The organism is Mammaliicoccus sp. I-M35 (assembly GCF_022386455.1).
Classification (GTDB): domain Bacteria; phylum Bacillota; class Bacilli; order Staphylococcales; family Staphylococcaceae; genus Mammaliicoccus; species Mammaliicoccus sciuri_A.
Window position 1 is genome coordinate 115344 of sequence record NZ_JAJNIL010000001.1, and the last position, 115343, is coordinate 230686.

A 115343-nucleotide genomic window follows, 5' to 3' on the forward strand; every position below is an offset into this window, starting at 1 on the left:
ATCGAATAAGCAATATCTTTTAAACTTATTTCGTTTCGTTTCCAATATGCTTCTGCTTGATTACTGTTCGTATCATCATTTGACGTATAAAGTCTTTTAAAATATTTTTTAACAAATTTCATATTTGGAAGTGTAATCAATACAATAAAATAGAAAGCCATTACACTATTATCGGCTACAACTGTTGCGGAAACTAATTCTCCTGGTGTTTGGAATTTCGTGCTAAGTGCTGCAAAATTTACACCACCACCTATGTAACTACCAGTCATCATAGCACCTATTTTATCTAGTTCAGGTATAAATTGGTGAAGTAATAAAAATCCTACTGCAACACCTACTACAGTACCTACTGAACTGATTAGGAATATAAATAAAAGTCTTCTACTTTCTTTCCAGATTTTAAATATGTTTGATCTAAATAAAAGTAAAGGAATTGCTAACGGAATAACATATTCCCATACTTGATCATAAACTGGCGATTCAATCGGAATGATATTGAGATTGGATAATATCATCGCACCAATTAATGCAATGATAGCGCCTGTTAGTTTTGCTGCAAATTGATACCTTTGTTCTAAAAAGATACTTAGCGCTGCAATACCTACTAGAATTGCCCATAATAACCATGTTTCATCTTTGTTTATAAATGCATTTAAAATCATGAAAACCAACCCCTTTTTATCTTGTTATCAATATGATGACATAAAAAATAAGAATCTTCAAAATAATTTTGAAGATTCTTATACAACTTACGAATATGTGATTGGTGCTTGATTCTTAACTTTACCAATTATAAATCCAATAATGAATCCAACGATTGCAAATGGAATCCATTCCATTTGGTAAGTTGATAATGGTAATTGTTGAATAAATCCAATTTTAGCCCAACCCATTTGGTTTACAACTGATATTAATGAAATAATTGTTACAAGTGCTACTGATAATTGCTGTGCGATTGGTGGTGTACCAACATACTTAGCAAGAACAATTAATAATACAGCTGTAATTGCGATTGGATATAACACTAATAATACTGGTAGTGAACCTTTAATTACTGTAGTTAAACCTTGGTTTGAAAGGATGAAACTAACTAATGTAAAGATTGTTACAAACCATTTGTAAGAAATTTTAGGTATAATCTCGTGGAAGAATTCACTCACTGATACGATTAAACCTGTAGCTGTTGTTAAACAAGCTAATGCAACGATAATACCGATTAAATATTTACCAAACTCACCGAATGCTAATTGAGCGGCTGTTGTTAAGAGATAAGTACCGATATTTTGACCGTTATCGTTTAATTCTTTAAGTGTCTCAGCTGAAACGTTCATGTGATTTCCGATCCAACCTAATGAGATGTAAATAAATCCAAGTGCAAGTGCTGCAATAACACCTGCATAAATTGTTTGTTTGAATAATCCTGTTTCTCTCGTTACACCTTTACTCTTAATTGCTGTAATAACAATTAGTGAGAAAGCAATAGCTGCGATAGCATCCATTGTTAAGTAACCTTCAACGAAACCTTTACCAAAGCTTGTTCCAGCACTACTATATACTGCAGTATCACCTGCAACAGGTGCTTCTCCACCTAATGAGAAGAATGCTTTAATAATTAATGCTGTAATTGAAATTAATAGTAATGGTGTTAAAATCGCACCGACTTTATCGACCATTTTACTTGAGTTGAAACTTAAGTAAAAGACAATGATAAAGTAAATCAGTGAGAAAATAAATAAAGCCATTGAACTATTTGTATCAAAAATTGGTGTAATACCCATTTCGAAAGATGTTGCTGCTGTACGTGGTATTGCGAATAATGGTCCTATTGTTAAAGAAATTGCAACTAATAATACAATTGCAAAGACTGGATGAATTTTACTTAATGAAACTCTGTATCCTTTTTCCTCAATTGAACCTGCGATTACACCAATAAGTGGCAAACCGATTCCCGTAATGACAAAACCAAATATTGCTGGCCAGAAGAAATGACCGCTCGATAATCCTAATGCTGGAGGAAAAATTAAGTTCCCGGCACCAAAGAATATCGCAAATAACATAAACCCTACTACAAAAATATTCTTGTTCATATATTTTACTCCTTTTACGTCTTACAATAATTAATATTCTATCATTGGAGTTAGTTTTCGTCTATATGAAATTTCTGAAAATTTAAAAAAGAATGTTATTATTTAAGTTTGTTAATTATATAGATTGCAACAGTAATTTTTTCAATAACGGTGCCAACTGGTATGGTAAATTTTCAACACCTTCTACAAATAAACTTTGTTTACCATAGATGTTATGAACAGTCTTTTTCGTTGCTTCATCAATCACGTCTTGATTAAGGAATACATTAAAGACATAAATCCCTTGTTTATCGGCTTCTATTACAGCTTCATGTGTATCTATAATGCCATCTTCTGCATAATCAAATGCTGAAGGTTCACCATCAGAAAATACAATTAAGAATTTTTGAGACTCAGATCTTTGAAGTAAATGTTGAGTTGCAACTCTTAAAGCGACACCATCTCTATTATCATCTTGAGGTTCTAACGTCATAATTCTTGCATCATTCTGTTTAAGTGTTGATTCATTATATAAGATAAGTTCTTCAATAGTATTAGGTTGATTCAATTTATCAGCTTCAAAAGCATCTTCACTAAAACCAAGAATTTCATGTTTTATATCTAAATTTTTAAGTGTTTCATGGAATAGGACGACACCTTTTTTAGTTTCTTCCATTTTGTCGTGCATACTTGCTGACGCATCAACTAATAATGTGAATGTTGCATCTAATTTTCTGCTAAATGCGTCTTTTTTGAAGAATAGTTTATATTGATCATCGATAAACCAATTTAGAAGATTTTTTTGTAAGCGACCTTTAGTTAAGTTTTCTCTTATATCACTATATTGATGATTCATAGATTTTTGGATTATGCTTGTTAAATCTTTTATTTCAAACTGAACACTATCGACAGCTTCTTTATATGCTTCCATATGTGTTGGTAAAATATCTGGTCGATTGAAAGTAAGAGAAACATTTTGGTTAATACCTTTAAGTTGATATTGCTGATTAAGACCTTGTGCGCCGCCCTCTTCATCATCTAAAGTATTGTTAGAGCCCTTACCTTTTTTCTCCATCATATCCGTCATATCATCGCCAGCGTCACCTTCTCTATCATTATCTGTCAAAATGTCGCTATTTTCACCTTCGTGAAGTTCCATTTCTAAATAAGATTTGCTGTCAGTTTGACTATCGTTCGTCTTTGTTTCAGCATCTGCAGATTCAATGTCGTCTGGATCATGATCTTGTTCATGACTTTGATCAGTGTTAGCCGCATCTTGACGTTTTAAATCTTCTAAAGTCCACTCTTCTTCATAAGAACGATAAATACGCTCTGGAATATGATAATACTGGTTAAGCATATCTTCTTTTAATAAATAATCTACTAAAATCATAATACTTACAGCTAAATCATAACTGTCTTCTGATGATTGCAAGTTGAATATTTGCGTTAATCGATTAAACACTTGTACGAGTGCATCATCAAAATCATCATTTATTGAAATATTGTTGATGAAATTTTCATTTAAAATAGCATGTTCTATTGCTAAAAATAATAAGTCTGTATAAGTTGTCTTCGTTTGATAAACATGAATTTGACTATTATTTTGTTTGATTTTGACGTTCAATCTATGCTTAAATAACTTTTTAGTGACTGGACGTTTAGACATAATCAAATTTGAAAGACGGTATTCTTCAATAAGCATAAATAATTGTTTAAAAAAGCTCATATGATCAAATGACTCATCTAATACTTCTTTATATATAGCTGGATCTGTATGTTTAAATCCTAAAGTATCTAACATGATGTCGGATTTTAACCCTGCATTTATAATGTGTTCAGGTCGATGTAACCAAGTGAAACTAACATTACATGTATTGTTGATAGGATCATAGTGTTGGAATTTTTGGAAAGAAACTTTAACGTTTGGATCTTCAAGTAATAATTTAGCTAAATCAGTTAACATCATTATTTGTTGTGCATCGATTTGTTCGTCATTAAATAATATAAAACGATCACTCATGATATTCTCCTTACTCGAAAATTAATTCAATTGCATTTTGTATAGCTTGTTGTTCTCTTTCGTCGTCTATTTTGTCTATAATAGCGCGTTTAATTGCACGTCTTACTGGAATGACAGTTGCTAAATCAGCTAAGTCAATCAATGCTCTTATACTCGCTGACTCTTCTGAAATTTGACCTTGGCTCGACATAATGCGTAAATCCTTATTAAATTGAACGATTGAATCGATGATTTCATCATCTTGTAATGCACTTTGTTCTTTAATAATCATTTTTAATGTTTCGCCATCTATATAATCAATATCCAAGACAACGAATCTGTTTTTTAATGCTTCGTTCATTGGTAATGTTCCGATATAGCCTACATTGATTGCGGCAATAACTGAAAATCCTTCTTTAGCTTGTACGACTTCACCAGTAAATGGATTCGTTAATGCTCTTCTAAAGTCTAATACACCATTTAAAATAGGTAACGTTTCTGGTTTCGCCATATTGATTTCATCGATATATAAAATGTCGCCATTCTTCATCGCTTTAATAACAGGTCCATCGATAAATACGATTTGTTGATGACCTTGTTCGTTTGTTTCAATTGTTTTGAAACCTAATAAACTTTCGGCATCTAAATCTACAGAACAGTTTACAGAATGCATCGGTTTGTTTAAATCTCTCGCAAGTGTTTCAGCAAGTTTCGTTTTTCCTGAACCAGTCGGTCCTTTTAAAAGTATATTCTTATTAAGCTTTATCATAGACAAAGCGTCATCATATATTGTTTCATCGTTGTTTAAATATTTATTAAAATTAGCCATTGTGTTCTCCTTTAGTACATTTTATAAACTTAAAAAAGAGTCCGGAACATATAGATGTATCAGACTCTTATCGTATATTTATACTTCTTTAAAGTATGTTTTGTAGTAGCCGCCAACATGACCAGAATTATCAATGATTTGATAATATTCTTCTGTTTCATTAACGACATCATATGTTTTACCTACTGTTAACATATCAGATACTTTAAATTTTTGTGCATCTGTATGTGTAACTTCTACTTGTTTAATAACGTGATTTTCTTTCCAAGTTTCATGTAACATAAATAAACCGCTCCTTTAATTCACTGTGTCATATGTAATTGTAATGATGATGCCAGTTAAGTCACGCACATATAACGAAATTAAGCCGGCTTCATGTTGAATAATATGATGTTCCATTTCAATTCCTTTAACGTGATTAACAATTTTTTCAAAATGATCGATATCATCAATGGAGATTGCTACTCTTTCGATAGGTGGATTCAATGACTCAATCGCATCTGGATAATCAATCAAATGTAACTCTCCGCCATTTCCACCAGCACCGACTTTAAATACGATAGCTGACTCATCATCTATTGTCTTGTATTCAGCAAACAATTGCAACTCAAAAATATTATTTAATAATGAGCCAGTTGCTTGAGTCTCGGGTGATTTAACCATGACCGGCCCTATTCCTTGAATTTGATGAATGGGACTAATTGGACCACCATCATAAGCAGTTCCAAGAGGTACACCAGAATTTTGTTCATCAGAAATAAGATGTAACGCATGTCCATTATTATCATAAAATTTAAATAGATGCTTACCATTTAATTGTTGTACAGACTCATATTTAACTTGATGATCATCAAATTGTTGTTTATATTCATATAATGCGTAATCAGTCGGTACACGTAAAGCTATCCCGTGAAAATGCGTATCTAATTGATCTGAGTCACCAGAATATTGCTTGAAAATCAGTCTCGTACCAGGTGCAAGATTTGCATCACCGATATGTAAGATATTCTTTTCATGGTTCATCAAGGTATTAAGCCCTAAAATATCTTTATAAAATGACTCTGTTTCTTTAATATCAAAAGTCCATAATGTAACACTTCGTAGTCCATTCATGAATATCTCTCCTATATATGAATTCCTATAAATTATATCAAATAAATTCAAAGTATGACAAATCAATCAAATTGAGAATAATGAAAAATATATTTTTGTGTTGTATGGGTGTCGTTACGAACAAGTTTGGTCGAAAGTGTTCATAAGAGCCCTAGTATTTACACTTCTTACGAGTTTTGTAAATACTGGTACCGTTATTAGCAGTTCTGGTTCAAAGTGCAAATACTGCTCCCTTTATTAGCAGTTCTGGCTCAAAGTGCAAATACTGCCCTCGTTATTAGCAGTTCTGGCTCAAAGTGCAAATACTGCCACCGTTATTAGCAGTTCTGGCCCAAAGTGCAAATAACCTCAATCCATATTATCTTTTATATACAATAAAAGCCACCAATATCATGAGATATTGGTGACTCCTATTTATATTAAGATTCTAATAATAAATCTTCTGGGTTTAGGTAATATATATATACTATCTTTATACATGCTAAAACGTTGTAGTGAAGCGGTTTATAAGTAACCTGGTTTTAGTTTAGTATGTATAAATATCTATAATTATTTAAGTTCTCGGGGGAAATTTGGGGGATTATTCAATCCGTTTAACTTTTTCCCATTCTTCTTTTAAATATTTACTGAGTTTATATGTAAAGTTATCTAATGATTGTTGCAGTTCATTTTTATTTACTTCTTCTGGTTTTGTGCAATATTTAGTTAACAATGCTATACAATTTTCCATTGCATCTATTAATTCGCTATTTTGTTCATTGGCACTTCCGTCTATATTTTCCTCTGAAAAATAAGATTTGAAAAGAAATTTTATTTCACTAAATCGACCAACATATGTAAGTAAATCATTTGATAATGTTGCGTATTTATTCTCTAAATTACCTAATTTCTCTGTATTAGAAGTAATTTTTTTTAATAGATAATCACTTTTATTTTCATCAGTTTCAGTTTTATGTTTCTCTATTAAAGCGTGATTACTTTCATCAAGTTGTTTAACTGATTTAAAAACGAACTCTGCATCCCCGTTAGTTTTATACATTTCAGTATAATTTTTAATTAATCTTGAACTTAATTCCCTAACTTCTTTAATCCATTCCATTCTTGACTTTACGACGACATCTGCTTTTAACTTCATGTCATTTATTTCTTTCTCGTGTTCCATTCTTTTCTTATTTGTAAATTGGGATAGCAACCAACCTACGAAGCCCCCTACTACTGATACAACAATAGGATTTGACAATATTGACCAATCAACTGACATTAAGCCCACCTCTATTTATATTTTATGTGATAGTATTTCATAATTATTTTACCACTTAAATTTGTTAATAACACTAGGGCTTTATATGAACTTTAATAGAGGTGTACTTAATTTGAATTTCTACTTTGCTTAATTCCTTATTTCCTAACCTCTTACCTGTTTTTCTTACTCAATTGTTCTTCCATTTGTTTAATTTTATCCTTATTGTGTTTCAATGATTCTATAATTTGAGCTTTTTTCTTTTCGACTCTTGCTTTCGTTTCTTCGTAGTTCTCATCTTCTGCAGCACGTTTTTCATAGTAATACGCGTCTTCTTTCCAACGTTCATGTATCGATTTACCTATATTATCCCTCATTTAAAATTATTGTTTCAATTCAATACTTTCTTTATAGTAAGCCATTTTCATATAAAAATAAAACCACATCTCAGAATTGAGATGATTCATAATACGAAAAAAATACAACGACAATTACTGTCGTTGTATTTTTCCATAATGCTATATTAAGATTCTAATAATAAATCTTCTGGATTTTCAATTAAGTCTTTAATTGTTTTTAAGAATCCTACTGCTTGTTTTCCATCAATAATTCTGTGGTCATAGCTTAACGCGATGTACATCATCGGTCTATTTTCCATACGATCTTTATCAATTGCAATTGGTCTTGTAACAATTGAGTGCATACCTAAAATAGCAGCTTGTGTACCATTGATAATTGGTGTAGACATTAATGAACCAAATACACCACCATTAGTTATAGTGAATGATCCACCCATCATGTCATCTAAGCCTAATTTTTTGTCTTTAGCTTTAACAGCTAAGTCTACGATATCTTGTTCGATTTCAGCGAAGTTTTTCTTGTCACAATCTTTAACGATTGGTACTACTAAACCTTCTTCTGTAGAAACGGCAATACCGATATCATAGAATTGTTTAAGTACTAAATCAGTACCATCAATTTCAGCATTTACATCAGGATATTTCTTCAATGCTGCTACTGCTGCTTTAGTGAAGAATGACATGAATCCTAAACGTGTACCGTTATGGTCTTCTTGGAATTTTTCTTTCTTACGTTTACGTAATTCCATTACGTTAGTCATATCAACTTCATTAAATGTTGTTAACATAGCTGTATTATTAGATACTTCTAATAATTTCTTAGCTATTGTTTGACGTCTACGTGATAATTTCTCACGAACAACAGGTTTAGAAGGATTGTCATTAGATTTAGCTTGTGCTGGTTGGCTTTTCTCAGCTGGTTTAGCTTGTGGTTGAGGTTTAGCTGCACTTTCAACGTCTTCTGGACGAATAACGTCGCCTGCTTGTGTCTTAACCTTGCTTAAGTCGATACCTTTTTCACGTGCTAAACGACGTGCTGATGGTGTTGCTTGAATTCTTTCATTTGAAGATGCTGTTTCTTCTTTAGTTTCTGTAGCTTCTGGTTTACCTGCATCTTCTTTAGATGGTTCTTCTTGCTTTTCAGGTTTAGCATCGTTTGAAGCTGGTTGTGCTTCTCCATCTGAAACAACTGCAATGACTGAACCTACTTCAACAGTATCGCCTTCTTCAGCTTTGATTTCAGTTAGAACACCTGCAACTTCTGAAATGACTTCAACATTTACTTTGTCAGTTTCAAGTTCGACGATATTTTCGCCTTTTTCAACTTGGTCACCAACTGATTTGAGCCATTCTGAAATTGTTCCTTCTGTAATTGATTCTGCTAATTCTGGTACTTTTACCTCTGACATGATTCTTTTCCCCCTAATTATGTTTTAAAGCTTCTTGGATTACTTTACTTTGTATAAGTTTGTATATTTCGCCGTCGCCTTCTGCAGTTGAAGAACGTACTTTACGACCGTGATATTCAAGCTCTACTTTGCGATCTTCTAGAATGTCTTGAAGTTTTAAGCTAACGAATGACCAAGCACCTTGGTTTTTCGCTTCTTCTTGAACCCAGCGAACTGTTTCTAGATTTCTGAATTCAGAAAGAACGTTCTTTATCTCTTCTTTAGGGAATGGATAAAGTTGTTCAAGTGCAATTAGACAAAGTTCATCGTTAGGATTTTTTTGTAATTCAGTTTTTAAGTCAATAAACATTTTTCCTGATGAAATAATAACTTTCTTAACTTTAGTCTTCTTATATGGTTCAACTAAAATTGGTTCAAATTGTCCTTTAGTGAATTCTTCAATTGGACGAGAAACAATTTTATTTCTTAATAAGCTTTTTGGTGACATTAAGACTAATGGTCTCATTTTATCTGTGTTAAGATATTTTGCATGTCTTCTTAATAAGTGATAATAGTTAGAAGCACTTGTTAAGTTAGCGATTGTCATGTTGTTTTCGCCAGCTAATTGTAAAAATCTTTCCAATCTTGCTGATGAATGTTCAGGACCTTGTCCTTCATTACTATGTGGTAAGAATAAAGCTAAACCACTCTTTTCTCCCCATTTAGCATTGCTGTTAGATAAGAAGTTATCGAATATCATTTGTGCCATATTTGCAAAGTCACCGTATTGCGCTTCCCAAATATTAAATGATTGTGGATGATCAACATTATAACCATATTCAAAACCAACTACTGCAGCTTCAGATAATGGTGAGTTATGAATATCGAATGATGCTTTACCATTCGGTACGTGATGTAATGGAATAAATAACTTACCATCTTTCTCATCATGTAACACAGCATGTCTATGCGCGAATGTTCCACGTTCTGAATCTTGTCCAGTTAATCGAATTGGTGTACCATTTTGTAAAATTGTCGCAAATGCAAGTTGTTCAGCATGTGCCCAGTCTACAAGACCGTCTTTTTCAAATGGTTCACGACGTCTATCTAATACTTTGTTTAACTTCTTGAAGACTGTGAAATCTTCTGGATAATCAAACATTGCATCATTGATCGCTTTTAATTCTTCATAAGTAGCGTTTGCTAACTCATAATCTTGTCCTTCACTGATGTTATCAGGTAAAGTCATTTCTGGATTATCCATTTCAGCATCTTTATCAATCTTGTCATGAGCAGCTCTTAGGCGTTTCGTTACATCTTCAAAAATTTCATTCATTTCAGCTTTTGTAATAATGCCTTCTTCGACAAGCTTTTTACCATAAATATGTTCAATAGATGGATGTTCTTTAATCGCTTTATACATCATTGGATTTGTAATAGATGGTTCGTCCATTTCGTTATGTCCATAACGTCTATAACCAACTAAATCGATGACGAAATCTTTATTGAATTTCTCTCTGAAGTCCATTGCCATTTCAATTGCTTTAACAGTAGCTTCAACATCATCTGCATTTACATGGATAATTGGTAAGTCATAACCTTTTGCAACATCAGTTGAGTATGTTGTTGAGCGTCCATCTTCTGCTTCAGTAGTGAAACCAATTCTGTTATTCGTAATAATGTGTAATGAACCACCAGTTGTGTAACCATCTAAGTTACTCAAGTTCATAGATTCAAAGTTAATACCTTGTCCAGGGAATGCAGCATCACCATGAATTAAGACTGCAAGTGATTTATTAACATCTTGACTTGGTCTTCCAGTATCAATTGTTGTATCTTGATTAGCTCTCGCTTTACCAAGAACGACTGGAGAAACGATTTCTAGGTGACTTGGGTTGTTTGCTAAAGTAATCGATTGTTCGATACCGTATTTACTTGTTGTCTTCGTACCACCTAAGTGATATTTAACATCGCCTGTCCAACCAGCTGTGATTTCTAAAGAACCATCTTTCGGTAAGAAAATAAGTGGGTTCTTATGCATAAATTCAGAAATCATCATTTCATATGGCTTTTCTAATACATGAGTTAAAACGTTTAATCTACCCCTATGCGCCATACCAATTTGGATGTTTGGTATATTTGCAGCATTCGTACGTTTTAAGACTCTTTGTAACATTGGTACTAAACTATCTACACCCTCGATTGAGAAGCGTTTAGCACCTACGAAATTCTTATGGATATATTTTTCAAAGCCTTCTACTTCAGCTAAACTTTTTAATAATTCGATTTTTTCTTCTTTAGAAATTTCAATTGTATGTGTTGATTCGATATATCTCTTCAACCATACGCGTTCTTCATTATTATTAATATGCGTGTACTCAAAAGCGATAGGACCTTGGTAACAAGAAGTCATATATTCTATTGCTTCATATGCATTGTTAAATTCTCCATCAAAGTGATCTGATACGATAACTGCTGGAAGTTTTTCCAAAGTTTCTTTTGAAAGTCCAAAGTCTTGATGTGTTAATTTTGGTACGTTTTTTCTTTCTGGACGGTACACTGGATAAATATCTGCAGTTAAATGTCCATACTGTCTGATATTATCAATTAAACGCATTACACGTTTTACACTTGAGTTGTCCACCCCAGTACTTGATTGTAGGCCAGCGCCTGTGTTGTTACTTGTTAATTCATCGAATAACACTTGCAAGTCTTCCGGTACTGACTCTGGATCATTAACGTAATTATCATACATTTCTAACATTAACCCTAAGTTAGTTCCAAATCTTACAGGTGCTTCGACATGATTATCATTCTTCATGTTCCACCCTCCAAGAAAATTATAAACCGTTTACATTTCCATTTTAGCACTTAACAGTATTGAGTTAAAGGCTAATTTGACAATATTGAACTTATTTGTTTATAAAAGATTCTTTGAATACAACTGATATTTTTGTGTACTCATTCACAACACTTTCAACTTTTACAATTCCATCATAAGAATTAACTAATTTCTTAGCAATTGAAAGGCCGAGTCCATTGCCGCCTTCTTTTCTAGAACGTGATTTATCAACTCTATAAAAGCGGTCAAATATGAATTCTAAGTCTTTTTGAGGTATGCCCACACCATGGTCAATAATATCAATTGTAATATTTCTATTTTTTAAATTCGTCACAATTTCAATGTTTTTATTTTTCTTATCATATTTCATAGCGTTATCAATAAAGATTAATAACATTTGTTCAAAATGAAATCGATTGATATTCATTCTAATAGCGTTGTAATTTGATTCGAAATTGAATGTATAATCTGGATGTAATTTCTTTAATGATTTAATTCTAGAATTTATTTCATAGTTGATATCGACAATATCAATCTCATCACCTGTACTAGATCGAGCGTCTTTTGATAATAATAGAAGTTCTTCGACGAGTTTCGTAATGCGTGTCATTTCTTCTATAGAAATATCTAGAGATTCTTCTAATACTTCTGGATTGTTTTTACCCCATCTTTGAATGAGGTTTAAATGCCCTTGTATAATTTGCAGCGGTGTTCTCAATTCATGTGAAGCATCTTCGACGAATTGTTTCTGTTGGTCGAAAGAACTTTCCAATTGTTCCATCATTCTATTAAATGTTTGGATCATATCGTCTGTTTCTTCATAGTTTGTGGGTACTTCAAGCTTTTCTTGGAAACCGTCTCTACGAATTTGTTTCATTTTATCGGATAATATCGTAATAGGTTTTGTGATTTGTGACGAGAATACATAACTGATTAATGCAATTAAGAACAATGCCGTTAATCCAAATACAGTTGCTAGTATAATCATAAATTTAATAATGGCATCATAATTTGCTAGTGGATGGACAACAGCTTCATAACCACTGAAATAACTTGTGTTTACAGGTGTATAAACGACAATATATGATTTATTATTTTGTTTCGTTTCATAAACTTTAAGTTGACTCACACGTTCAAATTTAGGCGTATAATCTAAATCATTATTATGTGTTTCTTCAAAAATTGGTTTACCAAATCTATCATATAGCACAAGCTTTTGATTATCCGTTATCGTCGCATTAATATCAGTTGAAGTAATTTGACCAAGTGTCTTCGTCTTCAATAAATTAATAGTGTCGTATGTACTTCTTGTTGCTGTGCTTGTTTCTTGGTCTTTTAAATATAAACTAATGAAATAAATGATAAACATACTGAACAAAGCAAATATAATAAACGTAATCGTCGTAGTGAGCATCATCCATTTAGTCTTTAATGATTGTTGTTTCATGATCTAATCACGTATCCCACTCCTCTAACAGTTTCGATAATATTCTCTTTCTTGAATGGTTTTAGTTTGTTACGTAAATAACGAATATATACGTCCACAACATTTGTCTCAACTTCTGACTCATAACCCCATACATGATTTAAAATCTGCTCTCTTTGTAAGACGAAATTTTGATTTTCAGCCAATAATAATAACAATTCGTATTCAGTCTTCGTTAAATCAACAGATTCACCATGGATAGATACAGAAAAAGCATTTTTATCAATTGTTAAATCATTAACAGTAATTGTGTGACTTACTGGTTCAACTGTTACATTTCTTCTAATAATAACGCGAATTCTCGCTAATAATTCTTCAATATCAAATGGTTTAACGATATAATCATCTGCGCCATAATCAAGACCAATAACTTTATCATATGTATCGCCCTTAGCCGTTATCATAATAATCGGCGTATCTTTCTCACGACGAACACGTCTACATACTTCAAGACCATTCATTTTTGGTAACATGAGATCTAATAATATACAATTGTAATCTTCAGCTAGAGCTTGGTTTAATCCACTCTCACCATCATTACATATTTCCACTTCATAGTCCTCATGCTTAAGTTCTAATTCTATAAATCTTGCTAAATTTTGTTCATCTTCTATGATGAGTATCTTTTTCATAGTGCCACCTCGTAATAAAATTATAAAAGTTTTCAATTTTTAATTGACAATGATTCTCAGTTAGTTATAATAGTAATTGAAAATGATTATCAATGAAAGAGTTCCCCCTCTAGTAAAAGATAACATTTTCGAGTTTAACATGTTCATTATATATGAGCATTACTATTTTATCATTTAAAATAGTAAAAAATTTAAATAACTAATTGACATTCATTCTCAATTGGTTATAATAGTAATTGAAAATGATTATCAATCAAATAAAAGAGTTCCCCCTCTAAGTATGGATTGAACATTTTCTATAACCCCCTTTTATGCCCATAAAAGTAAAACAGCCGCAGTGATTCTGTCCAAATCACTGTGGCTGTTTTTTTGTTTGGATTTAATAGAGGAATAGAAGCGTTATTTGCAGTCCCTATTTACAAAACTCGCAAGAACTGTAATTACTGGTATCCTTATGAACACTTTCGGCTAAACTTGTTCATAACGGGTGCCTTATGAACACTTCTGACCAAACTTGTTCGTAACGGCAGCTAATTCCAAAAAAAGTATGGAACAGCTCATCCTGTTCCATACTTATCTATAATTTCTTTCGTAACATACTTTGAGTTAGCATTATGCAAATAACGCCACCAATTATACCAGCAATGATATCAGTTGGATAATGTACGCCTAAATATACGCGTGATGATGATATCATTGCGATACAAATGACACATAACCCCATCAAATAAGGTCGAATAGATTTGTTCGCCACTCTAAATATAATGAATATTAGTGATCCGAAAAATGCGGTGGATCCCATTGCATGTCCACTCGGAAAACTAAATCCAGAAATATCTATCAGTCTAAGTAAAGTTGGTCGTTCTCTGTCGAATATATTTTTAAGAAGTGGATTTAATGTACCTGATAAAATCATCGTAACTGCAAAAAATAATGTTTCAATGTTATATTTTTTAAGTTTTAAGTAACAAATCACAATGAGTGATAAGGCAATCATTGCCCAAACTTCTCCTAGTTTTGTGAAACCAAGCATTATAGAAGTTGTTATAAAGCTTTCAGTTGAATATATAAAGTTATAAACTTCATTATCAATCCATTTACCGAGTCTTGATTCATGGAAAAATGCAATGACTCCAAATATCAAACTAAATATTAGTATGAGTAAAGTACGGTTTGCTTGGCTCATTCGATTGCCCCCTTTACTTTATGTCTGATTCAATTTTGTTAAATAGTGTTTCTTTAGTATAACTTTCTTTGAAATGTGACATTTTGTCAATAATAGCTTCACGTTCGTTTTCTAATTTATCAAGTTGACTGATCAGATTAGATTGGTCGACATCTTTTTCTTGTAATACTTTAGCATATCCATTTTTCTCGAAAATTTTAGCGTTATCAATTTGGTCTCCTCTAGATTGATCTAAACCAAGTGGAATTAATAACATAGGTAACTTCAATGTCGCAAATTCATATATAGCGTTAGCGCCTGCTCTACTGATAACAGTGTCCGTAATCGCATAGAAGTGCATTAATTCATTTGAAACAAACTCATATTGGACATAGTTGTCGTTTTTAATACTATGATCTACATGACCTTTACCAGTTAAATGAATAATTTGATATTTCTTTGTTAAATAGTCTAAGTTATCTCGAATCGCTTTATTTAAAGCTTTAGAACCTAAGCTACCACCCATTACGAGTAATACAGGTAATTGATCATTAAAGCCCGTTAATTGATAACCTTCTTCTTTAGATCCATCTCTTAAATCTTCTCTAATAATCGCACCAATATAATCTGATTTTTCTTTAGGTACATATTTTAAAGTTTCTTCAAAAGTTGTATACATTTTATTAGCGAATTTCATTGAAATTTTATTTGCTAAACCAGGTGTAACATCTGATTCATGCACAATTGATGGAATTTTTAATGATTTGGCAGCGATAATAACTGGAACACTGACAAATCCACCTTTAGAAAAGACTAAATCTGGTTTTTCTTTCTTTAATACTTTTCTAGCGTCTAATACACCTTTTAATACTTTAAAGACGTCTTTTAAATTCTCAAAAGATAAATATCGACGTAACTTCCCGCTTGAAATCGCAATATATTTCGTATCTTTGGCAGAGTCAGTAATCATTTCTTTTTCTATACCGTTTTTAGAACCAATATATATTGTTTCGATATCACGTTTTTGTGCTTCAGGAATCAGTGCTAAATTTACTGCAACATGTCCTATCGTACCGCCACCGGTAAATGCTATCTTCTTCATGTTTATTTCTCCTCGTTCTCTATCAATTTATAATATGCATAAAATGGTGCGTTCTTATCAAATGGAAACTCATCTGTTTCATATTCACCTATTTTAATAAAATCAAATTTTTCAAAAAGTCTTTGTGCACGTTTATTGAGTGAAAATGTATCCGTTATGATAATAGGCGTGCCTGCTTCAGTAGCAATATCAATAGCAAATTGCATCATCTTCATTGCGATACCTTTATATTCAGGATTTGTAGCCATTCTATGAATGACATATGCGCCGTTAGTATTAGCTGGCCAGTCGAATTGTTTATACCATTCAGCTTGTACTTGATTGACACATATATAACCTGCAATGTCATTGTTTTCTTCATATAGATATAAGTCTCCGTTATCTATATCTTCGTAGAAATGCTTCTCTAAAGGATAACGATGATCCCATTGAGGATTCTGATCGTTCTCCATAATCGATTTAGCCATTTCTGTTAATTGATTAATATGTTGAATATCTGATCTTGTTGCTTTTCTCAAACTAGTTTCCCCCATTTACTTATGCATATATTGAATTGCTTCATCAAGTTGTTTATCTTCACTGCGGATTTTCTTGCGTAAAAGTTCAATAAATTTCTTAGTTGTATCATCTGTGAAAATACCATTTGCAGTTAAATCATGATCACTTTGGAATGATTTAACTTGTGATGTCAGTTGGGCATCAAATTGGTCATTTTCATTGTTAATATTATACCCTAAAGCGTTCAAACCAATCTTAATTGACTTAATTTCTTTAGATTGATCGCCTTCTTGATATGTCTTACTTGGATCGATTATTTCAATTTCCTCATATTTAGGTGCTTTAATGGTTTTATCTGGTTGAATACCTTTTTTATGAATATAAGATTTATTAGGTGTTAACCATCTCATGTTTGTATATTTTAAAATACTAGAATCGCTAAATTCTTTATGAACTTGTCCGATGCCTTTACCAAAAGTCGTTGTTCCTAGTACGTCTGCAATTTTATAATCTTGTAATGCGCCAGCGAATATTTCTGCAGCACTTGCAGATCCTTTATTAACGAGAACTGTGTAATCCATATCATCGATACCAGACATTTTGTCGTTTTCAGTTTCAACTGCTTGTGGTTTATCACCTTTCGTTTCTAGATATATAACAGGTTTATTTTTATCAACAAACAAGTTAACGCTTGTCACAACTTCATCTAATAGACCACCTGGATTGTTTCTTAAATCTAAAACGACATGTTTCACTTTGTCTTTTTTAGCTTGTTTCAATGCAGATTGTAATTCTTTTGTTGTTTTATTTTGGAACTTAGAAATTGCAATGACGCCAGTGTCATTTTTCTTCGTATAATCGACACTTGTAAGATGGATTTTGTCACGTTTAATTTTCACATCGAAAGGTTCTTTACCTTCTCGTTTAATTGTTAACGTAACAGTAGTACCTTTTTTACCTCTTACTTTTTTGACGATTTCATTTAAAGATTTATTTTTAATCGATTCATCGTCAACTTTCGTAATAACGTCTAAAGATTTCACGCCAGCTTTTTCAGCAGGAGAATCTTTCATAGGACTCGTAATTCTAACGTAGCCATCGTGCATTTCCATTTCTGCACCAATTCCAACAAAATCACCAGAAATTTCTTCGTTATAGCTTGTTGTATCTTTAGCGGATATGTATTCACTATAAGGGTCATCTAAAGATTTGATCATACCATCAATAGCGCCTTGCGTTAATTTGTCGTCATCAACATCTTTGTAATAGTCGTTATTAATTTGTTTATAAGCCTCTTCAATCTTGTTAAGCTCTTTTTGTTGATCATTGCCAAAATATAAACCGAATTTATACGAAGCAAACGATACAACAGCCGTCAATAAGACCGTAACAAATAATATAATGAATAACTTATATAAAGGAAGCGTTATTTGCCGACTTTGTTTCTTTTTAAAAGGTTTCATTTACTCACAACTTTCTTGTCAAATATAATTTATTTTAACAGTTAAATCATATAAATAAAAACACTTTGGTGTGGGAAACAGCAAAGTGAACGAATTAATAAGGAAAAATGTTCATATCGTGAGTGTAACGGGTGTCGTTAGGGACAGAATTCCGAGAAATGTCCGTAAGAATGGCCCGTCTAATTACCAGAATTCAGAATAATGGAAGTTACAGCGTTCTAATTACCAGAATTCGAAATAATGGAAGTTACAGCATTCTAACTACCACAATTCAGAATAATGATAGTTACAACGTTCTAATTACCAGAATTCAGAATAATGGAAGTTACAGCGTTCTAATTACCAGAATTCAGAATAATGGAAGTTACAGCATTCTAACTACCAGAATTCAGAATAATGGAAGTTAGCGCGTTCTAACAACCACAATTCAGAATAATGGAAGTTAGCGCATTCTAATTACCAGAATTCAGAATAATGGAAGTTAGCGCATTCTAATTACCAGAATTCGAAATAATGATAGTTAGCGCGTTCTAACAACCACAATTCAGAATAATGGAAGTTAGCGGTCTCTAATTACCACAATTCGAAATTGTGGTAATTAGCACCTCATCATTACCAAATCCACAAATGAAAAAACACCTCATTTCCGCTTGAAAATGAGGTGTTTTGTTTTACCTTATCTTAGAATTTCAACCACTCTTCGTAAGATTCGAATAAGTCATCGAAGACGCTCATTGGTTGTGTGAACATGGCTTCTGTTTCTAAGTAATCTGAAAGTGTGTGGTAATCGTTTGTGAATTTAGGGAATGATAAGTCTTGGAAGATTAAATCTGCCAACTTACCTACTTCGCTTTTTTCACTTCGCTTTGTTAGTGCGTATTGATAGAAAGAATATTGTTTCATTTATTTCATTTTCACATCAATAGCCTTAGTTTCACCTTTAACTAGACTTTCTAATTTTTCGATATTAATTTCTTCAGCGTCATCTGTGTTTGTAATAATTACAGGGCTGATTACTGATTTTACTTTTGATTCGATTGTTTCGATGTCGAATTTTAATAACTCATCGCCTTGTTTAACTGTATCACCAGTGTTAACAAGTGCTTCAAAGCCTTCTCCACCTAATTGAACAGTTTCTAAACCTACGTGTACCAATACTTCTAATCCGTTAGCTGCTTTAATACCTACAGCGTGATTTGAAGGTTTGAATACATTCACAACTTCTCCATCAAATGGTGCAACTACTACACCTTCTGTTGGTTTAATACCGAATCCTTCACCCATCATTTTTTGAGCAAATACTGGATCTGGAATATCTTCAATTGCTACATATTCACCTGAAATTGGTGCAAATACTTCAACATTTGTATCTTTTGATTTGTTACCGCCAAATAATTTTTTAAACATTACAATCGACTCCTCTAATTTTTAAAATGATTTACTAATTCTCCATACCCTAAATCTTCTAATTTATCATATGGAATAAATTGTACAGCAGCTGAATTAATACAATATCTTAAGCCACCAGATTCTTTAGGACCGTCATTAAAGACATGACCTAAATGACTATCTGAATCTTCAGAGCGTACTTCAGTTCTAATCATACCATGTGTTTTATCAACAAGTTCGATGATTTCTTCATCATCTAATGCTTTTGAAAAACTTGGCCAACCACAATCAGATTCAAATTTTTCTTCTGAAGTGAATAATGGTTTACCAGATAATTTATCTACATAAATACCTTTTTCAAAGTGATTCCAATATTCATTTTGAAAAGGTGGTTCTGTACCATTTTGTTGTGTTACGAGATATTCCATTTCATTTAATTCATCTTTACTTTTTTTAAGCATTTTAACGCCCCCAATACTTTTCTATAAATGCTTTACGTCCAGAACCTTGTTGATACCCTTGATAATGTGCGGGATTCTTCAAGTAATAATCTTGATGATATTCTTCCGCAGGGTAAAAGTTCTTGTACGGTTTAACTGGCGTAATGACTGGTTTATCAAAAATATTTTGTTCATTTAATTGATTGATTTTGTTATGCGCTATTTTTTCTTGTTCTTTGTCGTGATAGAAAATTACAGGTTCATAACTTTCGCCTCTATCAAAGAACTGACCTTTGTTATCTGTTGGATCAAAAGTCTTAAAGTATATATCTAAAATAGCTTCAAAGTCTGTTTCATCTTCATTGTATTCAATTTGAACAGCTTCAACATGACCAGTTTGATTTGTACAAACTTCTTCATAAGTTGGATTTTCAACATGACCACCACTATATCCGGAAGTCACTTCAATAATACCAGGGAATTCATTGAAAGGTTTAACTAAACACCAAAAACATCCCCCAGCTAACGTTGCATATGCCATAGTTGTACCTCCTTTAATGATGTTAAGTTACTTTAACTTAATATCAAAGTACCATTTTTTGTCTGAAATATCTAATGTTTGAATTTGTATAGACTCAACATTATCAATCTCCAACTGATTTAAAGATAAATTGAATGATTCATCTTTAGGATTTACATGAATATATGGTGGAAGTTCACTATATTTTTTGATTTGAGATAGAATAAATGGATTTGAAATATTTAATTTACCAATATCTATCGATTGTATTTTGAAATAGATTGTATCGTTATTTAACTTTTTAGGTTTCGTTTGAAGTGTTATATCAATATCTTTGCCTAAAATTTTAGTACGAGTATCAAATGACAATGATTTCTTAGTGATGCGTGATTGAATATTATAATCTTTCATAGAAGCATTCATTAACGATTCTAATTGTGCATTATCAAAAGAAATTGTGAAATCTTTCTTGGTTTGTTCTGTATTTATGGTTGGATGGTTTGTATCATCTGAAATTTGAGACCATACATAAGCTAGAGCACCAAGTATTAGAATAATTAATATAATAAAAGCATAAAACCAAGCTCTATGATTCATCCAATGTTTATTTTCCATAGAAGAACACGCCAATAGCACCTTCACCAGTATGTGTTGAAACGACTGGTGTCGTTACTGCAGTATCAAACAAGTGGAAATTTTTCTTCTCTTTAATTGTATTCATCAATTTCGTCATCAATTGTTCTGCATTCGCATCTGCAATACCAATTTTAATAAGTTCTTTCTTCTCTAAGAAGACATCTAATTCTTTCATTAAATATTTAACGATAGCATTTTGCGTTCTTGCGTTATGCATCATTTCGATTTTTCCGTTAATCAATTCGCCAATTGGTTTAATATTCATCAATGAACCGAGTAAGCCTTTCGCTTTACCGATTCTACCACCTTTAATTAAGTTGTCGATATTACCAATGACCACAAATAGTCTTAAATTATTTTTAATCACTTCAATTTCTTCAACGATTTCTTCAACAGTCTTACCTGCGTTGATCATCTTCACGACTTCTTCAATTTGGAACCCGTAAGCTAATGAAATGAATTGACTATCCACAACTGTAACTTTAGTTTCTGTCATTTGTGCTGCTTGTTGAGCTGCACTAAATGTACCAGATAACTCAGAAGTCATATGAATACTAATAATTTCAGAACCATCTGCTCCTAATGCGTCATATGTTTCAACAATTTTACCAATTGGTGGCTGACTTGTTTTAGGTAGTTCTTTAGCATCTTTCATTTTTTCTAGAAATTCTGTTGAGCTAATATCCTCTTGGTCTACGTACGTTACACCATCGATTAGTATATTTAGGGGTACGACAGTAATGTTATTTTCTTCTAAAAAGTCTGCTGATAAATCTGTCGTCGAATCAACAACTATTTTAATTTTTGACATAATGATTCTCCTTTAATGATTGAACAGTATTACTAATTTTTCCTTGTACAAATTGACTTACTTCTTGCATGGTCTTATCTTCAAAAATAGAAGGCTCAATTGGGTCTAGAATGTGTACATAAACATCACCAGGAACCATTTTTTTAGAATCTTGAGCTTCCATGATTTTAGATGTCCCATAAATCGCAATAGGTACAATTTTAACTTTAGCTGATTTAGCTAATTTAAAAGAACCTGCTTTAAATTCTTGCATTTCTCCGCCTTTACTTCTACTACCTTCAGGAAAAATTAATAAAGAATGTTGTTCTTTTAATTTGTTAATACCATCTTTTATCATTTGTAAACTTGCGCGTCTATTTGAACGATCTAAATATATACAATTCATTTCTTCCATCCATGGACTTAAAAACGGAATTTTTTGAACTTCAGTCTTTGAAATAAATCCAAATGGTTGTGGTAAATGATTAATTAATACTGGAATATCAAAATTACCTTCATGATTTGAAATGTATAATACAGGCTCATCAAATGATTCTGTATTGCCAGACAAGTGTGTTGTAACACCAGCTGAATCTAGAATGCGTGAAGCCCATCTTTTTGCATATAAAAAGATCATTTCATCTTGTTTACGGACATCATTAATCAATGTCTTCTTATGCTTAACTTTGTTTAATTGTGAAGACACAAGTGCTGCATAACCTATAATATAACCGATTGTTTTCGTCGTTCTTAACATACTATTTTTTCCTTTCCAAATGCATATAAGTGTGTGGTAAAGTGTTTTTTTCATCGAGTTCGCCAGATTCAGATGAAAGAACCGTCCAATCTTTGAAGTCGTATGGAGGGAAAAAGGCATCACCTTGAAACTTATCTTCTATTACTGTTACATACATATCGTCAACGCGGTCCATCATTTGTTCATATAGACCTTGTCCGCCAAAGATAAAGATATGTCCATCAAGTTGATCGATTTCATCTAAAGAATGAATCACATCGACACCTTCATGTTCAAAAGATGGATTTGTCGTTAATACAACATTACGTCTATTCGGTAATGGCTTACCTAAAGAATCAAATGTTTTTCTTCCCATCACGATCGTATTTCCAGTCGTCAATGCTTTAACTCTTTTTAAGTCATTTGGTAAATGCCATGGCATCTTGTTGTCTAAGCCAATTACGCGATTTTGATCATGACAAACTATAATTGATTTCATTTAAATTACTCCTTTTTAAACTGCAATAGGTGCTTTAATACTTGGATGTGATTCATAACCGTCAATTTCTAAATCTTCGTATTCAATATCAAACAATGATTTATCTGTGTTGATATTAAGTTTAGGTGCATCGTAAGAATCTCTTGAAAGTTGTTCATTTATTGCGTCTATATGATTTTTATAAATATGCGCGTCACCAAACGTATGGACAAACTCGCCTACTTCTAATCCACATTCTTTCGCAATTAAATGTGTTAATAAACTATAACTTGCAATATTAAAAGGCACACCTAAGAAAATATCTGCACTTCGTTGATATAATTGACAGCTTAATTTTCCGTCTTTTACATAAAATTGGAATAATGTATGACATGGTGGTAATGCCATCGTATCTATTTCGGTTGGATTCCAAGCAGAAATAATATGGCGTCTTGAATTAGGATTTTGTTTAATATTTTCAATTAAAGTCTTAAGTTGGTCAAATCGTTTACCATCTTGATCTTTCCAATCTCTCCATTGTTTACCGTAAACATTGCCTAAGTCACCGTATTTTATCATAAAATCATCATCATTCAGAATCTTATCTTTGAATATCGCAAGTTGTGCTTTATATTGTTCATTAAATTCATCATCTACTAAAGAACGACGACCAAAGTCTGTCATATCAGGACCATCATAGTCATTGCTTTCAATCCATTTCTTGAAAGCCCACTCGTTCCAAATGTTATTCTTATATTGTAATAAATATCTTATATTTGTATCGCCTTTAATAAACCATAAAAGCTCAGTTGCAATTAATTTAAAAGAAACCTTTTTAGTTGTTAATAACGGAAAACCTTCAGATAAATCAAATCTCATTTGGTGACCAAATATAGAAATCGTACCCGTACCCGTTCTATCGTCCTTATTCTCGCCTTCTTCTAATACCCTTTTACATAAATCGTGATACGCTTTATCAAAGTTATTCATTTGAGCACCTCTTTTTCATATTCTCCTGTTACTATATTAACGAAAATAACGGTAATTTACTACTGATATAATATAGAAAATTTCCAGATTATTAGGTATAATGGATATAAATTAACAAAGTGCTAACAAAACGAAGGAGGCTATTTCAATGAATGAAATTTTTGCTACTTTAGGGTTCTTCTTATTATTATGCTATATGATTAGTATGTGTATTACAGAATAGTATCAATAAGGGGTAATATACAAAAACTGGGACAATCTTTTGTCCCAGTTTTTGTATTATCAAATGATTAAGTGTTACACCATCACTCAAATTTATAATTTTGATTTATTCTCAATCCATAATGTGTTTTAGTGCTTTTCCTTATACATTGTATTGTATTAAACTTTTTGAAAATCTCGCTTTTATAATGTGCTTTTACGATTAAATATTCGAAATGAGATACACTTTTGATTTCTGAAGGTATTTCAATATTACGTGAAAGTTCCCCCATTCTATCGTCTTCATCAAGTGTCTCTTCAAACATATGATCTAAATATAAGATGTCGACCAATTCTGGATGTTGTTCGACCCAATTGTGATAATCATCATTTATATAATGGATGCGTCTTAATTCATCTTCTGTTAAATAGCGTTTCATGCCTTCAGAAATAACATAATGGATAAGTGGATTTTGTTCTATTGCATATACATGTGCTTGTTGATAATGCTTTAATATTAAATACGTATCTCGCCCAAAGCCCATCGTGCCATCTATAAAATTAAATTTTGTAAAATCTGTTGTTATTTCATCTAACATTTCAATTAGTACAGGCATCTTACGTTGTTTCATCATATGTAATTTAACTTTAACTGTATCTAAATGAAAATATATCGGTGTATCTGGTGTGAAATAAAGTTTAGGTCCACTGCTTTCAAATACAATTAATGGTGTCGTATCTCGTTGAAACAATTGATTAATCGTTAATTTTCTTCGCTTAATAATTTGAACATTCTGAATGGATGCTAATTTAGATAACACAGAAAATGCATCTTCTACTTGTTTGTAGAGAGATGCATTTGTCTTAACGGCAGTTGTGATACGAATATTAGTCACAGTATTCATCAAAAGCGTCTTTAATATCCAAACAGATTTCTTGGATATCTCTTCCTTCAATATGTTCACGTGGCATAAAGTATTTAAGCTCATTACCTTTAAATAATGCCATTGATGGACTTGATGGTACTTGTGCGATATATTCTCTCATTGTTTCAGTTGCTTCTTTATCTTGTCCAGCAAATACTGTAGCGATTCTAGAAGGTTTTTTATCATTTTGTTGGGCTACTGTAACAGCTGCAGGACGTGCTAAACCAGCTGCACATCCACATACAGAGTTTACAACGATAAATGTTGTTTCATTCGGTTGTGCGTTCTCCATATATTCTTTAACTGATTCTGCTGATTCTAAACTTTCAAAGCCTTGTCCTGTTAATTCACTTCTCATTGGTTGAGCAAGTTCTTTCATGTATTGTTCATATGCATTCATCTTTTATCCCTCTTTCTTTCTATTAGCCATTTGTTTCCAAACAGAACCTAATGCTTCTTCACCATTTTCGATTCTTTCAATCGCCATTTGTACTTGCAATTTAACATCGAATGCTGGATCGTCTTGTCTTTTCTTCAATGCTTCTAAAGCAGTTTCATCGCCTTCATCAAATATAAACATAGCTGCACGCCATCTTACAATTTTTTGAGGGTCTTCTAATGCTTCTATCATCACTGGTAATGCTTCTTTAAATCCTAAATCACTTAAACAGTCACCAGCTGTTCTTCTAACAGAAACAACTTTATCTTTCATACCTTTATATAAGTAAGGTAATGTTTCTTTTGATTCAATCATACCTAATAGCACGATTGCCATTCTGCGTACTTGTGGCTTTTCATCATTTAACGCGACATCTAATAATGGATAATCGTCTTCTGTTGGTGTTGGAAAGTCATTTAACATTCTTAATTTTACTTTCCAATCATCTTCTTGTTCAAACGTTTCTTTATCAACGTGTACAAATTGCTTTTCAGGAATGGTAATGTCACTTGTTAAAGCTTCTTCAACTAAAGCCTCTAATTTCTCTTTAGGGTACAAAGCTAATATTTCTTCTTGAACGGTTGCTAATACTTCCTCTACTTCGCCGTAACGTACACCTAAATCTTCCCATTTTCTTAAAAAGACAACGTTATCTGAGTCTTTCGTTGCTTTTAGCATACTATCAATATAAATTTCAGGAAGTTGTTTACGTTTCTCTTCATCTTGTGTTGTTAATTTAATTTGATAAGGTATACCTTTAAACTTTAAGACTTCAGCTTTTACTTCACCGAAATGTTCATTTACTTGATTTTCAGCAAAGTCCCCTTCTTGATCTGAACCTGAGATGGCTGCTGTAACGTCTTTAAGTAAAGTATCCCAGTTTTCTTTTGGACGTTTATCTACAGCGATAAAGTCCATAACATGGAATACAGATTTAATACCATCTAATTGAAGAATACGGTTAATGAATTCTGGATTATGATCATTCACTTCAGTATAAGTATTTGAAGACCTATCTTCTTTCTTAAATGATAAAACGATTTTCATCGTATTTGGGCTTGGTGTCGGTTCAACTCTAACAATTTCCATAATATCCTCCTTATTGCAACTTGTTACCTAATTGTTTAATGCGTATACCGATAGAACATTCCGATATACAATACTGATGTGCTTGGTGTTTACCCTTTGTTTCTCTATAGTGTGTCTTTAATAAACACCCTTTACAGTATGTTTCCATCAATTGATCTATTTGTTTAATTGCTTGTTTCTCTTCTTGAGCTAAAATGAGTGTCACTCCCTTACTAGACCGTTATTATAACATTCATCATACAAATTGTTTACGATAAAGCTTATTGATTTTTATAACTTTGAGCCGTATAATAGATAAGTTCGATTATCGCGGTTTCTAAACACCCGCTATATCAAAATTTAGGAGGAACAAAGTTATGTATAATGAATTAATAGGTATTGGAACTTTCTTCGTTACGTTTATATTGATGCTCGTTCTATACCGATTTTTTGGAAAAACTGGCCTGTTCGTTTGGGTTGCTATAGGTACTATTATAGCAAATATACAGGTTATTAAAACAGTAGAACTCTTTTCAGTTAGTGCAACACTTGGAAATGTTATGTTCGCATCAATTTATCTTGCAACAGATATATTAAACGATATCTATGGTAGAAAACAAGCACGAAAAGCAGTTTGGCTTGGATTTTCTTCAGTAATCGTCATGGTTATATTATTACAGTGCTCTCTAGCGTTTATTCCTGCACAGGAAGATATCTCTCAAGAAGCACTTGAAACAATCTTTAATATTGTACCAAGAATTGCACTTGGATCCATCATTGCATATATTATTGGTCAACATTTAGATGTATTACTATTCACATTAATCAAGAAGAAATTCTCTTCAGATAGAACATTCTATATAAGAGCATACGGAAGTACAGTAATCAGTTCAATTGTTGATACTGCAATATTTGTATTGATTGCGTTCTATGGTAACTTACCGAACAATGTTGTATTTGAAATATTCTTTACGACATACTTCTTAAAGCTCATCACAACATTATCTAACGTACCGTTTGGTTACATTGCTAAATCAATGTATAGAAATGGTAAGATTAGCGAATAATTTCATACTAATCTAATAAAAATCCTACCTACTCCATAACTATGGAAAAGGTAGGATTTTCTTATTGATTAAATACTTTCAAATACTCTACATAACTCGTTAAGTAATGTTCGATATCATCTATCTCTACACGATAACCTTCATGTTTAATATAGAATGCCTCTAATATGCGCTCTGGATTTTGGAAATACATTGCAACTTCAGGATAAAAATAACCTGTTCTCATATAATCTGCTCTTCTATGAATCGTATCAACTAATAAATCAACGTCAATATATTTATTAATCAACTTAGTTTGGTCATGTTGTTTCGCACTTTCTACTATATTATATGTAGCCATTAACATGCCTAGTAATAATGGATCTGTAAATTGACGGTTTTGTACGTTATTCAAATGTTCTCCTAAATTTTGAAAAGCAAATTGATAATATTTTTCTTCTGGTTCAATTTGAATCAATACTTCTGCACTATAACTTAACCAGTAGTCATGGTGTTTCCAATATGATTTTTGAATAAATTTTTCATAAAGTAATTTGGCAGCATTTAACCATTCTTCATTTTGATCAAGTTGATATAATTTTAATAACGCTAATGCTGCTTGACCTTCATAATAAATGACTCTAAATGAATCTTTAACAGTTAAATCTGGATAATTCAACACATGTGTTGTTTCTCCGTTCTCATCAATCATGTTTAATAAGCCTTTCGCAACACTTTGAGCTGCTTTTAAATACTTCTTATTCGAACGACCGTATTGTATATAACCACATACAGCTAGTATAAATGCGGCGTTCTGACCTAATTTAATCTCATTAATATAGTTTGTATCATCAAATACATATGTTGCACCGTCGTGTTTATATAAATAATGATTGATAATGTAATCTATCGGTTTCTTAGAAATGCTTATATTCTTTTTCAAATATGATAATGACTTGATAAATGCATAAGTTGTTGAACTATGACATAAATTGTTATAAGCATTGATATTGATATTAAAGTGTGGGAAAAATCCATAATGATACTTACCATTATCTTGTATAAGATTCATCAAATAATCTGTATTCGTTTGAATCATACGATCAATTTCAACTGGAAGATTATCTACTGGCCTTAACCCTTTCTTGTAACCTTCTTGTTCTAAATTGATAACCTGTTCATCTTCAATAAAGAAACTCTTTGTATAGAATCTCTGAACTACTTTGCCTTCATAATCTTTGTGTAAATATAAATTGTAATTCTTCTTATACTTTCTTAAATAATGATTGATATTTTTCTCAGAAAGTATGAATATCCCTTTCTCGTTTGTAGGTCTAATAAAAGCATTGCTGTTTATTTCTTCTGGTAAAAATGCTAGGTGCCAATTGGAATCTAATACAAAACCATATTCAACATGATTTCTAGTTGTATGAACTAAGTCTTCTTTTAAATCATCAAATGGGATATCTTCAACAGAAGTTACAATATCAATTTTAATCCATTTAGCTGCTTTACCACTCTTCTTACGATATGTTTCGATAAATTTAAATATTTGATTACTGTTCGATAATTTAAAGCTTTTAACAACGGCTTTAACTTTAGGATGGCCAATACTTATAAATAATCTTTCACAATCAGAATGTTCATTTATAATTTGTTTGATTTGCTGTTTAGCATTCACGCTCTTTCAGTCCTTTCATTTTCAATATATGTATATAAATCTTTTTTAATCTAAATTCAAATATGTATAGACAAAAATGAAAATAATCATTTTATTTAAAATAAAATTAAAAATGAAGAGTCTGGAACATTAATGTTCCAGACCCTCATTACTCATTATATTTTATTGTTCTTCTTCTTTTTTACGACGACCGAATAAGAATAATGAGCCAAGCCCTGCGAATAAGCTTCCGAATAAAGTAACATTTTCAGCAGGTGTTTCACCAGTGTCTGGTAATACTTTTGCTTGTTCTTTGTTATCTTTATTCATCATGTTATCTTTAGAACTTTCCATACCATTAGTGCTTTGTTGTTGTTGTTCATTTTGTGCCATATGTCCAGCATGATCAGCAGCTTTGCTATCCATACCATTCATATTGTTAGAACCAGCGTCTGTGTTATCAGAAGCTTTTTCAACTACAACACCAACAGTTACAGTTTGTTTAGAACCATCTGGGTAAGTAACAGTTACTGGAATATCAACTTTAGTACCAGGTGTTACATCTTTAGGTGGAACAACTGTAATGTCACCAGTGATAGGATCTACAGTTACAGTCCATCCACTTGGAACTTTGTCTGAAGGAACTTCAAACTTCGTACCAGGTGGTAACTCTTTATCACCAGTTTGTGGGATATGAGTAGATGTACCAGGTTTAACTGGAGTTGAACCTTGATCTTTAGAACCATATCCAGGTGTATTGTCATCAGCTTGAGTCTTACCAGCTGGTTTGTCAGCAGGTTTTTCGACTACAACTTTAACAGGAACGATTTCAGTAGAGCCGTCTGGGTAAGTAACCGTAACTGGAATATTAACCATAGTACCAGGTGTTACATCCTTAGGTGGAACAACTGTAATGTCACCAGTGATAGGATCAACAGTTACTGTCCAACCACTTGGAACTTTGTCAGCTGGAACATCAAACTTCGTACCAGGTGGTAATTCTTTATCACCAGTTTGTGGAATATGAGTTTCAGAACCAGGTTTAACTGGAGTTGAATCTTTACCATATCCAGGTGTATTGTCGTCAGCATGTGATTTATCAGTAGCTTTTTCAACGACAACTTTAACAGGAAGTTCTTCAGTAGAACCATCTGGGTAAGTAACTGTAACTGGGATTTCAACTTCAGTACCAGGTGTAACATCCTTAGGTGGAACGATTGTTAAATCACCAGTGTTAGGATCAACTTCTACAGTCCAACCACTTGGAACTTTGTCAGCTGGAACGTCGAACTTCGTACCAGGTGGTAACTCTTTATCACCAGTTTGTGGAACTTTAGTTTCAGAACCAGGTTTAACTGGAGTAGGACCTTGATCTTTAGAATCATATCCAGGTGAATTATCGTCAGCGTTAGACTTATCAGCTGGTTTGTCAGTTGATTTTTCAACGATAACTTTAACCGGAAGTTCTTCAGTAGAACCGTCTGGGTAAGTCACTGTAACTGGAATTTCAACTTCAGTACCAGGTGTAACATCTTTCGGTGGAACGATTGTTAAATCACCAGTGTTAGGGTCAACTTCTACAGTCCAACCACTTGGAACTTTGTCAGCTGGAACGTCAAACTTCGTACCAGGTGGTAACTCTTTATCACCAGTTTGTGGAATATGAGTTTCAGAACCAGGTTTAACTGGAGTTGGACTTTGGTCTTTAGAATCATATCCAGGTGTATTCGATGCAGATTGACTAGGTGTAGTAATATCAGGTTTACCGTCGCCGTCAGTATCTTTATTAGGATCAGTTGGCGTAGATACATCTGGTTTTCCATCATAATCTTTATCAGTTGGTTTATCTGAATTTGGATTAGATTCATCTTTATTTGGAATACCATCGCCGTCAGTATCCTTCGGAGTTGAGATGTCAGGTTTACCGTCACCGTCTTTATCTGTTACATCAAATGAATTTGGATTAGATTCGTCTTTATTTGGAATACCATCACCGTCGTAATCCTCGTCACCGTCAGGTATACCATTACCATTAGTGTCTGGATTTAATGGATCAGTGCCAATTACAATCTCATCGTAGTCGTTGATACCATCACCATCAACATCAGTATCATCTTTGTCGATAATACCATCGCCATCAGTATCAGCTGGAGTCGTGATATCAGGTTTGCCGTCACCATCTCTATCCGTTGGTTTGTCAGATTTACGATTAGATTCAGTTTTGTTCGAGTAACCATCTCCATCGTAATCCTCATCACCATCATCGATACCATTACCGTCAGTATCAACTTTAGTTGGATCAGTACCAATTAGTTTTTCATCTTCGTTGTTAACGCCATCGCCATCAATATCATTGTCATCTTTATCAGGGATGCCATCACCATCAGTATCCTTCGGAGTTGAGATGTCAGGTTTACCGTCGCCATCTTTATCAGTTACATCAAATGAGTTTGGATCAGATTCATCTTTATTTGGAATACCATCACCATCGTGATCTTCGTCACCATCAGGGATACCATTACCATTAGTATCTGGATTTAATGGATCAGTACCAATTTCTATCTCATCGTAATCATTGATACCATCACCATCGATATCAGGATCATCTAAGTCGATAATACCATCTCCATCTGTATCAGTAGGTGTTGAGATGTCAGATTTACCATCACCATCTTTATCAGTTGGTTTGTCAGATTTAGGATTAGATTCGTGTTTGTTTGAGTAACCATCATTATCGTAATCCTCATCACCATCATTCACACCATTACCGTCAGTATCAGGATTTAATGGATCAGTACCGATAAGTTTTTCATCTTCGTTGTTAACGCCGTCACCATCAATGTCATTATCATTTCTGTCAGGTTTACCGTCGCCGTCAGTATCTTTATTAGGATCAGTTGGCGTAGATACATCTGGTTTTCCATCATAATCTTTATCAGTTGGTTTATCTGAATTTGGATTAGATTCATCTTTATTTGGAATACCATCGCCATCATGGTCTTCATCACCATCAGGGATACCATCATGATCAGTGTCTGGATTATTCGGATTAGTACCAATTAATTTTTCATCTTCATTATTGATACCATCACCATCGATGTCAGTATCTTCTTTATCAGGAATACCGTCACCATCAGTATCTTGTGGAGTTGTGATATCAGGTTTACCATTACCATCTTTATCAGTTACTTTATCTTTATTTGGATTAGATTCGTCTTTGTTTGGTATACCATCACTATCATAATCCTCATCTCCATCACTTACACCATTACCGTCAGTGTCTGGGTTAGTTGGGTCAGTACCGATAAGTTTTTCATCTTCATTGTTAACACCGTCACCATCGATGTCTTCATCATCAATATCAGGGATTCCATCACTATCAGTATCATGAGGAGTAGTGATATCCGGTTTACCATCACCATCTTTATCAGTTGGTGTAGCAGAATTCGGATCAGATTCATCTTTATTAGGTATACCGTCATCATCATGATCTTCGTCTCCATCACTTACGCCATCACCATTAGTATCTGGATCTAACGGATCAGTGCCAATAAGGATTTCATCTTCATCGTTAATGCCGTCGCCATCCTTATCAGTGTCATCTTTGTCAAGAATGCCATCACCATCAGTATCATCTGGAGTAGTAATATCAGGTTTACCGTCACCATTTTCATCTGTTGGTTTATTAGATTCAGGATCAGATTCATTTTGGTTTGTTACGCCATCATTATCAAAGTCTTCCTCTCCATCATTCTTACCGTTACCGTCAGTGTCAGGATTTGTAGGATCAGTGCCGATAAGTTTTTCATCCTCATTGTTTACACCATCGCCATCGATGTCAGTGTCATCTTTATCTGGTATGCCATCTCCATCAGTATCTTTCGGTGTTTCAATGTCAGGTTTACCGTCAACATCTTTATCCGTTGGTTTATCAGAATTTGGATCAGATTCTTCTTTGTTCGGAATACCATCACCATCATGATCTTCATCACCATCAGAAATACCATCGTGATCAGTATCAGGATTTGTAGGATCAGTACCAATAAGTTTTTCATCTTCGTTACTTATGCCGTCACCATCGATATCAGTGTCGTCTTTATCTGTGATGCCATCGCCGTCAGTATCCTTCGGAGTTTCAATGTCAGGTTTACCGTCACCATCTTTATCCGTTGGTTTATCTGAAGATGGATCAGATTCATCTTTATTCGGAATACCATCGCTATCGAGGTCTTCGTCACCATCACTTACACCATTACCGTCAGTATCTGGGTTATTTGGATCAGTACCGATAAGTTTTTCGTCTTCGTTACTTACACCATCACCATCGATGTCAGTGTCATCTTTATCTGTGATGCCATCGCCGTCAGTATCTTTCGGAGTTTCAATGTCAGGTTTACCGTCACCATCTTTATCCGTTGGTTTATCTGAAGATGGATCAGATTCATCTTTGTTCGGAATACCATCACTATCGTGGTCTTCGTCACCATCACTTACACCATTACCATCAGTATCTGGGTTATTTGGATCAGTACCGATAAGTTTTTCATCTTCGTTACTTACACCATCACCATCGATGTCTTTGTCATCTTTGTCAGGTGTACCATCTCCGTCAGTATCTTTGTCTGAATCAGAATCAGAGCCAGAATTTGAAGTACTGTTAGAGTCAGAACTACTATCAGTGTTGCTATCTGATGTTGAGTTCGAATTACTGTCACTATCAGAACTGCTATCTGTATTAGAACCGCTATTAGAGTTCAAATCTGAATCAGAAGAACTGTCAGTAGCTGAATTGCTATCTGTAGCAGAATCAGAACCACTGTTCGCATTAAAGTCAGAGCTACTGTCATTAGTAGAGTTAGAATCTTTATCAGATTGACTATCAGAACTGCTATCAGTGTTAGAACCAGAATTATTAACGTCTGAATCAGAAGAACTATTAGTAGCAGAATCAGATCCGCTATTTGAGTTAGAGTCAGAGCTGCTATCAGTGTTAGAACCTGAGTTATTGTTAGAATCAGAGTTCATGTTAGATCCACTGTTTGAGTTAGAATCTGAGTTGCTGTCATCAGCTGAATTAGAATCTTTGTCAGATTGACTATCAGAACTGCTATCAGTGTTAGAACCAGAATTATTAGTGTATGAATCAGAAGAACTATCAGTAGCAGAATCAGAACCACTGTTTGAGTTAGAATCTGAGTTGCTGTCATTAGCAGAGTTAGAATCTTTATCAGATTGACTATCAGAGCTGCTGTCTGTATTAGAACCTGAGTTATTGTTAGAATCAGAGTTCATATCAGAACTATTATCCTTCGGAGTTGTGATATCTGGTTTACCATCACCATCTTTGTCAGTTGGTTGATCTGAAGATGGATCAGATTCATCTTTATTCGGAATACCATCGCTATCGTGGTCTTCATCACCATCACTTACACCATTACCGTCAGTATCAGGGTTGTTTGGATCAGTACCAATAAGTTTTTCATCTTCGTTACTTACACCATCACCATCGATGTCAGTGTCATCTTTATCTGTGATGCCATCGCCATCAGTATCTTTCGGAGTTTCAATATCAGGTTTACCATCACCATCTTTATCCGTTGGCTTATCAGCTTTCGGATCAGATTCATCTTTATTTGAAACACCATCATTATCGTGGTCTTCATCACCATCACTTACGCCATTACCGTCAGTATCAAGGTTGTTTGGATCAGTACCAATAAGTTTTTCATCTTCGTTACTTACACCATCACCATCGATGTCAGTGTCATCTTTATCTGTGATGCCATCGCCATCAGTATCCTTCGGAATTTCAATATCAGGTTTACCATCACCATCTTTGTCAGTTGGTTGATCTGAAGATGGATCAGACTCATCTTTATTTGGAATACCGTCATTATCGTGGTCTTCGTCACCATCACTTACGCCATTACCATCAGTATCAGGGTTGTTTGGATCAGTACCGATAAGTTTTTCGTCTTCGTTACTTACGCCGTCACCATCGATGTCAGTGTCATCTTTATCTGTGATGCCATCGCCATCAGTATCTTTCGGAGTTTCAATATCAGGTTTACCATCACCATCTTTATCCGTTGGCTTATCAGCTTTCGGATCAGATTCATCTTTATTTGAAATACCATCATTATCGTGGTCTTCATCACCATCACTTACGCCATTACCGTCAGTATCAGGGTTGTTTGGATCAGTACCAATAAGTTTTTCATCTTCGTTACTTACACCATCACCATCGATGTCATTGTCATCTTTATCTGTGATGCCATCGCCATCAGTATCCTTCGGAGTTTCAATATCAGGTTTACCATCACCATCTTTGTCAGTTGGTTGATCTGAAGATGGATCAGATTCATCTTTATTCGGAATACCATCGCTATCGTGGTCTTCGTCACCATCACTTACACCATTACCATCAGTATCAGGGTTGTTTGGATCAGTACCGATGACTTTTTCATCTTCGTTACTTACACCATCACCATCGATGTCTTTGTCATCTTTATCAGGTGTACCATCTCCATCAGTATCTTTGTCTGAATCAGAATCAGAGCTAGAATTTGAAGTACTGTTAGAGTCAGAACTGCTGTCAGTGTTGCTATCTGAAGTTGAGCCTGAATTACTGTCACTATCAGAAGTACTGTTTGAATCAGAGACTGAATTAGAGTCTGAGTCAGATGTACTATTCTCACCTGAAGTTGAGTTACTGTCAGAGCTGCTATCTGTTTTAGAACCTGAATTATTATCGTCAGAATCAGAAGAATTATCAGTAGCAGAATCAGATCCGCTATTTGAGTTAGAGTCAGAGCTACTATCAGTGTTAGAACCAGAATCGTTATTAGAATCAGGGTTCATGTCCGAACCACTGTTTGCATTAGAGTCTGAGTTGCTGTCATTAGCAGAGTTAGAATCTTTGTCAGATTGACTATCAGAGCTGCTGTCTGTGTTAGAACCTGAATTATTATCGTCAGAATCAGAAGAACTATCAGTAGCTGAGTTACTGTCTGTAGCTGAGTCTGAACCGCTGTTAGAGTTAGAGTCTGAATCAGATGTGTTGTTAGCATCTGAAGTTGAGTTACTATCAGAACTGCTATCTGTGTTAGAACCTGAATTATTATCGTCAGAATCAGAAGAACTATTAGTAGCAGAATCAGATCCACTATTTGAGTTAGAGTCAGAGCTGCTGTCAGTAGTAGAGTTAGAGTCTTTATCAGATTGACTGTCAGAACTACTGTCTGTATTAGAACCACTGTTTGAATTAGAGTCTGAGCCAGAAGTACTGTTGTCATCTGAAGTTGAGCTAGAATCAGAACCACCGTTTACATCAGAACCTGAGTTGTTGTTAGCATCAGAGCTAGTGTCAGAACCACTGTTTGAATTAGAGTTTGATCCAGAAGTACTGTTGCCATCTGAAGTTGAGCTAGAATCAGAACCACCATTAGTGTTAGAGTCAGAGCCATCGTTAGTGTCAGAATCAGAGTTGCTGTCTGTATTAGAACCTGAGTTGTTGTTTGAATCAGAGTTCATATCAGAACCGCTGTTAGTGTTACTATCTGAGTTGCTATCTGTAGCAGAACTAGAATCATTATTTGAATCAGGATTTGCATCAGGTCCAGTCTTATCATTAGAGTCCGAACTGCTGTCATTAGCAGAGTTAGAATCTTTGTCAGATTGACTGTCAGATCTACTGTCATTAGCTGAACCAGAATCTTTATCAGATTGACTATCAGAGCTACTGTCTGTGTTAGAAGGTGAATTATTATCATCTGAATCAGAAGAACTATCAGTAGCAGAATCAGATCCCGTATTAGAGTTAGAGTCAGAACTGTTGTCATTAGCTGAATCAGAACTGCCATTAGCGTCAGAATCAGAGTCATTGTTAGATCCAGAATCATTGCTAGAACCACTGTTAGGGTTAGCGTCAGAATCAGAAGAACTATCATTAGCTGAATTACTGTCTGCAGCAGAGTCAGAACCATTGTTCGAATCAGGATTTGCATCAGATCCAGTGTAATCGTTAGTATCAGAACCTAAGTTATGGTTAGAATCAGAGTTCATGTCAGTACTACTATTAGAGTTAGAGTCAGAACTGCTATCAGTGTTAGAACCTGAATTATTGTTAGAATCAGAGTTCATGTCAGATCCACTGTTTGAATTAGAGTCAGAGCTGCTGTCAGTGTTAGAACCTGAGTTATTAGCGTCAGAATCAGAAGAACTATTAGTAGCAGAATCAGATCCGCTATTAGAGTTAGAGTCTGAGTTGCTATCTGTAGCAGAATCAGAACCACTGTTAGTGTTAGAGTCTGAGTTGCTGTCATTAGCTGAGTTAGAATCTTTATCAGATTGACTATCAGAGCTGCTGTCAGTGTTAGAACCTGAATTATTAGCGTCTGAATCAGAACTACTATCAATGTTAGAACCAGAGTCATTGTTAGCATCTGAATCGGAAGAGCTATCAGTAGCAGAATCAGAACCGCTATTTGAATAAGAGTCTGAGCCGCTGTCTGTATTAGAACCTGAATTATTAACGTCTGAATCAGAGCTGCTGTCAGTGTTAGAACCTGAGTTATTAGCGTCAGAATCAGAAGAACTATTAGTAGCAGAATCAGATCCGCTATTAGAGTTAGAGTCTGAGTTGCTGTCATTAGCTGAATTAGAATATTTATCAGATTGACTATCAGAACTACTATCTGTATTAGAACCTGAGTTATTGTTTGAGTCAGAGTTCATGTCAGAACCACTATTAGAGTTAGAATCAGAGCTGCTGTCATTAGCAGAGTTAGAATCTTTATCAGATTGATTATCAGAACTGCTATCAGTGTTAGAACCTGAGTTGTTGTTAGATTCAGAGTTCATATCAGAACCACTATTTGAGTTAGAGTCAGAACTGCTGTCATTAGCAGAGTTAGAATCTTTGTCAGATTGACTGTCAGAACTGCTATCTGTGTTAGAACCAGAGTTCATATCAGAACTACTATTAGAGTTAGAGTCTAAGTTGCTGTCTGCAGCAGAGTCAGAACCATTGTTCGAATCAGGGTTCGCATCAGAACCTCCGTTATCATCAGAGCTGCTATTGCTGTTGTCTACTATCACCTTCACAGGTATTAATTCAGAAGTACTATCTGGATACTTAACTAAAACTCCAAAATCTTGTACGGTTCCACCTGGTATATTTGTTGGAGATGTAACAGTTATAGCACCTGTTTCAGGATTAATTGTAGCAGTCCAACCATTAGGTACACTCTTTTCATCTATTTCAAATACACTACCTTTTGGCGCATCATTATCTTTTAGAGAAACCTCAGTAGCTGTACCGCGTTTGACTGGAATTGGTTCTTTTCCATAAGTTGGCTGGTAAGCTGTACTGTTAGGTATTGATAATTCAACTATAAATTCAGTTTCTTCAGAAGTACCATCTGGATATTTAACTAAAACAGTAATTCTTTCTGATTCATCTCCATTAGAATTAGCAGGAGGGGTAACAGTCGCTACACCAGTAATAGGATCAACTGTAGCAATCCAACCATCAGGAACACTATCTTCAGGAATTTCAAACTTAGTACCAGATGGTAACTTTTTATCTCCAGATTGTGATACCTCAAGAGTTTTACCAGGAATAGTAGTTTGATCTTCGTATCCTGGAGTATGATCTTCAGCTTGATTTGTAACTACTTTAATTGGAACAGTTGTATCGTCAGAAGAACCATCTGGATACTTAACTTTTACAGGAATATTAGCTGAATCTCCATTACTTGCGTTATCAGGAGGTGTAACAGTCACAACACCAGTATTAGGATCAACTGTAGCCGTCCAACCGTCAGGAATTTTAGCACCTTCAGGAATTTCATAAGTTGTACCAGGAGGCAAAGTATTATCACCAGTTTGAGGCACAATTTTAGCTACACCAGGTTTTGTAGGAACCGGCTCATTACCGTAGTTTGGATTATTACCCTGAGCTTCGTTCGGAACTACTGTAACTTTAGCAGTAGCAGTATCTTTAGTACCATCAGGATAAGTCACTTCAACTGGAATATCAGCAGTAGTACCTGATGCTGCATCAGCTGGAGGTGTTGCTGTTACATTACCATTATCTGGGTTAATAGTAGCCGTCCAACCAGCTGGTACGCGGTCACTAGGAATACTGAATTTAGTACCAGCAGGTAACTCTGTATCATCATTTTGTGGTACATCAACAGCCTTACCAGGTTTAGTTTCTCTTGGTGTGTCACTGTATCCAGGAGTATTTAGGTCAGCATATGTTCCAATACCACGCTTAACAATTTTTCTAGTTGGCTCTTTTGATATTTCTTCGTTAGTATTTGCTACTGTAGTTCTATTACCTGTTTCAGGATCAATATTATAAATAGTCGTAACAGTTTTCTTACCAGGAATACCTTCATCAGCGACTTCTTCAATGCCACTAGGTAAATTTGGATCATCTTCATATTCAACTGTAGGCTGAATATCTTCTGTTGTTACCTCTTTAGCCCCTACTTTAATAATTTTATCTTGCTTTTCTAAAAGAGTTTCTACAGTTACAACAGGATTTGTTTGAGTACCATCTTCAGCTGTTTCAACAGTTTCAATTAACTCACCAGTTTCCTCATTCAATTTATATACAGTAGAAACTTTCTTTTTACCATTTATGCCTTCTTGGATTGTTTCATTTGGCTCTGTAGTCAATTTTATAGTATCAGCTTCATAAATTGTCTTGAATTCTATATCTTCTTCTGTTACTTCAAGTGTATTTACTTCTACATGTTTTTCAATAGGTGTAATAGGATTTCCATTTTTATCTCTGATATATGAAGAAGTAACATAACCATTACCCTCGTTGTTTTTTAATCTTGTAGTATATTTTGTACGAAGTCCGTCACGTCCTTCTTGAGTAATATTATGTTCGCCTTTTTGCTTAGATTCATCTTGTATTGCTGTAAATACTGTGTTTCTCTCTTCAATTGAAGTTAATTCTACATCATGCCCAATTAAAACAAATCTAGTAATATCACCAGCATTCATGCTTGAAATATTTTTATGATTTGAAGTATTACGATCGATATTACTTAAAGGTGTATTTCTACTACTTGCATCTGGGTTTTTAGGATCACTTAGTGATTCTACAGTAAGTTCATGATTATATAATCTTGCTGTAAAATTATTAATATTGTTCCATACATGATCAGGGTTTGAAGTATCGCCATTAACTAAGTTTTCATAAGTTTTGTTTTTATCACTTAAGTGGTTAGTATTCCATGTCATTACACGGTGGTCACCTTTCCATGTAATAATAGCCTTACCATCACCATAAATCATTGCAGTATTTTTATTTGGATGACGTGTTGTAGCAGTACGTTGAATATTCACGTATTTTGCAGTACCTTCGATTTTTAAACTTGTATCATTAGAAGATAAATTTGGTAAAACTAATACTTCAGAGTGGTCAAAATCAGTATTATCAGTACGTAAATCAAAAGTAGCGTTATTTTTAAGAATAATTTCAGATGCTGCGCCTCTCCATCCTTCCATTACGAAAAGCGCATTATGACTATGAACCTTACCAGTATTTGCATTTCTTAAATGGTTAATTGCATCTAATTTAAAAGTAGCATCTTCTTTAATTATTAGGCGGCTAATTGCTTTGAATCTAACTAAAGTATTGTCACGAGGACTTGGACGTCCTTGATTAATCTTACCATTTGAAGTAGCTAAAAATTGAGTTCCTCTTCCTAATTCAAAATCCGAATTATCATGCATATTTATAATTTGACCATTACCTCTTTGATCAACATTTACAGTGTTATTTTCTCCAAAGGAAACCATAGCGTATTCGGAATCAAAATTAAAAATATCTTGTCCTTTTAAAGTGATTTTATTATTATCACCAAAAGTTATACGTGAACCTTTGCCTTCAACATAAAAGATATCTTGTGAATTATTACCGTAGTCATAGAACTTAGGATCGTAAGCTTCTATATTAACTTTAGTATTATCTCCAAAAGCAAGTATACCTTTCAGCTTATCTCTTTCGTTGCCTTCACGAGTTGTATAAAGTTTGAAGACTTTACCTTCACCTGTCATAGTCATGTTAATAGTACTACCGTTACTAATTCTTATTTCATTGGCAGCAATAGTTAAATTTTCATTAGCACCTAATTTTCCTGTCTGATGACTTGTAAATTCACCGGAAATATTAACTTTTAGATTTTCATCGTTTACTAATGTGACGCCAGTATGAGTTATATCTCTAAAATTAATAATTTGGTCATGACTATTTGAACCGTATTGAATAAGTCCTCTTGGTCTTCTACCACTACCTGGTCGATTATCTTGTGTATTAATATGGCCATTACTAAATGTGATATTCCAACCTGGTTGGTTTTTACCATTCGTATCCATTTCAAAATAATTCTTGGCAGTATCAAATGAATGCTTATTTAAATCGATAGTAACTGCTCTAGCAGCATTTAGATTAAGTTTTTGAGAATCATTTTTTACGCCAAAAATATTTTTAGTTGGGTTAGGCATAGTAATATCATTATTAAATACAATTTTCCCTACATTTCTATCGTTGAGTGCAGCTAATAATTGGTTATAATTACTAACATTTCGCGTTTGTAACACTGCTGCTCTAAATACGCTGCTGTAATTTTCACCTGTTCTAGGTGCTTGTCTTGAAGGTTGTTCTAATGTTGTTGCTTCAACTTTGTCTTTGTTTTGGTTGTTAACGATATCTTCAAGTGATTTGGATGATACGCTGTTTGCATCTACATCAGAAATTGTATTTGTAACTGTTGCTTCAACTGTTGGTGTATCTACTGCAGGTGTTTCTTCAACACTTGATGGTTGTACTACATCTTCGGTATTACTTGTTGGAGCTGTAGTTTCTGCTGTTTCTTCATTACTTGTTTCTTCTTTAGCTACTTCTGTTGATTCAGCTTTTGGTTGTTCTGCTTTTTCTACAGTTCCAACTTTAGCAGCTTCTGGTGCTACTGTATCAACTTGAGTTGCTTCTTCTGTTGATGCTGTTTTTGTAGTTGATTTATCTTCTGTTGTTGTTTCTTCGTTAGTTGTTGTATCTTGTGTTGTTTCATCAACTGTAGGTGCTTCGGTAGTTGCTTCTTCTTTTGGTTGTTCTGCTGGTGTTTCAGCTGTACCGATTTCTTTAGTTCCTTCTACATTTGATGATTCTTCTATTGCAGATGCTTCATCAACTGGATCTGTTGAATTGTCTTCTGCTTTTTCTTCTTGTGCATGTTTTTGAATTACATTTTCCGATGCAAATGCATCATGAGTTGGTAAGCCTAAGAATATAAGCGTACCGATTAGTATCGAACACGTTCCTACTGTGTACTTACGGATACTAAATTTCTGTAATTTCCGTTGCTTATCCATTAGCAAGCCCCTTTACTATAAAATTTCATAAAAGGCAACTTTACTCATGGCTGAGTTCCCCCGTTACTATTTTGTCTCTATCTCATTAGTAATGTGTTCAGTATATATTCTATTAATGAATCTCAGATATATGAGTGAAGTGCATACTATTAATATGTGAATGGTCGTGCGTAATTAACTCTCCTTTCGTTATAATTATTCAAACATAAGATATGAACAAAATTAAATTTCGTTCTGAAATAGTATATCACTTTTAATGTCACTTTCAAATACTATTTATAATAAACTCTATAATTTTTATATACAATTTTTACAACTTACAATATTATGTACAACTTTGATGGAGAATTATTAAGTCGGAATTAAAAGTATTATAACCATTTATTGAAGTCTGTTTATCGTTCGTGTAAATTAGATGAGAAGGTAAATAATTTGAAAGAGTTGATTGAAATGCCGCAAATATATTTTGACGCCGCTTCTAAAGGCAATCCTGGAGAAAGTTGTTGTGCATGCGTCATTATTACGGATGATGCGAGACATCATTTCACATCTTATCTAGGTGAAATGGATAATCATCGTGCTGAATGGGAAGCATTAATCTTCTCTATTCAACATGCAATTGAATTAGAAGTTGGTAATGCATTGATTTATACAGATTCGAAATTAATAGCTGATAGTATTGATAAAGATTATGTCAAAAATCCTACGTTCAAACCCTACTTCGAGCTATTTAAAGAATTAGAACGGCAATTTGATTTAATATTTGTAAAGTGGATTCCACGATCTCAAAATAAAGAAGCGAATCAATTGGCACAAACTGCCTTAAGAAAACAATTAAAACATAAATAAAAAGCATATCACGACGGCGCGTGATATGCTTTTTACGTTTAATTATAAGAAGTTTGTTGTTAAATATTTACTTGATACGAATAATTCGTGTTCATTACAGATTTCGATTGATTGTTCGATTTCATGATGATATGTCATTTGATTCAGTAAATCTTCAGTTTCTAATGGTACATCTGTATGAATTTGTGCAAGTTGTTTCGACATAGCTAAGTCATCTCGATATGTGATGATTTTCTTTTGTTGACCTGCTGTTAATTCATTAATGTTTTCAAGAACATTTTCAACAGATTGATATTGTTGTATCAATTTAATCGCCGTTTTCTCACCGATACCTTTAACACCTGGATAACCATCAGCTGTGTCACCCATAAATGCTTTAACATCAACTAATTGATGAGGCTCTAAACCATATTCTTCTCTAAATTTATGAATATCATATTTATTGTAAATATTGAAACCTTTTTTTGTCAGCCATATATCAACATCTGTATTTATACATTGTAATAAGTCACGGTCGCCACTCACGACATATGTTTCATGCCCTTTTTCTTGAGCGCGTTTACTAATTGTTCCTATAACATCATCCGCTTCATAATTTGTTATACCTAAATTGAGTAGTCCTAATTTCTCAGCGATTTCTTTCGCTCGGTCAAATTGTGGAATCATTTCTTCAGGTGGTGCAACTCTATTTGATTTATATGCTTCAAACATATCATTTCTGAAAGTCTTAGATCCCATATCCCAACATACGGCAACATGTGTCGGTTTAATATCATTGATCACTGTATAAGAATGTCTAATAAATCCTTGTACAGCATTCGTAGGAATCCCTTTAGAATCTCTCATAAATTGTTTATGAATGCTTGTAGCATAAAAATGTCTAAATAATAAAGCCATACCATCTATTAATAATATTTTGTTACTCATATAGTGCTCCTTTATATCTCTTTTAAGACGTTTTTGATTTTTTCTATAACATCATTATCGATATCTACAGATAAGTAATCTTCAATAAGATGAATCGTCTCTTGATTATATTGTTCGATGTACGACTCACCTATTGTATCATAATGTGCCAAATTCTTAGTTAACGCTTCATTAAACGTCACGATTGGATGGTCGATAAGCTTCATTGTATCATTTAAAATTGCATTTTGCGTTTCTTTTACTTTAGATGTCTTAATTAAATCTTTCTTACTCAGCGAACTAATTGTTTGTTTCGCAATATCTTGAACTTGAATGCTAATCGGTTCCGGATTGATTTCATTTTCAAAGTCATGTTTAAACTTAGAGATTAAAATAGAAGCATCATTTAATTCAACAATTGTTGGAGTTAATAAATCATCAAATGTTCTCGCATAAAAATTCTTTAACCTTTCTACGATAAGCGAGCTTTCTAGACTTAATTTCTGATTTAAATCATCTACATAATATTTCGTACTCATTTGAAGAGATTGTTTAAATTGATCCGTTACCGTTGATGTATTGAAATGTTTTTTGACGATATCATTGAGTTGTATATTCAATCTGTCTTTCAAGTAATACAGTTGATCGTGAATTTCTTTTTCTAGTTGATGATGTGATTTAATCACAATTTGATTAGTGAAGTTCTGTTTATCTTTATAACTGAGTAAAGTTGATTTTCTCTTTTCAAGTTGTGCTTTATCTTGTCTATACGTATGCACCATTTGTTCTAATTCATTCGTCAGTTGTTTAATTCTAGATTCTACTTGCGACTTAAGAACTTGCTTACTTTCTACTTTAACAAAGTGGTCTAACGCGTCCATAAGTCGTTTGAACTCGTCATCATGTGATTTTAGTGCTTGTTTACTTGAAACTGGATAACACTCTGGCTTAATGTTCAATGCATCTAATGATGATTCTACATAAGATATAACAGCTTGCTTATCTTCTTCAGATTCTGCTAAATCAATGGCGTTAATAACAAATTTCAAACCTTGTGATTGTTGTAAATTATTCATATCACGCATATATGTTAAGAACTCACCGTCTTTATCAGTAAATGCGTGATTATAATAACTTACATAAATAATTAAGTCACTTGATGCAATAATTTGTTCAGTCTCTCTCGTATGTCTTTGGTTATTAGAATTAAGTCCTGGTGAATCGATAATGATCTTGTCTTTTAACCATGCTTCTTCAAGTCTTAAATTAATTTTGTGTACAAATGCAGCATGTGTATCATCAGCTGTTAACTTTTCTAATTCTTCTATATCGAATGTGACAGATTTGCCTTCTTTTAAGATATCTTTGTAATGATTAAAGTTCGTCTCAATTGCTTCAAAGAATGCTAAATGATTACTAGATAATGAAGGATGTTGTTTAATATCTTTATCGTCAATAAACGATTCAATTGTTGAGTACTGTTTATTGGCGAACTCTGTTATATGGTTAATCTCTTCTAATAATTGCTCATAAGTCTTAAATGTCACTTCTTGTTCAGTACCGTAACTAATTTCAGTAATACTTGCCGTCGTTGGATTCGGTGAACTTAGTAGCACGGGCTTTTGCAAGATAGCATTAATTAAACTACTCTTACCTGCACTAAATGTTCCGAATACAGCAATCTTTGTGATGTTATGCTCTATTCTTTCGACTTGGCTTTCAATATTATGAACTTCACCCTCAAATAAAGGTAGTTTCTTTAAATGATTGATTTGTTCTTTAAGTTGTTGCAGATTATTTTCTCGATGTTCCGTTTGAACTTCTTTGAATTGTTGTTTCGTTTCTTTCTTATCTTCTAGGTCAAGGTCATTTATATGAATAAAATGTCTATCTATTAGTTTATCGATAGATTCATCAAGATGAATATAATAATGTTGATAATTGTTTGTGATAAGTGATGTTTTTAAATTCTTAAATTCAACATATGTTTCATATTCATTTAATTGATTTGTTTCTTCATTAGACTCGTTATGCACTTCACTCGAATTAACGATTTCCTCTATTAATTGATTTGTTTCATTGCGTATTTTTCGATTAATCATTTCTGTAATGCCTTTAGAATAAATTAACACGTAATCATTTGTAATCGATGTTTGCTCTTGTACTTGACCACTTAATTCTTCTTTACTAATCGTATATTGCTGGTTGATGATTTTCTCGAATAAGTCTGCATCTTGAATGTATTTGTTTAAGTTCTCTAATGATTTAATCCAAACTTTCGTAATTTCATCATGAATTTTGATGTCTAAAGCTTCTTTCACTTGTTCAAGCGTTTCATCTTGAATCATCGCTTTCTTCTTATCTTTATTAAATAGCCCTTTCACTTTATAGTCTTTAGCAGTTGTTTCTAAATAATGTCGAATCGTTTCTCGCATTTCATAAGGCATCAAATAAGCGTTATCTAAAATCTCTTTGCGCTTTTCTTTTAAATTTGAAGTGAATTGATCTTTATCTTGAATTAATGATTGTTCACTTTGGACGTTGAATTTTTCTTTATAAGCTTGATAATCATCATCGAATGTTTCTTCAGTAGAATCAATATCAGAAAGAATCGTTTCCATATGTTGATTAATATATTTCAGCTGTTCTTGTTTAATGTAATTCGTTACACGGTCTATAAATACTTGGTGTTCCGTACGTTGTTGATCAAGCTGATGGATATATTGATTAAATGACTGCTTCTCATTGTTCGGCGTATCATATTTAGATACATAAAATATCTTCTCTAAATTCAGTTTCCAATCTGTAACGGCTTTGTTGACACGATTTTTATATGTATCAAACGAGATTTCATCTTCGTCATGTTTGTCGACTTGGTTAACTACCAATATAACCGGAATATCCAACTTGTTTAAGGATTTAATAAAATTAAAATTCATATCCGACTGCACATGGTTATAGTCGACTGTATAAAATACATAATTAGATGTCAGCAAATATTGAAAAGCACTTTCTCTATGGTTGTCACTCATTGAATCGACACCAGGCGTATCTTGGAAAGTAAAGCCTTTATTAAATTTATCTGAAGTAAATTCAATTTCAATAGATTCCACTTCTCTATCTTCAGTATTAAGCCTTTTAACATCTTCTTGATTATCCACGACTGTGTATTGATTGTTGTTTAAATTAACGGAAATGCTATTTTTGTCTGAAGAAATCAGTTGTGCTGTGTTACTGGTTGTAGGAACAGGAGAACTTGGTAATATATTTTGTCCGATAACATTGTTAATTAATGTAGATTTCCCTGCTGAAAAATGTCCGACAAAACTCACTGTATATTGTTCGTTATATATTTTTTTAATCATTTCATTGATTTGTTTAATTAATGGTTGGTTAGATGACTTTTCAATTTCTTTTTTTAATTTATAAAGTAAATCTAATGATGCTTGATTACGATCCATTTTAATTCCCCTTTATTTTTACACAAATAATTTAAATAGTGTGATTTACATCACATTAATTTTTTAATCTCTATTCTATTATAAATAATGAAGAGAATATAAGAAAGGATGAATAAAATGACAGTCCAAAATAATGACCTAAACAAGAAGACTGATGACCACTCTCATGATGATCTGGATTTAAGAGGCACACTGTATTCAGTTTTCACATTGGGAGGCATCTTTGCAGTATTATGGGTAATTTGTTTTATTTTATTTTTAGTAAGAATTTAAGGGGTGAAATCTGTGCATAAATACGAAAAGTTATGGCTAAAAGTCGGCATAAGCTCATTAGTCATTTTCTTAACAATTTTGATGATTACAGGTTTGCATAATGGACACACGCCAGCCGCTTCTGGTAGAGACTATGTTAATCCTGATAAAGTCGATCAAATCGAACCTTTCAACAAACCAGGTTTACACAAAGTTAGCGGCAAAGATTATGACTATGAATTAGTTATTCTTGCTTCAGCTTTCAATTATCAGCCGGGTAAAGTCGAAATTCCTAAAGGTTCAAAAGTAAAAATCATTGCGACAAGTAAAGATACTTTGCATGGATTTAGTTTACCAGGCACAAACGTCAACATGATGTTAGAACCTGGACATATTAGTGAATATTACAAGACATTCAATGAGAAACGCGAATATTTAATCATCTGTAATGAATATTGTGGTATCGGACATGCAGATATGAAGTCGATGATAAAGGTTGTGGATAAAAAATGATAACACGATTAAATAAGAATGATAGCAGACTTGTAATGGCGCATATGTATGTAGCTATTGGTTGTTTAGTCCTTGGGGGATTAGCAGGTTTGTTACAAACATTAGTAAGATCAGGATATTTACAATTACCTAAACAAATTTCTTATTATCAAATCTTAACAGTGCACGGTATCGTATTAGCATTGGTACTGACAACTTTCTTTATCTTAGGCTTTCAATTTTCTGCAGTAGCTAAGACATCTGGACATTTAACGTCTGTACAAAGAAAGTTCGGTTGGGTTGGATTTTGGGTAATGATTATTGGTACGCTCATGGCAGCAACAATGGTTCTATTAAACAAAGCCACTGTTTTATATACTTTTTATGCACCATTAAAAGCACATGCTATTTTCTATATTGGTATGGCGCTTGTTGTTGTAGGTAGCTGGATTTCTACAGTTGGACAAATTTTAAAATATGTAGAGTTTAAGAAGAAGAATCCAGGTAAGAAATCTCCCCTACTGAGCTACATGGTAGCAATTAACGGGGTAATGTGGATTGTATGTTCATTAGGTGTTGCTGCAACAGTACTTCTTCAATTAATTCCTTGGTCATTAGGTTTAGTTGAAAGAGTAGACGTAACATTAAGTAGAACATTATTTTGGTATTTTGGTCATGCACTTGTTTATTTTTGGTTATTACCAGCTTATATGTGTTGGTATGCAATTATCCCGAAAATTATTGGTGCAAAAGCATTCTCAGACAATTTAGCAAGAATGTCATTTATGCTATTCTTATTCTTCAGTATTCCTGTTGGGATACATCACCAATTAGTTGAACCAGGTATTGATGATACATGGAAATACTTACAAGTTGTATTAACGTTTATGGTTGTCATTCCTTCATTGATGACAGCATTTAGTTTGTTTGCAACATTTGAAAATTACGGTCGTTCTAAAGGCTATAAAGGATTGTTTACATGGTTTAAATCTTTACCATGGAATGACGCAAGATTCGTATTACCATTCTTAGGTATGTTAGCCTTTATCCCAGGTGGCGCAGGTGGATTAGTAAACGCATCTGCACAAATGAACGGATTAATTCACAATACAATTTGGGTAACTGGACACTTCCATTTAACAATCGCTTCAGCGGTCATCATGACATTCTTTGGAATTATGTACTGGTTAATACCTCATTGTACAGGTAGAAAACTAACTAAATTCACAAATAAATTAGCACTTATGCAAGGTTATACTTGGGCGATCGGTATGACAATTATGAGTGGCGCAATGCACTATGTTGGATTAGTAAAAGGTGCACCAAGAAGATCAACATATTCAGAATATGGCGGTGCTAAACAAGCTGCTGAATGGATACCATATCAAGTACTACAAGCAGTTGGGGGAACAATTTTATTTATTTCTATAATATTAGTCGTAATGGTGTTTATACACTTAGCCTTCTTATCACCTAAAGGCGAAGAAGAATATCCAGTATCAGAAGCATTGGACGAAGAACAACCAGTCATTAAATTTGTTGAGAACTGGAGATTCTTAATCATCGTGACAGTATTGCTTATCTTAATCGCATATACAGTCCCTATCGGACAAATGTTCACAGATCCAGCACCAGGAGCCAAAGGATTAGGAGAAGGCAAACTTTGGTAATACTAAATTAATATATTTAACTAAGAACTTTCATACAATGATGAATAATAGGAAGACTGGCAACAAATCTTTAGAAGATGCGTTGCCAGTCTTCTTTTGTGGGGGTTGGGTGGTGTTTGTAATGAATATCTCTAGTCTAATATGTTGGATAAGTATGGTGATTAGTCGAGAAATAGTACAAGTCATGGCTTAACGTCCATATTAAGCCAAGAGACAGCTCAAGTCATGGCTTAACGCTCTAATTAAGCCAAGAGATCGTCCAAGTCATGGCTTAACGACCTAATAAAGCCAAGAGATGAGCCAAGTCATGGCTTAATGTCTGAATAAAGCCAAGAGATGAGCCAAGTCATGGCTTAATGTCCTAATAAAGCCAAGAGATCGTCTAAGTCGTGGCTTAATGTCTGAATAAAGCCAAGAGATAACCCAAGTCATGGCTTAACGTCCAACTTAAGCCAAGAGATATTAAATCTAGTCCAAACCATACATCCCCACTATTCTCCAAACCAAAAAACCACCTGCTCTGCAGGTGGTTTCCTCTTTCTTACTATCTATTTATTTCGTTTGCCCCAATATTGATAGTACGTACATTCGATATAGCCGTTAAAGAGTTTTCTTCTTTTTGTGGCTTTCTTACCTACTAATGGTTCGAATTCTTTATAGCTTGTAAGCATATATAATGATGCTTGGTCGTTTTGTTTCATGATTTCGCCTAAGTGTTTGTACATTGCTTCTACTTCACTTCGTTCACCGATACGTTCGCCATATGGTGGGTTCCCAATTATTGAAACGGGTCCTTCTGGTACTTCTAGGTTATGAACATCTTGAACTTTAAATTGAATGATGTCCCCTAACCCAACTTCTGTTGCGTTGTCTTTCGCAATTTCAACCATTTTAGGATCGATATCGCTTGCTATGATATTAATTTCTTTATCATATAATGCCGCTTCATCTGCTTCTTGTCTTAATTGGTCATACAACCCTTCTGGTATGATATCCCAATCTTCACTCGCAAACTCACGGTTAAATCCTGGTGCAATATTTTGAGCGATGAGTGCTGCTTCTATTGCAAGTGTACCTGAACCACAGAATGGATCTATAAATGGTGTTTCACCGCTCCAATTTGTTAATCTAACAAGTGCTGCAGCTAATGTTTCTTTCATAGGTGCGTCACCTTGTGCTAAACGGTAACCTCTTTTATGAAGTCCTGAACCTGAAGTGTCGATTGTTAATAAAGCTTCGTCTTTCAGCAATGATACTTCAACTTGGTATTTGCTACCTGTTTCATCGATCCAACCTTTAATTTGATACGCATGTTTCAATCTCTCAACTATCGCTTTTTTAACGATTGCTTGACAGTCGGATACGCTGAATAATTTAGATTTAACACTTTTACCTTGAACTGGGAACATACCTTGAGCGCCAATTACATCTTCCCATGGTAATGATTTCGTCTTTTCGAATAATTCATCAAAAGTTGTTGCATGGAATCGTCCTACTACGATTTTGACTCTGTCAGCAGTTCTTAACCATAAATTTGATTTAACGATTGCTGTTTCATCACCTTCGAAAAGTACGCGACCGTTTTCTACTTTTGTTTCATATCCTAATTCTTGAACTTCTTTAGCAACAATTGATTCTAATCCCATTGGACTAGTAGCGAGTAATTGATACATGCATATACTCCTTTATATTTAAATTATCATTATTTACAAATAAAAAGCTCTCCTACTTGGGAGAGCGACACTAGTAAGTGATAAATCTGTAAGCCATGTTTTGTCCTTTAGTACTGCTAACGTGTACTAGTTACACTCGTACGCCAGTGATAATCATCTGTCTGTATGATTACATACCTTCTTATTCCGTTCATTTCCGTCAAAGAAGTGCTCCTACCAATTTTGGATTGCTCACTCGAGGGGTTTACCGCGTTCCACCTTTTACATTTCTGTAAAAGCTACGTCACTGTGGCACTTTCAAACTACTTTAACCATATTATTACTAACTTAGGTTATTTCATTGCCGTCAATTATTTGCCCTGGCTTATTGTTTCGCCAAGCACGAACACTACATTCATCTCAGAATGTGTGAGCATGGACTTTCCTCTACTTAACGTAGCGATTATCCGAAATACCACTCAACAAAGAATTATAGCATAAACAGCGTTAAATAACTATCATTTATTCGCCAAATACTGCTTTTTCAAGATTAGAAATTCGTTTCAAGATATCTACATTATTAGAATTGTATTGTTGAGAGCCTTGTGGTCTGCCTGACGCGACACGGATTCTTAACTGTTCGATTTCTTTTTTAAGTTTAGAATTTTCTTCTGTCAATTTGATGACTTCATTATTTAAATCAGCCATTTTTTGATAGTCTGAAATAATGTCATCTAAAAAAGCATCTACTTCTTCAGTTTTGAAACCTCTTAAACCTCTTTCGAATTCTTTTTCATAAATATCTTTTGCAGATAGCTTTAATGCTAAATCAGCCATTTTTACACCTCATTTAATATGATTCGTTGTCATTATTATAATTAAATTCCATAAAGTCTTGTAAATCCATGAATGTAATAACATTATAAGTATAGTTTGTCTTTTCAGCAAAATCAACTAACTTACTTTTGAAGTATTTAGGTGATGCTTCTTGTTCATCATCATAAAATAATATTGTCTTATCGGTATTATCGAGTATAAATTCATTGGCTTGTTGAAATTGGAACCCACCTTGATACTCACTTTGATGAATCGCATTAACATAGTCTGCTTGTGCAACAATATTTTGATAAGCTTGCTGGTTTGTTTCGTTCCATTTATTATAGTGATTTAAAAATGGTGTCAATATCGCAAGTTTCAATTGAGGGAATTTATTTTTCATTTCAATTGTTACTTCTGCTACCCAAAGTTCAAATCCTAATTGTCCTGAAATAATGACCCACTCCATACCTTCTTCTATTTCTTGCTCAATGATTTCTTTAAGATATGCTTTGATGACTTTCACTTCTGGTTGATCATTTTTAAAAATATTCAGTTCAAACGGTTTGTATCCCGTAAAATATACAGACGTCATGATAAATCACCTATATGGGTATAAATATAATTTAAATCATGTTGTACGGCTTTATGCTTTTCAAAGAAGAGTTTCTTACTTGTACGTTTATAATGGCATTCTACAGACAACTCTTTATAGTTACTAATTAAGAGTTGGAATTTCTGTTCATTCATATATTGTAATTTCAATACGGCATCTTGATGAACAGCAAGTTTGTCTAGCAGAACATCGACTTGTTCTACAAATGGTACGACATCTTTATAAAAGTCGTATTCATGATCGTCTTTCGCGTGTTGAAATATATCTAACATGTTATTTAATTTATTTAAAAGTTCTTGTATCATCGCTACACCTACTATTAATGAAGTTTGTATTTTAAATGTGCTCACGATAAAATGATAACATAACTAGAAAAGTTCTAGAATATTTATGTATCATAAAAAACTTTTGTAACTTATAATGAAATAAGGTATAATATTTAGAGTTTTATGATATGAAGCTAGGTGATGAATTTGAATTATCCAAACGGAAAAAAAGTAACAAAAAATACTTCTAAAGTCTCAATCCAAGATGACCCTAAATATAGTAGAATACAATATGGTAAACGGGGTATGAGATTAGAGGAGGAAATTGATAAATCCAATGAATACTTCAGATTAGAAAATATAGCAGTTATTCATAAGAAACCGACACCTATTCAAATCGTTGATGTTGACTACCCTAAAAGACAAAAAGCTGTCATTAAAGAAGCGTATTTTAGAAAGCCTTCAACAACAGATTATAACGGTGTTTATAATGGATACTATATTGATTTTGAAGCTAAGGAAACGAAAAATAAAACAAGTTTCCCTTTAAATAATATCCACGATCACCAAGTATCACATATGGAACAAGTATTAAACCAAAAAGGTATATGTTTTTTGTTGATAAAATTTAGCTATCATGATAGCGTATTTTTATTGCCTTTTAGGAAGTTTATGGTATATTGGGACAGATATAAATCTGGAGGCAAGAAGTCCATCACGCTTAAAGAGATTGAAACTGATGGTTACTTAATACCAATCCAATTTAAACCAAGAATTAACTACATAACAATAGTTGATCAATTGATAAAAACAGAAAGTGAGGCGCTCAAATGAGTCAATCAAAAGCTTCTAATAGTAAAAATGGTAAAGAACAACCTAAGAAGAAGAGGAATATCAAAAGGACGATAATTAAGGTGTTCGGTATTCTCGTGCTAGCATTCTTAGCAATGGTAATCATAGGTGTTCTCGTATTTGCATATTATGCTTGGAAAGCTCCTGCTTTCAATGAAAGTGCGCTTAAAGACCAATTACCAACTAAAATTTATGACAAAAATAATAAACTTGTCACGACCCTCTATATGGGACAAAAGAGAGAACATGTTAAATTTGACGATGTTCCAGATCAGATGAAAGATGCTGTACTTGCAACTGAAGATAATCGCTTCTACGATCATGGTGCATTAGACTACAAACGTTTATCTGGAGCAGTTATGAAGAACTTTACAGGTGGCTTTGGTTCACAAGGTGCATCTACATTAACACAACAAGTTGTAAAACGTTCATTCTTAACAGATAAGAAATCCATCGAAAGAAAAGCACAAGAAGCTTACCTTTCATATAGATTAGAACAAGAATATTCTAAAGATGAAATCTTTGAAATGTACTTAAACAAAATCTATTACTCAGATGGTATTTACGGTTCTCAAACAGCAGCTAAATATTACTTCAATAAGAAATTAAAAGATTTAAACTTAGCTGAAACAGCTTACTTAGCAGGTTTACCACAAGTGCCAAACCAATATAACATTTATGATAATCCTGAAGCGGCTGAAAAACGTAAAGACACAGTTCTTTATTTAATGGAAAGACACGGTAGAATTACTAAGAAAGAAATGAAAGAAGCACAAGATACACCTATCGATAAGAACTTAGTTAAACGTACAGTTGAAGAAAGAAACGACGCAATGACTGATACACCTGACAATGAGTACGCTTCTTATATTAACTATGTTAAACAAGAAATTACTCAGAATAAAGCGTTCAAAGGTCAATCATTAAATGATATTATGACGAGCGGTCTTAAAATCTACACAAACATGGATAAAGATGTTCAAAAAACATTACAAGAGTCAGTTGATAACGGTACATTCTACAAGAATAAAGACCAAATTACTGGTTCATCTATAGTAGATACGAAGACTGGTAAATTAGTCGGTATTAGTGGTGGTAAAGATTACAAAGATGTAGTTGATAGAAACCAAGCAACAGACGTTCATCCTACTGGTTCGTCACTTAAACCGATATTAGCTTATGGACCAGCAATTGAGAATATGCAATATGCGACAAACCATAAGTTCCAGGATGAAAGTCAATATAATATCAATGGTAGTATTTTCAAGAACTATGATGGTCAAGGTCACGGTTCAGTTACAATGGCTGATGCATTAGCGAGATCATATAACATTCCAGCATTGAAATCTTGGCAAGAAACAAACCAAAACGCTGGCGAAAAAGCAGTTAAAGACTTTGCTTCTAAAGTGAATTTAAATTATAAAGATGAAATTGGACCTTCAGAAGTACTTGGTGGTTCACAATCAGAATTCTCCCCTACTCAATTAGCATCAGCATTTGCGACTATGGGTAATGGCGGAACATATAACGAAGCAAAATCAATTAGAAAAGTTGTCACTCAAGATGATGAAACAATCAAATTCTCAAGCGAAAGCCATAAAGCAATGGAAGACTACACAGCATACATGTTAACTGAAATGCTGAAAGGAACATTCCAAGCATACGGTTCAGCTTATGGATATGGCATTAACGGTGTGAACGTAGCAGCTAAAACGGGTACTGGTACTTATGGTGATGAAGTATATAGTGAATATCAATTACCTGAAAATGCAGCGAAAGACGTTTGGATTACAGGTTATACACCACAATACACTATGTCAGTATGGATGGGCTTCAACAAAGTTAAAGAATACGGTGAGAACTCATTCTTAGGACATGATGAACAAATTAAACCACAAATATTATTCAATGAAGTTATGTCAGAAATCTCTAATTATGACGGTGCAGACTTCGAAAGACCTGATTCAGTAACAGGAAGCGGTAAAAGCTTAAGTGTTGCAGGTAACGAAGACAATAATACAACATCAAGCTCAGCACCTAGCTCTGGTAATAGTCGTAATCAGCAAAATAATTATAACTTCTCAAACAATAATAATAATGTAACAACAAACGAACCACAGACAAATTCAAATACATCTAGAACGCAACAAAACAATACACAACAACAGTCATCTACAAATCAAAACGTAACAACTGAAGAACAAACGACAGAAACACCAACAACAGAAGAATCAGATTCAGACTCTGACAATAGTAGTTCAACCTCAGATGCAGCAAAACAAGCTGCCAAAGAAGAGAAAGATGACTAAGATATAGAAAAAGCATCACATCCCGCAAAGGATGTGATGCTTTTTTGATTATAATATTTTTTATTCTCCACTTTCACGTTGTGCGGCTCTTTTAAGTTGAATCTGATATCTCGCATTCATTCTAATTAATTCTTCTTTCAGTGTTACCATTTGTCTATATCCCATAAAGTGATATATTCTCTCGTTTATATAGTGGTATCGTTCTTCGAAATTCATTGGTATAACTGGATATTCTTCGATATGCCCTATATCAAATGTTTCTATTTGATTGATTTGTTCTATATAAGCGATGATCAAACTATAATATTGATCTAACAATTGATGTGCTTCACTTGTTTTAAGCTTTTTATTTTTTACAAGTGGCTCTATTTGTAGTTCAAGTTCTATGAAATCATTTTTTTGTATCATGCGCCTTCAACCTTTACTAACCCAGCTTTTAATCGTTTTTGCCCTTCTCTACAATCTGCAAATAATGGACATACTTCGCATTTCGGTTTACGTGCTACACAGTGATAGCGCCCAAAGAATATAAGCTGATGGTGACTTTTTGTCCATCTTTCTCTTGGAATGATGCTACATAAACGATCTTCAACTTGGCGCACATTGTCTTTAATTCTACATATTGCGAGACGTTTAGATACGCGCTCTACATGTGTGTCTACTGCTAATGATGGTTCCCCAAATGCTACACTCATTACAACATTCGCTGTTTTACGCCCTACACCAGCTAGTGATTCTAATTCTTGATGTGTACTTGGTACGACACCGTTAAAATTATCTAACAATGACTGACAAAGTTTTTGTATATTTTTAGCTTTATTACGGTATAAACCGATTGAGCGAATGTCATTTTGTAGTTCTTCTAAACTTACATTTAAATAGTCTTCAGGAGTTTTATACTTTTCAAAAAGCGATTTCGTCACTTTGTTGACGAGTACGTCTGTACACTGTGCAGAAAGTAATACTGCGATTGTCAGTTCAAATGGATTGTCATGAACGAGTTCACATTCAGCATCTGGAAACATTTCGTCAATAACATCCATCATTTCTAATGCTTTCTTTTTACTTATCATAAGGATTCTCCCCATTTACCCAATCAAAAGTCGGGATTAAATTAACATTTTGTTTTACTTTTTTAGTTTGATTAAACTTTTCACTTTCTTCTTTGGAAGATTCAACAGTCGTGATGTTCTTCTTCTTCCAATTTAATAATATACGGTCGATATATTTGATGCTGAGTTTGTCTAAACTATGCGCTTCGTTAAGCGCGCTCATGATGAGTTCGTTTGAATGTTTATCAGTATCAATCCAGTGGTTTAATGTTTGTACTTCTAATGGTGTTAATGGTCGACCGAAAGTGGATTCGAATTCTTGGAATAATTTCTTGAATTTTAAGTTTTGATCTTCTACTGTACCTTGTTGCATTGCTTCATTTTTAATTAATGCGAGTTGTTCATACATAGGATCAAATGATATGAATTCATTATATTTATGCTGGTCATCTTTTTCAATTTTAATGTCTATAATTTTTAATTGAGAGAGTTGATTGATGATATGACTCACTTCTTGTATAGATAATGTCGTGCCACGTTGGATATCTTCTAATGGAGGCTGTAAGTTACGATCATTCTCTTGGTCCAGCAATTTAATAAGGATAACGAATTGTTTTTCATTTAATCCTAAATTGGCATAATGATCAAACAAAGCTCTTTGAACAACGACTGGCTTTTCTTTTAACATATCACTTGTATACATTTTTTCACCTACTTCATTATAAAAATATAGAGTCTGGGATCACTATTCAGCTCCCAGACTCGCATATTATTATGGATATAATCGATTTAATAAACGTGGGAATGGTGCAGTTTCTCTAACGTGTTCTACGCCACTTAACCATGCTACTGTTCTTTCAAGTCCTAAGCCAAATCCACTATGTGGTACACTTCCGTATTTTCTTAAGTCAGTGTAATAACTATATGCTTCAGGATCTAAACCATGTTCATTAATTCTTTGATTAATTAAATCTAAATCACTAATTCTTTCAGAACCACCAATGATTTCTCCGTAACCTTCTGGTGCGATTAAATCTGCACATAATACAGTGTCTGGATTTTCAGGGTTTGGTTCCATATAGAATGGTTTAATTTTTGTTGGATAATTAATGATAAATACTGGTTTATCATAATGGTTTGCAATTGCAGTTTCATGAGGAGAACCGAAATCGTCGCCCCATTCAATATCATCGAATCCTTCTTGATGTAAGAATTTAATGGCATCATCGTAAGTGATTCTTGGGAATGGTGTTGAAACTTGTTCTAACTTAGAAGTATCTCTTTCAAGAAGTTCTAATTCTAATTTACAATTTGCCAACACAGCTTTAACGATGTGATGAACGTAATTTTCTTGAACTTCTAAGCTTTGGTCATGTTTCATAAATGCCATTTCGCCTTCGATCATCCAGAATTCAATTAAATGTCTTCTTGTTTTTGATTTTTCAGCTCTGAAAGTTGGACCGAAACTAAATACTCTATTGTGCGCCATAGCTGCAGCTTCTAAGTATAATTGACCACTTTGAGATAAGAATGCATCTTCGTCGAAATATTTCGTATGGAACAATTCACTTGTACCTTCAGGAGCACTACCTGTTAAAATTGGTGGATCAATTTTAGTGAATCCACTTTCGTTAAAGAATTCATATGTCGCACGAATAATTTCGTTTCTAATTTTCATAACAGCATGCTGACGTTTAGAACGTAACCATAAATGTCTGTGATCCATTAAGAATTCTGTACCATGATTTTTTGGTGTGATTGGATAATCATGTGATTCTGAAATGACTTCTACACCACTTACTTGCATTTCATAGCCAAATTTAGAACGGTCATCTTCTGTAATTGTACCCGTAACATAAACAGATGTTTCTTGTGTTAATGATTTAGCTAATTGGAAGATGTCTTCTGATACTTCAGCTTTCACAACGACTCCTTGCATAAATCCTGTTCCATCTCTTAATTGTAAAAATGCTATTTTCCCACTTGATCGCTTGTTTGCAATCCAAGCACCGATTGTCACTTCTTGATTGACATAATCTTTAGCTTGTTTAATCGTAATATTCATTATTATTTCTCCTATTCAAATAAATTACCTATAGTTATTTTATCAAATTATGCATACAACTGCTATCTGTTTGGATATTTTCTTAGTTTATCTTGGAATTTATTTAAATCACCTTCGATAACAGGTATTTCACCTAAAGCATTTATGAAATATTTACTGTAATTACTATCTAATATTCTTCTATCAAAACAAATTAATAAACCTTGGTCATGCTTGTTTCGAATTAATCGACCAATGCCTTGTCTGAACTTAGTTACTGCGTCTGGTAAGACAAAGTCTTTAAAGGGATTGTCAAATTCATCTTTCATTAAATGGTATCGTGGATCATCCTGATGTATAAACGGTAATTTCGTCATCATGACACATTTAATACCTGAAGATTGATAATCAAATCCTTCAAAGAATGATAAAGTACCTAGTAAAATCGTTTTATCAAATTGGTTAAACTGTTGTACGAGTTTGTATACGTGTGAATGTTGTTGCTGCATTAAGACGACATAATCATCAAAGATTTCAAGTTCTTCCATGTATCGGTATGCTTGATACAACATCGCATAATTCGTAAACAGTACTAAACATTTTTGATTTGTTTCACTCACAAATGTAGATAAATAACTAACAATCGTTTCAATATAGTCATCTTGTTGATGATATTGATAAGTCGGCATATTTTCCGGTACAAAACATGTTGCTTGATTTTTCAAGTCGTAAATATCATTTAAATAATAAGTGTTAAATTGAATGTCTTCAGGAAACATAGATTTAAATGATGTAAATGAATGATTAACAGTTAATGTCCCTGAAATGAAAATATTGCTATTGAATTGCTCTATAAACACTTCATTCAGTAAATCTTTAACTTCTGCTTTTTTAACAAAAAGTGAAAGTGTAGATTTCTGAGATATTTTCTTAATGGATACGAATGGCACTTGACCAGACTTAATCATGTTATAAATTTTAGTATATTGATGATAAATATAAATTAACTCTTTTTTGAACGCTTTAACATGTGCGTGTGAGTATGATTTAAATCTAGATAATATTTGATTGATTGTACTAATTTGTCGTTTAAATATTTCAGATATATTTGCAACATCAATATCATAGAAGTAATGAATTTGTTTGTCATCTTCATGAGATTCTTGATGCTTATCTGAAATTTGAGCCATTAAATCATCAAATAATTGTTCGTTTTGTTCGTGCAGTAAATCAATATCACGTTTCAGTTGATATATATCAATTGGTTCGATTGGATATTGCTCAATGACTCTTCTATTTTCTAATTTATCTAATCGCTTAAATAATTTTTCTTGCTCATTTTTACCTAATAAACCGAGATGATATTTAATATGTTGATAACTTAAATCATCTGTCACTTGATTAAGTGCGTAATCTTGAATACGATGTGCTTCATCAACAATGATATGTTTGAACAATTGATATACGGTATCTTCGGTACTATGTTGTAATAAGTGTGCGTGGTTTGTTATACCAATCTCTACATGCTGCGCACTCTCTTTAATAAATTGATAGTAATGTATATCATTTTTATACGGAACGTAAGTCGTGCGTTTTTGTTCAAAGAAGACTTTTTGACCACCTTTAAGATGGAGCTCTTCAATGTCACCTGTTTCCGTTTCAAGAATCCATACAAGCAACTGCATTTTTAAAATTGTCGCTTCATAGTTATCTGTATCATCTTGTAAAATATTCAAGATTAAACCAAGCGAAATATAATGATCTTTACTTTTAATAATCATCGCTTTTAAATCTAAATCTAATGCATTTAAGACTTTATTAAATTCTTGTTCTAGAAGTTGATTTTGAAGTAACTTCGTATGTGTTGAAACGAGAATATGTTCACCAGTTTCTAAATAATACAATAATGCAGCGAGCACAAAGCTCATCGATTTCCCACTACCAAGTGGTGCTTCAATTAAAGCATTCTCATTATGCATTAATGAATCAAACAATTGTTGAACGAGTTGATATTGTTCTTTACGATAATCGAAGTTAAATGTTTTAAGAATTCTATCATAAGCTTCATCGAGTGTTATTGATGTACGGTCACTTGAATGACGTATAGGCATTTGCTTTAAATAATGGATGTTCTGGTACTTTTTAATATTGCGATTATGCGTTTCGGCACCTTGATGTGTTCTTACAATTTCAAATAGAACGTCCTTTAAATCATGCTTTAAAGATTTAGATAAATAATAAAGTTGTTTAATCGTATCAATCGGAAGACCATTTATTTTTTCAATGGCTTTGATAAACAATAGTGCAGTTGCTTTAGCATCCTCATAAGCACTATGCGCTTGGTTTAAATCAACTTGTAACGATTGACTCAATTCACTTAACTGATAACTTTCTTCGTTTGGAAATGCGATTTTAAACAATTCCATCGTATCAATTGTTAATTTAGGTTCAAATTGTATTTGATGCTTTTCGAAATGAGATTTGAGAAAGTTTAAATCAAATAGAACATTATGCGCGACAAATACACAATCTTTCAACAAGTTAAATAATGATTGACTGATTTCTTCAAAGTACGGAGCTTCTTCTAAGTCTAATTCATTAATATTGGTTAATGCTTGAATGAAAGATGGAATTTCCAAATCCGTTTTGACATATGAATGATATGTATCGGTAATTTGGTTATTTTCTATAAATGTTATCCCAATTTGAATGATTTCATCATATTGAATTTGGTTTCCGGTTGTTTCTAAATCTACAACAGCGTATCTTTGCGCCATATTATCTCTCCTATATTTCGATATCTGCACTCATAAATTGGTGTAATTGACCATCATCAGATATCACGGTTAAGAACCCATTATCTTGTATATCAATTGCTCGACCAAATACTTGCTTTTTACCTTCTGTATAAGTTAATTTTTTGTCCCAAATCATACTTTTACTTTTATATAAATCTTTAATGTCACTGAATGGTAATTCTAAAAATTGATCATATCTCAGTTCAATAGCTTCTATTAATAATTTCAAAAATCGATAAGGTTCTATAGATTGTTCATTTTCTATTTTTAAACTTGTCGCACGAGATTGACCAGCTTGATCGAAATCTTCTTGTGTTTGGTTTAGGTTAATTCCAATGCCACAAATAATCGCATTGACGCCATCAGTATCTGCAATCATTTCTGTTAAAAAGCCACAAACTTTTTTATCGCCTATATAAATATCATTTGGCCATTTAATTCTACTTTGAATGCCATAATGCTGTTCGATCACTTCTTGAATGGCAAGACTTATAAATAAATTAAATGTCGACATTCTTTGAATTGGAATATCTGGGCGTAATACAACTGACATCCAAAGCCCTTTACTTTTAAGAGATGACCATTCTCTTTGGAAACGCCCTCTCCCATTTGTTTGTTCATCACTCAAAACAATAAAGTCATGATCAATGTCATTAACACGAGATTTAGCTAACAATTGTGTTGAATCTACTTGTGTTTGAACAATTGCGTGATTCAATATTTTTTGATCTTGAAGTGTAATGTTCACAATGTCTTCTTGCCAAATTGAAGGGATTTCTGAGATTTTATACCCCTTATTTGAAATAGACTCAATTTCAAAGCCTTCTTTTCTCAATTGATCGATGACTTTTTTAACTGTTACACGTGAACAATGTAACGTTTCAGCAATATGTTGTCCTGACAAATATTCATTATTTTGATATAAATATTTAATAATTTCACGTTTATATTTTGACATTCTCTCGCACCCATTCTATTAAATCATTTTCTGTGTTATCCACTTTAAGGTTAATAACAGCTTGTTCAACTTTATTTAAAATATCTTTTATCCATGGTCCACCTTTTTTATTAAATGTAGACATCAATATTTGACCGTTAATTTGTAATTCTGATTTATCATATATAGGTAGTTTATCATATATTTCATCAATTACACGGTCATTCATAATTGTAGGATGGATAGAGATATTCAGTTGTGCATCATGCTCAGAAATAAAGTGAATGATTTCTTTCATTTTATCACGATGATACGTATATACGAGATGAATCATATCTTGCTTTGAAATATTATTTTCAGAAAGTGATATCAATAATTGAACGTATGATGAGATATCACGCTTTTCTTGATTACTGATTTTCAAACTGTTCAAGCTTGTTAAATCTAATTCGTATAAATAACATAATGCAGCCACCCATAAATTGAAATGGGCATGTTCCGGCATGAAGATACTAGTTTGATTAATTTCTTTGAAAAATGGAATATATTTAAATATTTCTAGTTCATGAGCGGTCGTTTTTGTATCATGAATATATTGACCTTGTATCATTTTTTTAAGTTCAACAACAATTCTTTCAATTGCGATGGCATTTAAAGAATGTGCTGTTTGATGCATGGCGTCTTTTGTATCGTGATCAAGTGCAAAGCCTGTCTGTGCTTGGAATCTGACACCTCTCATAATGCGTAATGCATCTTCTTCCATTCGATCAATAGGTGTTCCGACAGCTTTTATAATTTTGGATTGTATATCGTTTAACCCATTGAAATAATCATGGAGTTGATACGACTTATCCATAGCGATAGCATTCATTGTGAAATCTCTTCTCGCCACATCTTCATATAAATCCGTTACAAACTGAACAGATGTAGGTCTTCTATGATCAACATAATCCCCATCTTTTCTAAATGTAGTGACTTCAAACTGTTGATTTTCACCCATTACAATCATCGTGCCGTGCTCTTTGCCTATTGGTAAAGTCTTAACAAATAACTGTTCAACTTCATCAGGTACTGCACTCGTTGTAATATCAACGTCTGAAATTTCTTTATCCATTAAATAATCTCTTACTGAACCACCGACAAAATATGCTTGATGCCCATTACGTTCAAGTGTTTCAATTATCCATTTCGCATCTTCAAATACTTGATATTCACGCATATTATTCTCCTAACATATCGTTGTAACAAGATTCGTACTGATCAGCAATCACCTTAGATGAGAATCTTTCACGTACATCTTGAATCATAGCGTTTTGCATTTTGCGATAAAGTTCTGAATCTGTTAATAATTTGACCGCATATTCACTCGCTTTATCTGTATCACCGACGTCAACCGTATAACCAGTTTTACCGTTTTTAATGACTTCTTTAATACCACCTGCATTTGTACCAATCGGCACGACACCTGTAAGCATAGCTTCAAGCAATACAAGTCCAAAGCTTTCTTTTTCACTTAGTAACAACGTTAAATCAGACATTTGATAGAAGATATTCACTTCATCTTGTTTACCTAAAAATAGAACTTGGTCTTCTATATTAAGTTGTTTAATTTGTTCTCTGGCCACTTGTAATTCTGGACCATCACCGATGAGTAATAATTTAGATTTAATTTGTTTATTAATTTTGTAGAATGTATCGACGACATCAGGCACGCGCTTAACTTTTCTAAAATTTGATACAAACGTGATGACTTTTTCATCTTCTTCTATACCATATCGGCTTCTTAAATCCGTATTATAAATTTGTGGGAAACTTTCTTCCTGTACAAAATTGTATATAGTTTTGATTTCTTTATCAGGTTCTATAATGTCATATGTTTCTTGTTTAAGACTATCACTGACACTTGTTACAACGTCACTCTTTTCAATTCCGAATCGAATGGCACTTTGTAATGATGTATCATAACCTAATACTGTAATATCTGTTCCATGCAACGTCGTCATGATTTTAACATCTTTTCCGGATATTTGACGCGCTAAAATACCACAAATTGCATGCGGTACTGCATAGTGCATATGTAATATATCCAAGTCGTAATCGTTAATGACGTCAGCAATTTTAGCACTTAATGTAATATCATATGGTGGATATTGGAATACAGAATATTGATTTACGTCAACTTGATGAAATGTTACGTTTGGAACAGGCTCTCTCATTCTAAAAGGCATATTAGAAGTTATAAAGTGAATTTCATGACCTCTTTTCGCCATTTCCAAACCAAGCTCAGTTGCAACAATACCTGAGCCCCCCATTGATGGATAACAAGTTATACCGATTTTCATATTAATCCTCCATTATGACTTATTTACGTTCAAATCTATCTTTATCTCTTACATTGAATTTATTCATTGTATCTTGGAAACTTTTATTTAAATCTATATCTAAAGAATTCGCTAAACAAATTAAGACGAATAAATTATCGCCTAATTCAGCTTCAATTGTATTGTCTTCTTCTGTTGGTTTCTTTTTCTTTTCACCATGACTATGATTAATTTCTCTAGCTAGTTCTCCAACTTCTTCTGTTAATCTCGCTAAATTTGCTAAAGGCGAAAAATAACCTGCTTTAAACTGAGAAATATATTGATCAACTTCATGTTGCATCTCTTTCATGTCCATAGAAACTCCTCCTCACCTATCTTTTATATCTTTATATAAAAGAACTCACATAATAAAATTATATATGATAATCATGCATAATGACAACGTAATAAGCTTATATCTACAAACCTCATAAATATTTATAAAATAAAAAATACCAACAAAGTCAAAAGACTTTATTGGTATTAAAATGATTTCATTAATTATTACGTGCCATTAGAATAAATCTTGCTAATTCAGCTACGGCTACAGCTGTTGCTGCAACGTATGTCATAGCAGCTGCAGATAATACTTTTTTAGCATGTCTATATTCTTGTTGGTTAACGATATTTAATTTTTCAATTTGTCGCATTGCCCGTTTACTTGCATCGAATTCAACTGGTAATGTGATGATTGAGAATAATACAGCGAATGACATAAATACGATACCAACCCATAATAATGTTGTACCGAATGTACTACTCATTGCTGTTAATACGATACCAGCTAAAATGATAATGTATGATAACGAACTTCCTAAATTAGCAAGCGGTAAAAGCGCTGATCTAAATTTAAGGAATCCATATCCTTGAGCATGTTGAATAGCATGTCCTACTTCATGTGCTGCAATTGCTGTACCCGCAACACTTGGTTGTTGATAGTTTGCCGGTGATAATACAACACGTTTCTTAGTTGGATCAAAATGATCTGATAAGAATCCTTCACCTTGTAACACTTCTACATCATGAATTCCATTTGCAGCTAAAATTTCTTCTGCAACTTGTTTACCCGTCTTCCCACTTGTTGAACGTACTCTTGAGTATTTATTGTATGTTGATTTTACTCTAAATTGGAAGTACATAGGGACAATCATAATGATAATAAAATATATGATATATGAAAACAAATAACTTCCTCCTTTTTATCCCTGTTATTTATTATATTACGGAGTGACGGCTCTTACGTCAAATATTTTGAACGTAATTTGATGTTTTTTTGGAAATATAGTAATAACAGAAAAGCGATAACGCTTAGCCAAAAAGCAAAGTATCCTATATGTGACTCATACTGACTTAACATACTATATACGGGATATTGATGATACACATAATCAATAACATCATTGTGAAATACCCAAATCATTGTTACAACAATATGCCACTTTTTAATATTGAATAAAGGATAGAACATCAATGCTTGAATAGCCATAATGCCGTGTGAAGTCATCAGCATAATTGCCATTGGAACAAGTTGATCGTAATGAATCATTACAAATATATTCATAACAACCGCCCATACACCATATTTAATTAATGTAATAAATGCTAAACATTCAAACAATCCTAAATGTTTATTGAAAATGATTGCAGCTATCGCAATCACTAAGAATAATGTTGCTGTTGGACTGTCGGGTATAAATGGCCAAAAGTACCATTTGCTATCAAGTAATTGACTGCCATACCATATGTATCCATAAATGGTGCCGAGAAGATTTGCGATAAATAGCGTAATGAGAATAGATTTCTGCCCCATTACATATCTCCAAAATTCCATTTTATTACTCCTTTGAAAAGAGCCCAGGGCACGCATATGCCCCAGGCTCAAATTTAATTATTTTTTCAATTCTTTACCGTTTGCATCTGTTTCATGTAAATCTGCAACGTATTTAGCAACTTTGTCAATTTCATCTTTAGAAAGTGTGTCTTTGAAGCTAGGCATTTTACCTGCACCATTTTCTACGAATCCTTTAACGCCCTCTTTAGGTAATTTCGATTCAACTAAGTTTGGACCTTGTCCACCCGTTAACTCACCACCGTGACAACTTGTACAGTTTGACTTGATGATGTCTGTATAAACAGGGTCTGATTTGTCTAAGTTAGAGAAGACGATTTCACCTTGTTTAGCTTGTTGCTTCCAATCATGGTAATAACTTGATTCCCATGTTGTATAGAATAAAATTGCAATTGCGATTAACATAAATCCAGAAGCAAATGGTCTCTTTGTCCATTTACGTTCAGGGCCTCTATCTAACCAAGGCGCTAATAATAAAGCACCGAATGCGATACCTGGTAAGATAATTGCTCCGAATGTGTTATAAGGACCAGATGCGAATGAATATTTAAGTATTTGATATAAGAATAAGAAATACCAGTCTGGTAATGGTGTATAACCAGTATCAGATGGATCTGCCACACGTTCAAGTGGCGATGGATGAGCGACTGTTAAACATAAGTACGCGATTAAGAATACCGCACCAGTCATCCATTCTTTTAGTAGAAAGTCAGGCCAGAAACTTTCTGTACGACCTGGAAATTCTGAATAATCTCGATTTAATTTCGGTTTGTCGTATGACTTTATTCTTGAATCACCAACAAACTTCATCCCTTTACCGCGATGCATGTCGCATGACCTCCTTTTTCATTTATTCACGTTAATTTTATAGTGGACCTGAAATACCTTGTTTTCTGATCATTATAAAGTGTGCTGCTAATAACGCGAATAGTGCAGCTGGTAGGAAGAATACATGTATCGCAAAGAAACGAGTTAGAGTTTGTGCACCAACTATCTCTGCATCCCCTGCTAGTAATGTCTTAACCCACGGCCCAATGATAGGAACAGATTCTGCAATTTGTAAACCTACTTTTGTTGCGAATAGTGCTTTCATATCCCATGGTAATAAATAACCAGTAAAACTTAATCCAAGCATTACGAAGAATATTAATACACCGACAACCCAGTTTAATTCTCTAGGTTGTTTATAAGATCCTGTAAAGAATACACGAAGTGTATGTAAAAACATCATTACTACTACTAAACTTGCTCCCCAATGGTGCATACCACGTACGATAACACCAGCAGCTACATCGTGTTGTAGATAGTAAACTGATTTCCATGCATTAACGATATCTGGAACATAGTACATCGTTAAAAACATACCTGATAAAACTTGTATTACTGTAATGAAAAACGTTAGACCACCAAAACAATAAACGAAAGCTGAAAAGTGATAAGCAGGGTTAACATGCTCTGGCACCTCATGATCAGCAATATCTCGCCAAATTGGTGTAATATCAAGTCTGTCATCGACCCAATCATAGATTTTATCTATCATTGTTAATCCCTCCTTATTTAGCTAATTCGTTCTCGTGCTTTTTACCGATTTGAATAATGCCACCTTTAACTTTTACTTCGTATTGATCAAGTGGTGCTAATGGCGGCGTACCTGGAATATTCTTACCGTTCTTTTCATAACGACCGTTATGACATGGACAATAGAATTGATTAGGATTTGATTTATCGCCATTCCACTGTACTGTACATCCTAAATGTTTACAGACCGGTGATAATGCTACGATTTCATTTCCATCTTTGTACACCCAAGCAAATTCTGTAACTTCACTTGTGTACCAAGCATCTTCTTGCTCGAATTTAAAGTCCACTTTAATAGGCTCTTTACCAAGTTCTGACTCCTTTACGCCTGTAGCAATCATATCGCCTTGTGCATCAGCTTTGAATACAGGATCAAGCGCAAATCTACCCATAGGTAAAATCATACCAGCAGCCATAAATGACCCAACACCCATCAATGAATAGTTTAAAAATTGGCGTCGTGTGACACGTTGGCTCATTTAGATTCCCCCCTCTATTAATCGTTCTTTTATAACTAGGACAACTTAATTTTAGCCTATTATTTCAAGACGGTCAACGCTTTGTCACAATTTAAATGTTTATTTATTAACCTTTTATCTAGGAATTTTAAAAAAAATGAAAAGGCTTTATTATAAAGGCGAAAATATTGATAAAAAACTGTGAAAATAACCCTATTTTCCACATAGAAAGGACAATTGTATTTTGGAAATAAAAAAACCGCAACAAATCTTAACCCAATAAGATTGGCTGCGGTTGTTATGATGTGAAGTTATCTAGAAGTTGGTTATTATCGCACGAAGACTTTGAGATATCGTGCGCTAAGGTATAAAATCAGGGTGTAACGCACGAAGACTTTGAGATATCGTGCGCTAAGGTACAAAATCAGGGCGTATCGCACGAAGACTCCGAGATATCGTGCGCTAAGGTACAAAATCAAGGTGTATCGCACGAAGACTCCGAGATATCGTGCGCTAAGGTACAAAATCAGGGCGTATCGCACGAAGACTCTGAGATAATATTCATCTACCTACTATTTATTCCATGTTCTAATGATAAACTTCATAAATTGTTTGAGGCAATTAATCCATATTTTTTCATTATTCTATAGACACGTTTATGATTAACCTGGAATTTAGTATGTTCCCTCAAATACTTATGCATTCTTCTAGATCCATATTTCCCATCGTGTTCATGATAAATTTTGAATATCAAATCTTTTAATTCATTATTGAATCTCTCGGATTCTGATTCTTCTCTGTTTTTCCATTTATAATAACTTGCCCTTGATATTTCAAGAATGGTACACATTTGATTCGTCGGATATTTATCTATTAATGATTCAATTGTCTGATATGCTACTATTTGTCGGACTTTCGATTCATCAACTGCCTCTCTATTTCTTCCTGCTTTTTTAATACCTCATTCTCCATTTGAAGAATTTTATTTTTTTGTTCAAGTGCTTTTATTTTTAATTTGAGTTCTTCTTCAATAGTTAATGCTTCAACTGGTTTTCCTTTACCTCTACCATCTACTAAACCAATATCACCATGTTCTTCATACTTTTTCACCCAATTATAGACTTGTGAATAGCTAACTTGGTACTTTTCAGCTGTCTTATTAAAGTCTCTATTATTTTCAATACAATATTTAGCTATTTCTACTCTTTTTTCAAAAGATGTTTTTCTAGTATTCATAGTGTCTACCTCCAGATATGGAAAACAAGATTTATTTTCCTTTCTTACAGTATACTTTATCACTCAATTTTTTAAAGTATCGTGATGTGAAATGATTTATTAAGCCCCTACTTCTGAATAAATTTATTTAAAGTTATTGTAGATACCTTGATTAAGTTCGACAGGTAGTCTAGCTTTATACATAAAAATATCCCTATAGAGTTTTAGTTTTTAAATACTTACTCTATAGGGATAATACACTATAAGATAAAGTGCATCTACCTACTATTTATTCCATGTTCTAATGATAAACTTCATAAATTGTTTGACTTCGTCTTCGATGAGTGTGCGTTTCATATCATCGTCTAAGTCGCCCATTGGAATCGTGTTTACTTTATACAATTCGTGATCGACACTAAGTTCTACTTGATCACTGCTTAAAATAATTATATTGTTCAAGCCATACTCTTTTAAACTTTGTATAAAAGATATGACGTGATCGTATTGATTACCACTTGTAAAAAATGTTGGTGTAAGTAGTAATCTACCTTTAAATTGTTTTTCTGCTAACATGCCAACAAGTTGAACTGTTTCATTTTGGTCGCATGATGTTAATAATTGATGATTCATATCAATATTTGATACAGGAATGATGGCTGTATCGATATATTCTAAGTTGTTTTTTAATTCTTTTAAGTCAACATGATTAAATAACATTATCGATGTTCCTCCAACTCATTAATGAATTGTAATATTTTAGACATTTCTATAAACATGTCTTGATCATTATTATCTAAAGATTTATCTATTTCATTAGTGATGAGTTTACGCCAATGTCCTAGACCGTGTGTATTGTTATTATTTAAAGCACGAATATCTTTGTCATCTCCATAATAATCAACAAGCATTTGTAACAACAGCAACTTATTCAGTCGATCATCATTTTTGTTCAAATATAAAAGTACATTTAAATGTGTATTATCTAGACGTATATCGTGGAAGATTTGTCGACCATCTTCTATACAGAATCGATCTTTACAATAAAGTAAAGGCAGTTGTTTAGATTGCTCGGTACTAATGGACAGTATGCGTTCATCTGAAAATTCATTGACGAATGAAATGTTAGATAAATATTTAGGGCTACTTTTTAATAAATTTAATATCCATACACTTTCAGCAATTTTAAAATCGTATTGATATAGAATATATTCAATAAATCGCTGTTTTTCATAGTTTAACCATGTATGATTCATAATTAACCCTACTTATAATAATCTTTCGTATTCTTGGTCCCAATATGGATTTTCAGGATCAAGTTTGCGAACAGATTCTAATATATTTTTAGCGTTATCGACATGACCGATTTCAATTAAGTAATGGTAATAGTCATTTAAGAAATCAATATTTTGTGTTAAATCTGGATATGCTAATTCATAGAAGTGTTGAGCTTCTTTATCTCTTTCTTCTTCACCGAATGCATATGCAACGTGCCAAGCTACTACAGGGTCTATATCTTCATGATCAACATACGTTAATAAATTAATAAGACCTGTTATATTATCTTTTTCGCGATAATAATCAGCAAGTATAATGGCAGCTTCTGTATATGAAGGGTCAACTGTTAAAGCATCTTGTAACAGAATTGCACCATGCTCATCATTTGTTGTTAACATCAGTCTAGCAGTATCTGTCATAAGTTCTTTATAATATGCGTTTAAGCGAAGCCCTTCTTTACCAATTTCAATTGCTTTTTCATAATCTTTTTCTGATTCATAAATTTGCAATAAGTAATGGTAAGCTTGCATAAAGTCTGGGTCTTTTTGTAATAACTTTTCAAGTTGCTTAATTGCTTCTCTTGTTAAGTCATTTTTTTGGTAACTAATTGCTTGTTTGAAATAATCTTCAGCTGTCATATCCATTTCAGATACATTTTCATAATATTTGATTGCTTCTTCGTATGCACCACTTTGTAAACTTGCGTCTGCCATTCGTGCATAAATCGAAATACCATTAATAATATCTTCACCAGTTTGCGTGATTGTTTCATAGTTAGAAATCGCTTTTAAATATTGACCATCGTAATAGTACATTTCAGCTAAAGCGAATGTAATCACAATATCATCTGGTTCCATTTCTTTTGCTTCAAGTAATTTCTCTATACCTACTTCAAATAAGCCTTGTTGTTGGTATAAATCAGCCTCAAGCATCAATTTCTCTGTAGAATGTGGGCTGTTATACAATACTTCATGCGCTTTATCTAAGTCGTTTTGGTCAATTAGCCCTTCTATATAATAAACAAGCAATTCATTTTCATCAGGATAAAGTAAATAAAGTTCTTCGAATATTTTAACGCCTTGATCGACAATACCGTATTTATACAATGTTTCACCTAACATAAATAATGCGTCGTGGTCGTCAGATTGTAGAACTCTGTTTACTTTCTCATCTAAATGTTCGATATTCTTCATGTGAATATCGTCAATTACTTTATATACATCTTCCATGTTAAAGGACTCCTTCTATTCATTTATTAGAGATTTAAGTTCTTTAAATGCATCTAATACTTCTTCTTTAGAAACGGATTCAATTGTAAATGAAGCTTCACCATTTTGTAAAACCATTTGAATCGTTTGTCCAATATTCTTTTTGTCTTTTTTCATATATTCAAAAATTTGTTCAATATCAGCATGATTTAAGACGTTTAATGGGTAGCCTAATTCTTTTAAATAATTAATGAACAGATGCACACTTGATGTGTTATCGTACATATTTCTATTTTTATTTATCACTTTCTGGAAAAGAATACCGACCATCACAGCTTCACCATGAGCAATTTTTGTTAAGTATTCTAGACCGTGTCCAAAAGTGTGTCCTAAATTTAAATGTTTACGTACGCCACCTTCAAATTCATCTTCAATCACAATTTTTAATTTAGTTTCAATGCCCATTTTTAAATAATCTTCTATATTTTTCAATTGCGCTAATTCTTTTATAGAAGGATAAACATCCATTAAATGAAGCGTATCAGCTTCACTATTTAATATGGCATGTTTAAATATTTCGCCATAACCACTACGTATTTCAATATGTGGCAATGTTTCTAGGAAATTTATATCATATATAACAGCGCGTGGTCTATGAAATGCACCGATTAAATTTTTACCGACCGATGCATTAATGCCCACTTTTCCACCGATTGCTGAATCGTGTGCCAAAAGTGTTGTAGGAACTTGTATAAAATCAATACCACGTAACAAAGTTGCAGCTAGAAAACCAACAAAGTCTCCAGTTGCGCCGCCACCGATAGCGATGAGTTGAGATTGTCTTGTGATATTCATTGATAATAGCTTTTCGCTGAGCGATTCAAAATATGACATTTGCTTACAAGCTTCACCACTCATAACTGTTAAAAATTTAATATCTTGGCCTTTAAGATGCGACTTAATATAGTCTTTATGAAATCTATAAACATCTTGGTCAATTAATACAATATTTTGTTCATCTGCTTTAAGATATTGATTAAGTTCAGCTAGTGCGTTCTGCTTTAATATTATCGGATAGTTGTTGTTAGTATATGTTGTTTCAAAAATCATTTCATCACCTAGAAGTTTAAGTTCCAATTACGATGATTCTTAATAGCTTCTTGTAATTGGTCAATATGATTAGATTGGTATTCTTCAGTTAAAGCTTTTGCAACTTCAAATGCGATAACATTTTCACAAACAACACTTGCAGCAGGAACAGCACAACTATCTGATCTTTCAATTGTCGCCTTAAAGCTATCTTTAGAATCGATATCTACAGAGTTTAATGGTTTATATAATGTTGGTATTGGTTTCATAACACCATTGATGACGATTGGCATGCCATTTGACATACCGCCTTCAAGTCCACCTAAGTGATTTGATAAACGATGGTAGCCGATTTCGCTATCGTAAGCAATCTCGTCTTGTATTTCACTACCTGGCTTTTCAGCAGCTTTAAAGCCTTCACCGAAACTAACACCTTTAAATGCGTTAATACTTACGACTGCTTGTGCTAAACGACCATCAAGTTTACGGTCATAATGAACATAACTTCCAATTCCAGCAGGCATATTTTCAACGACTACTTCTACGATACCACCGATTGAATCACCATCTTTTTTAGCTTCATCAATACGATTTCTCATTTTTTCAGCTACGTCATCATTAATACAACGTACATCATTATGGTCAATATTTTGTTTGACTTCTTCAAGTGTGTATTCATAATCGTCTTTAACGCCACCGATTTCAATAACTCTTGAATAAATTTCAATATCTAAAGATTTTAATAAAATTTTAGAAACTGCACCAACAGCAACTCTTGCAGCTGTTTCACGTGCAGAAGAACGTTCAAGTACATTTCTTAAATCTCTATGATTATATTTCATACCACCAACAAGATCGGCATGGCCAGGTCTCGGTTTAGTGATAACTCTTTTCATATTTTCTAATTCTTCTTCAGTTAATGGGTCAGCGCCCATAATTTTTCTCCAATGTTTAAAATCATCATTCTTAACGATGAGTGTAATAGGGCTACCTAATGTATAACCATGTCTCACACCTGAAACGATTTCTACAGAATCTTTTTCAATTTGCATACGACGACCGCGTCCATATCCACCTTGACGTTTAAACATTTCTTCATTAATCTCGTTTACGTCAATTTTCAAGTTTGCTGGTACACCTTCTATAATGACAGTTAGTTGTGGTCCATGTGATTCACCAGATGTTAAGTAACGCATATTATCTCTCCCTACTGTTAATTAAATATAAAATTAATCATATCATATTTAGCGCGTTAAATTAACAAAAACAGACGAATAGTTTAACAAAGTTTTAGATTTTTTTGATTTTAAATAAGTGTGAATTATATGTTGTTCAGAGCATGTCGGTTGTGAGGTGGAAATACTGGTGTTGTTATAAGTTTGTTGGTAATACTGGGTTCGTTATTAGCAAGTTTGGCAAGAAGTGCAAATACTGGGGTTGTTATTAGCAAGTTTGGTGAGAAGTGCAAATACTGGGTGCGTTATTAGCAAGTTTGGTGAGAAGTGCAAATACTGATGCCGTTATTAGCAGATTTGGTGAGAAGTGCAAATAAGGAGACCAGTAATTACAATTCTCAGTAGTTTTGTAATTAAGGTGGTCCATAGTAACACTTCGGCCGAGTTTTGTAACTAAGGATATCCATAGTAACACTTCGGCTGAGTTTTGTAATTAAGGAGGTCTATAGTAACACTTCGGCCAAGTTTTGTAACTAACGCCCTCGTTATGAACAAGTTTAGCCAGAAGTGTTCACAACGCCCGCGAATTTCACTCAATGCCCCGAGAATACCCGTAAACACTCACGGCGTCACCCCACTTCCGCCTCTTAACAAAAAAAGTAGTTCAACAATTTCTTGTTGAACTACTCCACTATTGTATTTATTTTTCGTAAACCCAATTTTCATTGTTTAATTTATAATCATTTAGTTCTGATTGATTAAACCAGAGACCAATTTCACGTTCTGCTGATTCGTTTGAATCTGATCCATGAATAATGTTTCTGCCTAAGTCGATACCATAATCCCCTCTTATCGTACCTGGCGCTGCTTTAGTAGGGTTTGTTTCACCAACAAGTGTTCTTGTTACTTCTACTACATTCTTACCTTCTACTACCATTGCAAATACTGGTCCTGATGTAATAAAGCTTACTAAATCGTTGAAGAAAGGTTTCTCAACGTGTTCAGCATAATGTTCTTTAGCTAATTCTTCACTAGCTTGGAATAATTTAGCTGCAACTAATTTTAAGCCTTTTCTTTCTAATCGTGAAACGACTTCACCGATTAAGTTTCTTTGTACTGCATCAGGTTTAATCATTAAAAAAGTTCTTTCCATTGCGTAATCCCTACCTTTGTTTTATGTAAATCCAAGATAAGTTTATCATTGACTACGCATACTTGCAAGCGCTTTCTAATGGTTTCTATCTCTTATTTTCACAATTATTTCCAATAGCATTTTTTTCCCTGATTCATTATTTAATGTATCAATTAAATTTTCTGCTTTTTGTAAATAATGGTTACTCACTTCTTTAGATTTTTGTAATTCTGGTGATTTGATAATTTCTTGAACTAATCCGTCAAAGACCTCTGAAGGACTATCTGGTTGTAGTTCATTAATGCTTGCTTTAAAATCTTTAGAATTTTTCATTCTTAATAAGACTGGTAAAGTTAAATGTCCATTTCTTAAATCAGATCCAACTGGTTTACCGAGTTTCTTTTCAGTACTTGTAAAATCTAAGATGTCATCTACTATTTGATAACTCATACCAATGTAATATCCAATTTTAGTTAACTTCTTCACAGTTTCATCATCTGCACGTGAAGCGTACGCACCTAATTCTGTAGATAATGAAATAAGCAATGCGGTCTTACGTTTAATTCTGCGTAGATAATTTGTTATCGATTGATTTGAAACGAATTGATCTTCAAATTGGAATAGTTCACCACGACATACTTCGATTATTCCATTTGCTAATTGTTCATGAAGCTTAGGATGTTCTATTTGGCTTACTGCATTTAAAGATTGTGATAATAAATAGTTACCCGTAATAACTGCAGTTTGCACATCCCACTTCTTTGCTATAGTTGGCTTACCTCTTCTTTTGTCACTTTTATCAATGACATCATCATGAACTAAACTGGCCATATGTATAAGTTCTAATGTAGTTGCTACAGTGATTACATCTCTTGAATAATGCTCGCCAAATTGACTTGCAATTAAAGTGAATAATGGTCGTATACGTTTACCACCAGAAGTTAATAAATATTGGCAAGCTTCGTTGATAGTGTTTTGATCACTATTTATATAACTATTCAATTGTTTTTCTATTTCTTTTACTTCTTTATTTATATGAATTTTAGTTTTGTCATACATGTAATCACCTTGTTATTTAGGTTTGTAAGCTAAATGCATTGCTGAAACGCCGCCAGTGAAGCTTTTCACTTTAATTCTTTCGTAACCAACATCAGCAAACATTTCTGCTAATTCTTTTTTGCCAGGGAAGTTTCCGGCAGATTCTTGTAACCAGTTGTATTCTTTTAAAGATTTCGCAAAAATTTTACCGAATAGTGGCATGATATTTTTGAAATAGAATCTATATAATTGTTTGAATACTGGCATTGTCGGTTGACTTGTTTCTAAACATACAACCATACCGCCTGGTTTAACGACTCTTTTAAGTTCGCTTAAGACATGTTTATAATCGGGTACGTTTCGTAAGCCGAATCCGATTGTTACATAATCAAATTCATTATCTTCGAATGGTAAGTTCATAGCATCCCCATGAATTAAATGAATATTGGCCATGTTATCTGTCTTTTTCTTACCGACTTCTAGCATATTCTCACTAAAGTCGATACCAACTACTTCACCATATGGTCCCACAGCGTGACTTAATTGAATTGTCCAATCTGCAGTTCCACAGCAAACATCTAAAGCTTTAGAACCTGGTTTAACATTCATTTGTTTCATTGTATATTTACGCCATCTTTTATGTTGCTCGAAGCTAATGATATTATTTAATGTATCATATTTACCTGATATATTTTGGAAAACTTCATGTACGTGTTCTGATTTCGATTTATTATCCACTAGTTATTCATTCCTTTAAGTTTAAAAATGTAGTTATTCATTAATAATAATATGCATAAATTTGATCTTTCAAAGTTTCTTTATCCATATTAATTTTGTAGTAATCAATCACTGTTGTAATAAAGATTGATTCTATTTCTTTTATAATAGCTGTATCTTGATTTATTTTATCATGAGCCAACGTTTGTTTTAATTCATTTTGTTTACTAATTGCTTGAGTCATAATATCTAAAAATACGAGGTCTTTATTTAATGTAGCACATTTATAAAAATATGCACTAACAAGATCTCCTATTAAGATATCTTGATTAGAAACATTTGGCTCACCTATTCTATTTAAAAAGCGCATTGAGGCATCAATAGATAATGTAGCTAACTTAGCATTAGTATCGATGTTCATTTCATCTAATACGTCAGCTATGATTGGATTAACTACAGGTACATTACTATTCTCTACACCTTTTAACAAATTAGAAATATCTTTTTTATAAATTTTTTCAATTTTATCCATCTTATCACCTCAACAATATCACCTATATATCTTAACACTAAGTTAAATGAATTGAAAATGCATATATTCATTTCATATAAAGAAATAAGACAAATAAAAAAAGCCCTTAAAAAGGGCTTTGATACAATCAATTATTTAACTGCATCTTTTAATGCTTTACCTGCTTTAAAAGCTGGAACTTTGCTTGCAGGGATATCAATTTCTTTACCAGTTTGTGGGTTACGTCCTTTACGAGCAGCTCTTTCGCGTACTTCAAAGTTACCGAAACCAATTAATTGTACTTTTTCACCGTCAGATAAAGATTTTTGAATTGATTCGAACACTGCATCTACAGCAAGACCAGCTTCTTTTTTAGTTAAATTAGCTTTTTCACTTACTGAGTTGATTAATTCTGTTTTGTTCATTTCAATTTCACCTCCCAAAAGGTTATCTAATGATATGTATAAATACCATTATGATAAGACTTTAACACAACAACCAGTGCCACTGCAACGATTTACAAGCTATAAATGCATAATTTCTATATTTTTATTAATATTTTTTCACTTTTGATTTAAAAACAGGCTCATTTTTACTATTTATTGTAAATTCAGGCGAATATGCCGGTAATATCGGTGAATCTTTGTATAATAAATATCGAATATCTTCACCTGGTTTAGGAAGTGATTTTTCTTTTTTAATTGCTTTTGCTAAATCTAATCTATAATCAATAACAAAATCATTTCCGCCATTCATATAGACAGGTAATCTTTCATTACTATATGGACTTGGAACAGTCGGCTGTTTCTTGAAACCATACTTTTTGTATTCAAGTTCATATACATTAGGTGCAACTTTTTTACCTAATTGCAATGGTTTACCTGATGCATCTATTCGAATTCGTATATCTTTTAAAACTTCTGATGTCCTTAAATCGATTAAATGCACTTTAGGGTCTTTGTCGACATCCATGATTACATATTGATAAATACCGCCGTTCTCAAATGAATTACCTGGTAATTGTGATAAGAACTTCGGCTTTAATTTATTAAAGTCAACTGGGTGTTTTAAGTATAATGAATAACTATCATCTCTATCTTTGATAGGTAATAATCCACCACTTGCCTTTTTATATTCATCTACTGCTGTTTGAACCATACTTAATTGGTCTTTCGCTGGCACTTGGTTTTCTGCTTTCTCTTTATTAGGAAAAGCGCATGCTGACAAAATTAAAGTACTCAATATTAATAAGATCGATATTTTTTTGTAATTATGCATGGCTCGATCCACCTAATACAACAATCATAAATATACCAGCAATAATAAGAGAAATGACTGCTAAAAACATTGTTATACTACTGATGATTTTATTTTTTAATTTAAATCTTGATAAATATACGAGTATAATTGCCAAAATCATAAAACCAATAGAATAAAATGACACCCACATTAAATCCATTCTTGATATATCAAACATTTAAATACCCCTCTTGCTTAAATATTCTCTGACTTTTTGTCACGTTCCATAAGATCTTTAACACCTTCAGAAACTGGATAATCTTCGAATAACACTTTATACAAACCTGATGTTATTGGCATTTCAACATCATATTCTTTTGCTAAGTTGTAAGCAGCTTCTGTTGTTCTTACACCTTCGACGACCATATTCATTTCTTCTAATGCTTCGTCTAATGTAGCCCCTTTACCAAGCATATTTCCGCATTTCCAGTTTCGTGAATGTACAGATGTACAAGTAACGATTAAATCACCGATACCACCAAGTCCTAAGAATGTCATAGGGTCAGCGCCCATTTTAACACCTAAACGTGTAATTTCAGCTAAACCTCTCGTCATAAGTGCTGCTTTAGCGTTGTCACCATATCCAATTCCGTCAGTAATGCCTGCAGCAAGTGCAATGATATTTTTTAACGCGCCACCTATTTCAATACCGACAAGATCATTGTTCGTATATACACGGAAGTAATCCGTCATAAATAAATCTTGAGCTAAACGAGCAACTTCTTCGTTTTCTGATGATACTGAAACTGTAGTTGGATGTTTTATCGCAACTTCTTCTGCATGACTTGGTCCTGATAATACAGCAATACCGCCATTTATTTTGCTGTCGATTGATTCATCAATCATTTCAGAAATACGTTTAAAAGTGCCAGGTTCGATACCTTTAGACACATGGATGAATACTTTTTTACCATAAGCGATTTCATTAATATTTTCACATACTTCGCGAATGGCTTTTGTAGGAACAGCAATAATAAAGATAGATGCATGATGGACAGCATCCTTTAAATCAGTTGTTGCTTTAATATTTTTATTTAAAATATTTTCATTTAAATACTTTGTATTCTTATGTTCTTTGTTGATTTCGTTAATTGTTGTTTCAGTCTTACCCCACATTAATACATTATGTTGGTTGTCTGCTAATACATTTGCTAAAGCAGTTCCCCAACTACCTGTACCAAACACAGTTATATTTGTCATAGTTATCAATCCTTTAATATTAGTTTCTTTTTCTTGAGATTAAATGAACTGGTGTACCTTCATACCCGAATGCATCTCTTATACGATTTTCTAAGAAACGTTTGTATGAGAAATGCATTAATTCAACATCGTTAACAAATATTACAAATGTTGGTGGTTGAATCGCTACTTGTGTTGCATAGAAAATATTTAACCTTCTACCATTATCAGTAGGCGTTGGATTCATCGCTACTGCATCTGTAATAACTTCATTAAGTGTAGAACTTTTTACACGTTTACGGTGGTTTTCATCTGCCATTGTAATTAATGGGAATAATGTTTTTAAGCGTGATTTTTCTAAAGCTGATACGAACGCAATTGGTGCATAGTCTAAGAATTGGAAGTTATCTCTAACTTTTTCTTCAAACTTTTTCATTGTTTTCGAATCTTTTTCAACTGTATCCCATTTATTAACAACAATAACAATTGCTTTACCAGCTTCATGCGCATATCCAGCAACTTTTTTGTCTTGTTCAATAATGCCTTCTTCAGCATCAATCACAACAAGTACGACATTAGAACGTTCGATAGCTTTTAAAGCACGTAATACTGAATATTTTTCAGTACTTTCGTATACTTTACCTTTCTTTCTCATACCTGCAGTATCAATTAATACATATTCTTGATCATCATATGTGTATATTGTATCAATCGCATCTCTTGTTGTACCAGCAATTGGTGAAACAATAACACGTTCTTCTCCAAGAATAGCGTTGATTAAACTTGATTTTCCTACGTTTGGTCGACCGATAAGTGAAAGTCTAATTGTTTCATCATCATAATCTGGTTCGTCATCTTCAGGAAAATGTTTAGCCGCTTCATCTAATAAGTCACCTAAACCTAGACCGTGTGAACCTGAAATTGGGAATGGTTCACCAAATCCTAATGAATAAAAGTCATAAATTTCACTACGCATTTCTGGATTATCAATTTTATTGACTGCTAATACGACAGGTTTATTTGATTTGTATAATATTTTAGCGACCATTTCATCAGCTTGTGTTACACCTTCACGGCCATTAACCATAAAGATGATAACATCCGCTTCATCGATTGCAACTTCTGCTTGTGCTCTAATTTGTTGTTGGAAAGGTTCATCACCTAAATCTATTCCGCCTGTATCTATTAAGTTGAAGTCATGTGTTAACCATTCTCCACTTGAATATATTCTATCTCTTGTTATACCAGGTGTATCTTCAACGATAGATACCCTCTCGCCTATAATTCTATTAAAAATTGTAGATTTCCCTACATTTGGTTTACCTACAATTGCTATAATGGGTTTCGTCATAAACCTACTTCCTCTCTTTCATAATCCTTTCTATTTTAACATATGATGACTATTTAGCCTATCGAATTAAAAAACTAAAAAAGACTGAAACATTTCATTATGTTCCAGTCTCTTATATACACACATATTATAATTTAAAATCTTTTAATTTATCTCCGAAGACATCTCCTAAAGTAGGATTATCATCATCTGTATCTTGTTGGTTTAAATATGATTCATCAAAATCAGTTTCTTGTTCGATTGTATCTTTAATAGATAAAGAAATTCTTTCTTCGTCTTTATCGACAGCAAGAATTTTCACTTGTACATCTTGTCCTTTTTCTAATACTTCGTCAGGATTACCGATGTGCTCGTGGCTAATTTGAGAAATATGAACTAAACCTTGTAAGCCAGGTGCGATTTCTACAAATGCTCCGAATTGAGCTAAACGCACGACTTTACCTGGTACGATATCACCAACAGTGAATTGTGAATCGATTTGTTCAAATGGGCTTGGTAACGTGTCTTTAATAGATAAAGAAATTCTTTCTGCTTCTCTATCAACAGCACGCACTTTAACTTTAACCGTATCGCCAACTTTTACAACTTCGTCAGGTGATTTAACATGATCATGAGATAACTCAGATACATGTACAAGTCCATCTACGCCACCTAAGTCAATGAATGCACCAAAGTTCGCAATTCTAGCGACAGTACCTTCTAATACATCACCTTGTGAAATATTATTGAGTAAGTCTTCTTTTTTAGAACTTAATGCTTCTTGTTCAACTTTCTTGTGACTTAAAATGACTCTGTTATTTGTTTGATCTAATTCTTCAACTTTAAGTGTTAATACTTTACCTAAATAGTCAGAGAAATCATCAATATAGTTTACAGAGATTAATGAAGCTGGAATAAAGCCTCTAATACCAGCATCAACAACTAATCCGCCTTTCACAACTTCAGTTACTTCAGCTTCGATTGTTGCGTCATCTTCTAAAATCTTTTGTAACTTTTCGTATGAAAGATTTTCATCTAATTTTCGTTTCGATAATATATAATGTCCACTTTCATCATTTTGTTCGATTTTAGTTACGAATGCTTCGATTTCATCACCAATATTGACGACTTCGTTAGCTGTTTCGATGTGTTGAGTTGACAGTTGGCTAATTGGAATGATGCCATCAAATTTACCACCCACTATATGCACAACTACGTGTTTATCTTCTACTTGTTGTACAGTACCCTTAACTTTGTCACCTTCTTGCACTTCATTTATCATGGATTCGTTGAATTCTTCCGTCATCAAAATTGCCTCCTTTAAATAAATATCATAATAATAACTTCTTATAAAGCGGCTAAATTGTCAAGAAATTCGAACTATTTAGACCATTTTACTTTTTGCAAGTTCGACTATCTTATTTGTCACTTCTTCAATTGACAATCCAGTCGTATCGATACTAATAGCATCTTCTGCTTTCACTAAAGGTGAGATTTCACGATTCATATCATATTGGTCACGACGTTCAATATCAATCTTTAATGATTCGATATCAGATTCGATGCCACGTAATTCATTATCTTTAAATCTTCTAATAGCACGTTCTTCAACTGATGCTATCATGTAAACTTTTAATTCTGCATCAGGCAATACTGTTGTACCAACATCTCTACCATCCATTACGACATTTTTCTCATCTGCTAATCTTTGTTGTTCTTCTACTAAAAATGTTCTTACAGGTTCTTTAGAGGCCACATATGAAACTTTTTCGGTTACATCATTTTCTCTGATTCTTTCTGAAACATCTTTACCGTTTAAAATAACACGTTGCCCGTTATCTAATACGATTTTCAAATCAATTTCTTTAACAAGATGGTCAAAGTCTTCTGATTCTTGCTCAATATAATAAAGTGTAATCGCTCTATACATAGCGCCTGTATCCACATATATCATATTAAAATGTTGTGCTACGAGTTTAGCGATTGTACTTTTACCAGCTGCTGCTGGACCATCTATTGCTATATTTATTTTTTTCATTTGTATAACCTCTCTTGTTCTTTAATCTTATATATTTTATCATAAATTATAATCATATGAATAGGAGGAAAGAAATGAAGAGAATATTAGTTATACATACTGGTGGAACAATTAGTATGTCTGAAGATAAAGATACAGGTAAAGTAGAAACAAATACTGAACATCCGATGCATAGACATCAAGCATTTATACAATCTCTAGGTGATATTACAGAAATAAATCCATTCCAAGTACCTTCCCCACATATGAATAATCAATATATTAATCAATTGAAAGATATTATTACAGAATCAATTGATAAAGATGAATATGATGCGTTTGTGATTACTCATGGAACAGATACTTTAGAAGAAACGGCGTATTTATTAGATTTAACAATAGATACGAAGTTACCTATTATTTTAACAGGTGCCATGAGATCTTCAAATGAAATAGGTTCGGATGGTCTATACAATTATGTTTCAGCTTTAAAAGTAGCATCAACAGATGATGCGCAAAATAAAGGGGTTATGGTTGTATTTAATGATGAAATTCATACAGCTAAAAATGTAACAAAAACACATACGTCAAACACAAGTACTTTCCAAAGTCCAAACTACGGACCAATTGGCAGTGTTACAAAGACGCATGTCATATTCCATCATCAACCTTTTCCATATAAAAAATATCCAAACATCAATCCAAATATCAAAATAGGTATTGTAAAAGCTCATATGGATCTATCAAGCGATTTATTAGATTTCTTTGTAGAAAAACAATATGATGGTCTAATTATAGAAGCCCTTGGTCAAGGCAACATGCCACCAACTGCATTACAAGGAATTCAGAACTTGCTCGATGCTGATATTCCAGTTGTAATGGTTTCACGTTCATTCAATGGAATTGTAGGCGGTATTTACGCATATGAAGGTGGCGGATACCAACTTCAACAAATGGGCATTATTTTATCAAACGGATTAAATGGACAAAAAGCACGTCTTAAACTACTTGTTGGTTTAAGTAATCATTTATCTAAAGAAGATTTAGTTGAATATTTCGCATAAAAAAATAACCATGTTACTGGCTAATTGTCCAATAACATGGTTGTTTTTATGATTCTAAAGGTGTTTGCTTTTTTCTTTCAATATCTTGTGCAATTGTGCCACCGTGGAATTTACCATTTTCGATAAATATCGTGTTAGCATCGTTACCAGCAGCTATAACACCAGCGATATATAAATTCTCAACATTTGATTCCATTGTATCTCTGTTATATGAAGGTGCAGTTCCAAATTCATTTGTAATTGTTTCTACACCACAAGATTCTAGGAATTTGTAATCAGGGTGATAACCGATCATTGCAAAGACGAAGTCATTTTTAATTGTATATGACTTACCTTCTTTATTAAATGTAAGTGTGTCTTCATCGATACGTTCTACTTCACTGTTAAAATGCATCGTGATTTTTTCGTGTTTTGCTAATGATTCAAAGTTAGGTAATATCCATGGTTTAATACTTTTAGAGTATTCTGATCCACGGTATAATACTGTTACATTTGCACCAGCTTTTTCTAATTCAATTGCTGCATCGACAGCTGAATTTTTCCCGCCAATAATCACAACGTCTTGATTAAAGTATGGATGTGCTTCTTTGAAATAATGCATTACTTTACTTAACTCTTGACCTTGCACTTCTAATTCGTTTGGCTGACCATAGTAACCAGTAGCAATTGTTAAGAATCTCACTTTATACGTTTGTTTAGTTGTTGATACTAAAAATCTATTATCAACCTTTTTAACAGCTAATACTTCTTCAAAAGTTCTTACATCAAGTTGGTGATGTTTCACGACTTCTCTATAATAAACGAGTGCTTGATTTCTTTTAGGCTTTAAGTCTTCAACGATAAATGGTACATCACCAATACCAAGTTTATCACTAGAAGAAAAGAATGTTTGATGAGTAGGATAATGATAAATAGCATCTACGACATTACCTTTTTCAATCACGACAGCATTAATACCTTTTCTCTTCTGTTCGATTGCTGCACTCAATCCACAAGGGCCACCACCGATTATTAAGCTTTCATATTCTTGCATGTACTTTCACTCCTTATAATATCCTCAATCATTATATCAATAATGCGAGATTAGTAAAATAAAATGAAACTGAATATATGAAAAGATTGGGATTGTAGCGTGGCTAGGCGTTATTAGCAAGTTTGGTTAGAAGTGCAAATAAGGAGGTCGTTATTAGCAGTTTTGGTGAGAAGTGTTCATAACAGCTGCCACTTCACCATATTCAACACCATTAAAATGAAAAGAACCTGAACACATCACATGTTCAGGTTCTTGCTTTATTTATTCTTCTGATACATCAAGTACTTTGAATCCATTTTTGCCTAAATACTTAATGAATTTTTCTAAGTTGTTTGTTTTCTCAACTTTGATGATCATTCTGCGATACATTTTATCTGTTTCATCAAATGTTACAAATGATATTGTGTTGAGTTTGAATTTAGCAATGATACTTGATAATCGTTTAATTCGGCCTTCAGCTTCTACAGAAGTAATCGCAATACGAATTCCTTTTTGTTTCATGCCGAATGCTGATTTAAATTGTTCCATTACATCATATCTTGTTACGATACCAAGAAAATCTTTTTCGTCATTTACAACTGCTAATATTGGAAAGTCTTGCAAGTTAAGTAGTGATTCTTCTACTACTTGGTTTGCATTTAATGAGTGTAAATCTAACGTTAAGATTTCTTCAATTTTAGTACTTTCAATAAATTCATCCCTTGAGACATTTTCTTTTTTGAAGAAGTAATGTCTGAAAATACTATATCTCGTAATCATGCCAATATACTTTCCATCAGCAACTACTGGTAACCCATCAATACCATGATGTTCTAATTTATCAAGTGCTGAGTGAATTGTATCTTTCGGATTCGCGATATAACATTTTTCCTTTGGTATCATAATATTCGTTAAATACATAAAGCCATCCCCTTTTGTTTATGTCTATGGTATTACTAAATTCTGACCTTGAGATATTTCATTGCCAGAAATACCATTTGCTTGTCTAATTTTTTCTACATTTTCTGGTGATCCACTACCATAATATTGAATCGCAATACGGTATAAGTTTTCTTTACCAGTTACAGTATGTGATTCTTGAGACTGATTTTGGTTTTGATTACTTTGTGTATTTTGATTTGTTTGGTTGTTAGCTGCATCATCAGCTGCATTTTGTACATCTTCATTACTTGCGCTATCACTATATTGATTTACGCTATCGTCACTGTTTTGATCTTGGTTGCTTTGGCTATCTTCATTGCTATTTGCATTTGAGTCTGAATCTGAATTACTTTCGTCTGAGCTATTTTCAGAAGCGTTATTTGAGTCGCTGTTTTTGTCAGAGTCTTCATTTGATTCTTTAGCTTTGTCATTTGCTTTATCTTCGTCTTCTTTTTTAGCTCTATCTTTTTCAGCTTGTTCATCAGCTTTTTTCTTAGCGTCACTATTTGTTTGCTCTGTTTTTTCAGCAATTTCTTTACCATTATCTTTATTTGCGCCATTTAAGTACATACCTAAGAATAAGGCAAGTGCACCAAGTATAAGAATTGCAGCTATTATAGGAACAAGTGCTTTCTTGAATTTATTTGAGTTGCCATCATCGCCGTTTTGTCCACTGCTACCATTACTTGGTGGTGTACCTCCACCGGCTGAACCGCCTCCTGCAGCACCTGCTGCGCCAGCGCCAACTGCTCCGGCACCCGCTGCTGCGGCTGCACCTTTTTTGTTTTTAGATTGGTTGTCTTTGTTATCTTTGTTGTTCGATTCTTGTTTATTGTTTTTATTTGATGAAGCAGATGCTGCTACACCAGCACCAACTGCGCCAGCTCCGGCAGCGGCTGCTGCACCTTTTTTACCTTTTGACTTGTCTTTTTTGTTTTGATCTTTAGCATTATTCTGATTTGCAGAATTACTTGCGGCACTAGCGCCTGCGCCAGTAGCAGCGGCAGCACCTGTAGCTTTTTTATGATCATTTTGATCTTTAGGTTGTTGATCCTTAGTTTCAGGTTTGTCTGTTAAAGATCTTTTTTGTTTTGGTTTATTATTTTGAGTGTTTTTATTGGCGTTAACTGCACTTGCACCTGCAGCTCCGGCACCAACTGCACCTGCAGCGCCAATTGCTCCAGCTTTTTTAGAAGACTTATCCTCGTTATTTGGTGTTTCTGAAGCTTTAGGTGTTTCTTGTTTATGTTGTTCTTCTTTTGCTTTCTGTTTATTAGCTTCTTCTTTTCTACGTTGTCTTCTTAGTGCGCCTCTTGGTGGATATTGTTGTTCTTGTTTACTTTGTTGTTTTTCTTCTTTTTTGTTGTCTGTTTCTTTTCGATTTGGCTGACTTTTATCGTTTACCTCTTCGTTGTTGTTTTCTACTTCTTGTGTCTTGTCTTCAGGTCGTTCTATCTTTTGACGACTTTTTTCGAATTCGTCTTTAAAATTATCTTTAGACAATAAACTCACCTCATCATTATCTTTTTGTATATATTGAATTATACTTTATTATATCCTTGTTGAACTTATCAAGTAAAGCAATCCTATTAAAATATTGCATTTAATCTATTTTTATAAGAAGTTTTGAATTTGACTTCTTTTATATTTGGTAATTTTAATAAATTTGCATTCTTACAATTGTCACAACAATGATTATCTTGTGTAACATGTTCATTAAAATAATTCATTAAATACGTACGTCTACATGTATCGATTTGAATATAATTTCTCATAAAACTAAATGCATATTGTTTTTGATTCTGCTCAGCTTGAATTTTCTCTTTTAATTGTTTAAGTGGATATAATTCAAGAAGATACTGGATATTTTTAGATATCTCCTCATTTAGTTGATACCCTTGTTCGAATAAATTAAGCATATCAATATCAATTCCATGTTCATTAGCTAAATGGCTTAAAATATGAATATCACTTGCAGTAAATAAACTAATTGCTTGAGAGGATTCACCATCACGTCCTGCTCGGCCAACTTCTTGTACATATTTAGAAGGTGACGTAGGTAAATGGTAATGAATCACTGTTCTTACATCTTGTTTATTAATACCCATTCCAAAAGCACTTGTAGCGACAATGATTTTAATATCGTTATTGATAAACTGTGTTTGAACAGTTGTTCTTTCTTGATAATTTAAATCCCCATGATAAATCCCTGTTAAAAAGCCTTCTTTATAAATCATTTCTGCTAATTCATGACATTTCTTCTTAGATGACACATAAATAATAGTTGGTCCTGAGTCTTTTATGGTGTCTAATAGGTAATGATCTTTTTCTTCTTCGCTATCAAAATTAACATGATGATACATAATATTTGAACGATTGAGTCCTTCTTTATGTATTTTAAAATGGCGCTTTGTAATCACTTCTATATCTTCCATCATTTTATTTGTCAATGTTGCTGACAGTGCGATAACTTGTGCTTGTTTAAAGTATTGTGTGACTTTTGAAATCAGTGCATAATGCGGTCTAAAATCAAATCCCCATTCACTTAAACAGTGTGCTTCATCTAAGACAATATATTTAAAACCAATAGATTTAAAGCGTTTAAAATTATGTTCTTCATATATAAATTCTGGGCTACAAAATATAAATTGATAGTTCGATAAATTTCTAAATATATCTGACCTTTCATTTGGATCAATAGCAGAATGGATTGCAACAGCATTCTTCTCGCCATTTAATTTCATCTGAACAACTTGATCATCCATTAAAGAAATAAGTGGAGAAATTATGAGCACTCTGCCACCAGTTATATATGCTGGCAATTGGTAACATAAACTTTTTCCAGCGCCGGTTGAAAGGATGCTCAACACATCATGGCCGTCTAATATGTTTTGGACTGTTTCCTCTTGCCCACTTCTAAAATGATCATATCCAAAATACTTTTTAAGTTCTTGTTGTAGCATTTAATCCCTCCATTGCATAGCAAACATACATGAGTTTGATTTCGAAATACGTAAAATCATTTAACGCTTCATAATAAAATTTCAAATTTTGATTAGGTGTTTGTTGAATCACTTCTACAAATCTTGCGTATTGGTCATCACTAACGTATAAATTCTTATCCTTTAAATAACCTTTAATATACATTTCAATAATATGGTCATGAATCGTATGCGTCTTAACACGTTTAATATTCGCTAGTTGATCCATATCATAAGTACGATTTAATAATTCATATGTTGTGAATGTTTGTTGGTTTAACAAAGGTTGATATTTAATCTGAGATAATATTGGATAACGTTCTTTATTTTGTATCGCAACTTGGATAAATTGATATTCTTCTACTAAATGTTCTCTTAAATCCATTATACCAATATCTTCAATCATTGAAATTTGTTCAATTGTATAAGGCGTTTCTCGAAAACCTGCTAATAAATAATGCATATATATTGTTTGAAAGTATGTATTCATATCTTCAAATAGCTGATATATTTCTTCTATAAATTTATCTTCGCCTACTTCTTTAATGTGTACGTAAATTTCTTTAGCTTTAAATTGTATCTCTTTATCATTGATGATTGGTTGATATGTTAAATGGTTATGCTTTTTTTGACTTATCATCTGAGTTAATAATAAGATTGTATTAACAGATTGAATGGCCTGACTATAGAAAAAGTCGCCTATGATAGGTTCATTAATATGTTCCACTGATTCGTTAATGATTTGTTCGAATTGTTCAAATTTTAAATTTGGCAAACAACCATAATACAATTTCAAATGTTCAATCGTTGCATCAAAATATGTTTGATGAGTCTTTTTACCGATTAAAATGTTATAAATACTTTTATCAGTTTTGTTGTCATGCTTCATGGAAAGGGTTTTCAGTATAATCTGTTTCAAATAAGTCACCTCAAATAACATAAAAATGTTGAAATCTCTAAGTGTTATCACTAAAATAAGTATGTATAATAAGTGTAGCATGTTTTTTAAAGGAGGCGAAAATTTTGGCTAAATACACAATAGTAGATATGGATACATGTATAGCATGTGGCGCATGTGGAGCAGCTGCCCCTGATATATACGATTATGATGATGAGGGAATCGCCTACGTAATACTAGACGACAATAAGGGAATCGAAGCTGTCCCAGAAGAATTATTAGAAGATATGGAAGATGCTTTCGAAGGTTGTCCGACAGATTCAATTAAAATAGCAGATGAATCATTCGACGGAGACGCACTTAAATTCGAATAATATATATGAGAAAGGCTAGGACGTGAGGTCCTAGCCTTTCTTTATTTTATAATAGACTTAAGTTTATCAAATATTAAAATGTATATGACAGAAATGACAATACCTTTAATTAAATTAAATGGAATAATACCGGCAGATACGATTAATTTTAAATTATTTGCAATATCTGCAAGATTCATAATTTGTCCGTATAAAGGTAATAGAACAAAGTAATTCATTAAACTCATGAGAATTGTCATTAAGATTGTACCAACTGCTAATCCATATCCCATAAATAATTTTGATTTTTTCATGCGATAGAAATAATAAGTTGGAATGACGAGACATATTGACGCTAAAAAGTTAGCCGTATTTCCAATTGGTTCGTGTGACACAATTAAGAAATTCAATACGTTTTTAAATAATGCGACTAATATACCTGAAACTGGACCGAACGCAAATGTTGCGACAAGTACAGGAATATCACTGAAATCCATTGTTAAATATGGTGGTAAAAATGGCAATGGAAATTTCAAAAACATTAAAATAAAGCTGATTGCGATGAGCATACTTACAGTGAGTAAGCGTTTTGTTTTGTTATCGTTAGACATATAAACTCCTCCTATTCATCTCGTAAGAATAGGAGGAAAAATTATCGCAAAATAAACCTAGTCAAGACTAGATTTTTTCCTCCATCTTCTCCCATCCAGACTTTAACTGTCGGCCTTAGAATTTCACTAAGTCAGCCAATATACATACATATATTGGGTCGCGGGCTTTAACCGCCGGTATGGAATTACACCAAACCCCGAAGATGAATTTTTTTATTTAGTTTTAATTACAAAATATATATTAGCACATTGGTCAGGTATTTTCATCTAAATAACTCAACAATTTAAACTTTTGGTAAAGTTATTGTAAATTGAGTGCCTTCACCCTCTTTACTATCAACTTTAATCGTACCATGATGTGCATCTATAATTTTTTGAACGATAAAGAGACCAAGTCCTGTTCCGTGTTTACCTCTTGTGCGAGAAGCGTCAACTTTATAGAAACGATCAAATATTTGATCTAAATGTTCCTTAGCGATACCTACGCCACTATCTTGAACTGTTATAACAAAGTCTTCTTCATTTGTATCATCAAAGACAACATTAATAGTATCATTTTGATGTGTGTATCTTATCGCGTTATCGATTAAATTCGTTAAAATTTGCTCAACTCGATCACTATCACCATACCAATTCGTAAGACTCCCAATATGTTTAACGGATAAATTCAATCCATTTTCTCTCGCTTGTGGTAAGAATTTAGTATCAATTTTGTTCATTAATGTAGAAATGTTAAAGTCATCTAAATGAACTTTAATGCCTTCAGCGTCCATTTTGGCAACTTCTAATAATTCATTAATTAATCTACTTAATCTCTTTGACTCATCTAAAATAATATATAAGAAATCATCAACGTCTTTCTTCTCAGTTACAATACCGTCAACAATTGCTTCAGTATAACCTTGTAACATAGAAATTGGTGTTCTTAATTCGTGTGAAACACTTGCGATAAAGTCTTTTTTCATTTGGTCCATATGGTGTTCATCGGTCATATCACGAATGATTACAACAATACCTGATGAACCATCATTTTGAATGCTATCGATATACGTTGATATAACGACATAATATTTATGTCCCAATTCGTATTCGAAAAACTGCGTATTCTTTTCTTTAAATGTGTCGTTTCTTTGTGTAGATATATCAACATGATCAAATTCTCTTACTTCTTTTAAGAATGTATCTGCTTTGGAGTTAGAAATAATGATTTCATTCTTGTCATTAATACCTAGCACACCATCGATCATTGAATTAATAAGTTTTTCTTGTATATTATTTTTCGATTTAACATCATCTATGTTTGTACGGATATCTTTACTCATTTTATTAAATGCTAAACCGAGTTCGCCAATTTCATCACGCGTATAAATCGGTACTTTTTCAGTATAATGACCTTTAGCAACTTTAAAGGCTGCATGTTTCAATTGAATTAAAGGTTTCGTAATTCTGTTTGAAAGGAAGAAGGCAAAGATCGTACTCACGATTAATAATATAATGGCTGAAACAAGTATACTCAATGTAACAACATTTTGAGCTTCTTTAATGGATTTGATATCTTGGAATAAAAAGATACCTGCATCGTCTTCAGGAAAAGCTTGTGAAGGATAGCCTAATAAAATATATTGATGTTTCTCACCGTTATAAGTTAAATTGATTTCTTTTAATACGTGCTTATCTTCATTAAAGACTTTATCGAATGCATGATTAGTTCTGATCTCATTAAGCATGACTTCTTTTAACGGGTCTTCAGATCTTGCTGTCAAATCCTCACTATTTTTAACGATAATGAGTCCAGCAGGATCTTCAACAAGTGCTCTTGCATAATCGATTGCTGACTCTTTTTCGTGTGAACTCAGTAATAATCGTTCTATTTTACTTGCATTATTATATAAATTTTCACCTGTAGTAGATGTATTATTAGATTGTAAAAAAGTTATAAGAAATCCGCTTAATAAAAGTAAAACTGTCGTTACTATTAAAATAATAGATAACCACAGTTTTACAACAACACTATTTAATCGATTCATTATTCAGGAACCTCAAATTTATAACCGACGCCCCATACAGTATGAATCATTTGTGCAGCATCTTCAGAAACTCTATTTAACTTTTCACGCAATCTTTTAACGTGCGTATCAACTGTTCTTAAATCACCATAAAATTCATAGTGCCAAACTTCTTTCAACAGTTGTTCTCTATCAAATACTTTATCAGGTGATTTTGCTAAATATAATAATAATTCATACTCTTTAGGTGTTAAATTTACTTCTTTTTGATCTGCTAATACGCGATGTGCGTCATTATCAATGACTAAGTTTTCAAATACAATTAAATCTTTAGCTGTATTCGTTTGATTAACCATTGAATGATTCGTAGTACGTCTTAGTAATGCTTTTACGCGTAAGACAACTTCTCTAGGCGAAAATGGTTTGACGATATAATCATCTGCCCCAATTTCAAATCCTTCAACGCGATTATTTTCTTCACCTTTAGCTGTTAACATAATAATAGGTGTTGATTTTGTTTCTCTTACTCTCTTACATACTTCGATTCCATCTATTTCAGGTAACATTAAGTCTAACAATATGCAGTCATAATCTTCGTTTAAAGCTTTATCTAAGGCATCTTGGCCATTATCCGCTTCATCAGTTTCATAACCTTCTCTTTCGAGATACATTTTAACTAATTTTCGAATTCTATCTTCATCATCTACTACTAAAATACGATCTGTCATGCTTCGTTGACTCCCTTCTAGCATTTTTTAAGCATAAGAATGTAAACCAGCTACTATTAAGTTAACGGCAATAACATTAAATAGAATGATTGCAAGGCCACCAACAGCTAACCATGCTGATTTTCTGCCTTCCCAACCTTTACCTAATCTTAAATGTAAGAATATCGCATAATATAAGAATGTTATAAGCGCCCAAACTTCTTTAGGATCCCAGCCCCAATATCTACTCCAAGCCATTTGTGCCCAGATACTCGCGAATAATATACCGCCAAGTGCAAATAATGGGAAACCAATGATTACTGAACGATATCCTATTTCATCCATCAAGGATAGATTGACTTTTTTCGTATGTGGTTTGATAAGACTAAATAAAGTCTTGCCTTTCAAAATCAATCTTAGTATACCATATAAGACTGTACCAACTACAATTGACCAAACGACTGTGTTTAGTTTTTGAGCATTGATAACAGCAGGTAATTCAATCTTGCTCCATTTTAAGATATCAGTTCTTTCTTTTGGTTCATAATCGCTACCAGAAACATGATCTACAAGTAAACTATCTTGTTGTGTCACAAATGCTGGAAGATGATAATGTTGAACAGAGTTATTATCGTTTTTGTCGATAAAGAAATAAGTGTCATCATAACCAACGATATCTTTCATAATGATCGTTGTTAATATAAATCCAATGACAATAACAATGAAATACATAATGACTTCTACAAAGAAACTATGTATCGATTTTTCCTCTGGACTAACAGCTGCGAATAAATAAATTAATCCTGCTATACAGCTGATTGATAAAATACCATATGAAATCGTTACGGTTATAACGTGAATTGCTAACCAACTAGATTGTAACGCAGGAATTAAAGGCGAAACATCTCTAGAGAACATACTTGCATATGCAATTAACAACATCGCAATTGGTAATACGAATAACGCTAAAATTGGTGTCTTATAAATAGAGTAAATAACAAGGAAGCCACCTACCATCATAATGCCGAACATTGTTAAGAATTCATACATATTACTTACTGGTGCATGTCCCGCAGCAATCCATCTTGTAATAAAGTATAGAATTTGTAATACAAAACCGATGACAGTTAATGTCACCCCTACTTTTTCTGCTCTTTTCTTAGGTGAACGGATTGAGAATGAATATGGGACAATCGCAACTAAGTACAAAATAAAAGCAGAATATAAACTGATATTACTAATATTTAAAAACATATCTTTATCCATTGTTTGCCTCCTTACTTTCGTGAATGTCTTGTTTAGTATCTTCAATATGTGAAATGTGATGTTTATCTAAGACTTGGTTAATCTCTTTTGAGAAACCATAATAATTCTTATTTGTATGTGCAGCGATATTAAACTCACCGTTATCTGTATTAATCCAAATACGTCTATGGTTAATATATGATCCGACTGCTAAACCTAATAAGAAAATAACGAAACCTGTAAATAATATTGGAAGTGTTAAATCTTTCTTCACTGCCAACACTGTTGCCCATTGATTTGTTGCATTGGCAAATTTCACATCGTATTTATTATCTTTAGATATATCTTGTGATTCTTTAATTCTTAAGAAACTAAATTCTGATTGTTTGCCCTTATCAGTTACTTCAAACACAAAAGCTGGATTATTTGGATTTGGTGATTTAGTTGCAAGTACACCATTTTCTATTTTTTCGTAATCTGGTGCATAACTTCTTAACTTAACTGTTAAATCATCTGTAATTTTATAAGTCTTTTTAGGACTTTCCAAATTGACTGTAAATGGTTTCCCGAGTGCTTTACCGTCTTTTGTTTTTAAGTTAAATGTCATATCTTTTAACAACGAGTTGTCGAAGCTACTTTGGTAAAATTGTAAGTGATCATATTTCAATGGATGATTGACTTTAATTGAACCAGAAGCGACTTCTTTTAAATTAGCATCTGAACCAATTACTTCTTCTTGACTGTTTTTATACAAAGTAGCTTTTGTTTCGTAGTTCTTAGCAATTTTGTTTAAACTTGGGTCAATTGATTCAGGGTTTGTATTAGATTGAGATTTTTGATCATATTCTTCATATATAAAGTCGTTATTTTTTATATAATAGCCTCTATCTGTACCTGGTACTGGTTTCGTTTCTCCTTCTTTCACATAGACCATATCATCTAAGTAAAAGCCTGGTAAGAATCTTAACATTGCCCCAAATAATAAAATGATTAAACCAGTATGGTTGATATAAGGACCGTATCTTGATAAACGTCCTTTTTCAAGTAAGATATGACTCCCATCTTGTTTAACTTTATATCTTTTTTCTTTAAAAGATTGACTTATTTCATCTAGATTAACTTGATCTTCTGAATGCAAGTTTAATCTTTGACGTTTATAGAATGAACTGTGCTTTTTCGTTCTTTGATTTTTCAAAGATTTATGTAAAGGTATCCCTCTATCAATACTTGATGTAATAATAGAGAACGCTACTAAACCTAACAGAATTAAGAACCACCATGAACTATATAAATTGTGGAATCCAAGTTTATAATATAGTAAGCCTAGTGAACCATAATGTTCATAATAATATTGTTCTGGATTCACATTCATTGGAATAAAATATTCTTGCGGGAATATTGTTCCAATTGAAGCTGCAATAACCGTTAATACGAGTAAAGTAACACCTGTTTTGATTGAAGCGAAGAAATTCCATATGCGATCTAAGATTGTTCTGTTTTTTGTTTTCGAACGTATCGCTTGCCCATCGTAACGCATAACGTCGGTTGTCTTTTTCTTATCATAGTCGTCATTTATTAAGCGACCACAGTTTAAGCATAATTGAGTTCCTTCTGGGTTCTTATGCCCGCACTCACAAACAATTTGCTTGTTGCTCACTTTAAATCCCCCTCTATTTCACTTTGACCTTTTCCATTTCTTCTATGATTTGCTTTTTAGAAAGTTCACCAGTATGCTTTGTTTTTATTTTACCATCTTTATCAACCGTTATCGTAGTTGGTAATGGATTGATACCGTATGCATCTGTTACTAAATTATCGTTATCCATCGCAACTGTGAATGTTGGTGTTTCTTTTAATGAACTTAAATATTGTTTGATTTGTTGAGGATTATTTCTGACATGTATCGCAACGACTTCAACACCTTTGTCTTTGTAGTTTTGATATTGTCTTTCTAACTCAGGCATTTCGCGTTTACATGGTTCACACCAAGTCCCCCAAAAGTTAATTAAAATACCTTTCCCACGTAAATCTTTTAAATTAACTTTTTTCCCATCAACTGTTTGGAGTTCAAAAAGTGGCGCATCATCTCCAACTTGCGCTACTTTATCCTTATCTTTCGTAAGACTGGACCATACTGTAAATACAATTGCAATTAAAATCACTGCAGTTATAACAATTTGGAGTACAGTCTTCTGTTTTTTCTTCATTTAAAATCCTCCCTAACACAATAAAAAAACCATACATATGCAATGTTATGGTGTTTTGTCTAGTATATCATGACTAAAAAGCAGATTAGTGGCATTATTGTGAACGTTTACAGATTATTTACCATCTTGTGCTAAATGTCTTAAAACTTTGATTTCATGAGGTGATAACGTTCTGCCTTGTCCAGCATTTAAGCCTTTTAAATTAAGTGGCCCATATTCTACTCTCGTAAGTTTAACAACTTCATGTCCAAAATGACTAAACATTCTTCTAACTTGTCTATTTCTACCTTCCGTAATCGTAATTTCCACATGCGTTACATTACGCTCTCTATCTTGACTTTTTACTTTTACAATTGCAGGTTGTGTCAATCCATCTTCTAGCTGTATACCTTTTTCTAATTGTTTAACTTCTTCTCTTAGTAAATAGCCTTTTAATTTTGCTACATATTTCTTTTGAATTTTATAACGAGGATGTGTCATTAAGTTTGTAAACTCACCATCATTCGTTAAAATTAATAAACCTGATGTATCATAATCTAATCTACCAACTGGGAAAATTCTCGTCTTAATATCTTTAAAATAATCCGTTACAACCGCTCTTCCTTTATCGTCAGATACACTTGTAATTACTTTTGTTGGTTTATGAAATAAAATATATAGTTTATCCGGCATTTCTAATGGAATACCTTCTACTTCGATATAATCAGAATCTTTCACTTTAGTGCCAAGTTCAGTTACTTGTTTATTATTAACGTATACAAGCCCTTCTTCGATTAATTTTTCTGCTTTTCTACGTGACGTATAGCCACTTTTCGCAATAACTTTTTGTAATCTCTCTAATTCTTCACTCATTATGATTGCTCCTCATTGTTTTGTTTTTCGTTCATGCTACTAAAAAACAAATCCATTTCTTCTTGTTCATTTTCTTCATTTGTTGATTTCGGTAATTCGTCTAAAGAAGTCAGTCCAAATACATTTAGAAAGTAATCTGTCGTATACAATAATTGGCTTCTAGATTGATCGTTATGTTTTGATTCAACGACACCTTTCGCAATTAAAGTCTTAACAGAAGCGTCTGAATTTACACCACGAATCACTTCTATATCACTTCTCGTAACAGGTTGATTATATGCAATAATAGATAATGTTTCTAACGCAGCTTGTGATAATTTTGTATTCATATTATCTATCATTAATTTTTCAAGATATTGATGCATAATTGGCTTTGCTGTAAGAATGCATTTATTACCGTAAAAAATAATTTGTAATGTTTCGCGATCATATTCATTTGCTAAATCTTTTAATTGTGATGGCGTTAATTCTAATAACTCACATAACTGATTAACTTCAATGCCTTCATCACCTAATGAATATAATAATCCTTCTAATAATCCTAATTTACTCACTGACATAATTCACGCCTCGATTTATAGTTATTTCTCCAAATTGATATTGTTGAAATACATCAATTTGTCTTAATTTCATCATTTCCAATATTGCCAAGAACAACGTTACTAATACATTTGTAGATAAATCAGATGGCAATGTCTCGAAAAATTTATAACTCTTATGTTGGGCAAGTTGTGCTTGTATTGAAGCAGTTGCCATTTCAATCGTATAACTATCTTCGTTAACGGTAACATTCTGTGGTTTATTAAATCTCTGTCTACGTTTAGTACGTTGGTATGCAATAATTAAATCCGTCATATCTAAATCTAAAGGTGCACGTTTGTCATGAACGGCTTCAAATTTGGATAAATCTGCTGGCTTTTTGATGAATATTTGCTCTCTGTCTTGTTTTTTATGATTTAATAATTCAGCATATTCTTTATAATTTTGGTATTCGATTAATTGTCTAACTAAATCGTCCCTTGGATCATCTTCAAATTCATCAATATCTGATGGTTGTGTAGGTAGTAATAATTTGCTTTTGATCATCAATAACTCTGATGCCATCACTAAATATTCACTCGCTACATTTATTTCTAATATTTTCATTTGATGTATATAACTTAAGTATTGCTCGGTTAGTTCCTTCATTGGAATATCATAAATATCAATTTCGTATTTTTGTATTAAATGAAGTAATAAATCCAAAGGTCCTTCAAAGGCATCAAGTTTTACTTCATACATTTAAAACTTCCTCATTTCTATTCCTTTTACGTGCATAAATCTAAAAATTATTATACCATGATTACGTATAAATATTCTATGCTGAGAGGGATTTTAAATGGAAACACAAATAATGTCATTTCACTATCATTTCCATGTCTTAAGACATTATTTTGAATGTCACGATATATTAGAAGATCATTGGAAAGATCAAACTCAATTTAGTAAGCATGATGCAATTGTAAGTTTAATATTGTTCTCAACAGCATGTTACCACTATAGACGTGATAATACCAAAGGCGCTCTAAAAACTTATAAAAAAGCATTACAAATTGCAGAATTAAATGATGACTTTAGCCATTTAGGTATTGAAAAAGCATCGTTTCAATCTTTAATTCGTTCACAAATCATGCGCATTGAGCAAGGTCATCCATATGAAAATATCCAACTCCCTTTAACAGATGCAAGCTATCGTGCTTTAGAAAGTACATTTGATGACTTTGAATTTAACTATAATACAGATGTATCAGATTATATTAAACATCATCATCTACTAAGAGATCGTACTGAAGTGATAGAAAGTCGTATTTCAGCATATAAACAACGTCACGCTAGACAATAAATAACCAATAAATAAGACCCCAAGCGACAGCAAAAGTTAATAAAATTGCTAAAGTGACATATTTTTTTGATTCATTTTGTTGTTGTTTATTGTTCTTCATTTTTCTTCTCCTTTTTGGCTCTAGGGTGATACGTTAAATACATCTCACGTATTTGTTTTTTAGAGATGTGTGTGTAAAGTTGTGTTGTAGAAATGTCGGAATGTCCGAGCATTTCTTGCACTGCCCTCAAGTCTGCACCATTTTCAAGCAAATGCGTCGCAAAAGAATGCCTTAAAGTATGAGGTGTTAAAGTTTTCGTTATCCCTTTTTCTAAGCCGATTTTTTTTAATATTTTCCAAAATCCTTGTCGCGTTAAAGCTGTACCACGTGCATTTAAGAATAATATATCTGTAACATGTTTCTTCAATAAATTTGGACGAACTTCCTGGATGTAGTTTCTTAATATGCCCATTAAATGTTCACCAAGTGGTACGATTCGTTCTTTATTTCCTTTACCAAACACTCTAATAAATCCCATCGTCAAATTGACGTCTTCTACATTTAATTGAATCAATTCACTTACACGAACGCCCGTGCCATATAAAAGTTCAAGCATCGTACGGTCTCGTTCATCTCTAGGATTTGTAATATGTGTAAATGTTAAGAGTTGATTCACTTCATCTTCACTCAATACATCTGGAAGCTTTTGTTCGTATTTAGGTGTTTCAATCAATATTGTTGGATCTTTAACGGCGTACTTTTCTCTAATCGCAAATTGATGAAAGCTCCTAATTGTCGCTGCCAGTCTCGCAATTGTCTTAGCTGATTTACCTTCTTGTTTAAGATGTGCAAAATATTTTTGTATCACAATACGATCAATGTTGTCTATATGACTAATTTTATGTTCAGTTATGTATTGGTTATATTGCTTTAAATCTCTTTGGTACGATTGGATTGTATTTTGACTCAAACCTTTTTCTAATCTTATAAAATCTATAAACTCATTTATGATTTGTTCCATGAATTCACCTCATTGTTGTCATTATTTTACCATAAAAAAAGACATCACTAAAATCAGTATAAAACTTCATTTAGTAACGTCCAGTATAGATTTATTCTTCGTGACATCTATGACAAATACCATGAAAAGTTAATCGATGGTCTAAAATTTTAAAGTTAAATTCTTTTTCAACACGACGTTCTACGTCTTCTAATAAATCTTCTTCGATTTCATCAACTGCGCCACATTCCATGCATACCATATGGTGGTGAAAATGTTTTGCCCCTTCTTTTCTTAAATCGAATCTAGCAACACCATCGCCAAAGTTAATTTTGTCGACTACTTTTAATTCAGCTAATAGTTCTAACGTACGATAGACAGTTGCGAGACCAATCTCAGGTGCCTTATCTTTAACTTTTAGGTAAACGTCCTCTGCACTTAAATGATCGGCTTCATTCTCAAGTAATACTCTAACTGTCGCTTCTCTTTGCGGAGTTAGTTTGTAGGAAGCTTTGTGTAATTGTTCTTTCACACGTTGTATACGTTCTTCCAACTTGACACCTTCTTTCTAAAAAATAATCATTATCAATTAGTAATGTATTCGTATACTAAAATACCAATAATCTTCTCAAAAAGCAAGAAAAAATATCTTTTTATTTAGAATGATTATAATTTAATAATAAGTATTGGAAGGCTATCATTGTTTTTGCATCTTCAATTTTATGTTCTGATAATAATGACTGTATTTGATCAATTGGAATTTTAGTTAAATTCAAGAACTCATCCTCGTCTAAATTTACTTTTCCTTCTTTTAAATCTTTCGCGATATAAATACTTACTTTCTCGCTACAGAACCCTGGACATCCATATACTTCACCTATGAGTTCGAGTTTATCTGCAACGTATCCTGTTTCTTCTTCTAATTCTCTAAGTGCAGCCGATTCACGTTCCTCCCCTATTTCTAATTTACCAGCAGGAATTTCGATTAATGTCTTTTCCATTGCTTTTCTATATTGTTCCACTACTAATACTTCATTTTCTGGCGTTATTGCTAATACGGATACTGCACCATTATGTAATACGACTTCGCGTTCACTCGTTTGCCCGTCTGGAAGTGTAACTTGATGTTTTTCTAGCTTAATAATACGGCCATCATATATCGTTTCTTTCGAAATCGTTTCTTCAGTTAGTTTCATTATAAGTGTGCCTCTTTTCATTAAAATAATTTATCTGGTAAACTTAATATATAAAGTGTAGCGAAAGGAGCTTCAATATGCAAAAGAATACATTGAAAAGTGGCATTGAAATTTCAGAAGTCGGATTAGGTTGTATGAGTTTAGGAACAGATATTAACCATGCAGAAACAATTGTTGATGAAGCAATCAAACAAGATATCACATATTTTGATACTGCTGATTTATATGATTACGGTGAGAATGAAAAAATCGTAGGAAAACTTTTGAAAAAATATCAAGATCAACAAGATATTGTCATTGGATCAAAAGTTGGTAATCATTTTGATAAAGAGAAACAAGAACACTTTTGGGACCCTTCTAAAGAACACATTATGAAAAGCATTAAAGAAACTTTACAAAGATTGGATTTAGAACAATTAGATTTATATATGTTACATGGCGGTACGATTGAAGATAACAAAGATGAAACAATAGAAGCATTCGAAAGATTAAAAGAACAAGGTCTTATAAAAGCATATGGTATTTCGTCAATTAGACCTAATGTTATCGATTATTATTTGAAAAACAGTAACATTGAAACAATTATGATGCAGTTTAGTATTTTAGATAATCGCCCTGAAAGTCTTTTAGAAAAGATTAACGAGCATGGTGTTAAAATATTAGCAAGAGGTCCAGTTTCTAAAGGTTTATTAACTCATAAATCAAACGAAGTACTAGATCGTAAATTTAAAGATGGCTTACTAGAATACAATTATAATGATTTATCGGATACTATTTCTCAACTGAATAAAGAATATGATGATTTATCAAGTGTTACATTCAGTTATTTGAAATCATTTGACGCACTTGGCTCTATTATTACAGGTGCAAGTTCACCAGAGCAATTGAAAGAAAGTATTCAGAGTTATAATGGAACATTATCAGAAGCTCAAATTAAGCACGCTCGTTCAATCGTTAAAAATATTGAATACACAAATCACTTACAATAAAAGAAAAGAGTCTGGGAGAAGATTAAATTTCCCAGACTCTATTTATATCTTTTTACTCAAAAAACTTTGCTTAAATAATTTTTCAAATGTACGAGGTGCTAATTGATAAAACCTCAATCCTAAATCCATCCATTTCGGTTCGTTTATTTCTATTTTTCTTTTAATCATACTTTTAACAATTTGTTCACTCAAATCTTCAACATTAAGTTGTATTTGAGATGTAAGCTTTTCAAAGTGGCCAGAAGGGTCTGCTTTAGCATGAAATTGTGATTTGAAAGGTCCTGGATTGACATTAAGTACATGTAAATCTTCGCGTTCAAGTCTTAAAGCATTTGTGAAACTACTCAAAGCTGCTTTTGACGCTGCATAATGGCTACCATATGGTGTTGTCACTTTAGAAGAAATCGATGAAATATTAACGATTGATGCCCCTCTTTTTAAATAAGGTAATATACGGTTCAATAGTATTATTAAATTCACGAGATTCGTATGATAAATATCCTTTATTTCATCACTTGAATGTGCCTCATTAGATTTAAAGTAACCTAACCCAGCATTATTAATAATTCCGTCATACGTATTGTTCTGTGCAAGATTAAATTGTTCGACTTGCGCGGTGTCATTCATATCTAATATAAAGACTTCTTTAATATTTTTATATGTCGTCATTAAATGATTGGCTTTATCCACATTTCTAACAATTATTGAAACGTAAGCACCATGATTATTCAATGATTGTATCAAGCTCTCCCCTAGTGAACCTGTGGCACCAGTTAATAAATAATGTTTACCGATCATTTAACTCATCCTTTATTCATTGTTATGTATAATGTATCATAACACTTCAAAAAAACTAAATACGATACAAGCAATTTTGACATAAGATTATATTTCTTTATAATTAAAATGAATTCATATGGAAGTGAGTGATTTTATTATGAAAATTGTGTTTTATGGATCTGGTAATATGGCAAACGCGATATTCACTGGAATTGTTAACAGTAAGTCGATTGAACCTGAAAATATTTATTTAACAAATAAGTCGAACCAAGAAGCATTGGAAAGTTATCATGAAGCTTTAGGCGTTAGCTATAGTTATGATGATGAAGAATTGTTAAAAGATGCAGATTATGTATTCTTAAGTACAAAACCTTATGATTTCTTAAAATTAGCTGAACGCATTAAACCTTTCATAACGAGTGATAATAAATTCATTTCAATTATGGCTGGTTTACCGATTAGTTATATTAGAGATAATTTACAAGTTGATAATCCAATTGCTAGAATTATGCCGAATACGAATGCGCACGTTGGGCATTCAGTAACGGGTATTAGTTTCTCTACAAACTTCGATCCTAATTCTAAACAAGAAGTATTAACGCTTATTGAAGCTTTCGGTACAGCGTTAGAAGTTAAAGAAGATCACTTACATCAAGTGACAGCTATTACTGGTAGTGGACCTGCATTCTTATATCACGTATTTGAACAATATGTAAATGCTGGTACTAAATTAGGCATCGAGCAATCTCAAGTTGAAGAGTCTATTAAAGAGTTGATTATTGGTACTGGTAAAATGATTGAACGTTCTGATTTAAAAATGGATCAATTACGAAAAAATATTACGTCTAAAGGTGGTACAACGCAAGCTGGTTTAAATGCGTTAAGCAACCATGACATTGAAGCTATTTTCTTAGATTGTTTAAACGCAGCTGTTAAGAGAAGTATCGAACTTGCAGAAGCGGATGAAGATTAATTGAATAAGTTACAAAAAAACATCTCATCTTAAAATACATATAAGATGAGATGTTTTTTTATATTTGAAATTGGTCATAATCTTTTACAAATTTAAAGTCATGAGTTACAGCTGAACGCAATGTGGCTTCAACTGTTTGAATATCTTCTAATTCATATCGATTAGATAAATGTGTGAATAGACCTTTTTTTACATTAACATCAGTCATTAATTGAAAGACATCTTCAATATGACTATGATAATAAGAATTGGCTAATTTTTTATCGCCTTCGATATACGTTGTTTCATGAACAATAACGTCTGCATCTTGAGCAAGGATATGTTCATTTTGACATGGCATCGTATCACCAAAGATTGTAATCACTTTCCCCTTTTTCTTAGGACCTTTGAAATCTTTAGATTGATAAGTTTGATTTTCATATTCAAAAGTTTCGTTTGCTTTTACTTCTTGATATTTTGGTCCAGGCTCTATTCCGATTGCTTTAAGTTTTTCAACATCAAGCTTCCCTTCAATATCAGGTGCTGTGATGCGATAACCGACAGATAATATACCATGTTTTAAAGGTAAAGCTTTAATATGAAAGCCATCAATATTAAGTTCGGTTTCCGTGTTGAATTCATTTACAGTTATCGGATAATTTAAATTTGATTGAGAAATTTCTAATGCCGTTTGTATAAACTTTGCTATACCTTTAGGGCCAATGATTGTTAAAGGTTTATCTTTACCACCTTGGAAGGAACGACTTGTTAATAATCCAGGTAATCCAAATATATGGTCACCATGTAAGTGCGTAATAAATATATGACTTATTTTGCCAAGTTTAATGCCAGTATGTAATATTCGATGTTGAGTTGCTTCACCAACATCAAATAACCATAGTTGATTGACGTGAGGTAGGCAATTAAAGGCAATTGATTGTGTATTTCTTTCTTTAGTCGGTAATCCGGCACTTGTGCCTAAAAATGTGAGTTCCATCGTCTTCCTCCTTACGATATTATTATAACATGTATCATACAATGATTTATAAAAATACATAAAAATGATGATGATTATACAACTTACTGAATAAATTGAAAATTTAACAGTTCAAATGGAAGAATATCAATCACTAACATGTTATAATAATTAATATTGTAAATTGTGAAAAAGTTAGAGAATCGAGGTAAATAAATGACAACCGAAACTAGAAATATTCCATGCTTAATTACAATATTTGGGGCTACAGGTGATTTAAGTCACCGTAAATTATTCCCATCTATTTTTCATTTATATCAACAAAATCAATTAGACGAGCACATCGCAATAATTGGTGTTGGTCGAAGAGATTGGACTACTGAAAAGTTCAGAAATGAAATTAAAGCTTCAGTAGAGAAACATGTACAGAATACAGACAAGTTAGATGAATTTATGGAACATGTGTTTTATCAATCGCACGATGTTAGTGACCCTTCTAGTTATGAAGAATTATTAGCTTTTTCAAATGAGTTAAATGAACAGTATCAATTAGAAGGTAATCGATTATTTTATTTAGCAATGGCACCTCAATTCTTTGGAACTGTTACAGATTTCTTAAAATCTTCAGGTTTAACAGATACTGACGGTTTCAAACGTTTAATTATTGAAAAACCTTTCGGCACAGATTTAGCATCTGCTGAAGAATTAAATGAACAAATTAGACGTTCATTTAAAGAAGAAGAAATTTACAGAATCGACCATTATTTAGGTAAAGATATGGTACAGAATATCGAAGTGTTAAGATTTGCGAATGCGATGTTCGAACCATTATGGAATAATAAATATATTTCTAATATCCAAGTAACATCTTCTGAAATATTAGGTGTAGAAGATCGTGGCGGATACTATGAAAATAGTGGCGCATTAAAAGATATGTTCCAAAACCATATGTTACAAATGGTTGCTTTATTAGCAATGGAACCACCTATTAGTTTAAACAGTGAAGATGTTAGAAATGAAAAAGTAAAAGTATTGCGTTCAATTAGAGCTTTAGATGAGTCTGAAGTTAAACAGAACTTTGTTAGAGGACAATATGATAAAGGTCAAATTGAAGGCGAAGAAGTTAAAAGCTATAGAGAAGAAGATAAAGTAGCAGATGACTCTAATACCCCTACTTTCGTTGCAGGTAAAGTATTGATAGATAATTTCAGATGGGCTGGCGTACCATTCTTTATTAGAACTGGTAAAAGAATGAAGAAAAAAGGTATTCAAGTCGTTGTTGAATTCAAAGAAGTACCAATGAATTTATATTATCAACGTGATTCAGAACTAGAATCAAATTTACTTGTCATTAATATTCAACCTAATGAAGGTCTTTCACTACATTTAAATGCTAAAAAACAAGTTCAAGGCATAGAAACAGAACCTGTTCAATTATCATACGCAATGAGTGCACAAGATAAAATGAATACAGTTGATGCATATGAGAACTTAATCTTCGACTGTCTTAAAGGTGATTCAACAAACTTTACGCATTGGGAAGAATTAAAAGCAACTTGGAAATATGTAGATGTGATACAAAATGTGTGGGACAATGATAAAGCACCGTTCCCTAATTATAGAGCGGGTACTAATGGACCGATTAAGAGTCAATTATTATTGTCTATTGATGGATTTAAATGGTGGGACGATATTAACTAATCTTTCCGCCAACAGGAGTGACTGAACATTGGAAGTAATTAAAGATTTACAAAGAGCAATTGTGTACATTGAAGATCATCTATTGAGCGATATCGATTTACAAACTTTGAGCGATCACGTTGAAAAGTCCCCTTTTCACTTGAATCAATCATTTACGATGGTTATTGGTATGACACCTATTGAATATCAACTTGCTAGAAGAATGACAGAAGCGGCGTTTGATATTTTAAGTGGTCATACACGTATTTTAGATATCGCCTTAAAGTATGGATACAGAGATGCGCATGCATTCGCTCATGATTTTAATGCATATCATGGCATAAGTCCGCTACAAACGAAGACACATCAATCTATGCTTAAAATTAAAAAAAGAGTCTCTATTAAATTAACTTCTACAGAAACAGAACCGTTAAATTATTCATTACAATACAAAGATGATTTAAAGTTAGTAGGAAAGAATCATCATTATCATTCAAATGAACTAGATAATCATTTTTTAATACCTGACTTATTAGAAATGTTATTAGAGAATAATTACATAGAAGACTTTATTAAATATAATGATGTTAAACCTAATCAACTATTCGTTATTCGAAGACCACTTTTAGATGGACTCGAAGTATTTGTAGGTGTTCCTAGTGAAAGATATCCAGGTCATTTAGATAATTATTATTTACCTGGACATCATTTCGCGACGTTTAATTTACAAGGTGAATTAGATTTTGTAGTGAGTGAAGCTTGGCACCATATTGAAAATCAATGGCAACTTAAAATGCCTTATTTACATGATGATTTTTATGTTGAGGTATACCCTCTTGATGTTAATTTTGATCAAGAAACTTCTAAAGTACAACTTTGGATACCTATTGATCATAAAAGTATGAATTAAAAAACAACCCGCTATCTCTTGGAGATAACGGGTTGTTTTGTTATATCAAATTATTTAGTCCATTCAGTATGGAAAATACCTTCTTTGTCTTTACGTTCATAAGTATGCGCACCAAAGTAATCGCGTTGTGCTTGAATTAAGTTGGCAGGTAAATCTTCTGAACGGTAACTATCAAAGTAATTGATTGCTGAAGAAAAACCAGGTGTTGCAATTCCTGCTTTGATTGCAGTCGCTGATACTTCTCTTAATGAACCTTGATATTTTGCAACGATATCGTTGAAGTAAGGATCTAATAATAAGTTTGTTAATGATGAATCATTATCGTAAGCGTCTTTGATTTTTTGTAAGAATTGCGCACGGATGATACAACCCTCTCTCCAAATCATAGCTAACTCACCTAATTTTAAGTTCCAGTTATTTGTTTCACTAGCAGTTTTCATTTGAGCAAATCCTTGTGCATAACTACAGATTTTACTCATATAAAGTGCTTGTCTGATTTGTTCTAAGAATGCTTCTTTGTCACCATCAAACTCAGTTATTTCTGGATTAAACGCTGTGCTTGCTTTAACTCTTTCATCTTTGAATGAAGAAATAAATCTAGCAAATACAGATTCAGTAATAATTGTTAATGGAATACCTAATTCTAAAGCATTAATTGAAGTCCATTTACCAGTACCTTTTTGTCCAGCTTTATCCATAATTTTTTCAACTAATGGTGTACCATCTTCGTCTAATTTATTAAAGATTTCGCCTGTGATTTCAATTAAATAACTTTCTAATTCACCAGCGTTCCATGATTTAAACGTTTCAGCAATTTCTTTATGATCCATGTGTAATACACGTTTCATTAAGTCATAACTTTCAGCGATTAATTGCATATCTGCGTATTCAATACCGTTATGCACCATTTTTACATAGTGACCAGCACCGTCTGGACCAACATATGTTACACATGGAGAACCATCGCTAGCTTTTGCAGAAATGCTTTCTAAAATTGGTGCAACCAATTCATAAGCTTCTTTCTGACCACCAGGCATAATTGAAGGACCAGTTAAAGCACCTTCTTCTCCACCTGAAACACCTGTTCCAATGAAGTTTATTCCACTTTCATCTAAGTATTGATTTCTACGAATCGTATCTAAATAGTTAGTGTTTCCGCCATCGATAAGGATGTCACCTTTATCTAATAATGGTAGTAAGCTATCGATTGTTTTATCTGTAGCTTCACCAGCTTTTACCATAAGTAAAATTTTTCTTGGTTTTTCTAATGAATCTACAAACTCTTCGATTGAATAGTTTGGATGTATATTTTTACCCTGTGACTCTTCAACCATTTGGTCGACTTTCTCTTTTGAACGGTTATACACTGAAACTGAGTAACCACGTGATTCAATATTCCAAGCTAAGTTTTTACCCATTACAGCTAAACCAACTACACCTATTTGTTGTGTCATGAAATTAACCTCACTTTTTTTCATTTTCTAGTACATTTTAACATAGTTTGAATACGTTTTTCGTCTATAAAGTCTTTAATTTCAAATGAATACGTTTACATACTGAATTTTTATGCAAGTTCAGCAATTGCAACGATTTGTTCTGTAATTTTTTGTAATTCTTCAACTGGCATACGTTCATTTGTTGTATGAATATATTCATATCCAACACCTAAAATAACAGTAGGAATTCCGAATCCACTAATAACATTTCCGTCAGATCCGCCACCTAGTTTAACAAGGTCTGCTTTACGTCCAATTTTTTCAGAAGATTTAACGGCTAATTGAACAACATCGTCTTCTTCAGTTAAGTTAAAGCTTGGGTACATAATTTGTACATTAACTTCAGCAGAACATCCGAATTCTTCAGCAGTTTTCTCGAATGCTTCTTTCATATGTGTAACTTGTTGATTCATTTTTTCGTCATCTAAAGATCTAGCTTCTGCTAAAATATATACATGATCGCTTACAATATTTGTTGCTGTTCCACCTTCGAATCTACCGATATTAGCAGTCGTTTCTTCATCGATACGTCCTAAGTTCATATGACTAACAGCTTTAGCAGCAATATTAATCGCAGAAACACCTTTTTCAGGTTCTAATCCAGCGTGTGCTGTTTTACCTTTAATAATAGCTTCTATTTTAGCTTGTGTAGGAGCTGCTACAACAGTTGTACCTACTTTACCAGGTGCATCAATAGCAAAGCCATATTTCGCTTGAATATCATCAGGATTTAAAGCTTTAGCACCAACTAAACCAGATTCTTCACCAACTGTAATGATAAACTCGATATCACCATGTTGAATATTGTTATCTTTAATAACTTGAATAGCTTCTAAAATTGCAGCTAAACCAGCTTTATCATCAGAACCTAAGATTGTTTCGCCTTTAGAATAAATGTAACCATCTTCACATAATTCAGGTTCAATATTATTACCAGGTGTAACAGTATCCATATGGCTTGTAAAATAAATCGGTGTCTTGCTAGAATCTTCACCTTTTAATTTACAAATTAAATTTCCAGCACCATAACCAGTTTCGCTTTGAGAGTCATCCTCTTTAACATCTAAACCTAAATCCGTAAACTTTTGCTTTAATAAGTCAGCAATCTTTCTTTCATTTTTAGATTCAGAATCTACCTTTACAAGTTCCATAAAAGTATTTAATAATCTTTCTTCATTAATCATGATTGTCCCTCTTTTCATTTATTTAAATATCTCATAATCTAGTGTATAATAGTTGATAAATATATACAAAACTAATGTTTAAAGAGAGGGTTATCATGGGAAATAAGAATGTACGTAAAATTATAATCATCGTAATGTTAGTAGCAATCGTAGCTGCACTTGTATTATCAGGTATCTTACCATTCCTATTAAATTAATAATATAGTTTAAAAGCGCTAGCTCATGATGAGTAGCGCTTTTTGTTTTGGGGAGAGATACAAATTTTAATTAGGTATTATTAGAATATGTGGAACTCGTGAGTTAAAGCCAACATTAACTCACGAGATTGTGAAAGATGTGAGTTAAAGACAATATTAACTCACGAGAATAGGAAAGATGTGAGTTAAAGGCAACATTAACTCACAAGATTAGGAAAGATGTGAGTTAAAGACAATATTAACTCACGAGATTAGGAAAGATGTGAGTTAAAGACAATATTAACTCACGAGATTAGGAAAGATGTGAGTTAAAGACAATATTAACTCACGAGATTAAGAAACATGTGAGTTAAAGGCACCATTAACTCACGAGATTAGGAAAGATGTGAGTTAAAGACAATATTAACTCACGAGATCGGAAAACATGTGAGTTAAAGTCAACATTAACTCACATCTCCCCACTATATACACAAAAAACGCAATGCCATATAGCATTGCGTTTTTACTTCTTAAGGCTACCGAATTGTGATTTGATTAGTAAGTATTCTTCTACTTCGTTTAATAGTTGAAATAGTGCTGCGATACTTTCTAATTCTTGATGTGATTTTGGTAGCTCGATAGATTGTAATTTTATTTTAATATCATATAGGTTATGCAATCTCATAAGAGAGTAATCGTTACCTTGTACGTTTTGTGATACTTCTAATAACAATTGACTACATAAATGATGTGCATGTTGACTGTGTTGCATGGATTCGATTAATTTTTTCATTCTTTTTAATAAAGTTAATTGTTCTTCTCTCATATCAAAATAATGATAGTAAGAGTTCTCATTTCTCACAAAATGATTTTTAACTTCTCTAAATGCTAATGATTTAGCTTTTCTAATATTTTCCGAAACGATATCGAATGACGGTACATTAATTTTCTTATTTGGATCTTGTAAGCATTGACTATAAATAAAGGTTATTAATATAAAGTCGTCTTCTATTTTGCGTTTATAATTGTTAAGTTTATAATCTAAACTTGGCATAAACATATTCATGATTAAAGCTATACCTATACCAATTATAAGTAATAAAATTTCATTTACGACAACATTCATATCAATCGTTTTAGCCATATACAGATGAAGTATAATAACACAGCTTGTTACAATTCCTTCTTGTACACCAATCATGACTGTTACGGGTATAAATAAAAGGACCATAATACCAAGTATAATAGGCGTACTTCCTAAATAAGTGAAAAATACTGAACCAATCATAATTGCTATTAAACATGCTATAAATCTATATATTGCAGCTTCAAATGATTTAACTCTTGTATCCTTAATGCATAATACAACAAGAATAGCACTGGATGCATAATTATCTAAGCCGATTAACCTAGAAAGGATGACAGCTAATGTCATCCCTAGGGCAGTTTTTAATGTTCTATATCCTATTCTGTACGGTTTTATTTGCATAAGAAATGAACCGTTCCTTTACACTTCTTCGCAATACTCTTCGAATAGTGCTTGAATGTTTGTAATAACACTCATTGGATCGTGACCTTCGATTTCATGTCTTTCAATCATTTTGACAATTTTGCCATCTTTAAGAAAAGCAAATGATGGACTTGATGGTGGGTAACCTTCGAAATAATCACGTGCTGTTTCTGTTGCTTCTTTGTCTTGACCAGCAAATACAGTTACTAATTGATCTGGTAATTTATCATAGTGTAACGCATGTTGTGCTGCTGGTCTTGCGATACCGCCTGCACATCCACAAACTGAATTAACCATAACAAATGTTGTACCTGGTTTGTTGAAAGTTTCTTCAACTTCTTCTTTAGTTGTTAATTGTTTGTATCCAGCCGCTTCTATTTCATTTCTCGCAGAATTGACTACGTCGTTCATATATAAATTGAAATCCATTTCCATAAAAAAAGCCTCCTG

General features: G+C 32.9%; 106 protein-coding genes, 1 other RNA gene and 1 riboswitch (1 of these 108 only partly in view). Of the genes, 14 read left to right on the forward strand and 93 right to left on the reverse strand.

Going from position 1 to position 115343, the window contains the following annotated elements; translation table 11 throughout:
• The 29 genes from LQ679_RS00565 to LQ679_RS00705 all read right to left on the reverse strand — a co-directional run.
• Positions 1-662 carry the 5' portion of a DUF819 family protein gene (locus LQ679_RS00565; protein WP_196308388.1) on the reverse strand. Its footprint begins 541 nt before the window's first position, so only the first 662 of its 1203 coding nucleotides appear in the window; the start codon lies at positions 660-662; its stop codon lies off the left edge, out of view.
• Between the two features lie 87 nt (positions 663-749).
• Positions 750-2087, reverse strand: a complete 1338-nt coding sequence (gene brnQ, locus LQ679_RS00570) for a branched-chain amino acid transport system II carrier protein (protein WP_239761932.1) — start codon at positions 2085-2087, stop codon at positions 750-752.
• Positions 2088-2202: 115 nt separating this feature from the next.
• Positions 2203-4089 carry a vWA domain-containing protein gene (locus LQ679_RS00575; protein WP_239747970.1) on the reverse strand — a complete coding sequence of 629 codons (1887 nt, stop codon included), beginning with the start codon at positions 4087-4089 and terminating at the stop codon, positions 2203-2205.
• A 10-nt stretch (positions 4090-4099) separates the two neighbouring features.
• Positions 4100-4897 (reverse strand): ATP-binding protein, encoded by a 798-nt coding sequence (locus LQ679_RS00580; protein ID WP_191835557.1) that lies wholly within the window; start codon positions 4895-4897, stop codon positions 4100-4102.
• 78 nt (positions 4898-4975) lie between these two features.
• Positions 4976-5179 carry a DUF6501 family protein gene (locus LQ679_RS00585; RefSeq protein WP_025905040.1) on the reverse strand — a complete coding sequence of 68 codons (204 nt, stop codon included), beginning with the start codon at positions 5177-5179 and terminating at the stop codon, positions 4976-4978.
• A gap of 15 nt (positions 5180-5194) precedes the next feature.
• Positions 5195-6010 (reverse strand): VOC family protein, encoded by an 816-nt coding sequence (locus LQ679_RS00590; RefSeq protein ID WP_126477657.1) that lies wholly within the window; start codon positions 6008-6010, stop codon positions 5195-5197.
• Between the two features lie 580 nt (positions 6011-6590).
• The gene (locus LQ679_RS00595; protein ID WP_239761933.1) at positions 6591-7271 is read right to left on the reverse strand and encodes a hypothetical protein; all 681 of its coding nucleotides are present in this window, start codon (positions 7269-7271) and stop codon (positions 6591-6593) included.
• Positions 7272-7423: 152 nt separating this feature from the next.
• Positions 7424-7627, reverse strand: coding sequence for a hypothetical protein (locus tag LQ679_RS00600; RefSeq protein WP_239761934.1), 204 nt, complete (start codon positions 7625-7627; stop codon positions 7424-7426).
• Between the two features lie 146 nt (positions 7628-7773).
• Positions 7774-9018 carry a 2-oxoglutarate dehydrogenase complex dihydrolipoyllysine-residue succinyltransferase gene (odhB, locus tag LQ679_RS00605; RefSeq protein WP_037590502.1) on the reverse strand — a complete coding sequence of 415 codons (1245 nt, stop codon included), beginning with the start codon at positions 9016-9018 and terminating at the stop codon, positions 7774-7776.
• 13 nt (positions 9019-9031) lie between these two features.
• Complete coding sequence (locus tag LQ679_RS00610; RefSeq protein ID WP_191835561.1) at positions 9032-11818, reverse strand: 2-oxoglutarate dehydrogenase E1 component; 2787 nt, start codon at positions 11816-11818, stop codon at positions 9032-9034.
• Between the two features lie 91 nt (positions 11819-11909).
• The gene (locus LQ679_RS00615) at positions 11910-13286 is read right to left on the reverse strand and encodes a HAMP domain-containing sensor histidine kinase (protein WP_191835562.1); all 1377 of its coding nucleotides are present in this window, start codon (positions 13284-13286) and stop codon (positions 11910-11912) included.
• Entirely contained in the window at positions 13283-13957 is a 675-nt protein-coding gene (locus LQ679_RS00620) for a response regulator transcription factor (protein WP_037590505.1), read from the reverse strand. The genes LQ679_RS00615 and LQ679_RS00620 overlap by 4 nt, the downstream gene beginning before the upstream one ends.
• A gap of 577 nt (positions 13958-14534) precedes the next feature.
• Complete coding sequence (locus LQ679_RS00625) at positions 14535-15143, reverse strand: phosphatase PAP2 family protein (protein WP_037590506.1); 609 nt, start codon at positions 15141-15143, stop codon at positions 14535-14537.
• A gap of 13 nt (positions 15144-15156) precedes the next feature.
• Positions 15157-16224 carry an undecaprenyldiphospho-muramoylpentapeptide beta-N-acetylglucosaminyltransferase gene (locus LQ679_RS00630; RefSeq protein ID WP_204170193.1) on the reverse strand — a complete coding sequence of 356 codons (1068 nt, stop codon included), beginning with the start codon at positions 16222-16224 and terminating at the stop codon, positions 15157-15159.
• A 2-nt stretch (positions 16225-16226) separates the two neighbouring features.
• Entirely contained in the window at positions 16227-16691 is a 465-nt protein-coding gene (locus LQ679_RS00635; RefSeq protein ID WP_414797464.1) for a GNAT family N-acetyltransferase, read from the reverse strand.
• A 66-nt stretch (positions 16692-16757) separates the two neighbouring features.
• Entirely contained in the window at positions 16758-18185 is a 1428-nt protein-coding gene (locus LQ679_RS00640) for a S41 family peptidase (protein WP_037590509.1), read from the reverse strand.
• Between the two features lie 681 nt (positions 18186-18866).
• On the reverse strand, positions 18867-19088 hold the full coding sequence (locus LQ679_RS00645) for a YozE family protein (RefSeq protein WP_025906287.1): 222 nt from the start codon (positions 19086-19088) through the stop codon (positions 18867-18869).
• Positions 19089-19592 carry a PTS sugar transporter subunit IIA gene (locus LQ679_RS00650; protein WP_025906286.1) on the reverse strand — a complete coding sequence of 168 codons (504 nt, stop codon included), beginning with the start codon at positions 19590-19592 and terminating at the stop codon, positions 19089-19091. It abuts the gene before it with no gap.
• 14 nt (positions 19593-19606) lie between these two features.
• Complete coding sequence (gene msrB / locus LQ679_RS00655; protein ID WP_025906285.1) at positions 19607-20035, reverse strand: peptide-methionine (R)-S-oxide reductase MsrB; 429 nt, start codon at positions 20033-20035, stop codon at positions 19607-19609.
• Position 20036: 1 nt separating this feature from the next.
• Positions 20037-20555 (reverse strand): peptide-methionine (S)-S-oxide reductase MsrA, encoded by a 519-nt coding sequence (gene msrA / locus LQ679_RS00660; RefSeq protein WP_191835566.1) that lies wholly within the window; start codon positions 20553-20555, stop codon positions 20037-20039.
• A gap of 27 nt (positions 20556-20582) precedes the next feature.
• Positions 20583-21149 carry a DUF2140 family protein gene (locus LQ679_RS00665; RefSeq protein WP_191835567.1) on the reverse strand — a complete coding sequence of 189 codons (567 nt, stop codon included), beginning with the start codon at positions 21147-21149 and terminating at the stop codon, positions 20583-20585.
• Entirely contained in the window at positions 21139-21981 is an 843-nt protein-coding gene (locus LQ679_RS00670; RefSeq protein ID WP_191835568.1) for a DegV family protein, read from the reverse strand. The genes LQ679_RS00665 and LQ679_RS00670 overlap by 11 nt, the downstream gene beginning before the upstream one ends.
• Positions 21968-22717 carry a lysophospholipid acyltransferase family protein gene (locus LQ679_RS00675; protein WP_037590515.1) on the reverse strand — a complete coding sequence of 250 codons (750 nt, stop codon included), beginning with the start codon at positions 22715-22717 and terminating at the stop codon, positions 21968-21970. Before LQ679_RS00675 ends, LQ679_RS00670 begins: the two co-directional genes overlap by 14 nt.
• Before the next feature lies 1 nt (position 22718).
• Positions 22719-23195: a dihydrofolate reductase gene (locus LQ679_RS00680; protein ID WP_037590516.1), complete on the reverse strand. Its 477-nt coding sequence runs from the start codon at positions 23193-23195 to the stop codon at positions 22719-22721.
• Between the two features lie 15 nt (positions 23196-23210).
• Positions 23211-24164 (reverse strand): thymidylate synthase, encoded by a 954-nt coding sequence (locus LQ679_RS00685; RefSeq protein ID WP_107577807.1) that lies wholly within the window; start codon positions 24162-24164, stop codon positions 23211-23213.
• A 305-nt stretch (positions 24165-24469) separates the two neighbouring features.
• Positions 24470-25270, reverse strand: coding sequence for a class I SAM-dependent methyltransferase (locus LQ679_RS00690; protein ID WP_239761935.1), 801 nt, complete (start codon positions 25268-25270; stop codon positions 24470-24472).
• Positions 25254-25691 carry a BrxA/BrxB family bacilliredoxin gene (locus tag LQ679_RS00695; RefSeq protein WP_025906276.1) on the reverse strand — a complete coding sequence of 146 codons (438 nt, stop codon included), beginning with the start codon at positions 25689-25691 and terminating at the stop codon, positions 25254-25256. Before LQ679_RS00695 ends, LQ679_RS00690 begins: the two co-directional genes overlap by 17 nt.
• 3 nt (positions 25692-25694) lie before the next feature.
• Entirely contained in the window at positions 25695-26819 is a 1125-nt protein-coding gene (locus LQ679_RS00700; RefSeq protein ID WP_191835572.1) for a virulence factor, read from the reverse strand.
• Between the two features lie 10 nt (positions 26820-26829).
• Positions 26830-27024 (reverse strand): zinc-finger domain-containing protein, encoded by a 195-nt coding sequence (locus LQ679_RS00705; protein ID WP_049318859.1) that lies wholly within the window; start codon positions 27022-27024, stop codon positions 26830-26832.
• Positions 27025-27175: 151 nt separating this feature from the next.
• Between LQ679_RS00705 and LQ679_RS00710 the strand changes: the two genes are divergently transcribed.
• The gene (locus tag LQ679_RS00710) at positions 27176-27865 is read left to right on the forward strand and encodes a queuosine precursor transporter (protein ID WP_191835573.1); all 690 of its coding nucleotides are present in this window, start codon (positions 27176-27178) and stop codon (positions 27863-27865) included.
• A 61-nt stretch (positions 27866-27926) separates the two neighbouring features.
• Here the strand turns inward: LQ679_RS00710 and LQ679_RS00715 are convergent, their stop codons facing one another.
• Together LQ679_RS00715 and LQ679_RS00720 are read right to left on the reverse strand one after the other, a co-directional pair.
• A complete protein-coding gene (locus tag LQ679_RS00715; protein WP_191835574.1) occupies positions 27927-29525 on the reverse strand; it encodes a poly(glycerol-phosphate) alpha-glucosyltransferase in 1599 nt (532 codons plus the stop codon).
• A 162-nt stretch (positions 29526-29687) separates the two neighbouring features.
• Positions 29688-42902 carry a Rib/alpha-like domain-containing protein gene (locus LQ679_RS00720; RefSeq protein WP_239761936.1) on the reverse strand — a complete coding sequence of 4405 codons (13215 nt, stop codon included), beginning with the start codon at positions 42900-42902 and terminating at the stop codon, positions 29688-29690.
• Between the two features lie 450 nt (positions 42903-43352).
• Here LQ679_RS00720 and LQ679_RS00725 point away from each other — a divergent pair, with 450 nt between their 5' ends.
• The gene (locus LQ679_RS00725) at positions 43353-43751 is read left to right on the forward strand and encodes a ribonuclease HI family protein (RefSeq protein ID WP_239761937.1); all 399 of its coding nucleotides are present in this window, start codon (positions 43353-43355) and stop codon (positions 43749-43751) included.
• Positions 43752-43793: 42 nt separating this feature from the next.
• Here the strand turns inward: LQ679_RS00725 and LQ679_RS00730 are convergent, their stop codons facing one another.
• Together LQ679_RS00730 and LQ679_RS00735 are read right to left on the reverse strand one after the other, a co-directional pair.
• Positions 43794-44678, reverse strand: coding sequence for a 5'-3' exonuclease (locus LQ679_RS00730; protein WP_103361645.1), 885 nt, complete (start codon positions 44676-44678; stop codon positions 43794-43796).
• Positions 44679-44689: 11 nt separating this feature from the next.
• A complete protein-coding gene (locus tag LQ679_RS00735; protein WP_239761938.1) occupies positions 44690-48118 on the reverse strand; it encodes a dynamin family protein in 3429 nt (1142 codons plus the stop codon).
• Positions 48119-48403: 285 nt separating this feature from the next.
• On the opposite strand from LQ679_RS00735, the gene LQ679_RS00740 reads away from it, so the two are divergent.
• Together LQ679_RS00740 and LQ679_RS00745 are read left to right on the forward strand one after the other, a co-directional pair.
• On the forward strand, positions 48404-48883 hold the full coding sequence (locus tag LQ679_RS00740; RefSeq protein ID WP_025905838.1) for a cytochrome c oxidase subunit II: 480 nt from the start codon (positions 48404-48406) through the stop codon (positions 48881-48883).
• The gene (locus LQ679_RS00745) at positions 48880-50532 is read left to right on the forward strand and encodes a b(o/a)3-type cytochrome-c oxidase subunit 1 (RefSeq protein WP_126477460.1); all 1653 of its coding nucleotides are present in this window, start codon (positions 48880-48882) and stop codon (positions 50530-50532) included. The genes LQ679_RS00740 and LQ679_RS00745 overlap by 4 nt, the downstream gene beginning before the upstream one ends.
• Before the next feature lie 548 nt (positions 50533-51080).
• On the opposite strand, the gene LQ679_RS00750 is transcribed toward LQ679_RS00745, so the two are convergent.
• The 5 genes from LQ679_RS00750 to LQ679_RS00770 form a co-directional block, all read right to left on the reverse strand.
• Positions 51081-52205 carry a THUMP domain-containing class I SAM-dependent RNA methyltransferase gene (locus LQ679_RS00750; protein WP_191835577.1) on the reverse strand — a complete coding sequence of 375 codons (1125 nt, stop codon included), beginning with the start codon at positions 52203-52205 and terminating at the stop codon, positions 51081-51083.
• An 84-nt stretch (positions 52206-52289) separates the two neighbouring features.
• Positions 52290-52659, reverse strand: an RNA gene (rnpB, locus tag LQ679_RS00755) — RNase P RNA component class B.
• 47 nt (positions 52660-52706) lie between these two features.
• Positions 52707-53021 (reverse strand): cell division regulator GpsB, encoded by a 315-nt coding sequence (gene gpsB, locus LQ679_RS00760; protein ID WP_239761939.1) that lies wholly within the window; start codon positions 53019-53021, stop codon positions 52707-52709.
• 13 nt (positions 53022-53034) lie between these two features.
• Complete coding sequence (locus LQ679_RS00765; RefSeq protein ID WP_037588131.1) at positions 53035-53598, reverse strand: SLOG family protein; 564 nt, start codon at positions 53596-53598, stop codon at positions 53035-53037.
• Entirely contained in the window at positions 53592-53921 is a 330-nt protein-coding gene (locus LQ679_RS00770; RefSeq protein ID WP_126477463.1) for a DUF1798 family protein, read from the reverse strand. The genes LQ679_RS00765 and LQ679_RS00770 overlap by 7 nt, the downstream gene beginning before the upstream one ends.
• A gap of 168 nt (positions 53922-54089) precedes the next feature.
• Here LQ679_RS00770 and recU point away from each other — a divergent pair, with 168 nt between their 5' ends.
• Complete coding sequence (gene recU, locus LQ679_RS00775) at positions 54090-54716, forward strand: Holliday junction resolvase RecU (protein WP_037588134.1); 627 nt, start codon at positions 54090-54092, stop codon at positions 54714-54716.
• Positions 54713-57043: a transglycosylase domain-containing protein gene (locus LQ679_RS00780; protein ID WP_037588136.1), complete on the forward strand. Its 2331-nt coding sequence runs from the start codon at positions 54713-54715 to the stop codon at positions 57041-57043. Before recU ends, LQ679_RS00780 begins: the two co-directional genes overlap by 4 nt.
• A gap of 60 nt (positions 57044-57103) precedes the next feature.
• On the opposite strand, the gene LQ679_RS00785 is transcribed toward LQ679_RS00780, so the two are convergent.
• The 32 genes from LQ679_RS00785 to cmk all read right to left on the reverse strand — a co-directional run bounded on the left by LQ679_RS00785 (position 57104) and on the right by cmk (position 85325).
• Positions 57104-57451 (reverse strand): YpoC family protein, encoded by a 348-nt coding sequence (locus LQ679_RS00785; protein ID WP_191835578.1) that lies wholly within the window; start codon positions 57449-57451, stop codon positions 57104-57106.
• The gene (gene nth, locus LQ679_RS00790) at positions 57448-58116 is read right to left on the reverse strand and encodes an endonuclease III (RefSeq protein WP_025905489.1); all 669 of its coding nucleotides are present in this window, start codon (positions 58114-58116) and stop codon (positions 57448-57450) included. Before nth ends, LQ679_RS00785 begins: the two co-directional genes overlap by 4 nt.
• Entirely contained in the window at positions 58106-58798 is a 693-nt protein-coding gene (locus tag LQ679_RS00795; protein WP_191835580.1) for a DnaD domain-containing protein, read from the reverse strand. The genes nth and LQ679_RS00795 overlap by 11 nt, the downstream gene beginning before the upstream one ends.
• A gap of 69 nt (positions 58799-58867) precedes the next feature.
• Positions 58868-60160 (reverse strand): asparagine--tRNA ligase, encoded by a 1293-nt coding sequence (asnS, locus tag LQ679_RS00800; protein WP_025905487.1) that lies wholly within the window; start codon positions 60158-60160, stop codon positions 58868-58870.
• 62 nt (positions 60161-60222) lie between these two features.
• On the reverse strand, positions 60223-62916 hold the full coding sequence (locus LQ679_RS00805; protein ID WP_191835581.1) for a helicase C-terminal domain-containing protein: 2694 nt from the start codon (positions 62914-62916) through the stop codon (positions 60223-60225).
• A 10-nt stretch (positions 62917-62926) separates the two neighbouring features.
• On the reverse strand, positions 62927-63895 hold the full coding sequence (locus LQ679_RS00810) for a biotin--[acetyl-CoA-carboxylase] ligase (protein WP_191835582.1): 969 nt from the start codon (positions 63893-63895) through the stop codon (positions 62927-62929).
• On the reverse strand, positions 63882-65093 hold the full coding sequence (locus LQ679_RS00815; RefSeq protein WP_191835583.1) for a CCA tRNA nucleotidyltransferase: 1212 nt from the start codon (positions 65091-65093) through the stop codon (positions 63882-63884). Before LQ679_RS00815 ends, LQ679_RS00810 begins: the two co-directional genes overlap by 14 nt.
• 1 nt (position 65094) lies before the next feature.
• Complete coding sequence (bshA, locus tag LQ679_RS00820) at positions 65095-66216, reverse strand: N-acetyl-alpha-D-glucosaminyl L-malate synthase BshA (RefSeq protein ID WP_191835584.1); 1122 nt, start codon at positions 66214-66216, stop codon at positions 65095-65097.
• A gap of 19 nt (positions 66217-66235) precedes the next feature.
• Positions 66236-66550, reverse strand: coding sequence for a nucleotide pyrophosphohydrolase (locus LQ679_RS00825; RefSeq protein WP_025905482.1), 315 nt, complete (start codon positions 66548-66550; stop codon positions 66236-66238).
• A 181-nt stretch (positions 66551-66731) separates the two neighbouring features.
• Positions 66732-67418, reverse strand: coding sequence for a zinc metallopeptidase (locus LQ679_RS00830; RefSeq protein ID WP_037588148.1), 687 nt, complete (start codon positions 67416-67418; stop codon positions 66732-66734).
• Between the two features lie 53 nt (positions 67419-67471).
• Entirely contained in the window at positions 67472-68065 is a 594-nt protein-coding gene (locus LQ679_RS00835; RefSeq protein ID WP_126477470.1) for a DUF1405 domain-containing protein, read from the reverse strand.
• Positions 68066-68122: 57 nt separating this feature from the next.
• The gene (locus LQ679_RS00840) at positions 68123-68911 is read right to left on the reverse strand and encodes a menaquinol-cytochrome c reductase cytochrome b/c subunit (RefSeq protein ID WP_037588151.1); all 789 of its coding nucleotides are present in this window, start codon (positions 68909-68911) and stop codon (positions 68123-68125) included.
• 37 nt (positions 68912-68948) lie between these two features.
• Positions 68949-69623, reverse strand: a complete 675-nt coding sequence (qcrB, locus tag LQ679_RS00845) for a menaquinol-cytochrome c reductase cytochrome b subunit (RefSeq protein ID WP_016912349.1) — start codon at positions 69621-69623, stop codon at positions 68949-68951.
• Positions 69624-69636: 13 nt separating this feature from the next.
• Complete coding sequence (locus LQ679_RS00850) at positions 69637-70140, reverse strand: Rieske (2Fe-2S) protein (RefSeq protein ID WP_107577812.1); 504 nt, start codon at positions 70138-70140, stop codon at positions 69637-69639.
• A 580-nt stretch (positions 70141-70720) separates the two neighbouring features.
• Positions 70721-70969: an IS3 family transposase gene (locus LQ679_RS14925; protein WP_191835586.1), complete on the reverse strand. Its 249-nt coding sequence runs from the start codon at positions 70967-70969 to the stop codon at positions 70721-70723.
• A gap of 50 nt (positions 70970-71019) precedes the next feature.
• Positions 71020-71355: a helix-turn-helix domain-containing protein gene (locus LQ679_RS00855; RefSeq protein ID WP_204170168.1), complete on the reverse strand. Its 336-nt coding sequence runs from the start codon at positions 71353-71355 to the stop codon at positions 71020-71022.
• Positions 71356-71619: 264 nt separating this feature from the next.
• Entirely contained in the window at positions 71620-72051 is a 432-nt protein-coding gene (locus tag LQ679_RS00860) for a DUF2487 family protein (RefSeq protein WP_204258506.1), read from the reverse strand.
• Positions 72051-72587 (reverse strand): YpiB family protein, encoded by a 537-nt coding sequence (locus tag LQ679_RS00865; protein WP_204258507.1) that lies wholly within the window; start codon positions 72585-72587, stop codon positions 72051-72053. The genes LQ679_RS00860 and LQ679_RS00865 overlap by 1 nt, the downstream gene beginning before the upstream one ends.
• 12 nt (positions 72588-72599) lie before the next feature.
• Entirely contained in the window at positions 72600-73838 is a 1239-nt protein-coding gene (locus LQ679_RS00870) for a tetratricopeptide repeat protein (protein ID WP_037588157.1), read from the reverse strand.
• 15 nt (positions 73839-73853) lie between these two features.
• Positions 73854-74927, reverse strand: a complete 1074-nt coding sequence (aroB, locus tag LQ679_RS00875; RefSeq protein ID WP_481817222.1) for a 3-dehydroquinate synthase — start codon at positions 74925-74927, stop codon at positions 73854-73856.
• Between the two features lie 8 nt (positions 74928-74935).
• Positions 74936-76102 (reverse strand): chorismate synthase, encoded by a 1167-nt coding sequence (aroC, locus tag LQ679_RS00880; RefSeq protein WP_239761941.1) that lies wholly within the window; start codon positions 76100-76102, stop codon positions 74936-74938.
• A 679-nt stretch (positions 76103-76781) separates the two neighbouring features.
• The gene (gene ndk / locus LQ679_RS00885) at positions 76782-77234 is read right to left on the reverse strand and encodes a nucleoside-diphosphate kinase (RefSeq protein ID WP_037588159.1); all 453 of its coding nucleotides are present in this window, start codon (positions 77232-77234) and stop codon (positions 76782-76784) included.
• 75 nt (positions 77235-77309) lie between these two features.
• A complete protein-coding gene (locus LQ679_RS00890) occupies positions 77310-78272 on the reverse strand; it encodes a polyprenyl synthetase family protein (protein WP_239761942.1) in 963 nt (320 codons plus the stop codon).
• Between the two features lie 12 nt (positions 78273-78284).
• Entirely contained in the window at positions 78285-78989 is a 705-nt protein-coding gene (locus tag LQ679_RS00895) for a demethylmenaquinone methyltransferase (protein ID WP_191835592.1), read from the reverse strand.
• 40 nt (positions 78990-79029) lie between these two features.
• Positions 79030-79500 (reverse strand): hypothetical protein, encoded by a 471-nt coding sequence (locus tag LQ679_RS00900; protein ID WP_025907097.1) that lies wholly within the window; start codon positions 79498-79500, stop codon positions 79030-79032.
• A gap of 131 nt (positions 79501-79631) precedes the next feature.
• Positions 79632-79904: an HU family DNA-binding protein gene (locus tag LQ679_RS00905; RefSeq protein WP_016912122.1), complete on the reverse strand. Its 273-nt coding sequence runs from the start codon at positions 79902-79904 to the stop codon at positions 79632-79634.
• A gap of 127 nt (positions 79905-80031) precedes the next feature.
• Entirely contained in the window at positions 80032-80757 is a 726-nt protein-coding gene (locus LQ679_RS00910; protein ID WP_037588161.1) for a hypothetical protein, read from the reverse strand.
• Positions 80750-80956, reverse strand: coding sequence for a DUF2768 domain-containing protein (locus tag LQ679_RS00915; RefSeq protein WP_025907089.1), 207 nt, complete (start codon positions 80954-80956; stop codon positions 80750-80752). The genes LQ679_RS00910 and LQ679_RS00915 overlap by 8 nt, the downstream gene beginning before the upstream one ends.
• 17 nt (positions 80957-80973) lie before the next feature.
• Positions 80974-81978, reverse strand: a complete 1005-nt coding sequence (locus tag LQ679_RS00920) for an NAD(P)H-dependent glycerol-3-phosphate dehydrogenase (protein ID WP_126477478.1) — start codon at positions 81976-81978, stop codon at positions 80974-80976.
• A gap of 19 nt (positions 81979-81997) precedes the next feature.
• Entirely contained in the window at positions 81998-83308 is a 1311-nt protein-coding gene (der, locus tag LQ679_RS00925) for a ribosome biogenesis GTPase Der (RefSeq protein WP_239761943.1), read from the reverse strand.
• Positions 83309-83435: 127 nt separating this feature from the next.
• Positions 83436-84593: a 30S ribosomal protein S1 gene (gene rpsA, locus LQ679_RS00930; protein WP_037588164.1), complete on the reverse strand. Its 1158-nt coding sequence runs from the start codon at positions 84591-84593 to the stop codon at positions 83436-83438.
• Positions 84594-84671: 78 nt separating this feature from the next.
• Positions 84672-85325, reverse strand: coding sequence for a (d)CMP kinase (gene cmk / locus LQ679_RS00935; protein WP_058611250.1), 654 nt, complete (start codon positions 85323-85325; stop codon positions 84672-84674).
• A gap of 74 nt (positions 85326-85399) precedes the next feature.
• Here cmk and LQ679_RS00940 point away from each other — a divergent pair, with 74 nt between their 5' ends.
• Positions 85400-86368, forward strand: coding sequence for an asparaginase (locus LQ679_RS00940; RefSeq protein WP_119594078.1), 969 nt, complete (start codon positions 85400-85402; stop codon positions 86366-86368).
• A gap of 46 nt (positions 86369-86414) precedes the next feature.
• Here the strand turns inward: LQ679_RS00940 and LQ679_RS00945 are convergent, their stop codons facing one another.
• The 5 genes from LQ679_RS00945 to LQ679_RS00965 all read right to left on the reverse strand — a co-directional run bounded on the left by LQ679_RS00945 (position 86415) and on the right by LQ679_RS00965 (position 92192).
• Complete coding sequence (locus LQ679_RS00945) at positions 86415-87401, reverse strand: YpdA family putative bacillithiol disulfide reductase (RefSeq protein WP_025907077.1); 987 nt, start codon at positions 87399-87401, stop codon at positions 86415-86417.
• 261 nt (positions 87402-87662) lie between these two features.
• On the reverse strand, positions 87663-88301 hold the full coding sequence (locus LQ679_RS00950) for a CBS domain-containing protein (RefSeq protein ID WP_037588166.1): 639 nt from the start codon (positions 88299-88301) through the stop codon (positions 87663-87665).
• A gap of 24 nt (positions 88302-88325) precedes the next feature.
• Complete coding sequence (locus LQ679_RS00955) at positions 88326-89825, reverse strand: LysM peptidoglycan-binding domain-containing protein (RefSeq protein WP_275589869.1); 1500 nt, start codon at positions 89823-89825, stop codon at positions 88326-88328.
• An 86-nt stretch (positions 89826-89911) separates the two neighbouring features.
• The gene (locus LQ679_RS00960; RefSeq protein WP_126477480.1) at positions 89912-91285 is read right to left on the reverse strand and encodes a RecQ family ATP-dependent DNA helicase; all 1374 of its coding nucleotides are present in this window, start codon (positions 91283-91285) and stop codon (positions 89912-89914) included.
• The gene (locus tag LQ679_RS00965) at positions 91266-92192 is read right to left on the reverse strand and encodes a helix-turn-helix domain-containing protein (protein WP_239748136.1); all 927 of its coding nucleotides are present in this window, start codon (positions 92190-92192) and stop codon (positions 91266-91268) included. The genes LQ679_RS00960 and LQ679_RS00965 overlap by 20 nt, the downstream gene beginning before the upstream one ends.
• 134 nt (positions 92193-92326) lie before the next feature.
• Here LQ679_RS00965 and LQ679_RS00970 point away from each other — a divergent pair, with 134 nt between their 5' ends.
• Positions 92327-92575, forward strand: a complete 249-nt coding sequence (locus LQ679_RS00970) for a ferredoxin (protein ID WP_016913182.1) — start codon at positions 92327-92329, stop codon at positions 92573-92575.
• A 41-nt stretch (positions 92576-92616) separates the two neighbouring features.
• Here the strand turns inward: LQ679_RS00970 and LQ679_RS00975 are convergent, their stop codons facing one another.
• The 9 genes from LQ679_RS00975 to LQ679_RS01015 all read right to left on the reverse strand — a co-directional run bounded on the left by LQ679_RS00975 (position 92617) and on the right by LQ679_RS01015 (position 101463).
• A complete protein-coding gene (locus LQ679_RS00975) occupies positions 92617-93165 on the reverse strand; it encodes an ECF transporter S component (RefSeq protein ID WP_025907065.1) in 549 nt (182 codons plus the stop codon).
• A gap of 79 nt (positions 93166-93244) precedes the next feature.
• Positions 93245-93374, reverse strand: a riboswitch (FMN riboswitch).
• A gap of 75 nt (positions 93375-93449) precedes the next feature.
• A complete protein-coding gene (locus LQ679_RS00980) occupies positions 93450-95192 on the reverse strand; it encodes an ATP-binding protein (protein WP_239761945.1) in 1743 nt (580 codons plus the stop codon).
• Positions 95192-95899: a response regulator transcription factor gene (locus tag LQ679_RS00985; RefSeq protein ID WP_025907062.1), complete on the reverse strand. Its 708-nt coding sequence runs from the start codon at positions 95897-95899 to the stop codon at positions 95192-95194. Before LQ679_RS00985 ends, LQ679_RS00980 begins: the two co-directional genes overlap by 1 nt.
• A 27-nt stretch (positions 95900-95926) precedes the next feature.
• Positions 95927-97144, reverse strand: coding sequence for a c-type cytochrome biogenesis protein CcsB (gene ccsB / locus LQ679_RS00990; RefSeq protein ID WP_239761946.1), 1218 nt, complete (start codon positions 97142-97144; stop codon positions 95927-95929).
• A complete protein-coding gene (resB, locus tag LQ679_RS00995; protein ID WP_126477484.1) occupies positions 97137-98780 on the reverse strand; it encodes a cytochrome c biogenesis protein ResB in 1644 nt (547 codons plus the stop codon). Before resB ends, ccsB begins: the two co-directional genes overlap by 8 nt.
• A gap of 13 nt (positions 98781-98793) precedes the next feature.
• Positions 98794-99330, reverse strand: a complete 537-nt coding sequence (resA, locus tag LQ679_RS01000) for a thiol-disulfide oxidoreductase ResA (protein ID WP_126477485.1) — start codon at positions 99328-99330, stop codon at positions 98794-98796.
• Between the two features lie 114 nt (positions 99331-99444).
• A complete protein-coding gene (locus tag LQ679_RS01005) occupies positions 99445-100182 on the reverse strand; it encodes a pseudouridine synthase (protein ID WP_126477486.1) in 738 nt (245 codons plus the stop codon).
• A complete protein-coding gene (gene scpB / locus LQ679_RS01010) occupies positions 100182-100742 on the reverse strand; it encodes an SMC-Scp complex subunit ScpB (protein WP_037588190.1) in 561 nt (186 codons plus the stop codon). The genes LQ679_RS01005 and scpB overlap by 1 nt, the downstream gene beginning before the upstream one ends.
• A complete protein-coding gene (locus LQ679_RS01015) occupies positions 100729-101463 on the reverse strand; it encodes a segregation and condensation protein A (protein ID WP_126477487.1) in 735 nt (244 codons plus the stop codon). Before LQ679_RS01015 ends, scpB begins: the two co-directional genes overlap by 14 nt.
• 97 nt (positions 101464-101560) lie before the next feature.
• On the opposite strand from LQ679_RS01015, the gene LQ679_RS01020 reads away from it, so the two are divergent.
• Positions 101561-102064 carry a DUF309 domain-containing protein gene (locus LQ679_RS01020; protein WP_037588194.1) on the forward strand — a complete coding sequence of 168 codons (504 nt, stop codon included), beginning with the start codon at positions 101561-101563 and terminating at the stop codon, positions 102062-102064.
• A gap of 86 nt (positions 102065-102150) precedes the next feature.
• Here LQ679_RS01020 and xerD read toward each other — a convergent pair whose 3' ends face one another.
• The 3 genes from xerD to LQ679_RS01035 form a co-directional block, all read right to left on the reverse strand.
• Positions 102151-103065, reverse strand: a complete 915-nt coding sequence (gene xerD, locus LQ679_RS01025; protein WP_037588196.1) for a site-specific tyrosine recombinase XerD — start codon at positions 103063-103065, stop codon at positions 102151-102153.
• 91 nt (positions 103066-103156) lie between these two features.
• On the reverse strand, positions 103157-103597 hold the full coding sequence (fur, locus tag LQ679_RS01030) for a ferric iron uptake transcriptional regulator (RefSeq protein WP_025907044.1): 441 nt from the start codon (positions 103595-103597) through the stop codon (positions 103157-103159).
• A 100-nt stretch (positions 103598-103697) separates the two neighbouring features.
• Positions 103698-104240, reverse strand: a complete 543-nt coding sequence (locus tag LQ679_RS01035) for an NUDIX hydrolase (protein WP_037588197.1) — start codon at positions 104238-104240, stop codon at positions 103698-103700.
• Between the two features lie 77 nt (positions 104241-104317).
• On the opposite strand from LQ679_RS01035, the gene LQ679_RS01040 reads away from it, so the two are divergent.
• Positions 104318-105229, forward strand: a complete 912-nt coding sequence (locus tag LQ679_RS01040; protein WP_239761947.1) for an aldo/keto reductase — start codon at positions 104318-104320, stop codon at positions 105227-105229.
• Positions 105230-105271: 42 nt separating this feature from the next.
• Here LQ679_RS01040 and LQ679_RS01045 read toward each other — a convergent pair whose 3' ends face one another.
• The gene (locus LQ679_RS01045) at positions 105272-106027 is read right to left on the reverse strand and encodes an SDR family NAD(P)-dependent oxidoreductase (RefSeq protein WP_204170178.1); all 756 of its coding nucleotides are present in this window, start codon (positions 106025-106027) and stop codon (positions 105272-105274) included.
• 139 nt (positions 106028-106166) lie between these two features.
• On the opposite strand from LQ679_RS01045, the gene proC reads away from it, so the two are divergent.
• Positions 106167-106982: a pyrroline-5-carboxylate reductase gene (proC, locus tag LQ679_RS01050; RefSeq protein ID WP_025907039.1), complete on the forward strand. Its 816-nt coding sequence runs from the start codon at positions 106167-106169 to the stop codon at positions 106980-106982.
• Between the two features lie 58 nt (positions 106983-107040).
• Here proC and rnz read toward each other — a convergent pair whose 3' ends face one another.
• Positions 107041-107958, reverse strand: a complete 918-nt coding sequence (rnz, locus tag LQ679_RS01055; RefSeq protein WP_126477490.1) for a ribonuclease Z — start codon at positions 107956-107958, stop codon at positions 107041-107043.
• A 195-nt stretch (positions 107959-108153) separates the two neighbouring features.
• Here rnz and zwf point away from each other — a divergent pair, with 195 nt between their 5' ends.
• Together zwf and LQ679_RS01065 are read left to right on the forward strand one after the other, a co-directional pair.
• Entirely contained in the window at positions 108154-109638 is a 1485-nt protein-coding gene (zwf, locus tag LQ679_RS01060; RefSeq protein WP_025907035.1) for a glucose-6-phosphate dehydrogenase, read from the forward strand.
• Between the two features lie 28 nt (positions 109639-109666).
• Entirely contained in the window at positions 109667-110527 is an 861-nt protein-coding gene (locus tag LQ679_RS01065; RefSeq protein ID WP_126477491.1) for an effector binding domain-containing protein, read from the forward strand.
• 50 nt (positions 110528-110577) lie between these two features.
• Here LQ679_RS01065 and gndA read toward each other — a convergent pair whose 3' ends face one another.
• A complete protein-coding gene (gndA, locus tag LQ679_RS01070) occupies positions 110578-111981 on the reverse strand; it encodes an NADP-dependent phosphogluconate dehydrogenase (RefSeq protein WP_239761948.1) in 1404 nt (467 codons plus the stop codon).
• A gap of 110 nt (positions 111982-112091) precedes the next feature.
• Positions 112092-113207: a M20/M25/M40 family metallo-hydrolase gene (locus LQ679_RS01075; RefSeq protein ID WP_239761950.1), complete on the reverse strand. Its 1116-nt coding sequence runs from the start codon at positions 113205-113207 to the stop codon at positions 112092-112094.
• A 95-nt stretch (positions 113208-113302) separates the two neighbouring features.
• Here LQ679_RS01075 and prli42 point away from each other — a divergent pair, with 95 nt between their 5' ends.
• Positions 113303-113404 (forward strand): stressosome-associated protein Prli42, encoded by a 102-nt coding sequence (gene prli42, locus LQ679_RS01080; RefSeq protein ID WP_150527395.1) that lies wholly within the window; start codon positions 113303-113305, stop codon positions 113402-113404.
• A 502-nt stretch (positions 113405-113906) separates the two neighbouring features.
• On the opposite strand, the gene LQ679_RS01085 is transcribed toward prli42, so the two are convergent.
• Together LQ679_RS01085 and LQ679_RS01090 are read right to left on the reverse strand one after the other, a co-directional pair.
• Entirely contained in the window at positions 113907-114872 is a 966-nt protein-coding gene (locus LQ679_RS01085; protein WP_204255278.1) for an aromatic acid exporter family protein, read from the reverse strand.
• A gap of 18 nt (positions 114873-114890) precedes the next feature.
• Complete coding sequence (locus LQ679_RS01090; protein ID WP_025904925.1) at positions 114891-115328, reverse strand: BrxA/BrxB family bacilliredoxin; 438 nt, start codon at positions 115326-115328, stop codon at positions 114891-114893.
• Between the last annotated feature and the right edge of the window lie 15 nt (positions 115329-115343).

Bases quoted from the DNA above. Each gene is read 5' to 3' on its own strand.
- ccsB (WP_239761946.1), bottom strand. From the start codon at position 97,144: ATGGATAAAGATATGTTTTTAAATATTAGTAATATCAGTTTATATTCT.
- LQ679_RS00890 (WP_239761942.1), bottom strand. From the start codon at position 78,272: ATGTATGACAAAACTAAAATTCATATAAATAAAGAAGTAAAAGAAATA.
- LQ679_RS00795 (WP_191835580.1), bottom strand. From the start codon at position 58,798: ATGTATACAAGTGATATGTTAAAAGAAAAGCCAGTCGTTGTTCAAAGA.
- LQ679_RS00965 (WP_239748136.1), bottom strand. From the start codon at position 92,192: ATGAAGCATGACAACAAAACTGATAAAAGTATTTATAACATTTTAATC.
- LQ679_RS00860 (WP_204258506.1), bottom strand. From the start codon at position 72,051: ATGTTATTTAATCATGTTGACTTAAAAGAATTAAAAAACAACTTAGAA.
- LQ679_RS00675 (WP_037590515.1), bottom strand. From the start codon at position 22,717: ATGTTAAGAACGACGAAAACAATCGGTTATATTATAGGTTATGCAGCA.
- LQ679_RS01085 (WP_204255278.1), bottom strand. From the start codon at position 114,872: ATGCAAATAAAACCGTACAGAATAGGATATAGAACATTAAAAACTGCC.
- LQ679_RS00945 (WP_025907077.1), bottom strand. From the start codon at position 87,401: ATGCAAGAATATGAAAGCTTAATAATCGGTGGTGGCCCTTGTGGATTG.
- LQ679_RS00975 (WP_025907065.1), bottom strand. From the start codon at position 93,165: ATGTCTAACGATAACAAAACAAAACGCTTACTCACTGTAAGTATGCTC.
- LQ679_RS00585 (WP_025905040.1), bottom strand. From the start codon at position 5,179: ATGTTACATGAAACTTGGAAAGAAAATCACGTTATTAAACAAGTAGAA.
- LQ679_RS00750 (WP_191835577.1), bottom strand. From the start codon at position 52,205: ATGTATCAATTACTCGCTACTAGTCCAATGGGATTAGAATCAATTGTT.
- scpB (WP_037588190.1), bottom strand. From the start codon at position 100,742: ATGTCAGTGAGTAAATTAGGATTATTAGAAGGATTATTATATTCATTA.
- LQ679_RS00575 (WP_239747970.1), bottom strand. From the start codon at position 4,089: ATGAGTGATCGTTTTATATTATTTAATGACGAACAAATCGATGCACAA.
- aroC (WP_239761941.1), bottom strand. From the start codon at position 76,102: ATGCGTTACTTAACATCTGGTGAATCACATGGACCACAACTAACTGTC.
- LQ679_RS00840 (WP_037588151.1), bottom strand. From the start codon at position 68,911: ATGCATCGCGGTAAAGGGATGAAGTTTGTTGGTGATTCAAGAATAAAG.
- LQ679_RS01005 (WP_126477486.1), bottom strand. From the start codon at position 100,182: ATGAGTGAAGAATTAGAGAGATTACAAAAAGTTATTGCGAAAAGTGGC.
- LQ679_RS00815 (WP_191835583.1), bottom strand. From the start codon at position 65,093: ATGCGTGAATATCAAGTATTTGAAGATGCGAAATGGATAATTGAAACA.
- rnz (WP_126477490.1), bottom strand. From the start codon at position 107,958: ATGGAACTCACATTTTTAGGCACAAGTGCCGGATTACCGACTAAAGAA.
- nth (WP_025905489.1), bottom strand. From the start codon at position 58,116: ATGATAAGTAAAAAGAAAGCATTAGAAATGATGGATGTTATTGACGAA.
- LQ679_RS00730 (WP_103361645.1), bottom strand. From the start codon at position 44,678: ATGAGTAACAAAATATTATTAATAGATGGTATGGCTTTATTATTTAGA.
- rpsA (WP_037588164.1), bottom strand. From the start codon at position 84,593: ATGACGGAAGAATTCAACGAATCCATGATAAATGAAGTGCAAGAAGGT.
- odhB (WP_037590502.1), bottom strand. From the start codon at position 9,018: ATGTCAGAGGTAAAAGTACCAGAATTAGCAGAATCAATTACAGAAGGA.
- LQ679_RS00580 (WP_191835557.1), bottom strand. From the start codon at position 4,897: ATGGCTAATTTTAATAAATATTTAAACAACGATGAAACAATATATGAT.
- resA (WP_126477485.1), bottom strand. From the start codon at position 99,330: ATGAAGAAAAAACAGAAGACTGTACTCCAAATTGTTATAACTGCAGTG.
- LQ679_RS00725 (WP_239761937.1), top strand. From the start codon at position 43,353: ATGCCGCAAATATATTTTGACGCCGCTTCTAAAGGCAATCCTGGAGAA.
- asnS (WP_025905487.1), bottom strand. From the start codon at position 60,160: ATGAATATTACGATTAAACAAGCTAAAGATTATGTCAATCAAGAAGTG.
- LQ679_RS00980 (WP_239761945.1), bottom strand. From the start codon at position 95,192: ATGAATCGATTAAATAGTGTTGTTGTAAAACTGTGGTTATCTATTATT.
- brnQ (WP_239761932.1), bottom strand. From the start codon at position 2,087: ATGAACAAGAATATTTTTGTAGTAGGGTTTATGTTATTTGCGATATTC.
- LQ679_RS00810 (WP_191835582.1), bottom strand. From the start codon at position 63,895: ATGTCAAAATATAAACGTGAAATTATTAAATATTTATATCAAAATAAT.
- LQ679_RS00720 (WP_239761936.1), bottom strand. From the start codon at position 42,902: ATGGATAAGCAACGGAAATTACAGAAATTTAGTATCCGTAAGTACACA.
- LQ679_RS00635 (WP_414797464.1), bottom strand. From the start codon at position 16,691: ATGGCTAAATCGATTATGGAGAACGATCAGAATCCTCAATGGGATCAT.
- LQ679_RS00960 (WP_126477480.1), bottom strand. From the start codon at position 91,285: ATGCTACAACAAGAACTTAAAAAGTATTTTGGATATGATCATTTTAGA.
- LQ679_RS00625 (WP_037590506.1), bottom strand. From the start codon at position 15,143: ATGAGCCAAGCAAACCGTACTTTACTCATACTAATATTTAGTTTGATA.
- LQ679_RS00700 (WP_191835572.1), bottom strand. From the start codon at position 26,819: ATGGAAATTGTTAGAGTTGAACCGACACCAAGCCCAAATACGATGAAA.
- LQ679_RS00835 (WP_126477470.1), bottom strand. From the start codon at position 68,065: ATGGAATTTTGGAGATATGTAATGGGGCAGAAATCTATTCTCATTACG.
- aroB (WP_481817222.1), bottom strand. From the start codon at position 74,927: ATGATTTTTGAAACAACATATACTAACAACAACTATCCGATAATATTA.
- LQ679_RS00785 (WP_191835578.1), bottom strand. From the start codon at position 57,451: ATGATACAAAAAAATGATTTCATAGAACTTGAACTACAAATAGAGCCA.
- xerD (WP_037588196.1), bottom strand. From the start codon at position 103,065: ATGGAACAAATCATAAATGAGTTTATAGATTTTATAAGATTAGAAAAA.
- LQ679_RS00645 (WP_025906287.1), bottom strand. From the start codon at position 19,088: ATGAAACAATATTCTTTCTATCAATACGCACTAACAAAGCGAAGTGAA.
- LQ679_RS00610 (WP_191835561.1), bottom strand. From the start codon at position 11,818: ATGAAGAATGATAATCATGTCGAAGCACCTGTAAGATTTGGAACTAAC.
- LQ679_RS00735 (WP_239761938.1), bottom strand. From the start codon at position 48,118: ATGGATCGTAATCAAGCATCATTAGATTTACTTTATAAATTAAAAAAA.
- LQ679_RS00950 (WP_037588166.1), bottom strand. From the start codon at position 88,301: ATGTATTTAACGAATATTATGATACCAAAGGAAAAATGTTATATCGCG.
- LQ679_RS00940 (WP_119594078.1), top strand. From the start codon at position 85,400: ATGAAGAGAATATTAGTTATACATACTGGTGGAACAATTAGTATGTCT.
- LQ679_RS00865 (WP_204258507.1), bottom strand. From the start codon at position 72,587: ATGAATCATACATGGTTAAACTATGAAAAACAGCGATTTATTGAATAT.
- LQ679_RS00745 (WP_126477460.1), top strand. From the start codon at position 48,880: ATGATAACACGATTAAATAAGAATGATAGCAGACTTGTAATGGCGCAT.
- zwf (WP_025907035.1), top strand. From the start codon at position 108,154: ATGACAACCGAAACTAGAAATATTCCATGCTTAATTACAATATTTGGG.
- LQ679_RS00650 (WP_025906286.1), bottom strand. From the start codon at position 19,592: ATGTTTAAAAAATTATTTGGCGGTAACAAATCAAAAGATACAAATGTT.
- LQ679_RS00985 (WP_025907062.1), bottom strand. From the start codon at position 95,899: ATGACAGATCGTATTTTAGTAGTAGATGATGAAGATAGAATTCGAAAA.
- qcrB (WP_016912349.1), bottom strand. From the start codon at position 69,623: ATGATAGATAAAATCTATGATTGGGTCGATGACAGACTTGATATTACA.
- LQ679_RS01045 (WP_204170178.1), bottom strand. From the start codon at position 106,027: ATGATCGGTAAACATTATTTATTAACTGGTGCCACAGGTTCACTAGGG.
- LQ679_RS00855 (WP_204170168.1), bottom strand. From the start codon at position 71,355: ATGAATACTAGAAAAACATCTTTTGAAAAAAGAGTAGAAATAGCTAAA.
- LQ679_RS00905 (WP_016912122.1), bottom strand. From the start codon at position 79,904: ATGAACAAAACAGAATTAATCAACTCAGTAAGTGAAAAAGCTAATTTA.
- LQ679_RS00620 (WP_037590505.1), bottom strand. From the start codon at position 13,957: ATGAAAAAGATACTCATCATAGAAGATGAACAAAATTTAGCAAGATTT.
- LQ679_RS00600 (WP_239761934.1), bottom strand. From the start codon at position 7,627: ATGAGGGATAATATAGGTAAATCGATACATGAACGTTGGAAAGAAGAC.
- msrA (WP_191835566.1), bottom strand. From the start codon at position 20,555: ATGGCATATGCAACGTTAGCTGGGGGATGTTTTTGGTGTTTAGTTAAA.
- LQ679_RS00920 (WP_126477478.1), bottom strand. From the start codon at position 81,978: ATGACAAATATAACTGTGTTTGGTACAGGTAGTTGGGGAACTGCTTTA.
- LQ679_RS00870 (WP_037588157.1), bottom strand. From the start codon at position 73,838: ATGGAAGATGTATATAAAGTAATTGACGATATTCACATGAAGAATATC.
- der (WP_239761943.1), bottom strand. From the start codon at position 83,308: ATGACGAAACCCATTATAGCAATTGTAGGTAAACCAAATGTAGGGAAA.
- LQ679_RS01035 (WP_037588197.1), bottom strand. From the start codon at position 104,240: ATGAAACTAACTGAAGAAACGATTTCGAAAGAAACGATATATGATGGC.
- LQ679_RS01090 (WP_025904925.1), bottom strand. From the start codon at position 115,328: ATGGAAATGGATTTCAATTTATATATGAACGACGTAGTCAATTCTGCG.
- LQ679_RS00590 (WP_126477657.1), bottom strand. From the start codon at position 6,010: ATGAATGGACTACGAAGTGTTACATTATGGACTTTTGATATTAAAGAA.
- LQ679_RS00695 (WP_025906276.1), bottom strand. From the start codon at position 25,691: ATGAATGCATATGAACAATACATGAAAGAACTTGCTCAACCAATGAGA.
- LQ679_RS00710 (WP_191835573.1), top strand. From the start codon at position 27,176: ATGTATAATGAATTAATAGGTATTGGAACTTTCTTCGTTACGTTTATA.
- bshA (WP_191835584.1), bottom strand. From the start codon at position 66,216: ATGAAAATCGGTATAACTTGTTATCCATCAATGGGGGGCTCAGGTATT.
- LQ679_RS01040 (WP_239761947.1), top strand. From the start codon at position 104,318: ATGCAAAAGAATACATTGAAAAGTGGCATTGAAATTTCAGAAGTCGGA.
- LQ679_RS00685 (WP_107577807.1), bottom strand. From the start codon at position 24,164: ATGAATAACTTTGATAAAGCGTATCACGATTTATGTAAAAGGGTATTA.
- cmk (WP_058611250.1), bottom strand. From the start codon at position 85,325: ATGAAAAAAATAAATATAGCAATAGATGGTCCAGCAGCAGCTGGTAAA.
- LQ679_RS00595 (WP_239761933.1), bottom strand. From the start codon at position 7,271: ATGTCAGTTGATTGGTCAATATTGTCAAATCCTATTGTTGTATCAGTA.
- proC (WP_025907039.1), top strand. From the start codon at position 106,167: ATGAAAATTGTGTTTTATGGATCTGGTAATATGGCAAACGCGATATTC.
- LQ679_RS01020 (WP_037588194.1), top strand. From the start codon at position 101,561: ATGGAAACACAAATAATGTCATTTCACTATCATTTCCATGTCTTAAGA.
- gpsB (WP_239761939.1), bottom strand. From the start codon at position 53,021: ATGGCTGATTTAGCATTAAAGCTATCTGCAAAAGATATTTATGAAAAA.
- LQ679_RS00640 (WP_037590509.1), bottom strand. From the start codon at position 18,185: ATGAAACCTTTTAAAAAGAAACAAAGTCGGCAAATAACGCTTCCTTTA.
- LQ679_RS01075 (WP_239761950.1), bottom strand. From the start codon at position 113,207: ATGATTAATGAAGAAAGATTATTAAATACTTTTATGGAACTTGTAAAG.
- LQ679_RS00805 (WP_191835581.1), bottom strand. From the start codon at position 62,916: ATGGCGCAAAGATACGCTGTTGTAGATTTAGAAACAACCGGAAACCAA.
- gndA (WP_239761948.1), bottom strand. From the start codon at position 111,981: ATGACACAACAAATAGGTGTAGTTGGTTTAGCTGTAATGGGTAAAAAC.
- LQ679_RS14925 (WP_191835586.1), bottom strand. From the start codon at position 70,969: ATGTGTACCATTCTTGAAATATCAAGGGCAAGTTATTATAAATGGAAA.
- LQ679_RS00915 (WP_025907089.1), bottom strand. From the start codon at position 80,956: ATGTTTGATATATCAAGAATGGATTTAATGTGGGTGTCATTTTATTCT.
- LQ679_RS00780 (WP_037588136.1), top strand. From the start codon at position 54,713: ATGAGTCAATCAAAAGCTTCTAATAGTAAAAATGGTAAAGAACAACCT.
- LQ679_RS00690 (WP_239761935.1), bottom strand. From the start codon at position 25,270: ATGAATACTGTGACTAATATTCGTATCACAACTGCCGTTAAGACAAAT.
- LQ679_RS00615 (WP_191835562.1), bottom strand. From the start codon at position 13,286: ATGAAACAACAATCATTAAAGACTAAATGGATGATGCTCACTACGACG.
- LQ679_RS00665 (WP_191835567.1), bottom strand. From the start codon at position 21,149: ATGGAAAATAAACATTGGATGAATCATAGAGCTTGGTTTTATGCTTTT.
- LQ679_RS00670 (WP_191835568.1), bottom strand. From the start codon at position 21,981: ATGTCAAAAATTAAAATAGTTGTTGATTCGACGACAGATTTATCAGCA.
- ndk (WP_037588159.1), bottom strand. From the start codon at position 77,234: ATGGAAAGAACTTTTTTAATGATTAAACCTGATGCAGTACAAAGAAAC.
- msrB (WP_025906285.1), bottom strand. From the start codon at position 20,035: ATGCTTAAAAAAAGTAAAGATGAATTAAATGAAATGGAATATCTCGTA.
- LQ679_RS00850 (WP_107577812.1), bottom strand. From the start codon at position 70,140: ATGAGCCAACGTGTCACACGACGCCAATTTTTAAACTATTCATTGATG.
- LQ679_RS00825 (WP_025905482.1), bottom strand. From the start codon at position 66,550: ATGGACATGAAAGAGATGCAACATGAAGTTGATCAATATATTTCTCAG.
- LQ679_RS01015 (WP_126477487.1), bottom strand. From the start codon at position 101,463: ATGTATGAAGTAAAACTTGATGCCTTTGAAGGACCTTTGGATTTATTA.
- LQ679_RS00770 (WP_126477463.1), bottom strand. From the start codon at position 53,921: ATGATACAAGAACTTTTAAATAAATTAAATAACATGTTAGATATATTT.
- LQ679_RS00910 (WP_037588161.1), bottom strand. From the start codon at position 80,757: ATGCATAATTACAAAAAAATATCGATCTTATTAATATTGAGTACTTTA.
- prli42 (WP_150527395.1), top strand. From the start codon at position 113,303: ATGGGAAATAAGAATGTACGTAAAATTATAATCATCGTAATGTTAGTA.
- LQ679_RS00680 (WP_037590516.1), bottom strand. From the start codon at position 23,195: ATGAAATCAATTATAGTTTGTCATGATCAAAATCGCGTAATTGGCTTA.
- LQ679_RS00900 (WP_025907097.1), bottom strand. From the start codon at position 79,500: ATGGATAAAATTGAAAAAATTTATAAAAAAGATATTTCTAATTTGTTA.
- LQ679_RS00630 (WP_204170193.1), bottom strand. From the start codon at position 16,224: ATGAAGAAGATAGCATTTACCGGTGGCGGTACGATAGGACATGTTGCA.